Here is a 115343-nt window from a genome sequence, read left to right as displayed (position 1 = left end):
ATCTTTAAAGTCTGGACTATTTCGATTTAAAATCTGCTTACCATTACGGTCTTTAAATTCATCTAAATCAATCCCACCATTACCAGCTGCTTCTACAATAATAATGCCTTTATCTGTACCTTTGCGAATTGCGTTAAATATACTCGGGTATACTTCTACTGGTAAAGGGTCATCTCCATATCCATCATATTTAAAGGATTCTTCTATTAATAAAACATCTCCAGCCTGTAAAGAATCTACGGCACTTAAAATAGCATCTCTTACATCGATTCTCCCATTATCTCGGATCACTGAAATTACTTTTGCCTTTGCTTTTGGTGCAATCCCAATGTTCCCAATCCCATTGTCAGCTGCCGAAACAACACCTAGAACTGAAGTACCGTGAGAAAGATCATTACTCATTTTTCCAGACATAAATTCAATATTTTGACCGACTAAATCTTCATGATTTAATAACCAGCCTTCTTCCAAATCTACAAAAGTTGCTCCCTGGCCATTTCCTCCTTTAATTCCCCAAGCATAAGGAGCATTAATTCCTAAAGGTGCCTCTTCAAGATATCCCTGTCTTGAAAATCTAGGTTCATCATAAGGATTGACTGATAATACAGGCAATCTCGAGCCAGTTGTTGTGTTTATACTCTTATTAGAACGAACTTGTATTTTACTAGAATCGTCATTAGCAGCATATACTGTATTTGTTACAAATGTCGTACCTACCCCAGCAAAAGTTGTAATTGCAAGTGATGATATTAACATACCTTTAAATTTTTTCATTTTTCCACCTCTAGTTTTCTATTAGAAATAACATATTTAATAATGTGTATGAACTGAAAAGTATTTTATCTTATTATAAAAATTAATAGATTTTATAGCTTTTTGATTTACATAAAACTCCCTTCATTCTTGTAATTCAATGTGGACATTTCAAAATAACAAACTTACTGTAACTATTATAGTTACACCATTATTAATTTTCAACTACGAAATATAAATTTTTAAAAATAAATTTATATTACTTTAAAACAGCACTAGCCTTTTACCCACATAAAGTGAAACTTTAATCAGGTTTTTTTTGTTCATCCCCCACTGATTATTAGCCCTCACCAATCGGGCATTTACGGGCAGTTAATGCGGGATAAAAATGCAAAATATCTGTCCAAATTACAGCAATCAATAAGTTTATGGACTACGAAAGAAATACGAAAAAGCAAAGCGATATCGCTTTGCTTTTTTTATAAAATCCCTTTTAACTTTTCACCAATTAACTTCGCTAGATACTCATAACCTTCTGGACCAAAGTGTAATCCATCTTTTTCATCATTTTCTACAAACCTTTTATAATTCAGTTCTTGAATCATTTCAGCATACAAATTTAGAAAATAGCTTCCTGTTTCTTTTGCCACTTTCTCCACCACGTCTGCATACTGACTAAGCACTCTATTTGTTCTATTATGCTGTCTTTCTTCATCAACTGGTGCAGGACTAATCAGTAGTACTTTATCTGATGAAACTTGGTTCACAATCTTCTCTAAGTTTTCTTTATATGCTTGTAATGACACTTGAGAAAAAGAAACTGCATCATTCGTACCAAGAAAAACTGTTACGAAATCTGGTTTATATGATATTACATCTTCTTCAATCCTATTTAACGCATCGAATGTATTATCACCTGGAACACCTGCATTCACTACTTTCCAGTTCGGAAACATCTCTTGCAAACGTGGTGTTAATCTCGGAATTCCATCAAAAAATGTTTCATCAGCTGTAATACTATCTCCAAAACATACTAACGTTTTCATTAAGCTACTCTCCTTTTACGTATGAAACAACTTTCCTTCTATTGCTTTTATATATCTGTCAGCAGAACGTTCAACTGCCTCATTTGCATTTTCTTTTACTACTCGATGAAAAGCGTTGTATAAACGATTAAACTGTAATGGCTTCACTCGATTCACCATTTCTTCCACTTTCCTCGCTGGTAGTGGAATTAAGTTTGGATAGCTGTACATGAAGCTTACCCACCGCTCATCTGCTACAACTTGAATAATATCACCTGTTAACAAAATCCCTTTTCCATCATTACCTTCTTCCCAATGCAATACAGAACCACCACTAAAATGTCCTCCAAGACGATGTACAGTAATCCCATCAGCTAATTGTAAAGACTCACCAGACCAATAAATAATACGACTACTCGGACGCATCACCCACTCTTTATCATCTTCATGTATATAAATTGGTACATCAAATGTCTCTGCCCATTCTACTTGCGTTGAATAATAATGAGGATGAGACAATGCAATCGCATCTAATCCGCCAAGCTCTTTTATTTTCGTAATTGTCGTTTCATCTAAATACGTAATACAGTCCCACAGTAAACGATATGACTCTGTTTTCACTACAAATGCCGTTTGACCGATCGCAAATCCTGGTTTTGTTGTAATACTATAAAGTCCATCTTCCTCTTCGATTATTTCATTTTTATATGTATCACCAATTTGTAAGCTTTCTAGTGTCGTCCAAGATTGTCCTTTTGGATTCACATATTGCCTCTCTTCATCACAAATATGACAACTCACCGGTTCTTCTACACTCGCTGCATACTGCACGCCACACGTTGTACAAACGTAATTTTTCATCATAATTCCCCCTATCCCTAAATTTTTATTAAGCTGCTTTTTTATGTTCAATTAACAAACTTATAAAAGTAAGTAAATAGACAACTGTAACCGATAATGGAATTACAGTAAATCCTTTTTCGCTTCTGCAACATTCATCTCACCATCTCCCCTAAAAATATTTGTACTATAAAGTCACCTCAACCTCACCCATCCAATAACGCCAAGCTGCTAAATAATCTTCTAAATCTTTCGGGTGGTGCCGTAAACATGTATCTATACGCAAATATAATCCTATGACTATCTCTTCATATAAATCACGGTCATTTTTATGAAATACACATTGTTTCATCGCATAACCAATCGTTTCTTTTGTTAAATCTTCCGGAGTTGAACAGAACGCATAAATTAAATCATATATAGGATCTCCTAACACTGGTAAAGGATCAATTACACCGTGCAGTTTATTCTCTTGAAATATAAAATTATGAAATCCAAGATCACCATGCAATAAAAATGGCTGATTTATTCCAGTCCCCCTACTTGGACTATTTGCTAACTTAAAAACCGTTCTATACGCTTCCTCACTTATGTAACGTCTTACATTTTCATGAGCTTCCATCACATTTGTCGTTAAAAATTCATTCCAAGATTGAACTGGGTTTTCTTTCCATCCCCAGCCATCAATCTCTGTAGCTACTTCATACTTATTGATAACTTCCTTTACAAGTTTACAAAGAACGCTCCGTTTATGGCCTAGTTTGCAAAAAGTTGTGCCCTCAAGGAATGAGTAAACAATATAGCGATTTAAAGGTTCCTTATAAAAAAGCTTTGGAAATAATTCATCCTTTTTATAAAACTGAAGAAAATAAGCTTCTTCACGTATGACATCCGATTCATTCAACTTTACAACGTATTGTTCATCTAACAAATATATAGTACTTGTTGTTCCCCCGTTTAACACTTTTACACTATTTGGATAATGTGAAATCACTTTCTCCTTAACTAGTTGTGCAGTGATTATTGAAATATCCATTCTCTCACCCTTTAACTCCGAATATTCCCTTAATTCAAAAGACAACTTTACTATTATTTGACAAACATAAGGGAATCCCTCCTAAAAATCTTAATATAACAAAAGATAATTTTATTTCATTGCAACTGCGTCTTTCAATATTCCATCATATAGTTCATTCCATTGATGGTAATGCGATGTAATTTCTTCACTCCAAATGTTCTTCATTTAATCTAGTAATTTCTATTGAATTATCTCTTTCTTTTAACTTATGAGCCAAACTTTCTACACCAAACACTTCTGTAAACGTATGACTGCCTACAATTAAATTAATCCCTTTAAATTTCGCATGTTGCACTGTATATAATGTTTTTTCACCTGTTATGTACGTGTCACACCCTTTTTCTAATGCACGTTCAATCAAATTTGTATTGTTTCCTGCACCGGTTAAAATCGCAATCCGTTTTACTGGTTTATCGTGATTTCTCCAGCTCTTCACTTTCTCTTCCATTCTTTCTTCAAGTTTTCCAACTAAGTTTGAAAAAGGAATCGCTTCTTTATATTCTCCTATTCCCGGTAGTTCTTCTTCCTCATACGTGGAATATTCCAGTATTGTATCTATCCCAATTCCGTTAAATAACGATGTACATGTGCCAAACTTTACAAAATCTAACGGCAAATGAACCCAAAAATGATTCATTTCATATTGCTTCAATTTCTCAATACAAGCCTCTTCCATACCAAATAAAAAACTCCACGGCGCATGATGTGTAACTATCATATCGACTCCATTTCTATACGCTTCTTCAATAGTTTCTAACGTTAAATTTGTTGTGTAACCGATTTTGTGAAATTCATCTTTACTTATATGAGTAAAACCATATTCATCATCGCCGTATTTATGAAGATGCTCTCCAAATAGTGATGTTATATGTTCGTTAAACTGCTTTATATTCATTTTATTTCTCCTTTCATTTACTTTTATATTTCAAAAATAAGGAAATACTAAATAAAAACGTTACATACATATAGGAGGACACCATGAAACCTGAATTTTTAAAAGCTGTACATGATGCCATTGGAAACGTCGAACATATTCATATAGAAGAAAGCGGTGCTGACAGCTTACTTATCCATCATGATGATGCACAGCAATTACAACAAGTCGCTAAAACGCTAGAAAATAACAATTTTCGCTCTGCTTTAAGAACAACTGGAGATGCTTCGTATATTGAAGTGTTGAACAGATAATGAAAGTCCGGATGTATGCCGGGCTTTCTTTTTTATATTAAAACTTCAAACTCTTTCACATACACCGCTGTTCCAGCAATATCTATTTGTAACTTTTCGTTTTCTATCCCTTTCGTTACATAAACAGTTACACGACCATCTTTATTTATTTCCTGTCCTTGCTCAACGATTAAGTTCAATTCATGTTCAAAATCTTTCTCTAAATACTCCGCATAATACGCTCCCATTACACCTGAAGCTGTTCCTGTCACTGGATCTTCAATCGTCCCAGCATAAGCTGACGAGAAATGACGGCCATGCATTTGTGCTAGTTCATCATAAGTTTCTAGACAAATTGGGTGAATAGAAGCATTAGGTATTTCTTTTAATACCGATGGAAATGCAGCATTATTAGGTTTCATTCTCTCACACGCATCTAGATTTTTAATCGGCACAATTACAGTCCAGTTTCCTGTACTTCCATATACTATCGGTAAACTTACATCTAAATCATTTACTTCTAAACCAATACTATGAGCTAATTCTTCTTTTGAACCTGCAAAATCTTTAAACTGAGGTGCTGTCTGCCTCATTTTAATAAAGGTTTCTCCATTTTCATTTACAACTATTTGTATCGGTAAAATCCCTGCCTTCGTTTCAATCGTAAGGTTACTTTTCTCTTCTAATAAACCTTTTTCGCGCAAGGCATATATCGTCCCTACTGTCCCATGACCACATAAATCCATTTCAAAACCAGGTGTAAAATAGCGCATTCTTATATCTCCTACTTCTGAGGAAAGAACAAAAGTTGTTTCGTTATATCCAACTTTTTCAGCAATAATTTGCATTTCCTCTTCCGTTAATCCATCTGCTTCTAATACAATACCTGCTGGATTTCCCTTATTTGGTTTATTCGTAAATGCGTCATAATGAAATACGTTTATAGTCTTCATTTTCTTTTCCCCTTATTTGTCTATTTCTTTATTTTTATAATCAATAAGAAAATTGATCTAACCAACTTTCATAATCATCATTTTGGAACGGACGGATCATCAGTCTCTCTGTCTCTACCTGTAATAGCGGCAGCTTCATTTATATCTCTTCCCTCAATTGTTTTTCGAATATTCTTTATTATCTTACACAAAATACAAAATCTAGTAAATCATTATGTTTTTAATACATAAAAACCCAGTCATGCCTTATACATAACTGGGTTCTCCATCGTTTTATAATTTTCTATTTCACAAGAACTACATCTCGTAATTCCCTCTTCAACACTTTTCCTAAAGCGTTTTTCGGTAACTCGTCTATGAATACTACTTCTGGTATTTTATAACTTGCTAACTTCTCCTTACAATACTGAATAATACTTTCTTCTGTTAATGTTGTTTCGCCATCCTTCACAATGTAAGCTCTTGGAACCTCTCCCCAAAAGTCATCTGGAACTCCAACTACTGCAACTTCTAAAACACCTTGTATTTCATGAATAACATCTTCTACTTGATCTGGATATACGTTGTCACCACCGCGTATAATAACGTCTTTATATCTTCCCATAATATGCAGGAATCCATCATCATCTATCATGCCAGCATCGCCCATATTAAACCAGTTATCTTTTACTACCTTCTTTGTCGCCTTTTCATTATTCCAATACCCTTTAAACATGTATGGACTTTTCACATGAATCTCTCCAACTTCATTTGTTGTTAGTTCATGTCCTGTTTCCGGATGAACAATTTTCACCTCTACATTTTTCAAGGTTTTTCCTACAGAAGACATCTTTTCTTTTCCCATCATTGGATGCCATGAGGTTACAACCCAACCTTCTGTACTACCATAACCTTGCACCATATAGATTCCTTTTTCCATATATTTTTGAATGAGTGTTTCTGGCACTTTTGTACCACCGCTTTGTGCTACTTTAAAGGTTGAAATATTACGTTCTTTTTTATTTAATTCATCAAGCATGTAACTATAAACAGCAGGGAACGCAAGCATCGTAGTAATTTTCTCTTCTTCAATCTTATCCCAAATAATAGCAGGATTCGAATCAGCTAAGAAAATCATCGTAACGCCATGATAAATACAATTTAAAATAGAAAGCACGCCACTCATATGGAACAATGGATGCACAGATAAAAAGCGTTCACCTGCTGGGATTTCTCTTTGTCCCGCAATTTCAGCAAAATAGTGATGTAAGTTTTTATGTCCAATTACACATGCTTTCGCCTGTCCAGTCGTTCCTGAAGTAAATAAGTAAATGGCGTCGTCTTCTTCATGAACTTCTACGTTCGGTTCTGTCGTTGGCTGTTTTTGCAGCTCTAATTCAAATGAACCAAAACCTTCTTTTGTCGTTTGAATTACATAAGGAATTTCTTTAACAGCATCAACATTTAATAACACTTCACTAAATTCTTCATCAATAACTAACACTTTTAATTTCGCTTCTTTTACAATTGTTTCTAATTCATATACAGTAAGCTGATGATTTAGCGGAATAAATACCGCTCCAATTTTTAAACTTGCCATCATAACGCTTGGAAATGGGTGATTATTTTTGCATAGTATTCCTATACGATCTCCTCTTTGCACACCATTATGTAACAAATAATGTGCAAGCTGATTTACTCGTTCATTATATTGCTGAAACGAATATCTTTTCTTCCCTCCTACAAGCGCTTCCAAATTTGGTGACTGCATTGCTCTCTTTTGTAATAATTGTCGCATCGTTCTCAAGTAAAACTCCCCTTTATATATGTTAGGTTTTTTATTTTACCAGATTAACTATTAATTTACTAAAGATTACACTTAGTGAATATAAGAAAAATATAAAATAGCCATTTACTTCACAAGTAAATGGCTATTTTTCATTATATATTAGAATACTTCTTGTTCATTACATATTGCACATACTCAGGTGCACTTTTATCAATCTCTTCATCACTTAGTTTATATTCTGCACCATATAAATAAAAGGAAGGTATAAATTCCATACCTGTATATAGGCATGTAGCTTGGAATGGTTTCGTCAACTCATCCATTGTAATCCCACTATTTTCATAGTCTTTTTCTAATCCACCTATAGAAATAGCTACACCAAATTCTTTCCCCTTCACTTTATCTCCTTGTGATCCGTACGCAAATCCATATGTTAATACATCATCGAACCATTTTTTTAATAATGGTGGTGTGCTGTACCAGTAAAGCGGAAATTGAAATATATATCTGTCATGTTCTACTAATAACTTTTGCTCTTCTTCAATATTAAACTCCCAATTTGGTGCCACCTTATATAATTCATGCACCGTAATTTCATCTGAATGTTTCTCAAGTTCTTCTATCCATCTTTTATTAATTTTTGATTTTTCAATATGAGGGTGTGCTACAATTACAAGTGTTCTCATCATTTTCCAGCCCCTTTATAAATTAATCAATCCTTTACGTATTAGTATGAATGAGTTACATATAATTGAAAAGTACGTACTTTCAGGTACTATAGGAACCTTGAAGTACCTTTGGAGGTGTTATATGAATCAAAATGATAATTGCCCAATTGCAACAACACTCGATGTAATCGGTGGAAAATGGAAAGTTCATATTTTATGTATTTTGTCGGATGGAAAAATGCGAACAAATGAAATTAAACGAGAAATCCCAAACATTACACAAAAGGTTCTTACACAACAACTTCGGCAACTTGAAGCTGATGGGATTATCTATCGTACCGTATATCAAGAAGTACCACCAAAGGTTGAGTACACACTAAGTGAATACGGAAAATCTTTAATGCAAATAATGGATAATCTGTTTGAATGGGGAAAAGATCATCAAATTAAAAGATTACATGACTAAAAAAGCACTATATACTTTGTTTAATCCTCTACGTTCATATTTTTTATTTCTATAAAGTTTATTTTCATCATTTTTTAGCTAACTTGTTTTCTTAGATTGATGGACGTGACCCCACATCCATCAATCTAAAAAGATACAATTAGAAAAATGAGATTTCTATAAAGTTTCGCATATAAACACTACTTCCGCCTCATTAAGCGCTCGCTCTACTTTTTCTAATCTCAATTGTACGTAAGCTATAAAGAAGCACCCCTAAACCGAGAATTTTTTCATTATTAGACGCATTAGAACCTAAGGTAATAGTAGGTACATTTAAACCCATAAACCTTTCACTCCATTCTATAGGCATATAAAAAGATACTCCTTAAAAATAAAAAACGCTATTCTCTCTGTAAAATCATAGAAAAGAATAGCGTTTTTTATTTTGAAATAGAAGTCATTATTTAAACTAAACATGCTAATATTGATTTTGTGCGATTGTCAGTTACCTCATAATAAATTTCTAATCCTTTCCGAGTACCTGTAACCATTTTAGCAGCTTTTAGTTTAGATAAATGTTGACTAATTGTACTTTGAGGCATTTGTAAATCCCCATACATTGTTGTTACATTAGTAGGACCTTTTGCAAGCATTATTTTTACTAAAGATAGACGAACTGGATGCGCCAATACCTTTAACACCTCAGCGATTTCTTGAAACATTTCTTTTTTTTCTTTCATCTTATTTCTCCCCTTTTATATACATATTTATGTTATCTATATATATAATTCGAAGGTATATGCGTTTTTGTGTCCGTCATTTTAAAAAAATATAAAAAAACTTTAATCCGAAACTAAAGGATTAGCTTAACATACTGTCTCACTATTCATAATGAATAGGAATCTCGTTATAGAAGCAGCAGTTTTTATGCTACAACTCTACATTCAACTAACTAAAACTAATGAAAAAAAGAGCAGATAGTCCGCTCTTTTATGATGCCTCCTTATGTTCCGTGGAATGTTTAACACTCCCCAGTCTCTTTAGTTTATTCCACCCTACCGCTACTCCTCGAAGCGATGAGAATATAGATTTAATGACAACATAAGTCATAAATTGACGATAAATAAAACGTTGTAAAATTAACCATACTAATGGTTTCGGATTCTCTTCCTCTAATTTAAATGCAAATAGAGAAGCGAGAAGATCCATTAAAAAGAATACAAGATAAAATCCTAAAACTTTTAGCGGATTACTACTAAATAGTCCTATAATCATTAATATATCTGCAAAAGGAGCAATGAATTGCAGAACATATTGGAATAACCACATGTTAGGCAGTGCAATAAACCCTAATGTTTTATGTTTAGAATTACACAACGCTTTTCGATGTTTCCAAAGACATTGAAGTGTACCATATGACCAACGATATCGCTGTTTAATGAGACTTTTCACATCCTCAGGTGATTCCGTAAAAGCATGCGCTTTTTCTTCATATACAATTCTATGCCCTTGACGTAAAAATGTAATAGTAAGATCCGTATCTTCTGCTAATGTATCTTCGCTTAAATATCCAGATTCAACTACATTCTTCTTGCGCCACGCCCCAATAGCTCCTGGAACGACTGTAATACAATTTAACTCATCAAAAGCTCTACGTTCTAAATTAAACCCTGTAATATACTCAACATGTTGCCAAGTAGTTAACAAATTCCGTCTATTCCCCACTTTGACATTACCTGAAACTGCAGCTACATTCTGATCTTCAAAGTGTCTAACCATTAAAGAAATAGCGTCTTGCGCAATAATAGTATCCGCATCTAAAGTGACAATGATTTCTCCTCGCGATTGTTGAAACCCTAGGTTCATTGCCGATGATTTCCCGCCATTTTCTTTCTGAATGAAACGAACTTTAGGGTGTTTATAAAATGTTTCTTTCATTACTTTTGACGTACCATCTGTCGATCCGTCATCCACAACAATAACTTCAAATTCTCTATAATTACTATTCAAAATTGAGTGAATCGTCTTGGCTATCACCTTTTCTTCATTATATGCCGCTATGACAACACTAACAAAAGGTTGATAAGACGAATTAATATAGCGAGATAACGTTTTTCTTTTCTGCTTCCATGCAAAATAAATTAAGAATAAAAATCGAAAAATCCCTAATCCAATAGCAATATAAAAAATAGTAGTTAATATATGCTTAAAATATCCGGCTCCTGAAAAGACAGCTTTATTGTAAAGTAAATATTGCTTCCCCTCAGAAGAAACAGGAGGCATAATTTCATCTCGTTCTTTATTCATTAAATCTGAAATTGTTACAAAACTATATCCATGCTTTTTTAGGTCTTTAATAATGATTGGGAGCGCCTCTACTGTATGTGTACGATTCCCTCCCGCATCATGGAGAAGAATAATATTTCCCTCTCCCTTATAAATGGGATTAAGAGCACGCTTTACTAATTCATTTGTTGATGGTGTTGCCCAGTCTTCGGGATCAACTTTTTCCGCTACCATTGTATAGTTCATATTTTGTGCACGTAAAATAGGCAATATTTCATTTGATGAATCCGGGTTAGCATCCGCTTCATATGGCGGTCTAAATAAAACCGTAGAATGTCCAGTTACTTCCTGAATTAAACGTTGCGTCGTATTAAGTTCTACTTTCGTTCGTAGTAAAGACGTATCAGCTATGTTAGGATGCTTGAAAGTATGATTGCCAATTTCATGCCCTTCATCGTATATTCTTTTTACAATACTAGTATTTAGTTGTGCGTTTTCACCAAGTACAAAAAAAGCAGCTTTTATTTGATTCTCTTTTAATATATCTAAAATTTCTGGCGTATATTTCGGGTCTGGTCCATCATCAAATGTTAATACTACTTGTTTCCCATTTGGTTTTCCATATCGTTGCACTTCATATGCAGATGGTAAGGATTGATATACTTCATCTGTAAGGTAACCATCTTTGCCTACTTTAAAATCTCTCAATCCATTTTTTCTTTCATTCTCAATCTGTAAAATTTCACCTTGTCCAGAATAATTTACTTCATCTAAACTATTGATTTTATGTAATACATTAGGATTTTTTTGTGCCTCAATCGGATTTTTTAAAACTTTCCATATTGTAGGGTCTTCTGCTCCTAGTCTCCATAACGCAAATCCCTTTGCATTATTGTCCATTGCGATTTTCACTTGATTATAAAGAGTTACACCGTCTAAGAACCAAGCAGTATGTTCTTTCCCTTCTGTTTTATACCTAAAATAAGGGTTTCCACTCATTTTATCCCATTGAATTTTTATATTTGAATCATGAGCCATTGCCATAACTTCTGAGAAAGTTAAAGACTTCGCAGCTTCTTTACTATTTACTTGCCAATCATATCCATAGTTACCGAAAGCAACTATAAGCTTATTAGACGGAATATTCAGTTCTTTCAATGTATGTTGGAACCATTTATTTGAAGCAATTGGTCCTGGTTCCCCGGCTCCATAGTGCTCATCGTACATCATTACAATCATTCGATCTATTATTTTTGCTAACGCACTATAATCAAAAGCCTTATCATTAGCTGGAACATCTTGTGTAACGAGCAAATCATGTTGATGAAATTCCGTAGTAAGTTCTTTCATAAAATTTGTTAAGTTTTCTCTATCACTTTCAGTTACGGCCTCAAAGTCAATATTAATTCCTGAAAAATGATTCTTTTTAACTTGGCTTACTAAATCATTAATAAACTTTGTCTTTACATCATTTGAGGAATTCAGTAACTTATGAATTAGCCCACTATCAGGACCAGAAGCTTCCTCAGTATAGTTAGTAAGCAAAGGCATAATCTTCACTTGATTTTTTTCTGCCAACTTTACTATCTCAGGTTTGATCTCACTTCTAATCGTTAAATCTGCTTTTAAATGATACCACTCTGGTACTAACGTAGTTAAGGAATCGATATTTTCTTTTAAAGAAGCGGTACTATTTTCATCCCAGTTTACATAAAAACCATACACTTCTTTAGGTTGTTTACTATCCTTCGGCGGATTCACCAAATTTTTATTATCCTTCGTTTCGGTATTTGGGTTAAATTCTTCCTTCTTTAGCTGCTGATCACTAAGTTTTTGATTAATTGGTACAAGTTTAGTATCTTGTTGTACAGCGGTATTCATATTTGGAATTTCTGGTGTTGAAAAAATACTTTGAAAGAAAAAATAAAATACAACACCTACACTAACTATTGAAATACATAGAAACGAAATAAAGGCTATGTTTCTCCTTCCTTTCGGATCATAAAAAACAGGTTTTTCTTTATCTTTCTCTTGTTGAATGTTTTTCTCCATTATATTTTTCACATACTCCTTCTTAATAGAACTATAAAATAATAAAGTGCAACTCTAATCTGCCCTCACCAATTGGGCATTTACAAGCAGCCCAACTCCCACCTAACTTCTTTGCTCCAGCCAAATTTTGAGATGGGAGTTTTACTGCCCACAATAGCGAGAGAAATCCTTTTAGCTTTGAAATGAATCTCTCACTTCCATATTCTATTGATTCTTCTTTTCATTCCCTTGCTGGTGGCCTCTATTTTCTTGTTGAGACCCCCTACCATTATTCCCTTGCTCGTTTCCACCATTTTCTTTCTGGGATCCTCTTCCATTGTTCCCTTGCTGATTCCCATTATTTCCTTTTTGAGATTCTCTATCGTTGTTCTCTTGCTGATTCCCATTATTCCCTTGTTGAGACCCTCTTCCGTTGTTCCCTTGCTCGTTCCCATTATTCCCTTGTTGAGACCCTCTTCCGTTGTTCCCTTGCTCGTTCCCATTATTTCCTTGTTGTGATCCTCTTCCGTTGTTCCCTTGCCCATTTCCATTATTCCCTTGTTGTGAGCCTCTTCCGTTGCTTCCTTGCCCATTTCCATTATTCCCTTGTTGTGATCCTCTTCCTTTGTTCTCTTGCTGATTCCCATTATTTCCTTGTTTTGTTCCCGTGCTCGTTCCCATTATTTCCTTGTTGTGATCCTCTTCCGTTGTTCCCTTGCCCATTTCCATTATTCCCTTGTTGTGAGCCTCTTCCGTTGCTTCCTTGCCATTATTCCCTTGTTGTGATCCTCTTCCGTTGTTCCCTTGCTGATTCCCATTATTTCCTTGTTGAGCTTCTCTACTTTTATTCTCCTGTTGATTCCCTCTATTTTCTTGCTGAGATCCTCTTCCATTGTTTTCTTTTATTTGCTTCGATGGCTGTTCCTCTGTTTTCTTTTGTTCTTTCTGCTCTTGCTTTTCATATTTTTTTTCGTCTACAGGAGATAAATCCATTGATGCATCAGGAGATGACTCCGGCTGTGATTGCACCTCTTCTTCATTTTCCACCGGATTAGGCGGCGTGGCAGGAGGAGTAAGCGATTTGTTTTTCTCATTCTCTTGCTTTATATAGACACCTGTGCCAATTCCAGCTTTTCTAGCATTCTCTCGTACTTGCATCGTGCTACTTTGATATTCAACTGTAATATGTTTTAACTCATATTCTTTCTTCAATTCTTTCATTGCCTTTTCTAACTGTGGTTCTAGCGCCTTGTCCTTTGCAACTGCTGTTAGCATAACTTGCTTATCATTCGTTAAATACTTATCCTCTTGACTTTGCTTTATAATAGTACGTATTACTTCTTGTAATTGTTTATTTTCCCATTGCTTCAATTCTTTTAAAATACGCCTTCCATCATCATTACAAGCCTGTAAATCTATAACACGAAAATCCTTCGTTACGCTCACCTCTAAACTTGGATTTATATCAACTGAGACGTAAGCAAATACTTTTTCTTCTGGTTGGTTGTAGAAAAACAGCACTGCAAATAGAAAACAAGCAACAAGTATTGATGCAGGTTTTAAAAAGGAAGGGATCGAAAAATGCGATGCTTTTTTTTCTTGCTCATCAAATGAGATTTCCTCCCCGATCATGCAAGAATCCCCTTTTCTTTTACACGTAATAAACTCTCCATTTGGTGTTAAAACAACTACGCTATGCTTTTTTATATCCATCACAATTCCTTTATTCATCATGCTTTTCCCCTCTTATGTAATCCAGAATATATGTATAGTTGTTTGCAAAAATAATACACATTGCAATAATGTATTTTCTATGTCGTTCCAACGTTTTACGACTTACCCTAACACGCGGTTCAATATGTTTAAGCGGTAACTTTTTCTTTCGGAACAGCTCTTCCATCATTTCCTCTTCTTTTATAATAATTTTTACAATTTCTATTAAGTGCTCACGCGTATCACGATGCTTAGGAGATTCTTTAGCAAGCTCTGAGAATGTGATTTTAAACTCAGCTAGCACACTTTGAAAATGAAGAATTTCCTCCTTACGGTTACTATTTTCCATCTCTTTCATATACTCTGTAAGCGACACTTGCATTTCTAACATTTCCTCTTGCTCATCTTCTTTTAAAAAGACAAAGTTATGTTTAGACTCCTTACGTATATAGTCAATTACATCTCTTTTTATAAGAAGATCAGCAAACGCTAAAAAGGATTTTCCTTTTGTATAGGAATACTGTTCAATTGCTTCGTTAAATGCAAACAATCCAATGCTATATTCATCATCCTGTTCTGTAATATATCGGCGGCAGACAGATGAGATTGATTTTCTAATAAAAGGCTGATACTGTACGATAAACGCTTCTTTATCTTCTTCGTTGTTTTGTATGTTACATACGATATCTTCTATTTTCGGTTTTCTTAAGATCTTCATTACTAAACTCAACACTTGTAATCTCCCAGCCTCCTTCAAATAGCAAAATGGCCACTACACAAGTGACCATTTAACCAGATTTTCTTGGTACTTTTCTTCGGTCTTGTTTTCTTGCTGTTAGTTATATTTTTAGAGTCTAACGTTTTCTTAATGATTTTTCCTTTTCTCTCGGCACTACAGTTAGGTTTGTATTTTTATCTACTTTCTTATTTTCTACCGTTCGTTTTGCTTATTCTTTTTCTATTTTATCTGCAATCCTTGAATAACTCTCCTCTATACCATTGGTAATTTCATCCTTTTATTTTGGATGCCCACCTAATCTAGTAATTTTATTAATGCTTCTATATTCTTTCATAGTCATTTTTCTTCTATTTATTTTCTTCACTATACATATTCGGAGGAATACATAGTTTTATGGGGGTCAAAAAATATTTTTATAAAAAAATACATATTTATTTCAAAAATAAAAACCACCAATTTGAAAAAGGATAATCAAATTGGTGGTTTTCTTATAATATCTATTAAATTAAGTTGGATTCTCATTATATCTAAAAAAGTACTAGCTATCCTCTTCTGATTTTCTCCATTTTTATCTTTCTTGGTTATCATAATATGTCTTATCTGCGTATTTTCTATCATTTCCTTTTAGATAAGCTAAAATTACTTTGGGATTTTTAAGTAAAGTCCAGTCTCCATATGTATCAAATCTTCTGCATGAAGTTATCATTCCATTTTTAATAGTACCGAATTTCTTATTATTTTTCTTTCCCCACTCTTTTAAACGTTTAGCGAAATCTGCATCTTCTGCCATAAGCATGTTTTCATTAAATCCGTTGATTGCCATAAAGTCTTTTCTATAGCACCAAAAAATCCCTACAGATATAGCTCCGTACTTAAAAAGTAAGGGGATTATGATTAACATTGCGGAGAGAAATATTCCTAAAGATATTCTTTCAAACTTACCATTCACCCCACCACCAATGTATGTACCTGAAGCTAAATATTTATCTACATTAAACAACATAGACTCTGTCATTATGGTATCAGCGTCTATAGTAACGATTATTTCCCCACTAGCTATTTTAGCCCCTGCATTTCGAATTTTAGATAAGTTTTTATCGTTATTTTTCAATGTAACACAATTATAAGATTTTGCTATTTCCTCTGTTTTATCTGTACAACGATTTAAAACAACTATAACTTCCGTTTGCTCTTTATATGCCTCTGATGCCTTTGCAATTGAATCTAAACATTTTCTAATGTACTTTTCTTCATTATGCGCAGGAATTATAATAGAAAACTTCACATCTTCTTTCAAATTAACTCCTGAAGATTCGTTTGTCTCAGTCATAATATTCCCCCCTTATTTTATAAGGTAAATATCTACTATACATAAATTATATTAATATTTATTAGGTTATATTATAGAAACTGACGGTAAAGAGGCTCTTACTGTCGACGTTCAAAAGCAAGACGTACAGCAAGCCCCGTTAAAACACTTGCCATAAGCCAACGCTGTACTCGTAGCCACGTCGGGCGTGTGCCAAACCATTTTGCAATTTTACTTGCTGTACATACAATTACAAGGTTAACCATAAAGCTAACAGTGATTTGCGTAAGCCCCAAAACTGCACCTTGAAAAAGCAACGATCCCTTCTCTGGATCTTCAAATTGAGGTAGAAGTGATACATACAAAATAGCAATCTTTGGATTCAGAAGATTCGTCATGAGTCCCCTCAGAAATAATTTCCTTGGTGGCTCATTAGAAATCATACGAGGTTCCATAATAGATGTAGCACCCGGTTTAATCGAATTCCAGGCGAGCCAGAGCAAGTAAGCAGCACCTGCCCACTTTACTGCTTCATATACAGCGGGAACAGCAACGAATAGAACTGTAAGTCCAAACATAGTTGCGATTATATAGATTACAAATCCGAGCATGATGCCCAATAAAGAAATAAATCCCGCCATACGTCCTTGCGTAATGGAACGGGAAATGAGGTAAATCATATTAGGCCCAGGTGAACAAACCATGCTAAGCGAAACAATTGCAAAAGCTACCAATGTACTCAAGCTGACCATAAACCTTCCCCCTTTATTTTACATAAAATTTCCTATTGTACATTTTATCATGATTGAGGAGAGAAAAGATTAATATAAAACGATGCAGCTAAGTAATATTATCGGATCGAATGTATTGTAATCACATACTTCTCATTCTCTTAAGTAAGGATCTAAGAGTACCCTATCCATAGAGCTACTAAAACCACTACAAATAAAGCAAAACAACATGTGGTATTTCGAATCCATTTTTGTATATCACCAAAATACCTTTCTATAAATATAGCGTTGGTAGTAAGCATAAGAAATAAAACAAAGAAAGGCAGCGAGGTATAGGTCCATTTTTATCTTCATGGCTGGAATTATACCCCTTACCAAACTTCTAAATAAAATGTATAGCTAAGTAGTTACCTTATTTTTCAAAAAAATTCTGATTATTTCTTTTTCACTTCTTCTACAAATTCCCATGTCTCTCCGTTATCTTTTGATTGATAAAGTGCACTACTATCGCCATTGTAGTCTCCATCTGCCCCTTGTCCAACTAACATATTAAAAACCCCATCTTTCTCATATGGCATACTAGGTGAATCAAAAGGACTTATTGTGGACTGTGTATGATCTAATTTCACTTCATGCGGCGGATATTCTACCTTTTTGAAAGATACTCCCCCATCATCTGTGCGATATAACTCTCCTTCATTACCAGAAGGCCTAATTGCTCCTAAAAACCCAAGTTTATCATTTATAAAAGTGATTCCTGATACACTACCAATCCCCCCATTAAATGGGTCTGGATTGATAACCTCCCATGTTTTCCCTTCATCACTAGTCTTGCTTAATGAATAAAAGGCGCTCCCTAATGCTTTATCTGTCATATTTAGTTTATAACCAACTTCTTTCGATAGGAAAAACTGTTCTTTTTCATTCTTTAAATCTTGTTGTTTCTTCTCTTTAAGCATATCTTCTTTTGGAGGCGTCTTTGATTTACTCCAACTTGCGTCACTTATTAAATTATATCTAGCAGGGACTAGCTCTTGCTCTTTTCCAGGGACAAATATAGATACAGTATATCCAATGATATCAGAAGCTGCTTTTTTAAGACTCTGTCCCTTACCATCCTCAGTAATATTAATAATTCCCTCTGTATTGGATCCCCAATTTCTTTTTCCATAATAAATCAACCCATACTTACTTTCATTCCATTTTCTAACCGTTTGCTTAACTGGAATCGCCTTAACCGTTTCAATTAAAGGTTCTACTAATTTATCATCATTATAATCAGGCTTTGCGTATCCGTCTCGTATTATAGTAATATTTTCTGACTTCTTCTTATTATAAGAGATTAAATAAGTTTCTTCTTTCCCATCATCATTTTTCCCATAAACAAATGTATCAAACGCTGTGATTGTTCCATCTGAATGAAATGTAAGATCAAAATCAGTTGCCATATACAATTTCTTTGGCAAAGGATATTTTTTATTTATATCTTCAAAAATACCTTCTACTCCAGACTTATATATATTATTATGTTTAAGTTTAACTGACCTTTCATGTTTTAACTTTTCTATAAACCATGCCAATTTACCATTGTAATTTATTGCACTTTTATAAATCTGCATCCCATAAAATGATGTAATTGCAACAATAATGATAATAGAAATGGATCTCCATGCTATTGAATTTGTTAATTTTTTAGATTCATATTCTCTATTTTTTATCACCCGCATTGTAGTAAATGTAGTTATGGATATAAAAAGTACTATACATAATAACAAAATGTAAATATTATAATTCATTCTTCCGTACTTACAGTATAAGGCCAACTCATAACAAAAAATTCCGTATACAATTATTAGTATTGGATTTGTTACTAATGACAGAAGTATCCTTTTTGTATTTTCTCTAAATATAGAAACCACCCCTAATTACATGAATTACTGATATTAAGTATACTTTATTGTAAAGTAACAAAAAAGCTATTTAATCTTGCCGCAAAAAATACAATAGACATCTTTCTATTAAAGCCGTTTACAAATCTAGTTGTTTCATAGACAATGGATTTTTGAGTGAATACTAAAGTCGCTTCATTTATATGAATTACAAATCCAAGCATGATGCTCAATAAAAAAAATAAATCCTGCCATACGCCCCTACGTAATGGAACGAGAAATAAGATAAATCAAAATAGGCCCAGGTGAACAAACCATACTAAGTAAAACAAGCGCAAAAGCTAGCAAAGTACTCAGGCTCACCATAAACCTTCCTTCTTTATCTTACATAAAATTTCCTATTGTACATTTTATCATGATTGAGGAGAGAAAAGATTAATATAAACCGATGCAGCTAAGTAATAGTATCGGATCAAATGTAGTGTAATCACATATTTCTCATTCTCTTAAGTAAGGACTAAAAATAACCTATCCATAGAGCTACTAAAACCACTACGAATAAAGCAAAGCAACATGTAATATTTCGAATCCACTTTTGTATATCACCAAAATACCTTTCTATAAATATAGCGTTGATAGTAAGCATAAGAAATAAAACAATGTAAGTAAAAGCACCCAATTTATCGTTAAACTTCTCATTTGTAAATGTACTTACATGAAGGAATAGAAAAACAAACGTTACTATGAATAGCTCAAATAGCCTTTTTTTATTCACCCCACCACCACCTTACAGTAATTCCCTTTCATTCCATTTTATCAGAACATACTGTGTAGCAGCACATGAATATTATATTCATGTTAAAAAGGCCAACAATCCAAGATTGTTAGCCTCTACTTCCCATATTCGTATCTTTTATCACTTTACTTCCTTACAACTGGAATCCACATTTCACCAAACACTAAGCCGTTTCTTTTCCCCATCTCAACCGTCGTATTTGGTCCACCAACATAAGCAAACTCATTTGCATCTGGTAAAGCTTGACCGAAGGCGATGCCAGTCAACTTATTACTTAACTCTTCAGCTGTTTTGTCTTCCCCTTTTACTACTAAGTATTCTCCCCTCGGAAACTGAATCACTCTAGATTCTTCTTCTATTTGTGCTTCTGTCATGACACCCGCATAATACATCATTTTGTTATTCACCGCTTCGCTCACAGAAAAAATATATTCATTTGTCGCTAAAGCTTTTAAAGTGTCCAGCCTTCCATCTTCTTTAACAGCCGACCAAAAGTCGTCCTTTTCTTTATTTATTCCAGCAAAGTCTGTGTATTCACTCTTAATTTCAGTTCCAATACCTAACACAATAAAGCTATCTTTTTCTTCTATAGAATAATTTTTCATATTCAAAACCTGCCTCTTTTTTTATTAATCAAACGATTTATCTTTTCATCTGATACGTTTATAATACCTTTAAACCATGTCAAAAAATGATACTGTTTAGGAGACTAAAATGAAAAAAGTTGAACGGATTAATACAATTATGCGGTATATCAACAACCGCTCTCACTTTACAATTTCTGAAATTATACAAGAATTTAACATATCACGGTCGACAGCTATTAGAGACATTAGAGAAATTGAAGCTATGGGAATGCCACTTGTCGCTGAAGTTGGGAGGACCGGGGGATATTTTGTTATGCACAACTCTATCCTGCCCGTTGTTCGCTTTACTGATAATGAAGTGAAAGCTCTTTTTATTGCCTTTATGGCTACGAGGAATCAACAACTTCCCTACCTAAAGAGTCGTCAATCTTTAGCCGAAAAACTACTAGGACTCATCTCAGAAACCCAGCAAGATGATCTCGTTCTTTTAAATCAACTCTTGCTTTTCCAAGGGACTAACCCTCATAATCCCGATCTACTTGAGCTTTCTGATCTCCCCCATCCTATGTTAGAAAAACTCATTCAAATCCTTCTTTTGGATAACCATTTATTGATTACTATGAAAGAAGATGAAGAAATCAAGTCTTATCCAATTTATCTATTGCACCTTTATCAAGAAAAAAGCCATTGGATCATTGAAGGGTTTGACTTAAAAAAAGAAAAGAAGATGATGTTTCCTGTCGATGATCTCATTAATATCGAACCATACACGACGAACAAAAGGCTAAATAAGAAAAAGATTTTAGAAAAACTAAGTAAGAAGGACGAAGCAATTAACCTTGTATTTGAACTTGGTCCGACAGCAATTGCCCAGTTCAAAAAATACCATCCTTTAAAAATTTCAATATCTTATACTAATCCTTACCAATCCACAGCCATTTTACAAACTTTTATCAATGTTAACAATCCCGATGAAATGACGGAAATAATAAATTGGCTGCTTTTTCTAGGGAAGGATATAAAAATAAAAGAAATTCCCGATGAAGTATTAGCAGATTTACAAAAACGAGTGCGCTTATACATTCCATAAGCAGTGAGCCTCAAATATTAAGCTTTATGGACAATTATTCTATTTTTAAATACCATTTCATTTACTACAATGAGAGCATGATAAATAATAAAAGCACGGAAAATCTCCCGTGCTTTTCTAAATATATATTATTCCCGAAGGTTTCGTTTATCTCGTTTCTTACCCTAACTGACGTTTAAATGCTTTACTGGCGAAAAAGTAAGAAATAATCATTATACCTACGCACCAAGCGAGCGCAATCCAAATATCGTTTCCAACAGTTCCTTCATATAAAAGAGCACGAATCGCATTCACGATTGAAGTTACAGGCTGATTCTCTGCAAATGCACGAACAATTTTTGGCATCGTTTCGGTAGGCACAAAGGCCGAACTAATAAATGGAAGAAAAACTAGCGGGTACGAGTAAGCAGTCGCCCCTTCCATAGACCTCGCTTTCAATCCTGGAATGATAGCTAGCCATGTTAGCGCCAGCGTAAACATCCCAAGTATCCCAGCTACCGCGAGCCAATCTAGAATATTAGCACTGGAACGGAAACCCATTAAGAGTGCAACAAGAATAACCACCACGATAGTAAGTACATTAGCAACTAGAGAGGTTAAAACGTGAGCCCACAATATGGATGAGCGCTTAATAGGCATCGTAATGAAACGTGCCATCAGCCCACTCTTTACATCCGTAAAGAGTCGCACGGAAGTGTAAGCTACACCGGATGCGATAGCCATTAGCAAAATTCCCGGCAATAAATAATTAACGTAGTTTTCCGTTCCAGTTTTTATTGCGCCGCCAAACACGTAGACAAATAATAGCATCATCATAATCGGTGTAATCGCTACTGTAATAATTGTATCCGGACTGCGCATAATGTTACGCATTAAACGACCTAGTAATACACCTGTTTTACTTTTCATTTACATCTCCTCCTTTTTGCCAATGATCGAAAGGAATATTTCTTCCAATGTCGGTTGCTTCTCGATATACTCCACTTTTGCTGGCGGGAACATCTCTTTTAGTTCAGCAAGAGTACCTGTCGTAATAATTTTTCCGCCATGCAAAATAGCGATACGGTCTGCCAGTTGTTCTGCTTCCTCCAAGTACTGAGTCGTAAGCAAAATAGTTGTACCGCTACCAGCAAGTTCCTTGACTGTATCCCACACTTCGATTCGCGCTTCAGGATCAAGTCCAGTCGTTGGTTCGTCAAGAAAAATAACTGCTGGCGCCCCAATCAAACTCATCGCGATATCAAGCCGGCGCTTCATCCCGCCTGAATACTGATCTGCCCTTTGGTTTGCCGCATCAGTCAGGCTAAATCTTGCAAGTAGATTGTCAGCAACTTGAGCGGGATTGGAAACACCACGTAATTTGGCGATCATTATCAAGTTTTCCCTCCCAGTCAGCATACCGTCTAAAGCTGCGAACTGCCCTGTCAAACTGATACTTTGACGAACATGATCTGGTTGACTCTGTACATCAAATCCACAAATACTTACTTCACCGCTATCTTGCTTCATTAGTGTCGAAAGGATGTTGACCGTTGTCGTCTTTCCCGCTCCATTTGAGCCTAGCAGCGCGAAAATTTCTCCACGCTGCACCTCAAAATCTACCCCTTTTAAAACTTCCTTGTCTTTAAAGGATTTTTTCAAGCCTTTTACAGAAATCACTGCATGACTCATACTTTTTTCCTCCCTATAAAAATGTTTTGCGAAGACTATTTATTTACCTCTATCTATTTAGTATCACTGATATTCTGTATTACTTAGTACCGAATTAAAAATATAACTGAATAGCTATGATGGCAATTCATATGTGTAACCAGCTAATCAGTCGGTACTACTTATTCCATTTATTTTTTTCTCAATTTCTTCATAATACTTTCATTCAAATCTTCACGATACTTGGAGACGTAAGTTTTAGCATTTGCCACTAGTTCGTCAGCAAAGGAAGCCACGTCATCCCCAGTAATGTCAAGCACTTGTCTTCCTTCCGCTGCACCCGCTTCGAACAAATCGATTAATTCATACTGTATGTGTAACATATCCATCCCGTTACCCGCTGAAAAATTCCACATGTAGTTTTGAATTTTCTTAAATACAAATTGGTAGTCCTCTGGCAGAGCCTCAACTCGTGCCATCATCATTTTGTACTCTTTTTTATCACCAATTAACTTTTTGAACATTTCTAACATCTTATTTTCCTCCTTTTTTATAAAACCGAACAAGAAATTCTCAAAATATCGGCCGAAACATTTTATATTATGAGGCTAGTTTGACTTCAAGACGTTAATTTTTGACGATACAAAATCCCATTTTCTCCAAAATAATTCAAGCTCCTGACGGCCAGCTTCATTTAATGAATAAAACTTACGAGGCGGCCCCATATCTGATGGTTTCTTTTCAATATTCACAAGCTTTTTCTTCTCTAATCGTACGAGGATGGTATAGACCGTTCCTTCCACGACTTCGGTAAACCCAAGATCATTCAGGTGGCGAGTAATCTCATAACCATACGTTTCACGGCGGCTAATGATTTCCAGCACACACCCTTCCAGTGAACCTTTCAACATTTCAGTTAAATTTTCCATGTTCTGATCCTCCTTTACCCCCTATTCTGTCTGACTTATATTCAGTATTACAGAGTACTAAGGCGAATTTTTTACTGAACCGTTTTTGTGAATCTGAACTATTCAGTATCACTTATTACATCTATATTGTATGACTAAGTAGTTATGGATGTCAACTTTATTTTCAAAAAAATTAAAAATCCGCTTTACCCTAACCGGATACAGCCTACTTTTTTTATTGTAAGGACCATCACACTAGCAAAACAGAACTGATTCAAAGTGTAATTTAAATCAGCTCTGTTTTATTGTTTTTATACCGATATATCTTGTTTTTTCACGATACAAATTGTTTCTCACTACCATTCCCATTGCATATAAAGCATAAAGGCAAGTGCGGTCAGAGAAAATTTCCAGAGATTATCCGTACATGATACGAGCCCCTAAAATACAATTCTGTTAGAAATCTGTTCTCTATATTCTCTTTTATTTTATTTCTGATAGTTGATTAGCAACACTATCTAAAAATTTTTCTACCTTTTCTTTTGATGTATCCGGCGCATGATAACCGATCGTAAATGTAAGCCTTCCATTATAAGAGCTTGCTCCCATTGAAAAGAATGGTGCATACATAATAGGTGATGCCATATACCCGTCCTCAGCTTGAATTTGACCAAACTGAATAGGTTCCTCAGCAATCACTCCCAAATTTGTCAGTAATGGCAACGCCATCCCCATCTGTACAGCCTGTTCATATTGCTGATTATACATTTCCTTCACTGTAGATAGCTTCATTTCTGCCAGTAACTCCATTCCTGCTGCTGAAGAAAGACCTGGATTTTGAGACTTTATTTTATCCATTGATTGTTTAACTCGAACAAGAGTCTGCTTAAATGTTTCATCGTCTTCCATTTTAATCACTGGCATTTCCATACCGGATAAGTTGCAAATAGCACCAGTTGTATTATTAGGCAGATATCGACGTAAATCAATTGTCAAACCAATCATTTTTTCTGCAGTACGAGGTTCTGCATACACAGTGAAATGTGATAAAACTCGGAAGTAAGCAGTCATGATTACATCATTCAAGGTAACCTGTTGTGCTTTTGTCCATTGGGTTAAACGTAGAGTTTGCTTATGGCTCAATCGCCGTACGGACATTTGGGGAAATTTATTTTTGTTAGGTTGAGATGGAAAAGACCATAACGATGCCTGTTGTTCTTGGTTAGGTCGATACGCACTTTTTATGTCCGATATTCCAGCGTATTTGAATACATGTGATTGATCTCGACAACTCTCATTTCCCTCATCAAATTCCTTTATAATTTGCTTCTTAGACCGTCCCAATGAAAGGTGAGTATATATTGTTCCAAGCAATTTTATATATTCCTTGACTCCTGCACCATCTGAACATAGATGAGACAATTTCACAACTAACATATCTATTGTAGTGCCCCGTAATAATTTCGTTTGAACCATAGGCCCCTGAATACGATCACCAGGTTCCTTAATAAAATCTATTGCCATTATTTCAAGTTCTTGATTATTTCCTTCTGCAAAAAAGCAAATAGATGAGTTAGTGTCAGATGAATGTTCCTCCCAGTAAGGAATATCATTTTCTACAAACCGGCTGTTCAAAACTGGTTGCAATTGCAACGTTATCCTTACTGATTCTTCAAGTATTTCCTTAGATATACCTACAGGAAAATAAAGAACTGCATTAATTTGTTGATCTGCAGAATAAAGACCTAATACATAATTCATTCGATCTTGTGGTGTTACTGAATACTTTCTTTTCTCCATAATTCCGTCCCCCTTTAGGACTTTTTGTATAACCCTATTTTCCATATGCTTGTAATTTTTCTAGTCATTTTTCTTCAAGAGCTAATAACGCTTATTTTTCGAATTTTTAACAAAATCATCTTCTCCGTATTGGTTTCATTCTTTTTACAGGTGATATATTCATTATTTTATTGTTATTAACACTGCCTAACCTCACAATAAAACCAAACAAAAATAAATTAAGTTTACATATACATAAACATTTTATTATAACGTCTACAAATTATCAATACAGCAAATAAATCATTTTTATGTCTGTCAATAAAAAACAATATATTCAAGGGCCACTTCATAATAAAAGATTGATGTGCATGTAAATGTACCCATATCACTTTCAAAATAAGAATGAGAATTTTTTCAACAAAAATAAGATGCAGTTATTGATTTTACAGTAAAAAAAGCCCCTCCATTTTGAAAATGCGCAATCAAAATGAGTAGGGCTATTTCCAATTTAAATTTTATAAAAGAATGATTATCATAAATAATATTTTACTTTTTAGTCTACCTTATTATTTTCAATCCATTTTCCTAATAAATGAATGGATTTTATTCCTATAATTTGAGGTGGTATCGTTGGTTTTTAAAAATAGAAAGCTTATTTTCAAATCAAATGAAAAAGAGGTAAAATTATAGATATTCATGTAGAAATTTCGTTTTGGGGATACTTAAAATCTTAAGGTGATGGGCATGTGGTGTTACACTTTAAAAGCTCTATAAAATTTATAGATATAGCGATTTTCTTTATTAATAATCATTTGTATGTGCGTTTACTCACACACATACAAATGATTTATAAAACCACAATTAAGTGAAAACATCTTTTCCGTTACGATAACATCATAGCCATGTCTTCTGCTGCATTTGTAACTAGTTTTAAACCAAATGTTTCTTGTAATACATCAAGCACGCCAGGTGAAATAAATTCAGGAGCCTTTGGACCAATGCGAATATCTTGAATCCCAAGACTAAATAGCCCGAGTAAAATGGCAACCGCTTTTTGTTCAAACCATGATAGTACAATACTTACTGGCAATTCATTCACTTCACATTGAAAAGCATCAGCTAAAGCAGCCGCTATTTTCACTGTAGAAATTGAATTATTGCACTGTCCTAAATCAATGTAACGCGGAATTTCCGTACCAGGTACAACACCGTAATCCACATCATTAAAGCGGAATTTCCCGCAAGAAGTTGTTAAAATAACCGTTTCTGGCGGAAGTGACGTTGCTAATTCACGATAATATTCTCCGCCTTTTCCCGGTGCATCACAACCGGCGATAACAAAAAAACGCTTTATCTTCCCCTCTTTTACTGCATCAATAATTTCTGGAGCTAATGATAATACTGTATTATGATGAAACCCTGTCACTAACTGTTCATCCGACTCCATATGTACTTCTGGAAGTTCTAGCGCTTTTTGAATCAATGGTGTAAAATCATCATTTTCAATTTTTTGTACACCTTCTAAACCTGCAATTTCATATGAAAAGAATCGATCAGAGTACGAGCCTTTAATTGGCATAACACAGTTCGTTGTAGCTAATATGGCACCAGTAAATTTTTCAAAAAGGCGTCTTTGATCATACCATGCCTTACCGATGTTTCCTTTTAAATGTTTATATTTTTTCAGCTGCGGGTATCCGTGTGCTGGTAGCATTTCAGAATGCGTATAAATATTAATGTCTTTTCCTTCTGTTTGCTTTAATAGTTCTTCTAATGCAAATAAATTATGGCCCGTAACTACAATTGCTTTACCTTCTACACGATTTTGTGTAATTTGTACAGGCTCTGGCACACCAAAATGATTCGTATGTGCCTCATCCAATAACTCCATCACCCGTAAAGCTGATTTCCCAACTTTCATAGCCATATCAATATGCTCTTGTTCGTTAAAGTTAGAATTTGTTAATGTCATATATAAAGCTTCTTGTGTTGTAGCATCTACAAATGCATCCGTATACCCTAGCTGAGCAGCATGTGTGCGATAAGCTGCAATTCCTTTTAGCCCAAACACAATCGTATCTTGTAAACTCGCAATCGTTTCATTCTTGCCACAAACACCCATTACTTTACATCCGCCTGTTGGCGTTTGTTCACATTGATAACAAAACATATCATCCCACCCTCTCCCAATCATTCATTACACCTTAAGCATAATACCCATTGAAAAAAAGTGATGTGATATCAATCACAATAATATATAAAGATTTGTGACAGTTCATATTGTTGACATAATACTTTTATTGACATCCAAAAAATATACATTAGTGTGCACACATCTTTCGATACTTTTAAATAGCTAAATAATTAATTTGGAGAAATATATACAACGAAAAAATTTTTTTGAATCCCTTATACAAATAATTGCAATTCATCTCATATGAAAATAGCGTATTTTTTATTTTAAGGAACTATCATTTTTTTATTAAAGCCTTCATTGTAAACCTCTTTATTTACAATACATTTACATTATCTTAACATTACTTACATTATTTATATGATATATTTATATAGAAGCTACTTAAGAAATTTCATATACATTTTATCTTTATGATCTCTTATCTAATCAATAAAAAGATCATGTTATATTTTTATAACAGGGGTGAATTACGATGACTGAAACTTTAAAAACACTTATAATGCTTGATGCTACTTACGTTGTTATTGCAATTATGACAGTACTAGTATTTGTATACTTGGAATTAAAATCTCAGTAATATATGCTGACGTAATCGACAGATTCAGCATTTAAATATAGTTAGAAGAAAGAGAGGAGAAAATTATTTCTCCTTTCTTTTGTATTTCTACAATTTCTTATTTTAATAAATCCAATGTATGTAAAAGTAATCCCTTGTCTCCTACTTCCCCGTGACCAGGTACTACCGAATTTATATTTCCATATCGCTTCAGCATATTCTCAATCGATGTGGACCATTCATTTACGTACGCATCCGCAACATTTCCTAAATTTTTAGCTTCCGCAGATTTTACTAAACAGCCTCCAGCTAAAATTTTATATTGCGGCAACCAAACAACAATATTATCTTCTGTATGTCCTTTCCCTGGATAGAACGTTTCTACTTTTGTATTGCCAAACTTCAAATTCGTAACTGTTTGTAAATCTCCAAGTGGCTCTTCATATCCACTTTTCTTTGCTAGTTCTGCGGTTAATGCTGTACTATGCGCTTTAATTCCTCTTTCTTTCAACGTTTTTATTCCGCCAATTCGATCGGCGTGCGCATGTGTAATAATGACATCCGTTACGCGCTTCTGAAATTTCTTTTCTACCATTTCTATTAGTTCCTTCGTTAATTTGTCATCCCAAGAAGAATCAACAAGCACTAGTCCTTTAGCAGTATTAAGAACTAGACCGTTCGAAGGAACTGCTTCTCCATTAAAATAACCTAACTCCGTATGAACCCATACATTCTTGTTTAACTGAGATATTGAAATGGTTCCCGTCTCATTTTTGATTACTGTTTGCTCTACCTTTTGTGATGCTTGTGCAGAAGAAATCGTGCTAACAAATTGAGTTGTTCCTAGTAAACTTACACATAATCCTACTTTTAACAACGTATTCTTTTTCATGTTATCAACCCTTTCTTTCAAGCTAAATAGTTATTACCTATATTAGACAATTTATCTCAAATGTTTGTTCCATATAATTGGACACTTTATAATCGCGGCTTATGTAAATACACGCATGGTGCAGTGAAAAAGATCACCCAAATGGATGATCTTTTTTATAATTTATCAACATATTGCTTCGCTTCTAGTAAAGAAAACCCAAAAGCTTCTCTTACTCTCTTAACTGCTGTAACTTTTTTGCCTTCTTCTACAAGCTGGCGTAGTTCTTTATTAATTTCAGGTTCTCTTTCTATAATTCCCATTTCTTTCGTAATTAATTGTAATCTATCTTCAATTCTCTTTAAACGCGCATCATTTTTCTTTTCAATTGTAGCTAATTTTTCAGCGATATAAATGAAACCAACGGCTACTATCAGTATAACCATCCAGAATTCCATGAATGTTCCCCCTTACTAACTTTCATTTGCTTTATTCCACTAACTTATGTAAATTTTACCACAATAAACATTTAATGTATAATATCACTATATCAAACTGTTAATAAAACCTATTATTTTAGGGGGACACTTTATGAAAAGATTTTTAAATACGTTACTTCAATTTGTAGTTCTTTCAATCGTGCTACATTTGTTATTTGATATAGTTGGTTGGCTTGTTTTCAATGCACCAATTAAAAACAAACAAATCATCATTTCTTTAATAACAATCTCATGGGTTATGTACATGTACCGAGACAAATTTTTTCAAAAGTTCACTTCAAACTAACTAAAAAAGAAAACACTTCATTGGTGAATGACGAAGTGTTTTCTTTTTTTTACTACTGTATAATAAAAATAATATTCTGTCTTTAAAGAAAGGAGTCACCATGAACTTAAAAAGTAGCAATATATACGAGAAAATGAACCAATATTCCGTTGCAGGTTTAAGCCTCGCTGTTATATGTAATGGCAAACTAGATGAAGCGACTGCCTTTGGAACACTTGAAGCTGGAACAACTAGAGCTGTTACTACAAATTCTCTCTTTAATTCTTGTTCTATCAGCAAATTCATCACTACAATGCTCGTACTAATGTTATCAGATCAAGAAATCTTGCATTTAGACGAAGACGTAAATGATAAACTCACATCTTGGAACAATCCTACTAATCTATTTACTTCACAAAAAAGCATCACTTTGAGAAACTTATTAAGCCATCAATCTGGACTCATTGATCCACCTAATAGTTTTGAACATTATACACCTGCAAAAGGCTTACCTAATATGTCTGAGCTCCTTTCCGGTAAAACACTATATTGCCCCGTACCTATAGAGGTAACTTATAAACCAGAAAGTGAATTTCACTACTCAGACGCAAACTTTTGTATAATCGAACTACTACTAGAAGATATTACAGGAAGATCATTTAGTCAGTTAGTAGAAGAACACATCTTCCAGCCATTACAAATGAAAAATAGTACACTTTTTTCTCCAAAAGACATAGATAAAACCGATGTTTTTGCTTGCGGACATAATAAAGATAGAACTGTAACAAATGAGAAGTATCCATTTTATCCATTCGCAGCTGCTTCAGGTATTTGGACAACACCAACTGACTTATCAGCTTTAGTTATTGAAATCATTCATTCCTTACAAGGAAAGGGCAAACTAAAACTTTCTCAAAAATTAGTAATAGACATGATTTCTCCTCAAGGTTGCTCAAAATGGACTGGATTGGGTGTTTTTCTAGATGATTCTAATGGGAAATTACAGGTTTATTCACTCGGATGGGGCGTTGGATTTCAATGTATGATGGTTTGTTATCCATACTGCGGGAATGTTGCTGTTATTATGACCAATTCCGATTTAGGTGTTCATCAAATGGAAGGGATCATTGGTGAGGTTGTAAAAACGTTATCCTTATAATGAAAATAAAGAAGCTGTTCCTTCCAGCATCTTTATCTATATAACATTTTTCGCAACAATTTTTATATGTTCTGGTGCGATAATCTCCGTTATACTTTCTTGGAAATCTTCCCGCAACATTTCTTCCAAATGTTCTAACTGCACTTCAACATGAGTGCATTCTAAATTATGTATATTTAACAGTGCATAATGATCTTTTTTCTTAATTACTAAATATTGATTTTCCTCTGTCACAAGTACAGAACCTAATCGGACTCCTAGTAAGCGTTGATCATCAAACTTCATAATTACTTCTCCTTCCCTCATATAAACAAAACTACAATGAAAATAATTACATTTATGGAAAAACACGCTTATTTAGAATATATCATAATTTACTAAAATAGAAATATCTTTTTCTGTTTTAATAAAAATCCCTATTTTTTCATATATTTCGATACAAAAAACTTTCTCAACATTAAATTTGAATTTTCAGTTTTTAATTCTATGAAAATCTATTATAATAAAGTTAATAAATGTTTGACCTCTCCTAATTCATGTACATATGGATGATCAGTAGTTATTGCTACTGATCTATTTTTTTGATTTCAGAAAGTACATACGCTGCATCCTTTCCTACACCACAAATAAGTGCGGAACCCCTTTGAGATTGCCACGGTAATCCGATATAATACAATCCTTTTACTGGACTGATTCCCTTTATATGATTAGGAAATCCTTTCTCATTCACTGCCTGTTCAATTTCAATCCAATTATAATTTTGAACAAAACCAGTTGACCATATAATGCTTTCTGCACTATAAGTATCACCATTCTGAAACATAATGTTATTTCCTGATGCACTTACTACTTTTTCTTGCAGTTTGATTGCTCCATTACGAATAAGTTTCTTACCTTCAAAACCGAAAATAGGGTCCTTTCTCTTCTGAAACCATCTTCCCCTCTTTGTATTTATTTCAGCGTACAATAAACCCACTTTTTCTAGCAGATTAAAAATACTTTTTCCAAAAAGTTGTAACGGTAAAAACGTTAAAGGATGACTAATAGACACCGTAACTTCATGAGTCTTTGCCAGTTCTACTGCAATTTGCATTCCTGAATTCCCACCACCTACTACTAGTACTTTTCCCTTAGGAATTTGTGATGGTGATTTATATTGTGATGAATGTATTTGAAAAATATGTGATGATAGATTTGCTGAAACTGAGGGAATAAACGGTTGCTGAAAACCACCTGATGCGATAATAACTTTTTTCGTTTGTAAAATTTCTGTAGGAGTGTGTAATTCAAATATTTCTTTTTCTTTCTTTATCTTTAAAACTTCCGTTTGTAATTGTACCGGTAATTGAAAATGTCTTGCATATTCTTCTAAATAAGTTGCAATTTCATCTTTATATGGAAATTCATTTTTTTCACCTATTAACGTCATACCCGGCAAGCTACTGTAAGACCTTGAGGTAAAAAGCTGCAAAGAATCATATCGATTTCTCCATGAATCACCAACTCGTTTTCCTGCCTCAAGTAATAAAAAATTATACCCTTCTTGCTTCAAGTAATATCCCATTGTTAATCCAGCTTGACCCGCCCCAATAATAATTAGGTCTTTCATTCTAATCCCTCCTCTTCTTAAACGTATGAATACTTGTTCATATATTCATACGTTTCCATAATCATAACATTTTCTTTTTATATGATTCAATATCTACTCAAAATAAAAAAGAGCAGTTCACTGCTCTATGAACTACTCTTCATTCCATTTCTACAATTTTTCCTCGTACAGTGTAATTCTATTTGAAAACGGATCAATTACAGTTAATTCAATTGTACCCCAAGGTGTTTTTTCTATATTCGGCTTCGAATAAGCATATTCTTTACTTAATAATATAGAATGATAATCCTTTACATCATCTATTTTGATCCGAATCGCACCACCTGGTGAGGCATCACCATGATGTTCTGATAAATGTATCACAGCATCCTGTAACGAAATTTGCAAATATAATGGCATATTTTCCTCATACCGATGTTCCCAATCCAGTTTAAATCCTAAAAAACCTAAGTAAAATAGTTTTGCTTTTTCAATATCAAAAATTCTAAATATAGGTGTTATCATTTATACTCTCCTCCTATTTATAAACATCTGCTGCCAATTCTCTCAAAACATCCACGTTTACTACTTCATAGCATCCATCGTTCTTCTTTATTATCTCTTTATCACAAAAAATATTTAATGTTCGCAACAAATGCCGATAGCTCGTTCCTAACAATTCCGCTATTTCCGTTAAATTCCCACTAAATACAATTCTATTTTCATGCTGAACTGCTCGTTCCCCTGCTGCTAACATGTAACTCGCAAGTCTATTTTCAAGCGGATACAATAAATTAATTGTACTATTTTTTGAAAGTCGATTTAACTTATGTGCTAACGATCCACAAATACATCTTAAAAATTTCGCATCATGAAATAGCTGATTTCTCACTTTTCCTAATGGTAAACCAACACAATATGAATCTGCCATTACTTGTACATTTGAAGTAATCCTTTGGGAATGAATTAACTCCACATCTCCAAGTAACTGCAAACTATCATAAAAACACAGTAATACGGATTTCCCGTTACTTAATGTGTTAAACGCTTTCGCTTTTCCTTCAACAAAGAAATATAAATAATCTATCTCTTCATTTTCTCTACAAATAAACTCATTCTTTTTAAAAAATATAAGTTCCATATATGGCTTCATATCATGACTAAAAAATGAATCAATATTATTTTTCTTCATATACTCTGCTAATTTAATAGAATTACATACTTTCTTCATAGTTCCCCACCTTTACAACTCATCCCCATTGTAATCAAAATTTTCTTCTTCCACTATGACATATGTCATAGTAATACACAATTTCAGCATGATACAGTCATTACAAATATGAAATACAAAGGGGATATTGCATTGTATAACTTTCTTTCTGTCTTTATTGGTGTGCTCATCGCCGTTATGCTTCCATTGAATGGGATTTTATCTGAGTTAATTGGCAAGTATACAGCAAGCGTGGTCATTCACCTTGTCGGTTTAATTGCAGTTATTTTCGTTTTAATCTTAAACAAACATAAAATTCATTTCGATAAAGGTATTCCGCTTTTTTTATATAGCGCTGGAGCGATTGGAGTATTCACTGTTCTTTTTAATAATATAAGTTTCTCCGTCCTTGGTGCCTCTATTACGATCGCATTAAGTTTACTCGGCCAATCCATTGCTTCCATCATTATCGATCATTTCGGCTTATTAGGAATGAAAGTTGCAAAGTTTGAAAAGAAAAAACTAGTTGGATTAGTATTCATCTCTTCTGGGATTATTATCATGACAATATATTAATGGGGGCAAAAATATGTTATATATTACTATCGCTATTTTAGCTGGTGTTTCTATCGTCGTTGCTAGAATTATTAACGCGAATTTAGCAAAGGAAATTGGAAACTGGGAAGGCACGTTTTTCAATTATATTACTGGATTATTTTTCTCTATGTTATTTTTAATTTTCAGTTCAGATTCATTGTATATCCCTATTCATAAATTGCAATCTATTCCTATCGCCGTATACTTAGGCGGATTAGTAGGCGTTATCGTTATTTCATTATCCAACTATATTACTCCTAAAATATCAGCCTTTTATTTAACATTACTCATCTTTATCGGACAATTATTTGCGGGGACTATTATTGATTTCTTCCTAACAAATGAACTCTCAATTGGTAAAGTTATCGGTGGCATTTTCGTATTAATTGGGCTCACTTACAATTTACTCATAGATCGCCCGATAAAAACTGTGAAGCATAACCAAGTTCAACTATAATACTTTACGCTTACCTATCATATATTAATAGAAAAGCTCTTCACACGAAGTAATAGAGAGGAGAAAATCCTATTAAAAAAATTATTTTATTGCTAGGTAGTGTATTGATTATTTGTGGAATTGTATGGTTTATAAACTCGGGAAAATCTATTCAAGATCTCTATACTGCAAATAAACCGAAAAAGAAAGCTACTATTATTTCAAGCTCGCGAGATCCAAATGAGCCTCCTGTTTTTTTAGGTAAACAGGAAATAAAAGATATACATGTCGAATCAATTAAAACAAAACAGGATATCTTTCTCACAAAAACAGATGAATTAAAAACATTTATTAACAGTATGAATACCGCAAAAAAAGGCAAATTAACATTGGATGAAGAAGGATCAGATTTAATAGATTGTGATATGTGGATTACTTTCGAGGATGGAACTTATAAAAAATATTTCATATGGATAGTTGATCATCACAGCAGCGAAGTGATGATTGCTCAGCAAGATACTCCTGATGATGTAAACCTTACGTACTATCAGTTAAACGAAGATAGTTCAAAAAAAGTTTATAATTTATTTAAAAAAATTATTTGAACGAAAAAGTCATGAGCACGCGAACTCATGACTTTTTGCACTATATATACTCAGGGAACACTCTACAACCCTTTTCCTGCTCTATATCATGACCAAAGAAAACAATTGGTTTCTCTTTCGCCACAACTCCTTTTAAACGTTTAATTGAAGATAAAGCTAATTCTGGATCAAATCCTGCGAACGGCACTTCATCTTCAAAATTCTCTTTCGTGTACGATGCATCAATCGTTAATAAAACTGAACCGGATTGCTCCGTCTCAATGAATAGCGACTGATGGCCTGGAGAATGGCCTGGCGTATACAATAATTGAACACCTGGTACCACTTCATAATCCCCTTCAATAATTTTGTAGTTCAAATGCGGTAATATACATTCTTTCATATATTCTTCTCTATGAAGTGCTGCCTCATATTCCGTTCGCTGCACAATAATCGGTGTATTTGTAAAAACACCGTTTCCTCCTGCATGATCAAAATGTAAGTGAGAGCTAATAATATATAAAAGGTCGTCCGGCTCATACCCTACAAGCTTTAATATATTCACAATTCTATCTTCTTCAGTCATTTTCGGTAAAATCTGTCCTTCAACAAATGTACCGTTAAAAAGCCCTTCATTATTAACTGCACTTTCTGGCATACCTGTATCTACTAAAATAGGACCTTCTTCTGTCTCCAAAAGATAACACCATACCGGCAAGTTTAATAATTTTCCCGGTGTTAACGTACTGTTAACAGACGAATGATCCAACATACAACGACCTGCTGGGATGAAATAAAGTTTCTTTACTGTCATTATGTATCCACCTTTACATTTAGTTTGGGATAAAGTAATACAGTAAAAAATTCTTCTTTTTAGAAATAAACTCCTTCTAGACTATCAGTACAGCTTACATAAAAATGAAACATTAACACCGATTAACGCTGAAAACTTAAAGAAAGTACATGCACTACTTGAAAGCGGGCACACCATTTGGAAAATCATATTAGAGAAATTTTAATCATGATAGTGACAGATAGTATGTGAAGTTATATTAACGATTTTTCGAATATATCTATCATAACGTACAATATATCAACGATTTTTCAAATATATCTATCACAAATCAAATTATATCGATTTATCGACAAATAACAACAATAAGAAAAGGCTGTTCCAGATGAACAGCCTTTTCTTTATTTACTTGAAATCTCTTTATTATTTTGAACGTCTAACGGAGCTCGCTTTCCTATTCCGAAAGCATAGAAACTAATTGTAACGATAGCTAAGAAAATAATACCTACAACTAATGAAATACGAGTATCATCGTTAAACCACATTCCGATTAATACCATAATTAAAAAGGCAATTGTTAAATAGTTTGTAACAGGAGCAAATGGCATTTTGAACGGATGATCTTTCATCTCTGCTCCCTTTTCTTTTCTAAAATTAATTTGACTAATTAAAATGACAAACCATGGTACCATTCCAGGAAGTACACTCGCACTATATACATATACGAATAAGTTTTTCGGTGCGATGTAACTTAAAACAACACCAACCGCCAGACCGATAATTACGCCAACTGTACCAAATAAAGGTACACCATTTCCAGAAAGTTTCGTGAAATATTTCGGTGCTTGTCCATTTACACCTAACGTATAAAGCATACGACCAGCACTATAAATACCACTATTACAACCAGACATTGCTGCTGTAATTACAACGAAGTTAATAAGTCCAGCAGCTGCCGTAATACCAACTTTCGCAAAAGTTGCTACGAACGGACTACCAATTGTACTTAATTGATCCCACGGATACACAGTTACAATAACGAAAATAGCACCAATATAGAAAATTAAGATACGCCAAATTGTACTTTGAATCGCTCTTGTAAGTGTCTTCTTTGGATCCTTCGCTTCACCAGCAGTAATACCGATTAATTCCACACCTTGGTATGCACCAACTACAAGTGATAAAGCAAAGAAGAATCCTGAAAAACCACCTGTAAAGAAACCGCCATTTGACCAAAGATTAGATATGCCAATTGCTTCTCCACCGTTACCAATTCCAAAGAAAATAAGGCCAAATCCTGCAATAATCATTAATAGAATCGTAACGATTTTAATCATCGCAAACCAAAATTCAAATTCACCAAATGACTTAACAGAAATTAAGTTAGCTGCGCCAAGAATGACCATTGCGATTATACCTGGTATCCAAGCTGGTAAGTCCGGGAACCAATATTGCATATACGCTCCAACCGCGATAATTTCTGACATCCCAACAATAACCCACTGGAACCAGTTACTCCAAGCTGTCATATAACCAGCTAGCGGATGAATATACTTATGACCGAACGTCGCAAATGAGCCTGTACTTGGCTCCATATACAACATTTCTCCCATGGCACGCATGATGAAGAAGATGAAAATACCTGCAATTGCATAAGCAAGCATTACTGACGGACCTGTCCATTTAATTGTGCTGGCTGACCCCATAAACAAACCAACACCAATCGTTCCGCCTAAAGCAATCATTTGAATATGACGTGCTTCTAAACCTCTTTTCAATTCTTTGTTTGCCACTTCACTTCCCCCTCTTAGATGATTCATAGCCGCATTTTAACACAAGATGCTTTCCCCTAATTCCTTTCGGCCCTGAAAATGATGAAGCAAACGTCATTTTACACTAGCTTTAAAGCTATCCTAAAATCGTTTTGTGCTCCTAATAAAATTTTCAAAACCTTTCATCTTCCAATATTCTATAAATCTTAAAATTACTTACCTTATATTAATTCATTAATCTGAAAAATTCAATTATTTTTTCAATAAATTATTATACATAAGCCTGATTAATTTTTAACTAAATTAACAATAAAATACATCTATTCAATATGATTCCGGCATGTATATTATTACAATATAAATAACAGAGGAGAGCATTTCTTTCTCGGTTTCATATGTCAAATACTTCAACCTTTATAGTTGATAACGTAATTTCCCACACATTCGATTTATATACCAATGAGAAATTTAATATATTAATAAACTACTAACTTCTTTACCCCAGCCAAAATATAAAAGAGTCTCATTAAAAAATGAGACTCTTTTACAATTTCATATTTAAATCGATTTCGAAGTTTGCTTACCAAAGATAAATACCCTAGTAAACACTACCATTATAACTACTATAACCAGAAAATAAAGTGGCATCACCAGTAACGAGCCCGTATGCAGCTGACTCATCCCCAAAATTGTCATCGTTACAATTACATAGTATCCTAAGCTAAACAATGCTCCGGCTGTACCAATAACATCTTGAAAATCTACTAATGCTAAACTTAAACAGTTAGGCAACGCTACTCCAATTCCTAATAGCAATATAAACATCGCTACTAAAAATCCAATCATATATATTATGTTTGGATTTGATCCAACAAACGTAATAACAGACAAAAGAATAGCTCCCCCTGTCATTACAAGACAACCGACATATATAATCTTCTCTGGTTTATAGGTGGCAAGCAATCGTTTCGAAACTTTCGCTCCAACAATAGAAGCAGACGCTACAACAATTCCTAGAAATCCATACATACTAGGCGATAATTGAAAGTATTCAATAAAGATAAACGGCGCTTCTGCATAATAGCTAAATAAAACACCATTTGCTCCTCCAATTAATAGCCCATATGTTACTACTTTCGGATTTGTAATTAGCCTCTTCAAGACTGAAAACACATTTATTTTATTCGTTACTGAACCCGTCTTAGTTTCGGGAAGAGAAACTAATGTATATAGAAAAATTCCGCCACTCATAACTACTAAACTTAAAAATACTATTTTAAATCCAAACATTTGATCAAGAAAACCACCAATTAAAGGTCCTATCGCTGGTGTAAAAGCAATGACTGCCGAAATTTGAGCAAACATAACATGCCGCTTATGCCCTTCTACACTTTCCCGAAGAATCGTTTGTGTAATAACGGATCCTGCACTTGCTCCAAACGCTTGAATAAAACGACTTACCAATAAAACTTCAATGGAATTTGCAATAAAGCATAAGAAACTCCCAACGCCATATATTACAATTCCAAATAACATTGCTGGGCGACGGCCAATTATATCTGATAACCACCCAATAAAAAATACACCTAACGCAAATCCAGCAAAATACACACTAAGTGTTAACTGCACCTCATTATTACTTACATGTAATGCCTTTGAAATGTCTGGTAAAGACGGTGTGTAAATCGTTTCACTAATTTGCGGAAATGCGACAAGAATAATCATTAACAACAGTGATGGTACTGAGACTTTTTTCATTTTTCATACCCTCCTATAACTTTGAAAATCTCAGAAGTAAAAAGACTTTCCTAAGCTACGGAACAGGAGGGGCCATGATAGAAATCCGGTCATAAAACAACAAAGAAAACACCTCAATTACGTATGTTAATACTTATAGGAGGGTAATATTAACATTGATTTTAAAACATACTTTTTCAATTATATTACATATTACTTTTATTTTTCTAGTATTAACGTTCAAATGTTCTTTTTATATTAGTGAACAACTAATACACACCATAGAAGATAACTACTTGATATAACCACCTTATTATGGAATAATTAGAAATAGTTTGAATCTATAAACCTAATTATAAAATGATAGACTCATATATTCCTAATGTCATAAAGCTGAACAAGTAGGAGGACTTTCGTAATGATTGAAATTTTAAGGACAGTAGTAAACTTTCTAATTTCTCTATTCTCAGGAGAATTACCATTTGTATATTATGTATGGATTATTACCCTATTCCTAATTCAAATAACCCAATCTACTCTAAACTATAAACTCTTTAACAAGAAAGACAATTTAAGCACTTATATATCGGAAGGATTACTTGCTTTTATTATTTTATTGTTTGGAGGAATATTAGTATCTAAGTTACTTGCTTACATAATAGACGATCCTACTATTAGTATGACGAATTTAACACATTATTTTGTTTCTATTATCATATTAACTATATTTGTCGTAATAACCTGTGTTAAAGACTTTATAGAGACATCTATAAAGAATAAAAATATATCTCTTTTGAGCTTTTTAGTAATTTCCTTCATAACAAGTATACTTTCATTCAAGTTTTTATTACCTTTAATTGAAGGTTCTTTTTCTCTTTCTAAATCTTTTATAACTACTTTAATCATTCTAGTAACTGTATCCATTCCTCTATTAATTTCTTTAGAGGAAAAATATGCAGGTGAAAAGGAAACGGAAAATTTATAGCTTCTCATTTACATAAAAGAAAGAGGGAGCTCCCCTCTTTCTTTTATATCGTTCTATTTCACAAGACTAAATCATTCCTTTGAATATCAATCCTAAAACTGACATTATTATCGCGCTAATAATAATTCGCAAAATCCAAGTTGTGTTTGTACTTATTTTTTCTAATTGCTTATTGATTGTTGCTATGTCTTTCTCATTAATAGTAGTACGCGTTTCTAAATTTCGAATGTCTCTCATAATTTCTTTTTGCTCCGCCTTGAGACTGTCAATTTTAGCGTAAACATCTTCCATATATTCACACCCTCTGTTCATCTTAATAGAAAAATCTATATATATTATGAGACAACCCTCTTACCTGTGAATACATTGCGTATATCCGCGTACCAAATTATTTGTACAATCTAATTGAATTACTCACATGTTTCCATTCTTCTATTTATAAATTAGCGTTAAGATAGATTAAAATTTAAAAAGGAATCCCTTGTTTATTTAACAACAAACAAGGTGCAATCCAACATTCGGGAGCACCTACGATAATTTCTATTGTTTTCATATTTACAACTCCATATAATCAGTATGATTTTCTGAAGAAGCCACTTTTTGAACTGCTTAAAGTATACTAATATGAATACGAAATAGCTGTATTGATAAACTCTCTAGAACAATAAATATACTGGCTGAAACGGATCTATATCCAATATTTTTTCCAGTAACATGAATGGTTATTTCTGATAAATACGTTTGTATATCATTGTTTTCAAAAATTTCATCCTCAACCTTTACAATATCTGCTTCACAATCTACTTCTTTAAAAGTTTTCAATAATTTTGTTTCCAATAAACTACAATCAAAGCTCTCATCTTTTATTACGGCAAATTTAACCTTCATATCGATTTCCCCATTTTTAACAAACTAAAATCACTAAATCAATATAAATATATATTATTCTATTAAATAATTCAAAATATATGTTTCTTATAAACCATTACTAAATCCCAGTTCTAAGGCTTTATATAAAAAAGAAAACAAATAAAGTGAAACTTTAATCAGCCCTCACCAATCGGACTTTTACAAGATTAAAAAATTACTCTTTCAATTGCTAAACTAATTAATATATAATCCCTCTGTGCTCAGTAGTTCGAAATTTTTTTATTTTTAATTCATAGATTCTGAGAACTTTTTGCTTTAATATTAATAAGTCGCTTCTTAAATTCTGTAATATTGGAAATAACTATATAGTGAAACAAATTAACTATTAGGAGTGCTATTGATGTTTGATATACTTCGTCTCTTAATTATTTTTTTCATTGCTATCTTTTTATTTTTCTCCATAATAATGGAGTTTAAAAAACCTCAAAAAAGTGTATTTTGGTTTTCAATTGAAGTCTTATCTCTTCTAGGGATTATAATGCTTTTTAAAGATTTTTTATCAAAAATATAACTTAATCCACGAATAATAACGTGTTTCAAATACAATACCTTTATCTTTTGAACGACCTTATCTCTTCTTAAAGATTCTTGTTTTTATCCTATTTCTTAACAAGATCTCTACCTTAAGTTGTCTTTTCTTTATAAAAAATAGCCCGCCTATTTCTGTAGGCGGACTATATCTTTATTACACCATACAAAAGTATAATTTCTTCTCCACTCAAACTTTATGTAATGATACAAATTCTAAATAAATTATTATCTTTTCTACATTCTTATTATTATTTTTTGTTCATAAATTCGTAACACATATATATGAGTTATCATGCTAAAATTAGTTTATTCAATAGAAGTTATTCTTAATGAATCGATAATTTTTAATACCCTGTTTAAAGCCTCGCCCCCCTGCGAGGCTTTTTCCTATTTAACTAGAGTAATGGTTATCAACTGTTACTATGCTGCTACGGATCCTACTTTTAGCTATTCAGTATCAGCACACGTAAAATTCTTTCCTCCATCATTTGATTTACAAACTGTATTTATCGATTTTTCGGTTATTTTTTCACTTTCATTAGAAACTTGATCTAAATTCATTCGATATACTTGTTCCGGATTTTCTTTTGAATTTCCTTCAATATGAATTGTACGATTGAACATCTCAGCCGTGAAGCTGCTAGATGTATTTATCATTTTTACTCCATTATTTTCACCTACATAGCGTTCAACTACTCTTTCGGCTTCTTTAAGTTGTTGAGATGTAGGATACGGTATAGATTCCGCTAAAATAACTACACCTACTAAATATGTAATATACAAACCACCTGCAATCAAGATAACTTTCTTTACTGTTTTATTAATCATGCTCTAACTCCCTTTTCTTATTTCACTATTAAAATATATAATTTTCCTAATTTACATCAACTTCTTTTTAATACATAACATTCGTTTTACATTTTATAAAAAGCACCTCTCTTACTAATTTTCAATTTGATAATATCATTTTATTTATCGTTTTTCAATAAATAATTATTATTAAACGTTTTATTTTTACTGTTTTTATTTTTGATTCAATTTAAAAACAAGTGACTTATTTAAGTCCACTACATCATCAGCAAGTTTGAAAATTTGTTAATTACTAAAATAAAAAAGAGCAATTATATGTAAATCCCCCTCGTTATACCTATGTAGGTCAGTAGTTTAGCTTCAGCACTCACTCTATTTGAGAATACTTTACCAAATATTCGATCTAATGATAAAATTGACCAAATTAATATTTTCGCCCATCACTGTATCAAAAAGTACAATAAAGTAAGACTTTAATCGGTGGGGGTTTTGTTCCCCCCCACTGATTATTAGCCCTCACCTAATGTCTTTGCTTCCGCTGAATTTTGAGGTGAGGGTCTTACTGCCTGGAAAATAGCGGGATAAAGAAAAAATAGCACTCTCACGATTAAGTAAACGCGAGCTTTTTCTTCTATCTACTTACTATTTAAGGTTAATAGTTTAGTAACAAGATTTAAAAATTCGACTTAAATTCATTGATGAATGGAGAGGTTTATATGAAATTAAAAGACAAAGTGGCAATCATAACTGGTGGTGCAAGTGGAATTGGCGAATCTACTGTTCGTCTTTTTATCGAAGAAGGTGCAAAAGTAGTTATTGCTGACTTTTCTGAACGTGGAAAAGAACTATCAGATGAATTGAATGCACATGGATATAATACGTTATTTATTAAAACTGATGTAACAAAAGAGGCAGATATTAAACAGCTAATTCATGAGACAGTAAGTACATACGGTAAATTAGATATTATGTATGCCAATGCCGGCGTTGCTGATGATGCACCGGCAAACGAATTATCCTATGAAAAATGGAAAAGAACTATTGATATTAATTTGTCTGGGGTATTCCTTTCTGATAAATATTCGATTGAACAATTTCTTAAACAAGGTACAGGTGGTGTCATCGTTAACGCTGGTTCGATTCATAGTTTTGTTTCATTACCTACCCCAACAGCATACTCCTCTGCAAAAGGTGGTGTGAAACTATTAACTCAAAATTTATGTACTGCCTACGCTAAATATGGAATACGTATTAATGCGGTGTGCCCTGGTTATATTGACACCCCTTTACTGGGCAGTGTTAATCCTCAACAGAAAGAATATTTAACTTCACTTCATCCGCAAGGCAGACTTGGAACACCAGAAGAAGTCGCTAAAGCTGTCTTATTTTTAGCAAGTGATGATGCTAGTTTTGTTAACGGTACAACACTTCTTGTTGATGGAGGCTATACTGCACGTTAATTTAAAAATTTTGAAGCACCCTAAAAAATGTATAGTCTTCAACAAGAAAAAGCGCCATCACAAGTGACGGCGCTTTTTCTATGTAAGAGCAACTAGAAGGTATCCTTCTAGCCTACTCCCATTTATAAGTCCAAAACTGTTCAAGTTGCAGCCATTTTAATGTTGCTGCATCTTTGTTTTTTATTTTTGCATGCGTGTCTTCAAGCATTGCTTCTGTTTGTGAACGGTGCGCACCTAATGCAGTTAATTTATGATCAAATACTTCACTAATGTTATTTACAACATCCGGTTCTCCTAATACTGCTTCACGATTTTTCGTAATCGCAACAGCATGAATAACTGGGCGCTCTTCTTTTGGCATACGTGATACAGCGCGAACGACAGCGCGGCCAAATGCATTATGATCTGGATGTACACCGTGCTCTGGATAAAATGTAATAATTCGAGATGGATTTACTTCTTGAATGATTGCTTCAATTTTGTCAGCAACGAAATCAACATCTTCAAATTCTAACGTTTTATCATGGAAGCCAAGCATTCTTAAATCTTTAATACCCATCGCTTCACAAGCATCTTTCAATTCTTTCTTACGGATATGTGGGATCGTTTCACGGTTAGCGAATACGTTCTTACCCATGTTACGTCCCATTTGTCCTAGAGTACCACATGCATATGTTACAGGTACTCCTTGATCTGTTAATAAGCGAATTGTTCCTCCCGCAGCATATGCTTCATCATCTGGATGCGGAAATACAACAAGTACATGTCTCTCCATAAGTTTCCCTCCTTCTTACTTAAATGGTGTTAAGCTTAACTCAAGTGCAACTGCTAGACGACCTAAATTATCATGTCCAGCTAATAATAAACGCTCTTGATCGTCTACTTCCCAGTGCGTAATACCTTCAGCATATACCCAACCGTGATCCATTTTCAGACCAACTCGGTATGGATTTGTTCCAGTTATCTTCCCGCGTTCAAAACGGATAATCGCATTTCGAATGAAAGCACCAACTGTCATCATCTTTTCATTTATGTGTGATGCATACGCTCCGTTTGTCGTTTCTAAATGAATATATACATCTTTATTTACAAAACGTTCAATTTCATTTTGAATAAGAGAACTATCTTTTACTATTTCCATCGGAATTCACCTCTTTAAACCATTTTACGCAAAAATAATGTAAATTGCTATCTCTATATTAGAGGACAACGCTCACTTTTCCTAATAATTTGCACTGTGTTTTTTATATTTTTTATATGATATGTAAAAAATACATTTTTTCCTTCACTTTGTTAAATAGTTTTCTTTCTTTTTTGAATTTGCTACAATATATTTTATCCCGTATTATTGCAGCGAGATACATTTCGACAATTGAATACATAATTTAAAGAAGGTGACATGATTGGAACAGTCAGCACATGAAGTAGCAAATTGGCAATATTATTTTGCAATTGCCGTATTTTTAATCACGTACGGATTTATTATTTCTGAGAAATTGAATCGTGCTGTAATCGCACTATTCGGTGCTGCTATTATGATTATTTTTGGAGTTGTAGATTTACATACTGCTTTCACATCACATATTCAATGGGAAACGATTACCCTTTTAATTGGGATGATGATTCTCGTACATATTACGAGTCAATCAGGCGTCTTTGAATTTGTGGCCATTAAAGCGGCAAAAGCAGCTGGCGGAAAACCGATTCGCATTTTATTATTACTATCCCTATTAACTGCCGTCGGATCAGCATTTTTGGACAATGTAACGACTGTTTTATTAATCGTTCCTGTTACATTATCCATTACACGTATTTTAAAAGTAAATCCTGTGCCTTATTTGATTTCAGAAGTGCTGTTTTCAAATATAGGCGGAACAGCAACATTAATCGGTGATCCACCTAATATTATGATTGGATCAGCAAATAAGCATTTAGACTTTAACGCCTTTTTACTTAACTTAGCTCCAATCGTAATTATTATTTCTATCGTGACACTTGGCATTATTTACTTCATGTATCGTGACAAACTAAAAACAACACCTGAACAAATCGAAAAACTAATGGCATTAAACGAAAAAGATTACATTAAAGATCAAAGCCTCCTTTTAAAATCTATTTCGATTTTAGGACTCACTATTTTAGGCTTCGTACTTCATTCGATTATTCATGTAGACGCTGCCGTTATCGCGATGACAGGCGCTACACTTCTTATGTTAATCGGCGTGAAAGAACATGATATTGAAGATGTATTTGCCCACGTTGAATGGGTTACCATTTTCTTCTTCGCCGGACTATTCGTTCTCGTTGGCGGGTTAATTGATATCGGACTTATCTCTTCACTTGCAAGAGAAGTAATCGATGTAACAAACGGTGACATCGGATTCGCAGCTATACTTATTTTATGGGTATCTGGCATCGCATCTGCGACAATCGACAACATCCCATTTGTCGCAACGATGATTCCTCTTATTCAAGACTTAGCTACAGGACTCGGACTATCTGTCGATTCTCCGCAAATCGAAGTACTATGGTGGGCGTTATCTCTTGGAGCTTGCTTAGGAGGAAATGGAACGCTAATCGGAGCATCTGCAAACGTAGTCGTTGCTGGTATTGCAAAACGTGAAGGACATGGCTTCTCTTATATGGACTTCTTAAAAATTGGTTTACCATTAACTATTGTTGCACTCTTGTTATCACATGCTTATATATATTTACGTTATTTAATGTAAAAGTTGTATTGCATGACATTATATCGTCAAATACAAAAGGTTTGCAGCATCGTGCTGCAAACCTTTTTTTATCACCAAAATATACCGATAATTGCTAAACCACCTAAAATCATACCACCAATTTGTCCGATAATTGTTGGTGATAATTGAACACCTTTTCTCACTTCAACAACTGGTCTTTCGTGCCTTAGTTGCTGCACTTCACTTTGAAGTTGGTGCACACTTCCGTGTAACTCTTTAATAAGTTCTTTTAATTCGGCGACCTCTTCATTTACTGGTTTTTCCTTTTCTAAATTCATTTTGCATGACTCCTTATAAATTCAATCAACACACTGTAAATTTTCGCCAATTACCATTATATCTCCTGCATACTACATATATAATTTCGAATGTACTTTCTAACCTTGCCGCTCTATCCATTCATCTCGCAATATCCCCATAATCATACGGTCAAAACACTTCCCATCTCTTTGAACCGCTTCTCTCATACAGCCTTCCATTTCAAAACCCATCTTTTTATACAATGCAATGGCAGGTTTATTATACGAAATAACATCGAGACCGATGCGGTGTAAATTCAATTCATAGAAAGCATACTTTAGAATAAGATGTATTGCTTCTTTCCCATATCCTTTTCCTCTATCATTCGCATCTCCTATACCAATGGCTAATAAACCTGTTCTATTATTCCACTCTATACCATGAATCGCCACAAAACCAATTAAGCGATCTTCTTGAACTGCCCTTACCATGAAAGAAACACTATTCGATCTTCGTCCTTTTAATAACCCATTACTTGCTATTTCATTTAAAGATTGCGGGAATGCTACATCTGTATCAACATTTCTTAAATACTCACTATCTTCTTGCCACATAGCCATTACTTCAGCATCTGTTTCTCTCATAGCTGATAATTTAATCGTTTTATTTCGAAAAAGATTCATTGTCATTTCAAACTCCCCCTTTTTTAATAACGGGGATACTTATTTTAGCCTATTTATCCCCTTGTTCCATAAACTGCTTTATAAACGGGATACTTACAATAAGCGCTGACATTGGCACATCTCCTCTACACGAAATTAACTTCATTGTATAATTTTTCGTTTATTCTAACAATAATAAAAAGCCCTCCAAATTTAGAGGGCCTTTCCTAATAGCAAAACTATATTATTTCGTAAACATTTTCTCCGCTTCATCCATTGCCATTTTGTTTCCTAAAGCAGAATAGTCAAGCCATGGTTGATCATTGATAATGTATACATGCTTGCCTTTAACTGCTTTTAAGTCTTTCCAAATTGGTGTTTCTTGAAGTTGTTTAAATGCTGCTTTTGCTTTGTCATCTCTATTTACAACAACGAAAATCGCATCTGCATCAAAGTCAGGTAATACTTCTTGTGAAATGACTTCGAAAGGACGGTTTCCATCAATTTTCTCTACACCATTTGCAGGTTGTAACCCTAGGTCTTGGAATAAAATTGGTCCCATCGGTCTTTTCGTACTAAATACACGCAATTCTTTTGCAGTAACGCGAATTGCCATTACTTTTTCGTTATTACCTAGCTCTTTATCTATTAAACCTTTTACTCGTTTTGATTGCTCTTCGTAATCTTGAATATATTTATCTGCTTCTTTCTCACGGTTTACAAGTTTACCAACTTGTTTTAAATGCTCTCTCCACGTACCTTCATCTAAATTGAAAGAATGTGTTTTTGCAATTTTTTCGTATTTCGCTACATCTTTACCAGCATATTTTTCATCAACATAAATGTCAGTTGGCTTTAATTGAAGTAACGCTTCCATATTCGGATCTGTTACAACACCAAGCTTCTTCGTATCTTTCAACTTCTCTTTAGCGTGCGGTAAGAAATCTTTTAAATCTCCACCAATAACAGAACCTACTGGTGTAATTCCTAATGCAAGTAAATCATTTGTTAAATGAATAGACATTGAAGCAATTTTTGGATCATTACTTTTTTCCGTTTTTTTCGTTGCCTCTTCATTAGCTTTCGTTTGACCACATGCTGCTAATACTAAAATACACATCATGCTAAATAAAATAGTAAGTTTCTTTTTCATATGTTCTCCTCTTTGAAGTATTTATTTTGTTTTTGTAAGTAAATAAAGAAAATACGGTGCTCCTAAAGCTGCCACTACTACACCAGCTGGAATAGAGTTTGGCTCAAATATAGAACGACCTATCGTATCTGCTAGCACTAAAATAATCATTCCGATAATGCCAGCTAAAGGAAGAAAGTGTTGATATGTAGTACCTACTAACTTCCTTGCGATATGCGGAGCAACTAAACCGATAAAACCAATTCCTCCTGCCATCGATACACTTGTGCAAGATAATCCGACCGCTGTAGCTAAAAGTAATAACCGTTCTTTTTGAACAGAAACACCAAGTCCTGCCGCTACACTATCACCTAGTGACAATGCATTTAACGTTTTAGATTTTAGCCACGCATAAGGGGTTAGTATGAAAATCCAAGGTAATAATGCAAAGACATGAATCCAATCCCTTCCCCACACGTTACCAACTAGCCATCTAGAAGCGAATGTATACGTCTCATCATTTAACTTGAGAGAGAAAAATAACGAAATTGCACTAAAGCCAGCTGAAACTGCAATACCAACGAGAATAAGTCTAATGGGAAGTAAACCTTTTGACCGATCACTCGCAAGTAAAATAATAAGAAATGCAGCTAATACTCCTCCGCCAAATGTAAATAACGGTATTAAAATGGATGCACTCTCATTAATAGAATGAAAGAGAGTAACAAATACGATAAGACCGAAAGATGCACCTGAATGCAACCCTAAAATACCAGGATCTGCAAGTGTATTACGTGATAACCCTTGCAAAATCGCACCGGAAATACCAAGACCAATACCGGCTAACATCGTGATTATTATTCTTGGCATACGATAATCATATAGCACGGTTGCACTCTCAAAATCACCATAACCAAAAAGTGTTTCAATTACTCTAAGTGGTGCTATACTCAGTATCCCTGTATTTAAACTAATTAAAATTACAGCGATACTTATACATCCGAAGATTGTAGTTACAGTAATAGCTCTCTTTTTATCCGTGTTAAAAAGATCTTTCACTTATAACTCCCTCCCAACTTTACGTGCTATATAGAGGAAGAACGGAACTCCAACAAGAGCTACCATAATCCCTATCGCAAGTTCCTTAGGAGGATTTACTGTTCTTGCCCCTAAATCAGCTACAACTAATAACATAGCTCCTAATAATGCTGACATAGGAATAATGAGTCTATAATTAACACCAACTAATTTTCTAGCAATGTGCGGGATAACTAGTCCTACAAATCCAATAGAACCAACAGCTGAAACAGAAACACCTGCCAGAATAACTACTATAATCATCCCTAGTATTCTCGTTCGGTTCGTTTTCACTCCTAAATTTGTAGCAACATCATCCCCCATTGATATGAGTGAAATAGATCTCCCTAACACTATTGCAAAAATAATCGTTATAAGAATAATAGGGACTAAAAATTTCAAGTGTTCCCACTTAACCCCTGCAACACCACCAGCATACCAAAACGCTAAATCTTGGCTTAAATCATAATAAATCGCAACACCTGAACTTAACGAATGTAAAAGCGCTGCCATAACAGCTCCAGCAATCGTTAACCTCATTGGTGTTAACCCGCCTGATGTTGCTGATCCAATAACAAAAATAAGTACTGTACTTAAGACTGCTCCAATAAAGGAAACAATCATTAAATAGGAATACGGCATATGCGGAAAAAAAGCAAAACTAAGTGCTACTACAAACATCGCACCTGCATTTATTCCGAGTACACCTGCATCAGCTAAAGGGTTTCGTGTTACACCTTGCATAACAGCACCAGCAACCGCAAAAGCTGCCCCTACAACTGCTGCTCCAATTACTCTCGGGAGCCTTAATTCATAAATAATTTGGTGCTGTGTTAATTTCGGATTATAATCCAAAACCGCTGCCCACACCGTTTGTACATGAATATCTTTTGCACCAAATGAAATGGCTAAAAATATAGATCCAATTAAACATAAAATTGTTAAGCTCATGAAACATATGAACTTAATATGTATCCAGCGGTTATTACCAGCATGTACAGTAGACTTATGTAACATGTTTCATTTCATCCTTTATATTCAGTTGTTTTTTATAATTATTTTTTATTTGTAATTATTATTGATAATAATTATCATTTTCATTTAGATATTATATCGCCACTTTTTTTAAATAGCAAACTATTTTTTCACTTCGCTAAATATTAAAATACTCATTACAATTCCCTTCCAAGACTTACAAATACACGCAAAATAGACTACTGAATTATTTTTTAAATTGTAGTATACTTATTAATTATTTTGATTTTTCTAATAAAAATTCCAAAGGTGACACAATGTTCTATATAAAACAACTACTACATTTCACTTACGAACAAGCATTATCTTGCTTATTCCCAGTCATTATTTTCTTAACACTAGCCCTTTCAAAAATCGTTTCAATCCCAGGGTTATACCGCTATGATTTCATACTCATCGTATGCCTTCTTATGCAGTGGATTATGTACAAGACTGGTCTTGAAACAAAAGACGAACTAAAAGTAATTACCATCTTCCACCTCATCGGCCTTTTACTAGAAATATATAAAGTACATTTCGGTTCATGGAGTTATCCCGAAGAGGCATATTCGAAGGTTTTTGGAGTTCCGCTTTACAGCGGTTTTATGTATGCGAGTGTCGCGAGTTACATATGTCAAGCCTGGAGAAGGTTGCATTTAAAAATGCATCATTGGCCGAAAACTATTTTTACCGTGCCATTAGGAGCAATGATTTACTTCAATTTTTTTACGCATCATTTTCTATACGATTTTAGATGGTTCTTAACTTTACTTCTATTCATCGTTTTCTTTCAGACATTTGTGGAATTTTCATTACGAGGCGTTACATATAAAATACCACTCGTTCTCTCCTTTTTCCTTATCGGATTTTTCATTTGGATTGCAGAGAACATCGCAACATTTTTCGGTGCATGGCAATATCCAAATCAACGGGAAGCATGGAACCTCGTTCACTTAAGCAAAATTAGCTCATGGTTTTTATTAGTTGTTATTAGTATTATGATTCTTACGCAACTCAAATATTTGAAGCAATCAAAAAGATAATGCTAATTATGTAAAAACAGTTAGCCCATCACTCATTAGAGAGTGATGGGCTTTTTTTAGTAATATTTTTTAAACCGACCTTATCAAAGGAATTATAATTTACAAGAGTATAAGCAGTTGCACATTATGAACTACTACTAGCAGAAGATGTTGCTGCAGATGAAGCGGCAATCGTTGCCATCATGGCTGCCTGTTGTGCTTGTATGAGGACTTCTATCATTGTTTGTAAACCTGTGTTGGTAGCTCTACTTTCCTCACCTTTCTGACTTACGAACAGTTGAATAGCAATAAGAATATTTGTATCTGTATGCCAACGGAACAATTTATCCCCCTGCAATTTTTCAATAAATGCTCGAATAGAATGAATCTCTTTTTCTCCATCCTCGAGTAACGCTAGTAGCCCGATAGCTGGGTAATGCATCTGTTTTACTTTTACCTTTTCTTGCTTTAACAAATTCCATATATTTGTGCATTTTGCAACTAATAGTTCTTCCCTGACCTCCTTCTTTAATGAAAGAATATGACTCAAGAATTGAAGATCATTCCCTTTACGCAAACCAGCTGTCGCTAGTTTCTGATAAAGACGTTCCACTCGGTCCATAAGTGTTTCTACATGCTCTGATTGTCCTGCTAATAAAACTGCGAGCGGATAATCATTTGTACTTGTAAGAAAGAGATGATCCTTTTTCATGCGTTTATATACTTGCATCGAACGCTGAATGTGCGCGCCATGCTGTTCATCTTCTTCTGTCAAAAGCACAGCTGCTGCGAGATAAGTAAATATACTCCGGCTAAAGCCACCAGTGACCAATTGTTCATATAAATCTAAAAACGTCCGAAAAGCTTTCTTGTAATCTGTAAAGTGAATATCTAATGTTGCGGCTACTACAAAACGATGATAAGACTTTAAGTATGAAAACATCCCTACCTGATTCTTAATATAACTACTAATTTCTAAAAAACGTCCGAGATCAAACAATTTATCACTACCTGCATACATAGCAGCAATCATCATTCCTGTTCGAGAATCACTCGTTTTCCATTTTAGTTCTCCCTTTAACTGTACATATGTATGTTTATATTGCTCCAACTTTTTCTCTAATGTAATCATAGTATTCACCCCTATTTCTAGTTCTTCTCTATCATTATACGTATATTCCATATTTAGGAATACTATAATTAATAATCACAACATAAAAAATTATAAAATTCTCTAATCCTTCAAGAAGTTATACAAAAAAGGTAGATAATAATTTATCTACCTTTTTTGTATATATTATTTAACATTACAACTGTATTGCTTGTTATATGCAATTAAGACTAAAGAGCTTTAATAATACGTTCCATCGCCTTCATTTGCCCAATATGATCAGCTTCATGATAAAGCATCATACCGTAAAGCTCCCCTACTGTTTCCAATCCTAGGAATGGCTCTGGCAGTTTATTTTCAAATGCTTCTGCTGGAATTTCGTTAATACGTTTTGCTTGTTCTTTTAATTGAGCCGTTAACACTTCTAACGATGGTCCTTCTGTCGTCCATTTAGATGGTCTTGATCCATATCCAAACATACCTGGATATTCAGTTGGCAATTGTTTAAATTCTCTTCCGAACATGAAAGTCTCTGCTGCTGTTAACACGTGTCCAATATGCCAACGAATTGTATTGTTAAAACCTTCTGGCTGCGTATCCACAGTTTTATCATCTAACGTTTCCATAAATTTAAGTAACGCCCCGCGCGTTATTTCAAACTGTTTTAAACCCACTAGTCTATTCATTTTATCGTTCCCCTTCTTGATGTACAATTTATTATGAACTAAGAATGTTCAACTTATTAAAGTTTCACCTTGTTTAATCTATCAGAAACAAATAAGAAATACATCTAATATGCTTATTAAAAATAATAAAAAGGTTCACTCCTCGTAAATATAGAATTACTTACTATGTTAATAAAAGAGGAGTGTACTTGCATGTTACATATTTTAAAACAACAATATAATCTTATTAGCGCTACAAGAGAAACTCTATTTTCGTTTTTGGAAGAAATCCCAGTAGAAAAATTACATAGCACTGTTCCGAATTTCGGGAGCGGTAGCATTATAAAGACACATATTCATGTAGCCGATTGCTATCGATACTGGCTTGGGTCATTCGCATTCAAGCAAAAAAGAGCAGATTTTTCATTTGCTAGCGATTACGAAATTGAGCATGCAGATGTCGCGAAAGTCCGTGCTAGATTTAAGTTAGTAGATGAGACTGTACAACGTTTTTTAGATGAATACAATGACCGTTGGCTCGAAAATATAGCAAATGAAGTGAAATGGCAAAGAGAACCTTGGAGCACAACTCCGCTGTGGCTTTTAACTCATACAGAGACTCATGAGTTTCATCATAAAGGACAAATTGTATCAATGGCTAGGCACCTTGGATATACTCCTCCTGATACAGACCTTAGTTAATACATTCGTGTTCATTTAAAAGCGGAATGAGCAGCAAGAATAATAGTATGATCAAAAAACTCGTTGATACATTTTGTTGTGTATAAAACATTTATTATTTGTTTTAGGTATACCATGCCATTATAAAATTCATGTAACATCGAATTAAGATTCATATTTTTTATGTAACTCATTGAAGAAAGTTTAAGTACTTATACATTCAATTACTAACTAAAAGAGAAAATTATAATGAGATTAGAGAGCGAAAGAATTTATTTAAGGCCTCTTTGTCAGCTAGATGCTCCTATTATATTAGAAAGTACAATGGATGATGAAATAAGATATATGACTGGAACTAAGTCCACTTTTTCATTGGGGCAAATTACGAAACATATAGATCATATAAATAATGATTCAAGTCGCTATGATTTCGCTATTTGTTTACAAAGTACTGACGAGATGATTGGAGAGTTGTCGATTTTAGATATCGATGAGGAGAACAAAAGAGCAGGATTCAGAATATCAATGCTTTCAATAGCATTAACAGGACAAGGCTATGGAACTGAAGCTATTAAAATAGTTTTAAGATTTGTTTTTGAACAACTATCATTAAATCGTTTACAGTTAGAAGTATTTAGCCATAATTTACGCGGAATTAAAGCTTATGAAAAAGTTGGTTTTGTAAAAGAAGGAACCTTACGTCAATCTTTATTTTATAACGATACATACTCAGATGAAATTATTATGGCCATACTTAAAAGCGATTATATAGACAGACCTTTGTAAATGGATGTACTTAATCTATTAAACAATTTTAAAGAACCTTACCACAATAAAATGCAGTAAGGCTCTTTCTTTTTTTATATCAAATAACAGCTCTTAAAACATGTATAATCGTATCAATACCAAATAGTCTCCGCATAATTATATGCATCACTATTCGGAATGGCATGTTTCCCTTGTGCTTGTGCCTTTCTTGGATCTAAATCATATACCATTGGCGTATAGCATGATGTTTGCCCTTTATTTACAACACCATTTCCTCCAGCACTTCCGCAAGTGTATGCCTTTCCATCTGTTTTTCTAACAATCCTTGCATCAGCTTCATTATTATAAATTGCCAGGCGAGTTACAGTAACTTTCGCCCATGCTGTCTTACATGTCGTGCTAAATTTTAATTCTACATAAGAATTTGAATCAATCCACTTCTTTTCTTTCGTTACTGCGGATTGATCACAGCTATTATAATAAGGACTTTTCCCATCATATGAATGGTCTTCTGCGTATGCTTTATCATTGTTGGTCGTACTAAACACACTAGTTACGATGAGCAATGCCAGACAAAGACATGCGCTTACCTTTTTAAAAAGCTTCATAGAATTCCACTCCTTTATTAATAACGTCCAGTTTTCCCGTAGCCGTTATTAATCGTCACCGCTTCGGCATCAGCTGTATAACCAAAATCTGCAGTTAAATCAAACACCATTCCTGTATACGTACTCGTTTGTCCTGTTTTTATTGCTCCATTGCCACTATTAGAGTCTACTGATTTTTGGAATACACCATTTTTATATTTATTAATAACAGCGTAAGCATATACCCCTCCAGAAACAGAAGGAGCTGGTTGATCTAAAACAAGCTTAGACCATGCTGCATGACATTTATTACTGTAACGTAAATACACTGTTCCTACTTTTTTACTACCTTCATAGACTGCTGTAGACTTTGCATTAAATCCATCTGCATCACACGTCGTACTTCCCCCGTATACTTTCGTTGTTACTGGATTTTTCCCGTCATAATAACTACTTAAATCAGTAGCTGCAAATGTACTTTCTTGAAAACTAAATAATACACCTATACTTGCCGCACTTAACACGCATACTTTCATTAACTTTTTAAACATTTTAAATTCCTCCTCACAATAAGTACGTATACTAAAGACAAGCTATACTGCTATGTAAGTCCTCCTTTCACGCTTCCTAGAGGCATCTTACAGAAACGAATAAACGTTGTAAATTCCCTTATGATTATTGGAATATACGAAGAATTTTACTTATCCTTGTAAGAAAAAAAGTTGAGAAATACACATTTTATAGCATTCTATATTTAAAACATAAAAGAACCGATACTTGTTATATTCAAGCATCGGTTCTTTATACAAAATTGTCATTTTTTCTTTTATATAAAATAAATATTTCTCCACTTAATCCGTTACAAAAAACTCCCTCGTTACATCAATAAATTGTCGCAGTGGCACTGTCATCCATTTGTCTTTATGCCAAGCAATTTGTGTATAAATTGGAGATATTGTTTCGTTTAACATTAACTCCTTTAACGTCCCTTCCCGTATATCTTTTTCTACTACTATCGCTGGTAAAACGGCTATGCCTAAATCTGCAATAACACATTGTTTAATTGCTTCAACACTAACAAACTCAATTTTATTTGCTGGATATACATCTTCCCCGCGAAATAGCTCTTCAAATAAAGTCCGATACGAGCAGCCTAATTCTGTTAGTAAAAGTGTTTCACTCTCTAAATCTTTTATAGAAACTGAAGGTTGTTCAAGTAAACGATGCCCTGGAGCAGCTACTACTTTTAATTCTTCTTTCATAAGTGGTTCCACATGTAAAACATCTTCTGTTTTACACTCATCCAAAATAAATGCAAGATCTACTTTTCCCTCCATCAATTGTTCCTTCGCATCTTTATTGGAATGTGCTGGTTTAAATATAAGTTTTATTTTTGGGAATTGTATTTTAAACCTCTTTAATATAGAAGGCAGTCTGTATGTACATTGACTTTCTTGTGCACCAATTATTAACGTACCTGCTATTTCCTCATCATCTTTCACAGCCGTCTTCGCTGCGTTACTAAGTGCGATTATCTTGTCCGCATATAGTTGAAACTTTCTTCCTGCTTCAGTTAAGAAAAGACGTTTCCCTAATCTCTCAAATAGTGGTGTACCGAGCTCAGCCTCTAATGTTTTAATTTGTGCTGTAACGCTCGATTGGGCAAAGTTTAATTTCTTCGCAGTTTGTGTAAAGTTCAAAGTATCTGCTGCTACTTTAAATGTAATTAATTGTTTTATCTCCATTTATCATCCTTCTTTTTCAATCGGTATTTTCGATTGATTTCATCGAAATAATCCTCTTTGTCTATTGATATTTATATTGTATGATAAAGAGCATCGACAAACAATAAAATGGAGGTATTCCATATGAAAGCACTTTGTTTCGAACAGTTTGGAAGTCCAGATGTACTACAATATAAAGAAATACACGATCCAACCATAAACCCAAATGAAATTCTAGTACGCACGAAAGCAATCGGATTAAACTTCGCTGATATTTATAGACGCCGCGGTGATTATCATCTCGCTGGTAATCCGCCTTATATATTAGGTTATGAAGGGGCTGGTATTGTTGAAGAAGTAGGAGCTAATGTTACAACTATCACCCCTGGAGACCGTATTGCATTTGCTGACGTTCCATTTGCAAATGCAGAACTAGTTGCCGTTCCATCAGAAAAAGCCATCCTACTTCCGGATTCTATTTCTTTTGAAACAGCCGCTTCTGTCTTATTACAAGGTCTAACGGCACATTATTTAACGAAAGATAGCTATCAAATAAAACAAGGTGATACAGCTTTAGTCCATGCTGCGGCTGGTGGCGTTGGTCAACTTCTGATTCAAATGATTAAACTACAGGGCGGAACAGTAATTGGTCTTACATCATCAAAAGAAAAAGCAAAGATAGCTACATTAGCTGGTGCCGATCACGTATTTTTATATACCGAAGAATGGCATACGAAAGTACTTGAAATGACTAATGGAACTGGAGTAAATGTTGTGTATGAATCAGTAGGTTCTACATTAGGGGAAAGTTTTAACGCTACTAAAATTGGCGGTACTGTCGTATTTTACGGAATGGCTGGTGGTAATCCTGCGCCAGTTGATCCGCGTATGCTTATGGATACTTCAAAAACTTTAACTGGTGGAGACCTTTGGAACGTGCTTACTACTTTTGAAGAACGTAAGCAGCGCTCTACTCAATTATTCAATTGGATCACTAGCGGAAAAGTAAACATCGCGAGTCCTACTACATTCTCTTTACAAGATGGTGCTCTTGCACATAAATTATTAGAGAGCAGAAAAAGTACTGGGAAGATTTTATTGATTCCATAATCGTTCCAATAAGAAAAGGAAGCTAGATTTCTCTACCTTCCTTTTCTTATATCTATTGGAGATTTAATTATATTTCAACACTTTCTTTCCCTTTTGCAACATAACTCATATCTCCAACAGACTCGACTGTGTATGTTCCATCTTGATATACAATTTTCGTCACACTAGCATTTTCCACTCCAAGTTTTGTTTTGCTACTGTCTAACATTTCTATTAAGGTAGTAATCAAAAGCCCATGAACGACAACTAAAACGTTACCGCCACCATTTCCAGCAGCTTCTTCACTAATTTTATCTATCTCTTTTTTTATACGAGTAGAAAATAAGTCCCAATCTTCCGCCTGTTTCGTAGGATCTGCTGCTCTAATAAGATTAATCACTTCTTGAATAGAAAACTTCATAAGTTCTTCTGGTGATGCAACGCCTGCAGCTTTTCCAACCACATCCCACATATTCTCAAGTTTTTCACCTTCAAAAATACCGAAACTTAATTCTCGCAAATCTTTTCTTTGCTCAAGTTTTAATTTTGATTGCTCACTATATTTTAATACTAAATTAGCAGTTTCAATTGCGCGGCCGCTATCACTACTATATGCATTCATAAAATGAATATCTTTTAATCCTGTTCCTAAATTTGTGGCAACTTCAACACCTTTTTCTACTAAAGGAGAATCTGCCCAACCTTGCGCGCGATGATTCGTATTTAATATTGTTTTACCGTGTCTTGTAACATATAACGTCACTACATTCTCATTGCTATCTGTTTCTCGCTTATTCATTTCATTCTCTCCCTTTACGTTTCTATATCAATTTTACCACCTCAATTATTCATTGAGCAAAATATACGTCAGTAGATCCGCTTAATAAAAAAAGCTATCTTTCTGTATATCCATACAAAAAGATAGCATCTTTTATGATTACATTTCTTAACCGGTACTCCTACTCAGCAAAAGCACTCGAATATTGTACAATTCCTTCTACACCTCGAAGAGCATTTTCTGTTAATTCCTTTATCATAAATACCTCTTCAGGCACTTCAAACGGTGCTTTTATATTCCACTCACTTGCTTTCTTAAAACCAAATTTCGGGTAGTACTCTGGATGTCCTAATACTACAACTGATCCGTATCCAAGTTCTTTCGCTTTTTCTAAAGCAGCCGTAATCAGTTTTCCACCAATTCCTTTCTTCTGATGGCCCCTAGCAACTGAAACTGGTGCAAGTGCTAACGATTCTACAGAAGTTCCACATTGTTCTATTGTAATTTTCGATAACATAATGTGACCAACTATATCTTCATCTACCGCAACAATTGATAACTCCGGAACAAACGCGTCACATTCTCTAATACGTTTTACAAGTTCATGTTCTGTTTTATCACTAAATTCTTCAAGTGAAAATGCCTCTTTTACGACTTCTTCTGTTTTTCTACAATCATTTTTTTGTTCTTGTCTAATCGTTACCATTTTAACTTATCCTCTATTCTTTCTTATTTCTTTTTGAATTTTACGAAGTGCTTTTTTCGATCCGCGCTCAATATCGTGTTGCATTTTTCTTTCTTTATAATCAACAAATAGTGTATTTAAATCGTATCCTTCTGGATATAACTCCTTCGCTGCTACTTCTAAAGTAATACGTTTTACATTTACTTCAACGAATTCACCGTTATAATATACAACAACGTTATAAAAATTATCTTTTTCCTTATAGATGATACCAAAATCATCATGATCCAATAAATTAACACGATCGCCGATTTTGTACTCATAATGAGATTCTCTTTTTTCTTGTACGAATTTCGGTTTTCTAATTTTACTTTCATTCACTTTTTCTAAAGCGTACTCTTTATTTCCCATGTACTCTTTCGCCCTTTTCAGTACATGTTCTTTTACGTTCATTTTATTCGCAATCCAAAGTGCATTACTTTCTCCTGATTTTCCGATAACTAATTTATAAAGCGGCTCTAACGTTTCACTATTAAACTGCATCGCTGCATTCATAAAGTCATCATGCATTTCTGAGAATCGTTTAATTTCTCCGTAATGCGTACTCGCAGCGGTAATACATCCCGCAAAGTACAACTCTTCTAAAATAGAAATTGCAAGTGCTGCACCTTCATTTGGTTCTGTACCGCTCCCTATTTCATCAAATAAAAGTAACGTATTATTATTTGACATCCTCATAATCTCAGAAAGATTTTTCATATGAGATGAAAATGTACTTAGTGCGTTTTCGATACTTTGATTATCACCAATATCTACAAATACATTTTCGAAAATAGCGATTTCTGTCCCTTTATCTCCTGCAATATGAAGACCTGACATTGTAGCTAATGTTAACAATCCAATTGTTTTTAACACAATTGTCTTTCCGCCCGCATTCGGCCCTGTAATAATTAAACTACGATACTCTTGACCAATTTTAAAATTTAAGGGTACAACTTGCCCTGTTAAAAGCGGATGCTTACAATTCACTAAATGAATGTAGCCATGATCATTTAACTTCGGTTCTATTCCATCAATCGATTTACTAAACTTCGCTTTCGCAAATACCATATCATACTGACTAATTAGCTCCATGTTAATCTTTATACTATAAATATTTTCTAATACCATCCCTGATAAAGTCGCTAAAATTTGATATTCTTCAACCGCTTCTTCTGCTTTCAAACCTGCTAGTTCTGCATTCAATTTCGTAACCGTATGCGGTTCTATAAATACAGTAGAACCTTTTGCCGAGGCTTCAATAATACTTCCGGCAACTTGGTTTTTATAGGAAGATTTAATTGGAATCGTATAACGGTCATCCTTTTTACTAATAAAGAATTCCTGAATGAATTTCTTATTTGCACTACTATTTAAAAACTTCGTTAAACGTTCTTTTATTTTCCCATCTACAGAATCGATATTATTTCGAATTCGTTTTAACTCTTTACTTGCAGCTGCATCAATACTATTTCCTTTAATTGAAAAGTTAATTTCCTCTTCAATACTTTTATATTCAGTCATTGAATTTGCATAAGAAGCTAATACTGGTGCAAAAAATTCTTTATCTAACATAAACTTTTTAATCTTTCTACATCCACGTAAAAAGTCTGAAACACTTACTAATTCTTCTGGATCTAAAATCATCCCTTTTTCTAATTTTTGAATTGTACTAGCAATATTAGAAATGCCGAAGAAAGGAACATGCCCTTCTGCATCTAATATAGCTCGTGCTTCTGTCGTTTCATTCAACCGATTTCTCACTACTTTTATACTCGTACTCGGCTCTAATTTGTTTAATAATTCCTTACCTAATCCACTTACACAATAAGATTTCACTATATCCTTTAATTCGTTATATTGTAACTTTTCAAAAGTCATCGTATTCATTTTGTTTCTCCTCACTATGATTGATTTTTATCATAAATGAAGATACCTACTCATTAGATTCCAATGAGTCATATATAAAATTCCATAATTATACAATAAAAACATATACAAAAAAGCTGCGGGGATACCGCAGCTTTTACATTTACAAGGCATGTGTAATAACGTATGAGGAAATAAGCCATAAAAAATAGATGGCAGTCCCTTATTACACGCTTTATAAAGTATTGTAGGTATCTTCATAGGTTTTGAAATAAATGCATGACAAAATTAGGGGTATGATGTACATAAAAATCCCCTGGTCTTATCCGATTTATTTCATTAAATTTTTCCTATTTAATACCTACCGCACTCACAAAAAGCACCTCTCATTAATTTATATTATAGTCATTGAAATCTAATTTATTGAAATCATCATACTATATGTTACGTGAGAAGTAAAGGTGTCATACTTTTATAACTATACAGAATGTAAAAAGGAAGAGGAAAACTTATATTTCAGTCTACCTCTTCTTTTTCATCACCAAATTATTGTTGAACATATATGGAAACTGATCCTCCACTTACTTGGAACTGCCCCCATCCGTCCTTATTAATTGTTACAGTATTTGTTTGATTACCCGTAATATCATACCATACTTCCCCTGCGTTATTCTTTCCAACATCCATCCACTTCGCCCCTCCTGGTCCATCAGAGATTAATGTTGCTAAACCAGAATTAGCATGTACACTATCACCTTCTCTTGTCCAGCCAATCACATCTGGATGATCAAAATAATCACGTTGCGTACCATATGCAAAGTTTTTTCGTGCCGTCAAAATCGGATCAATTTTGTCCTTTAACGCTGGAATTTCATAGTTACTATTTCCTTTTGTACCATAGTAATCACCATAGAAAACAGAAGGATACCCCTCTGCACGCGTTAAAATAAATGCATATGCCAGCGGTTTGAACCAAGGGCTCACTACAGATTCCAATGACTGACCAGGCTGTGAATCATGATTTTCAACTAGAGTAACCGCAAGTGTAGGATGATTCGCAACTACCGTTCCTTTTAAAATATTTCTCATATCATAATTTCCATTTCCTGTTGAAGCATAATGAAAATTATAATGAAGTGGTGCATCGAACACAGATTGATTATAATTAACCTTCGCTAAATAATTATTTAAAGTCTGGATATCATTTTGCCAATATTCAGCTACTGTAAACATTTCTTTCCCTGTTTGCTGTCTAACATGATTTACCCAATCGCGCAAATATTCATGATCAATATGTTTAACAGCATCTAAACGAAAACCATCTAAATTTAATTCATTCGCATACCACGTTCCCCATTTTTTCATTTCATTCGCAACATCTGGATGATCAAAATCAAGATCCGCATACATCAAATAATCATAATTCCCATTCTCGCTAGACACTTCCCAGTCCCATGCTTTACCTATGCCCCTAAATTTATAAATTCGGTTTAATTTCCTTCCTTCATCCCAATCCGTTCCGTCAAAATGATACCATTTCCATTTGAAATTAGAATAAGAATCTCCACGCCCTGGAAAGTTAAATCCTGTCCACGCACTAATTTCATAATCACCTGATACTTCATTATTTCGATTGCTCGGGTCTACCTCAACTGCTGTGACAGTTTCTGTATAATCAGCCCCACCTTTATGATTCATAACTACATCACCGTATACATCGATGTTTTTCTTATGTAAAGCGTCAATTGCAGATTTCAATTGTGCTTTCGTCCCATATTTCGTCCGCACTGTGCCCTTTTGATTGAATTCCCCCAGATCATATAAATCATATGCTCCATATCCTACGTCATTTTGCGTAGTTCCTTTATATGCAGGTGGTATCCAAACAGATGTAATTCCTTTTTCCGCTAAATTTTCAGCATCAGTACGCAAACGATTCCAATGATTCCCATCATTCGGAGAATACCACTCAAAATACTGCATTAACGTTCCATTGTTAACTGTGTCTGCATATGCCTTACTCCCCTCATATATACTAGGTAAAAACATAACAACTGACAATCCGACTATTGTTATTCTTTTAAACATCTGTACACCATCCCCTTCCAAGAAAGCGTTTGCATAGTTTATCAGAATTATTATAATATTCGTCCCACCGTTAGTAAAGTAGCAATCTCTCACTCTCCCATATTATTTTTAATCTAATTTCAAATATTCAACGTAGTTTTCATTTCACATCCTATTCAAGATTGTTTACAATTTACCTATAAAAGCATAACGGAGGGATTTCGATGACAGACTTTCAAAAACAATTTTTCGCACGATTACATATAGAAGAAAAAGACACAGTTTCATTTGAAGATTTATCTAACATTATGTACGCAATGGCACAAACTGTTCCTTTTGAAAACTTAAATATTCTCGAAAAGAATTTTAAAGAAATATCAAAAGAAAATTTGAAAGAGAAAATTTTAGTAAATAACCGTGGCGGTCTTTGTTATGAACTCAATCCTACTATGTATTACTTCCTGAAAGATTCTGGATTCGATGTTCATCTCGTTTCAGGAACAGTTTATAACGCTGCAAACTCCATATGGGCTGTTGATTCTGGCCATATCGTAACCGTTTTAACACATCAGAATGAACTTTATTTAATTGAAGTAGGATTCGGATCATACTTACCTCTTGCCCCTGTCCCTTTCTCAGGTGAAGTCATTCACTCTGCTACAGGAGATTATCGTATTCGTAAAGAAATGACCGAAAAGGGAAACTACATTTTAGAGATGCGGAAAAACAATGAGTTCTTGGATCAATCTTCTGCTGATGATTGGACGTTAGGCTATGCATTTTATATAGAAGAAGTGGATGAAGAAAAAGCAAATACAGCACAAAAAATTATCGTTGAACATGAAGGATCACCCTTTAATAAAGTACCTCTTATTGTAAAACTAACTGAAGATGGGCATGCCTCTTTAACGAAAGATAGCCTTACAGTAGCGAAAAATGGTAAAAAAACGAAAGAAACCGTTACAGACATGCAATATACAAACCTTTTACATTCAAAATTCGGAATTACACTATAAGTATGTAAGCCTTGTTATTTTAGCAAGGCTTTTCAATTTTCAGCAGGGATTTTTTGCAATTTGTTGTATTTCATAGTTATATAGAAATATAACTACATGTTTAGAAAGGAAATGATTATGACAGAACTTAAAGATCGATTACAAGTAGCTGATATAGAAAAATGGGATTTAACAGACATTTACCATACAATTGAAGATTGGGAAAGTGATTTTCATAAAATTGAAGTATTAACGAAGGAATTACACGAATTTAATGGCAATATTCACGATGGCAATAGTTTATTAGCTTATTTAACGAAGAGTGAAGAAATTTCTAGCATAATATCTTTAATGTTCGCTTATGCACGATTACAATCTGACCTTGATACACGCGATACTGACGCGCAATCTCTTGTCGATAAAGTATCACAATTACACGTGAAAGTAAGTGCAGCGAAATCTTTCTTTTCCCCCTTCTTACTTAGCATAGACGAAAACACATTACATTCTTACATAGAAGAAACAGAAGGCTTACAATATTATAAAGAAGACTTATTTGAATTATATCGTTATAAAAAACACGTATTGAATAAGGACCAAGAAGCAATTTTATCACAAATGGGTGAAGCTCTTTCTTCTCCACAGCACACATTTGGTATGTTAAACAATGCAGATATATTATTTGGTGAAGTGACGACTGACGATGGAGAAAAAGTGAACTTAACACGCGGAATGTATGCAAAATTAATAGAAGATACGAATCGTGAAAAGCGTAAAGAAGCTTATAAAGCATATTACAAACCATATGTTCAGTTAAAGAATTCCATCGCATCTACTTTATCCGCTACTATTAAAAATAATGTTACTGTTTCGAAATTAAGAAACTATCCATCAGCGCTAGAGAAATCATTATTTGGCGATATGGTTCCGAAAGAAGTATATGAAAACCTAATTGATACAACGAAAAAAAACATTCAAACATTACATACATACAATGAAATTCGAAAAGAAAAATTAAACGTAGATGAACTAAGACAATACGACTTAGGCGTCGATTTAGTAGAAGGTGCAAAACAAGACATCCCATATAGTGAAGCATTTGACATTATGATTTCATCACTAGCTCCTTTAGGAGAAGAATATATTGAGACATTAAAAAGTTTTAAAGATAAAAGATATATAGACGTAAGAGAAACACCAGGAAAACGTTCTGGTGCTTATAACTTTGGTGTATACGGCGTTCATCCTTTCATTCTTTTAAATCATCACGATGATTTAAACAGCCTGTTCACTCTTACTCATGAATGCGGTCACGGTATGCATACGCACTATTCACATGGATACCAACCAAGAATTTCTGCACATTATTCTATCTTTGTCGCAGAAGTCGCTTCTACAGTAAATGAAGTGTTATTAATTCACTATTTATTAAAAGAAGCAAAAGATACGGACGTGCGTAACCATTTAATTAACCATTTTATTGAGAAATTTAAAGGTACTTTCTTTACACAAATTATGTTTGCAGAATTTGAAAAAATTACACATGAAATGGCTGAACAAGGTAAACCATTAAATGCACAAGTCTTCAGTGAAATTTATGAAAAGCTATTTAAAGAATATAACGGTGATTCACTTGTATTTGATGAAGAAGTAAAATACGGATGGGCTAGAATCCCTCATTTCTATCGCCCGTTTTACGTATACAAATATGCAACTGGATTCGCATCTGCCATTCAAATCGCTGATAAACTATTAAGTGATGATCCGAATGCTCAGAAAAATTATATTGAATTCCTGAAAGGTGGAAGTTCTGACTATCCACTAAACCTATTGAAAAAAGCTGGTGTTGATTTAACTACGCCAGAACCGATTGAAAGTGCATTGAAACAATTCACTCAACTTGTTGAGGAGTTTTCAACATTATAAAAAGCATGCAGAGTATATGCTCTGCATGCTTTTTATTTGAATTACTCTATTCTATATGCTGCTGCGTCACACAATGAATCATACCACCGTATGCATACAATTCGTTAACATATATACCGACAATTCTTCTCCCTGGAAATTGACCTTCAATGATTTGAAGCCCTAATTTATCATGTTCATCACCGTATATAGGTACCAATACAACTTCATTACCAATGTAAAAATTTAAGTACGATCCTTTACAATCTGCTTCTTTTACCAATTTTCTTGTTACTGGTACTGGAATGAGCTGAAATGGCTTGCCATCTATATTTCTTGCTTGTCGCAATTCTTGATAATGCTTTTCGTACGCCTCCAAAAGATATGACTCTCCTTCACCGAAAGGATCATATTCATACAATATCGTATTTTCATTTACAAACCGTGCCGCGCCATCAATATGATAATCTGTATCTTCATCATAATTATCCTCTCCGCGTATACCAGTTATCCATATAAAATTCGTTACTCCTAAATATTTCGTTAACTCCATTTCAATTTCTTTCTGACTTAGTGTAGGATTTCGATTTTCATTTATAATAGACGTTTCCGCCGCCATTAAGGTCCCGTTTCCGTTTATCTCAATTCCTCCGCCCTCTAAACAGACACTAGATTCAACTTTTGGAATGCGATACATTTCACTTATTTTATTCGGAATATTAGCGTCGTTTTCGTACGGATATTTATCTCCCCAACCATTAAATATCCAGTGCGTTAGATAGCGGTTCCCTTCTTTATCTTTTACAAAGATTGGTCCGTTATCTCTTATCCAAATATCATCAGTTTCTTGAATTAAGAAATCAATTTTATTCATATTCACGTTAGCTTCCATTAACTTCGATTGGACATGTATTTTTTCTTCTTCATCACATACAACAATATGGACATTTTCTCCATAGTGAAGCTCCTTTGCCATCGATATCCAAATATCATCTAACTTAGCTCTGTAACCTTCACCCCTATGTGTTTTATCATGTGGCCATTGGAGCCATGTACCTTCATGTTTCTCCCATTCCGCAGGCATATAATACAAACTATTTTCTATATTTCTCATACGTGTTCACCCCTTATATGAATGTATGTCCAGTCTATACTTTGACATCGTGTTAAGGTCAACAGGAATATATTCATTTACTTGTAGCAACTTTATAAGGTGACTCTTTATTTCTCCTTGTGATGCACTACTTCTCCTTGTAAAACCGTCACTAAAACTTTCGCATTCGGAATCTTATCGGCACTCATTTTAGTAATATCTTCATTTAGTAATACCATATCAGCTGATTTGCCTACTTCAATCGAACCTGTAATGTTATCAAGACCTAGCGCTTTAGCTGGCTTAATTGTATAGGCATCAATAGCTGCGTATACATCAGACAAGCCCTTTTCATCAATGCTTAATGCATTTGAAATCGTCACAAGTGGATTCAGTTCGTTTACATCCCAATCACTACTAAGTGATACATTCGCACCGGTTTTCCAAATTCGCCCTAACGGCATAATTCGTTTCATTTGCTGATTTGTAAAATACGTACTTGCCCAGCTTTGTTTTGGATCTTCCGCAAAATCATGACCTACTTGAAAATCAGCGCTAATACCTAACTTAGCAAAACGATCTATATCACTATCTTCTACCATTTCCACATGCGTAAGTGTATAAGGCTGGTTTGCACCTTCTTTTTTCGCTGCTTCAATCGCATTTAAACTCTCTCTTACCCCAGCATCTCCAATTGTATGAATAAGTGCACCGTAACCAATTTTATTTAATTCGGTTAACCACCATTTCATTTTTTCTTCTGGAATATAATTCAACCCATACGGAGTTCCTGTAAACCATTCAAATTTATATTTTTCTAGTGTTTTAGCAGTGCTATTAATACTAATTCCATCACTATACATTTTCACTTGATTAATAAGCATACGGGATGACACATCATCACGCTTAATTTTTTTGAAATACTCCATTTGTTCTGCTTCGTTTAAATTTGGATATACCCATGGTCGAAGTACTACGCGTGACGTTAGCTTTTTTTCGTCATTTACTTTATTCCAAACGTCTAACCAGCCTCGCTTCCAATAAAGACGTCCATCACCAACTGTAGTAATACCATTCTTTGCAACCTCATCTAAACCGTCTAATAAACCTTCATAATTTTTTTCAAACAGATTTGGTTGAGAATTCCATGCTTTTTCCATCACGATATCTCCTGCTGTATCATAAAGAACACCAAACGGTTCTCCTGTCTCGGAATCCCGAATAATCCTTCCACCTTGTGGATCTTTTGTATCTTTATTTATTCCAGCTAACTCGAGTGCCTTTGAATTAACCCATACAGAATGGGAGGTTCTTTCCATAATTAATACTGGATTATTAGGAAATAACTCATCAAGAACTTGTAATGGGGTTTGTTGCTCTGATTTTTCGTCCATATCTTTTAACAACGCTTCCAAACTGAACCCCGTTCCACTTATCCATCCGCCATCTTTCACACCTTTTTTACAAGCCTTTAAATACGAGCGTTGTTTTTGCAGAGAAGCATCTGGTGAAACACTACAATTTCCTGCTGCTGGTGATTTTGCTTCAAATATATGATTATGATTGTCCACAAAACCAGGAAGGATAAAACGTCCTTGTAAATCCAACACTTTCGTATCTTCATTTATAAATTCCTCTACATCCTTGTTTGAACCAACAAATATAATTTTCCCCTCTTTAACGGCTACAGCCTCTACGATGTCTTGCTTTTCATTTGAAGTATAGATTGTACCATTTTTAAACACTACATTTTTAGGTAGCTGATTAGGTAGAACAGCGCTACCACTCTCACCTTCTCCTACTCCAGAAGTACATGCGGAAATCCATACCATACTTAGAATCAGACAAATAATCATGATTATTCTTCTCATATTCTCTCTCCTTTTTATTATGATAAATTGCTTTCACACATAGAATAAGGATTGACATAATGTTAATGTCAATCCTTATTCTCATTCTATTTTCGTAACTAAAAAACAAATTTGTGTCACATACTCTTCTGCTAAACAATCACATTCAGGTCCCTTTATATAAACCTCGTATGGCGAATTAATTATCACATACCCATTTCTTTCAATCCATTCTTCTAACGCTATATAAGCGTAACCTATATAGTCGTAACTTCCATAATGCATAGTAGTAACGATATGATGTGGACTTAGTTGTTTCATTTCATACTCTTGTGCTACGTCTTCATCATTCCCCTGCATAACCGGAATTCTTAACTCAATATCACTGTTACTTGGAATATATTCTTCATCATAAAAGACTGCAGATGGAGAACCGACTATTTGAAAGTTATTTTTTTGTACCTCTTCATATAAGTCATAAAAATAATCATCCATATCATCTATATCTATTTTTACTCTTTGAGTAATTAGCGTTACTTCGTTCCTCATTCCCATTAATATATCGTAACTTCTATGGCGAGCAATATTTAGACTACTATTCACCATTACCATTTCATTCATTTCTGAAATAACCTGTAAATTTTGCTTCACTTCCTGAGACAACTCGATAATTTGTGATTGTATATGTTGAACAAACGAATCTTGATCCGATGACTGCAAAACAATTTTAATTTTTGGAAGAGGAAATTTATACTCCCTTAGCTTTTTTATTTTCAACGCTACTTCCAGCTGCTCTTGTTCATAATATCTATACCCATTAACCGGATTCACATATGCCGGTTTTAATATCTCCTCTTTGTCATAATGTCTTAACATCCGCGTACTCATTTTACAAATCCGAGAAAACTCAGCGATGGTATACATATCAATACTCCTTGAATAGATTTTCTTTTCATTACTTATTTATTAAAACCAATCAAAAATCTTCTTCATTGAAAAATCTCCATTCTGATTTTTCAATCTTCTCATTTTTGAAGGTAACAAATGACTTGGACAATACCATGTTAAACAATTCATTGCGCCTCCCATTGTTGATATTTCTCCTACCTGAATTTGAATAACTTGTTTCTCCGTATACTGTTGAATATAACGTAAAACTTCCTCATCTTTAGCTAGTCCAAACTTAGGAACATAAAGAGCATCACATGATTCTAACATATTTATATACAACCCTTTTGCCGATGCTATCTCTTGATCATATTGTCCTTTCTCTGTATATGATGAGGGAACAACTATAAATTCAGCTTCTGGCATTTGTTCTTGAATAATCTCTTGAACACTATATCTAAATTCATGATCCCCTAAAAAATCACTAATAAACATTGTATGTTCATCAATAAATTTAACCATTCCGTCTGCGTGTGCTAGTACATCCCCTTCTTCAGCAGGAATAATAATAACTCGGCTCACATCTAAATCCCATTCTAACTGCTCAATAATTTCCTCTTCTGTCCAATCATCGTTATCATCAAATATGCGTTCTGTTAATATTACAGTATCTTTTTTATTCCAAATAAGATTACCGCCATCTAATATTAATGGGGATTTTTCATATTCAAAGTCATTCTTTTTCAACCATTTATTAAATTGTTGATCTAAATATCGCCCTTGATCATCTGGTAAATAATTTGGTCGATATTTAAATTTAACTAGATGATTTGTGACAACCGGTGCAACATCTCTTAGCCAAATATCATCATACTCAAAACAGCTCGTATGAAAGTCTTGTTCTTCAGCAGATAAAGATATAAGTTGATCCGCAATTGATTTCTTTTCATTTAAACATTCATTAAAGTAAATCAAGTCTTCATAAAATGGTTGATAATATTCATTTGATTCGTCTGGTATTGCAGTAAAAATAATGCCATTATGTTTTTGTTCCATATTATTTACCTCGCTTTTTAGTAGTAGTTACATAACTGATTTTACAAAGCCAACTATTCCTAAATTTATGTCTTTTTTCATTACAACTCATGCAACATGTACATTTTATGAATGGATTATAGCATGGAGAAATATTATATATTTATATAAAAAATATAAAGCTGACGTTAAGCCTTAAATTGACTCTTGACAAGTTTTTTAAATACCATATTTTAAAACAACAATAAATAATCAAACGATTTTTTTATCCCGATTCAAACCCATTACTTCTAATAGATCGTTTTGATTGTATAAATTCACTAAATGCGTTTCTACTCCTATACAAATTCCTTCTAGCGGAAGATCATTTGGATCCTGACCAAAGGGATCTTCAATTTCAACCCCTATTGCTTCAATACCTATGAATGCAAAACTTATAAATGTAAACTATTTTGATTATTGTAATGAACCATATTTACAAAAACCTCTTTCTCTATTAACCTTTTATTCTTTTAAATCATGAAAGTATACAATTAAATAATAGAATCATAAACCCTATCATTATGAGGCTGGTTAAGATTATTTCTTTCAATACCGTTACTCCTTTTTTGCAAAAAGATAAAATATCTTATTTAATTCAACAACAAATGTCACTATTCTAAATCCCGACGCATCATTTTAGAATTCGCAATGAACAATGCACTAATTAATACAAAGATTGCACAGGCATATAACAATAAATCTAACGGACTATCGTGATCTATAATGATGAGACGCACAATAGCTGTTATACCTATATATATAAAATATCGTAATGGAAAATGAAAATTCATTTGAAAATACTTTATAATCATTACGATGAATTCAAAGTACAAAAAGAATACAACGATACTATCAATTAAATGATAACTAGATTCATTACTATCCAATTTCATTTCTTGTATAAACTGAATGACTTCTTTCATAAGAAACACACTTAGAACAACCCCTAAGCAAATTAAAGCTACATTTAAAATGTACTGCAAAACGATAGGGAAATACGAAAACACTATTTTAAAATTCTTTAACACAAACATTTTTCTCCTTTACCATATAAAACGAAAAGCGAACATACACTACAATTCATTTATCATTATATTGAAATTTTATTATTACAAATAATAAGGAACGACAAAATAGGTAATAAGATTCCACCTATTTTGTCTATATAGCAGCACAACGAAATTAAAATTAATTACTTCAATGCAATGGGTTGTTGTTGTGTCACACAATGAATCATACCGCCGTTTTTATACAACTCTCTCACATCAATACCGACTACTTTACGATCTGGGTATAACTTCTGAATCGTATCGTTTGCAATTTTATCATTCGGATCATTATAATTAGGCACTAATACAACTGTATTTCCGATATAATAATTGATATACGATCCCTTATAATCGAGAGTTTTTCCATTTTCTAAAGCAACCTTTTCTTTACTAAGCGGCAAGTATTCATACTTATATTTCTGTCCTGAAGCATTTTTTGCATCTAACAATGTATCCATATCTTTATTAGATAAACCCCATTCGGCTAGGTCATCTTCTTTCATCGTTACAATGGTAGATTTATTATGGAATTTAGCAAATCCATCAATATGAAAGTCCGTAATATCTAAATTAGGTACTCCATCTAACCAAATAAAGTTTGATACCCCAAGGTCACTTATATATTTTTCAATTTCCTTTTCTGATAAATCAGGATTTCTATTTTTATTCGTTACTGCACTTCGAGTTAATAACGCAGTCCCATTGCTGTCTAATTCAATTGCGCCGCCTTCAAGGACAAATTTCCCCCAATCAACTCTTTCAATTCCTGATTGTTTACTAACATTCTTACGTATTTGAGCATCATTTTTATAAGGTGTTTTCTTCCCCCAACCATTAAATGCTGGATCTAATATTTTGAGATTTTTATTGCTGTCATAAACAAAAATTGGTCCACTGTCCCTTGCCCATACATCATCAGTAGGCGCGATAAAGAAATCAATCTTCTCCATATTCAACCCTTCATCTGTTAAAAGGTTATTGATTCTTTCTTTTTCTTCCTGGTCATATGCAACAATGTGGACTTTCTCACCCTCAGTTAAAGCACTTGCCATCTTAACCCAAATAGGTTCAACTTCCTTCTTATACTCTTCACCATATGTGTATTCATGTGGCCATTGCAGCCATGTACCTTCATGTTTATCTTTTTCATCTGGCATCGTATATTTCCCAGCATTTTTCTGTACCTCTACTTTTTCCCCTTCTTTCCCTTTAACATTTTCATTGTTACCCTCAAAAGAGCATCCACTAATAATTGTTGTAGATAATGTAGCTATTAAACAAAACTTTATTGCTTTTTTCATTTTTTCAACCTCCTGTTCTTGTCTCCAATAATATAAAGCTTCACATAGTGTGAAGCTCAAGCTTTTTTATCAATGTAAAAATTACCAATTTTTCTTTGCATTACTTAGCATTTAACTACCTATTTAGATTTATTCATATGTCAATCACCTTTCTTACCTATTGATCCCGCTATTTATGGGCAGTAACCCTCACCTCAAAATTCAGCGGAAGCAAAAAAGTTAGGTGGGGGCCCTGCTGTCCGTAAAAGCCCGATTGATGAGGGCTTCTACTCAGTGGGGATGAACAAAGCCCCTCCACTGAATAAAGTTTCACTTTATTCAGTAAGTAAAACTTTACAAAATAAAAAAATCGGTATTGATAATTACATATCAATACCGATTTTTTATAATTATTTTCCTTCTATTAAATCATTCGCCATTTTCCTGAATTCTTGATTAAATGCGTCATTCATACCATTTTGGACGTTAGAAAATAATATGACAAACGTTCGTTTATCCCAGTTAAAATTATTAAAAGTGTTCCAGCCAGCTAATACACCGTGGTTATGATAATAATCTGGGTAAATATAGAAACTAAATCCATATTTTCTTGCAGGTGATGCAGAAAACATATCTGATACACTTTGTTTAGAAAGTAGTTTACCATCCATAATAGCTTCATCTAACTTTTTCATATCTTCAACAGTCGTATACATTTCACCACAACCATACAGCCAGTTCATTTTTAAGCGCGGCGTGGCTATTAACTTATTATCTTTTTTCGTATACCCTTCTGCTAAGAAAATATCTTCTGGAAGTGTTGCGCCCATTCCAGATTCATTCATTTCAACGGGAGTCAAAATATTTTCTTTCACATATTCAGCAAGTGGTTTATTCGATATTTTTTCTACAATATATGCAAGCACCATATAATTATAATCTGTATATTTCCATCCTGTCCCTGCTGGAAATTGTAACGTTTGTGCCCCAATCCACGTTACTAATTTTAACCGTGATGCTGCGTCAACACTACCTTGTCCCTGTTCTGGTAATCCAGACGTATGTGTTAACAAGTTTCGTAACGTAATATTTTTATCTGCTGGAAACGATGGGATATATTTATTTACATTGTCTTCAATGTTCAACTTCCCTTTTTCTTTTAGTTGCATAATAGATATTGCAACAACTGTTTTCGTAATAGAACCAATGCGATATTTCGTTCTTGGCGTTGTTAATACTTGATCTTTCACATTCGCATAACCGTAGCCTTTTCGTAAAATCACATGACCTTTACTTGCTACAAGAACACTTCCATTAAATCCTTTATCTTTTAAGTACTGATCTAGTTTTCCAGCTGCAATTTCATAACGCTTTTTCTCATTCGCATCAATTTCCTGCTTAACATCTTTTTGCTTACTATTTACATTAGAAAATGCCTTTGCATCATATTTTTTTCCTTTATTTGCATGTATTAGTGTAACAATACTTCCACAAAAAACTGCAAAAATAAAGAAAACGATTAACCATTTCTTTAACATACTAGGAACCCTCTTTTATCTAGTTTCACTTAACGTACATCCATTCTATTTTATATCTTTTAATTATCAAGTATATTATAATATTATTTAATATTCACTCTGTTAAAACTAGATTCCTTTTTCTCATTTTCAATTTTGACTACTCTCTATTGTATTTCTTTCTTGCAAAATTTCCAACATACAATCGGATGCATTACACTATAATTTCAAATTCTTTTGTAACATTTGTTACATACTAAAAAGAATGGAGATGTAATATGAAAAACACCGATAAACGCAATCGTTTAGATGATAAGATGTTTCATTATCGGATAACAAAAAATAACATGGTATTAATTGAATATTACGGAAAACAGATTATGGCATTAAAAGGAAATGATGCTGAAAAATTTTTAAATAAAATAAATCATGCAAATAACGATAAAGAAAAACAGCTAATTATGGCTAAAATTACAGGTAATTTCAAAAGAGGTAATGAACGAAATTGAAAACGAATCTCATTTACATTTTGATTATACAACAAATAAAAAAAGAAATGTCGCTCATTCAACATTTCTTTAGACTTTCTTCATAAAAAATTTACATTGCTAACATTCCTTCATTTTCTATACTTCCTATATAAGCTAACCGCTGAAATAGTTAGTAATACAACTATGCATAACCACGCATACGTATATCCCTTCTTATCTACAATATAACCAAATAAAGCAGGCGCAGCAATAATGGCAATTTGATTTAATGTAAGTGCAAAACTCACTGTCATCCCTACCGATTCTTCACTTGCTGATTCCGCAACTTCAGTTATAAAAAGACTAAACCATCCAATTGAAAAGAATCCTAACAACGCACTTACACCATACAATACATTCGTTATTGTATGTATGCTCATTACTAATATTAGAATAAAGAAAATAGAAATACAAACAGTTATAAATAAGAGGGTACGCCTATTCCCCTTATAAAATAAATCACTAGTAGCTGCTAATATAACCCTACCAACCATTCCAGAAAAGAACATAACGGAAAATACTTTTCCAGCTAAAATTGGCGTGATTGATTGTTCCAATACTAAAAATTTTATAAAGTGCGCAACTAACACCATTTGCAATGAAATCATACAAATGCCAGTTATATAAATTGCATACAACTCTTTTTTACACATCACTTCTTTTAACTGCATCCAAAAAGAAAGTTTACTACGTTCTTGTTTAACTTTCTCTTGAATATATGGTTCCTTATAAAATATAAAAAATAAAAACCCTCCAATTATACAAATACATGCAATACTATTTACCGCATAGGCCATATTATATTTTATTGTAAGAAACGGGATCAATACTCCCGCTAATGTACCACCAATCGGTATACCGGCTTGTCTAATCCCCATCGCTAACCCGCGATTTTCTTTTGAGAACCACTTCATTATCACCTTACTTCCTCCTGGCTGCGAAACACTATAAAACGTTCCTACTAATAAAAGTACAAAGAGTAACCCATTAAATCCATTGACCATATTAGTCAGTAAAAACGAACCTCCTAGTAAAAATGAACTTATCGAAATTAACAACTTTTCATTGTATTGATCAAGTAGCCGCCCGACAAAAAGCATACAAAATAGCGGTCCTATATTTACAACACTTACTAACAATCCAATCTCCGTATTCGTAAGTGCATATTCTTCTTTCCAAAATAAAGCAAACGCTCCAACACCATACGTTATAAGTGTCGCTGTTGTTTGAGCAACCGTCGCAAAAATTAACATAACCCACTTATAAGTACTATTCACCCTTTCTTCCATTAACACAATAATCCCTCCATCCCCTTCCATTGTATGAAAGTTCTGATATCATATAAAATAAAGATTTATCATGTAATCCATCAAAAAAAATGATACCTTTTCTGGAGGGATGATACTTGGATATAAAAGATTTAACTGTATTTTACGAAGTTGCGAAAGAAAAAAACATATCTCACGCAGCTAAAAATTTAAACTATGTACAGTCTGGCGTAACAATGCGTATGAAACAACTAGAAAATGAACTAGGTGTACCTTTATTTTACCGAAACGGAAAAGGTGTAACTTTAACTTCTAACGGTGAGATTTTATTAACATACGCTAAACAAATTATCCACTTAATGGATCAATCTGTTAAAGCAGTTCAAAGTAATGGGATCGAACTAAGGGGCACTTTAAAAATTGGATGTACAGAATCTACAACCGCTGTAAGACTTCCATCTATATTAACGGCCTATTATGAGAAATACTCAAAAGTCGAATTGATTTTAGAATCAAATACGACGGAACAATTGATTAGGCTTGTACTAGAACGAAAACTGGACGGAGCGTTTATAGCTGGCTCTACTCAGCATGCTGAACTTCATACAAATATATTTCGTGAAGAAGAATTAGTTCTCATTAGCAAAAAGCCTTTATATTCCTTTAAAGACATAGGAGACATGAATTTACTTGCATTTAGTCACGGGTGCTATTATAGAAATTTATTAGAAGATTGGCTTCAAGAAGAAGGAATTTCACCTAAGCGAGTATTAGAGTTTGGAACAATTGAAGCGATACTCGCATGTGTAAAATCAGGTATGGGCATAGCAATTATGATGAAGTCTATTTTAAATGGTCATCAACATGACATATCATTCAACCCTTTGCCAAATAGCTTCAAAAAAGTTCCTACTACTTTTATTACTAGAAAAGATATATATCACTCTGCTGCATTACAAAAATTTATGGAGATGACTCACAATGCGTGAAAAGAAAATACGTGGTATGAAACGAAAAACAAACACTATGATAAAGCGAATTGAGGAACATACAAAATCGTTCCCTTCTACTTTCTATAACGATGAATATTGGAATATGCTATTGCCAGTTTCGCAAGCTTTTATTGACTCTCGTAAAACACCTAGAAAAGTAAAACGGTTATGTATTCAAACCTTATTAAATCAAGCAAATCATTTAATAAATATGAAACCGAGCGATACACATACATATCGAGTTGTTGTTTTGATTTCTATAAATAATTTGTGGGATTCGCAAATCATTATATTTAAAAATGAGGACTACTTTCATAATTTCTTTAATAGAGATAGTGAATTTCAAAAATGGATTCTTCTTTCAAATGAAATTGATTTTTGGGAGACATGGGAAATGTCAGTTTGTCATTCCTTCAAAACGCTTCACTTTCAAGAAATTATTTATGATGCAGATGAATGCTATGAAAAAGAGATTCTGTTTATCGGAGAGTTAGATTAAAAAGGGTATACCTAAAACACTGGTATACCCTGTTCCACTTATTTTTCCTTCAATACACTATGTAATCGATCCGGATAATTTGTAAACATTCCTGTAGCACCCCATTTGATTAACAGTCTCATATCTGGTTTCTCATTAATTGTATAAGGGTGAATTAACAGTCCATTTTTCCTAGCCATTTTCATATAGGACTCATCAATAATTAGTTCCCCGTTATCATTACGTAAGTTTGGTCCAATACCAGCTGCATACTTTTTAATTTCTTGAAAATCATCATTTGTTACACTTTTCGGTTCCTGTGTAATGCCAGACCATTCAACAATTTCATTGTTTTCATTTGGATAATACCAAAGCAATTGAACTAATGGAATATTTTCATTCATACTATGAATCTTTTTCAAACTATCTTTACTAAATGATTGAATCATAACACGGCTAGAAGACATGTTTTGACCTACTAAATTATATTTTTGTAACAACGCCAACAATTTCTCTTCCATTCCTGGATACACATCTGGTGATTTTGTTTCAATATAATACTTCATACTTCTTCCATACTTTTGAAAAATTTCTTCAAGAGTTGGAACTTTTTGCCCAACATACTCATGCTTAGCCTTTTCTGGATACGCTTTATTAAACCATGATCCTGCATCTAAACTCTTTATTTCGCTTAACGTTTTATCACGTACTTCGCCTGTTCCATTTGTAGTGCGATCAACCGCTGTATCATGCATTGCAATTAATTGGCCATCCTTTGTTAATTGAATATCTAACTCTAAATAATCCGCTTTCATTTTTTTCACTAAATCATAAGAAGCAAAAGTGTGCTCAGGTGCATGTCCACTTGCTCCGCGATGTGCAATATTTAAAAACTTATTCGTATTCCATTCATGCTTTCCTTCTGCTTTCGCATGAACAGCTCCCCCAGCAAAGATGCTCCCCGTCATAAAGAAAATAACTAAAACGCTAATAATCTTTCTCATCCTTCTAACCCTTCCTACGTTGCAAATTTCAACAAGCTAATGAGATTTACACGAAATAGAAGACACACTTTCAATATTTTTATAAACCTATATTAAAATTCCAATCTTACAAATATACTTTCTCTATATTATTAATATAGAAAACTAGTATTATCCTATTTAATTCCTATAGCCCTCCTTTTCACATGTAACTCCCTATTTTGTACGGTTCATTCAATAAAAAAAGCCATAAATTATTTAGGCTACACTCCTGTGTCCCTAAATAAATTTATGGCTTTTCTCAAATATCTCCGGCCTCTATTAACTTGTCGAATTTAATCATATCAAACCTATTGAAATTTGTGAATATTTTTTTCAGTAGAGTGAAGCACATAAAACAATATTTCTGTAGTTACTTAAAAATCACATAATAAATTTCTCATTACCTCTTCCAATACTATATCTGGATTTACTACCGTTTTTTCCGAACGCCATCCGATAAAGCCATCTGGTCTAATTAATACAGCACCTCTATTCTCTATACCATATAATTTACTAAAAATATCTTCTGGAACAACAAAGTCTCCACTTAAGCCAACACGATACCCTTTTATATTTATTCCTAATTTAGCTGAAACAGCATGTGCTGCCTCAGCCCAAGAACTATTTTCTACTCCTGTAAGTAATACAAAACTGTTACCGAATAAGTCTAATGTAGAAACTTTCTTCCCTTCATACGTTCCCCATAAATGTGGCGCTCGCGTTCCAGGTCTTCCGTTCAACTCTATGCTATCCATTCTATGCGGAGTGACTGAATCATCTATAATTGCCTCTGAACAATACTGATATCCAACTGTAACAGCTAAACCATCCATATTATTCAAACTGCCTTCCTCTCTATTCGCAGCACGAAACAGTAAACTACTTGCATAAGCTGTCGTTAATTTTGCAACAGAGTGTCTCTCCTCATGATATGTTTCTAACAGTTTTGGTTTTGCCTTCCCTTTTATAACAGCCGCTAATTTCCAAGCTAAGTTATGCGCATCTTGTATTCCTGTATTTGAACCAAATCCTCCTGTTGGCGGCATAATATGTGCTGAATCTCCAACTAAAAAGGTTCGATTCCCTTGAAATTTCACCGCTGTACTTTCGGCCGCTTCCCACGGTAAAACACTTAATATTTTTGATTCAACATTTGTACTTCCAATTGCTATTTGAATAATTTGTTTACAACGTTCTATAGTGAAGTCCTCTAGCCCCTCTCCTTTTAACGGATCGTAGGCTACATGATAAATCCATTTTTTTACGTTATCAACCGGGATAAGTGCACCAAGAACCTCCGGATGAAGTACCATCGAAAAACCGAATGCGTCTCCTTGTATAAACTCTCTTAAATCTGCTTCAAAATAAATATTCATATAATAGCCACCAATGGTTCCACGACCCTCAGTTTTAATCCCTAACTGCTCACGTATTTTACTTTTCGCTCCATCTGCTGCAATTACATAGTCACAATGTATGACACTTTCTTTTTCTGTTTCACGATTTCGAATCTTTGCTTTTACCCCGTTTTCACTTTGTTCAAATGAAACTAATTCATGATAAAAAGATAGTTGCCCGCCTAATGTTTTCGCTTCTTGTAACATCATCTCTTCTAAAATAATTTGATAACACGCAGTTTGTTTTGATGGACTAATCTTTTCTATTTTTTGAAGTAACTCTTCATCGTTTCCGTATTGTGTCGCTCTCATTTGTTCCAATTCTTCTTTATTCGCCTCAGCTATTGTATGAACCGCTATTCTTCCTCGGCAGTTCTCTAATGCTTTACCTGCCAATTTAATTCTTTTTTCCAAGCCTAATTCTCGAAATAACTCCATTGTACGTAAAGTAAGACCGCCTGCTTTCGGATGAATGGCAGTAGACGGATGCCTTTCAATAAGTAAGTACTCAATGTTATGTTTTGCAAGAAATAACGCAGACGCTAACCCAGATAATCCCCCTCCAACAATTAAAACTGGTACATAATTCGATTTCATATATTTCCCCTCCAAATCATTGTTCTGAGCTCAGTGACATAAATATAATCAAAAAAAACATTAAAATATAGACTTATATTTCATTTTGAATTATCATATAGATAGATTACGCCCCAAAATTCCTTTTACCTTTTCATACATCTATAATCACCTGAATTGTGTCTGTATGAAAGTGTAAAACAAAAGAACGTACTTTACGTTGAACCATGTTCTATCGTAAAATTCAAAAATAATACAAACATTATAAGCGGTCGTAACCTTATGGATTATACAAGGTTACGACCGCTTATTTTATTGTTACATCATTTTTTGTTTTTAAAACCTCATCTATTGTGTTATGTAGTCCTTCCAATCCCTTTTCTATCTCCCTATAATTTTCAACAATAAAAAATTCATTCGTCTCGATTTTCTTTCTCAATATTGCACCTCATACAACAATCATGTAGCATTACCGTATCGAAGTAATGGTTCATCATCTTAAACCTTTCGACTAATTACCTGGAGGCAAAGTGATTGAAATGAATAAACAAGAACAATTAAATATTATAAAAAAAGATTTTATTGATTCTCAAAAAGTATTATTGGCAATTGGTGATGAAACGCGTCAAGCTATTTTATTAGTGCTAATGGAAACGGAATGTCAAACAGGATTACGTGTAGGAGAAATCACGAAGCAAACACACCTTTCCCGTCCAGCAGTATCACATCACCTTAAGATTTTACGAGAAGCTGGCATTATTTTAATGAGAAAAGAAGGTACAAAGAATTTTTATTATATTGATATACGTACAAAATTAGGTTTATTAAAAAATCTTGTATTAGATATTGAGAAGCTATTGCAAAACTTTTATTAAAACTTGGAGGTATAAGAAATGAAAGCAATGATAATTGATAGATATGGAAAAGTCCCAATGCGTATGGCAGAGGTACCTACTCCTGAAATAAATGAGTATGAAGTGCTCGCAGAAATTCATGCAGCTAGCATTAACCCAATTGATTTTAAAATACGCGACGGAAAAGTAAAAATGTTACTGAAATATGAAATGCCCCTAATCCTTGGTAACGACTTTGCCGGTGTCATCACGAAGGTTGGATCAAAAGTAACTCGTTTTAAAGTTGGTGATGAAATATATGCTCGTCCAAGAAAAAATAAGATTGGTACTTTCGCGGAGTATATAGCCATTCATGAAGATGATATAGCTTTAAAACCGAAAAATTTAAGTTTTGAGGAAGCTGCTTCGATTCCACTCGTTGGCTTAACATCATATCAAGCATTACATGACATCATGCAATTACAAAAAGGACAAAAGATTTTAATTCACGCTGGATCCGGTGGTGTTGGTACTTTCGCTATTCAGTTAGCAAAAATAATGGGTGCCATTGTTACAACGACTGCTAGTGAAGCTGGTGCGAATTTAGTAACGTCTCTTGGCGCAGATGAAATTATTAATTACAAAACAGAGAAATTTGAAGATATACTAAAAAATTATGATGCCGTATTTGATACAATCGGCGGTGCAACACTTGAAAAATCATTCAATATTATAAAAAGGGGAGGAAACATTGTTTCCGTTTCAGGCATGCCGAATGCTCGCTTCGGTAAAGAATTTGGTTCAGGATTCTTTAAAACTCTCTTATTTTCATTAGCCAGCAAAAAACTTACTGCACTTGAAAAAAAGCATAATGCTCAATATTCATTTTTATTTATGAAGCCAAGTGGGGATCAATTACGTACTATTGCAAACTATATTGAAGCTGGTGAAATCAAACCGGTAATCGATCGAGTTTTCCCTTTTGAAGATGCGCAAAAAGCAATGGAATATTCCGAGGCTGGAAGAGCAAAAGGAAAAATAATCGTAAAAATTAAGTAATAATAAAAACTCCATTTTTTTAAAAATGGAGTTTTGTATTTGCTGTTAAATAGACATAGTGCAATGAAGTCCTTACAATAGATTGCAAGGGGAAATATTATATTATACTTTTAGTTAACTTTACAAAGAATATATACGTACAAATACATAATTTAAAATACAAAAAGGAGGAGATACAATGACTAAAAATAATGAAACAGGTTGGAATTTAGATAATAGTTATACGACTTTACCACAATCATTTTATACAGAAATCCCCCCTACTCCCGTAAGTTCACCGGAGTTAGTTAAACTAAACCATTCATTAGCGATATCTCTTGGCTTGACCCCTGAAGAACTGAAAAAGGAAGCTGAAATTGCTATTTTCGCTGGTAATGCACTCCCAGAAGGAGCTCATCCATTAGCTCAAGCATATGCTGGCCATCAATTCGGACATTTTAATATGTTAGGCGACGGTCGTGCTCTTTTAATTGGCGAACAAATTACTCCTTCAGGTGAGCGTTTCGATATTCAACTGAAAGGTTCTGGGCCTACTCCCTATTCACGCCGAGGAGATGGCCGTGCTGCACTCGGTCCGATGCTACGTGAATATATTATTAGCGAAGCAATGTATGCACTCGATATTCCAACTACCCGCAGTTTAGCAGTTGTCACAACCGGTGAACCAACCTATCGTGAAACAAAGTTACCTGGAGCAATTTTAACTAGAGTAGCTAGTAGCCATATTCGCGTCGGTACATTTCAATATGCTGCAGCTCGTGGTTCAATAGAGGACCTGAAATCACTAGCTGACTATACGATAAAAAGGCATTACCCAGAAATTGAATCTCATGAAAACCGATATACTGCATTACTACAAGAAGTCATTAAAAGACAAGCCAGTCTTATCGCAAAATGGCAACTTGTTGGATTTATTCACGGCGTAATGAACACTGACAATATAACGATCAGTGGCGAAACAATTGATTACGGTCCTTGTGCATTTATGGACAATTACGACCAAGAAACTGTATTTAGCTCTATTGACACACAAGGTCGTTATGCATATGGAAATCAACCATATATGGCCGCATGGGATCTAGCACGACTAGCTGAATCTTTAATACCAATTTTGCACGAAGATGAAGAAGAAGCATTAAAAATCGCTCAAGACGAAATTTCGAAATTTAGCGTACAGTATGAAAAACAGTGGTTCCTTGGAATGAAAAAGAAATTAGGACTATTTAGCAACGAAGAACAAGATCAATCACTTATTGAGCAACTTTTAAAAATGATGGAGAAATATAAAGCGGATTACACAAATACATTCCGTTCATTAACTCTTGATGCTATCGAAAATACAGCTCTATTTGAAAGTCCTGAATTTAAAGAATGGTACAAACTGTGGCAATCTCGATTAGAAAGACAAGAACAATCAAAAGAAAACGCCTACGAGATGATGAAAAATAATAACCCATCAATCATCCCGAGGAACCACCGTGTAGAAGAAGCACTAGAAGCAGCTGTTACAAATGACGACTATAGCGTAATGGAGCAACTTCTTGAAGCTTTATCAAACCCTTATGCGTATTCTACAGATCAAGAAGAATACTGCATTCCGCCTACACCGACGAATCGCCCTTATCGTACTTTTTGTGGGACTTGATTGTTTAATATGTAAAAAGGTGCGTTCATATAATTTGTGTGAACGCACCTTTTTTATATCCCCCCACTCAACTAAAACTTTAAAATGCACATCCCCCGATGCCATTTCTTTAATCCAAAACAAATTCTACACTATTCCAATAGACTTACTCGTAAGCTTGTTAAACAAATATTGAGAAATATAAAACATCATTTCTAAATATTTTTATTTTTGATACTATATTTTATAAGAATATTCAAAAAGTGAGGGGATTTCATGAACGTTCAACTACAAGGTAATGAACAAATTACAAAATTATTTAATGACTGGTATTTAGCTATGTTAAAACAAGATGTGTCCCAAGCGGCAAACTTAAAGCATGAAATTGAGGAAAAGGAACTAAACTTTGAAGAAGATGAAAATTTAGCATTATATCATTCCTTACTAGAGTTTCGACATAAAGTTTTGACAGATAGTTTAAGTATTTCAAAAGATAGCTTTGATAAAATAGATTCTTACGTAATCTCATCCAATCATCCACTGTCTTACTACTATCACTTCTTTAAAGGCATTTATGCAACTTTAACCACAGACTATAACTTAGCTAGCGAACATTATGAACAGGCTAAGTTATTATTAGTAAATAACACTGATAATCTAGAGCATGCTGAATTTTATTATCGAATGGCGATTTTCCATTATCACTTTTACCAACCAATTGAATCTATTGAATATGCAACTAAGGCTAAAGAGATTTTCGATAAACAAACTGGCTTTGAAGTTAAAGTTGGATTATGTAAAAATACATTAGGTGCCTCATTTGTATATTTAAAACAATATGAACAAGCAGAAGAGCAATATAATTCAGCAATACACCTTTTACAGAAATCTGATGAAAAAGAATTAATTTTAAGTGTACGTAATAATTTGGGTTGGTTGTATGCCAGTCAAAACCTCTCCACACTCGCAATCCGTCACCTATCAGAAGTGACCGAAAAGAAACCAACACATTTCAAGGCTCTCTTCTTGCAAGCAAGAGAACACTCTAAACTAGATGAAACAAGTATCGCTGAAGGATTAATCCAAAAAGGGTTAAAAATTTGTACGGAATTAAATAATGAAGAATATATATATCATTTTAAAATTCTAAACGAACTAAATAATAATGTTGGTTCTGAAGAATTAGAAACAATTATCCTTAAAGGAATTACGTTTTTCGACAAAGAATTATTATATAACTACACTCAAGAATACTCAGAAAAATTAGCTGTTAAATTTTATAGTGAAAATAACCATATTAAGGCAAGTGAATATTTTCATAAAGCGTTACAAGCAAAAGAAAAAACGTTTGAGAAAGGGGCATTGAAATGATTAAAAAAATTAGCTCTGTTTTTTTAGGACTATCTGTTTTCGGTATTTTGGCTACTGGCATTCATAGTTCATTTACATACCAAGCGGGTCATGCTGATCTTCCTGCACCACAAAGACCTGACCTTGTTCAATCCGTTGACGTAAGTAAAGACTACAACTCAACAACAACTGAAAAAGCACTTTAAAAAATGAAAGACCTTCAATTAAGAAGGTCTTTTTAAATACGCTTATTTAGAATATTTCCCTTTCATGTAGGCTTTATTTTCTCATCAACTCCGCAATCCTCTTACTCTCCTCACTACCAACTTTCTCAAGTTTCTCCACAACTAAATTCCGTCTCTCTACAGAATGATTTTGACTTAACTTCGCTTTTCCTTCTATTTTATTTATCTTTATTTTGAATCCAACTATTCCCTTACTTAATCCTCCCATATAATTTGGATCTACATCATTAAGTGAGTAGGTGCTCTCTGGATCTTCATATTTATTTACTAAATCTTGAAGAGAATCTACTAATGTCTTCTCATCTTCAACAATTTCTAATTCACCATATACATGCACTGCAACGTAATTCCATGTTGGTACTGCATTGTTTGTTTCATACCATGACGGAGAGATGTAACTATGTGGTCCTTGAAATATAGCTAGTACTTGCTGAGTCCCAATATCTTTCCACTGTTCATTCGGTCGTGCGAAGTGACCATGTAAAGTAAGGGTCTCCCTATTTAGCAACAACGGCAAGTGCGTTGCATATGGTTCTCCGTTATGTTGAGAAAATAATGTCGCAAAGCTATTTTGTTCCATTATTTCGTACTTCATCTCTTCATCTTGTATTGCGAAATATTTTGGTATGTACATAAGCTCCCTCTTTTCCGCTCTTTTCTATTTTATTTCCTATTATATTTAGTAACCGCATCAATCAACAGGGCCAGTTTGTATTTGTTTTATAATGGCAGCTTTCTATTTCAAAACAATAGGCAGCATGTATTCCATGCTGCCTTAGTTTATTTTTTCTAATATATTTGTAATAAATACGGTCTTACCTTCAATATAACTAGATCGATTTTTCGACTCTCTTGCTAACTCTTCCTTCAAGTTTCCATACTTATTAGCTACTTCAGTATGTTCACGAAGGTAATCTCGAAACGCTATATGCCTTCTCAACTCTTCACTATTTTTATCACACACATGCTCCATCCAAACTGTATTTCCCCCGTTCCATGGAACGAACGTATCCTTTCTTCCAAACGCCTCTCTTCCTTTAAAGCTCCATTCTAACTGATGATAGTACCCTATCTTCTCAAGTTTTTTTACTACCTCATGAAAAATTTCGTACTCTTCTATTACAATATCAATATCTAGTATTGGTTTTGATGCAAGCCCTTTAACAGATGTACTCCCAACATGTTCAATAGATACAATGCTGTCTTCCATTACATTGTTAATAAGAGTGTGTAGTTTATTAAATTCACTTTCCCATTTGACATTATATTCTTCGATAGCAATTCTCTGCTTCAACGTACCCCTCTTCTCAAAACAAATTATAACCGTTGAATATGAGTATCCTTAAAATCCGTCTCATATTTCAATCCATATCCAAACATTCGATCCATTCCAATATGTGCTGTCCATATTAAGCCAATCATTATAACGGTATCTATCTTAAAATAGACACCTAGTAGAACAATTAATATGGATATGATATATGTGTGACATACATTATATATTTTCACACCAACGTGATTATTAATCCCATATGCTAACATTGATAGATCCGGCGCTAAAAGGAATACAAAAAATATAATCCAACTAAACTCATATATCGAATACATATAAATCGTGGCTAAAAATACAACCATTCCTTCAAAATGTACAATACGTTTTTGCATTATTTATCATTCCTATTTTTCTATATTTATTGATACATTTTCATCGCTGAAAGTGTTCTTTGCATTTTTTGACCAGATGGTTGCTAATATTGGCCCTGCAATGTTATGCCATACTGCTGCTAATACACTTGGGAGTGCAGCAGCCGGTCCAAAATGCAAAATACTTTCCAGCTACATTACTTATCGCTTCTAGTACTTTCATCCACTCAGCCCCTATCTTTTAATTGAAACACCTTATTCGGATTCAAAATATTTTGCGGATCAAGAGCTTTCTTTATTTTCTCCATTACAAATAATGCTGCCCCATGCTCTTCTTCTTGATACTTTCGTTTTCCGATTCCAACGCCATGTTCTCCTGTACACGTTCCTCCTCGTTTAAGAGCATACTGAACGATACTTTCATTTATTTCGTCTGCCTTCTTCACTTCCTCTTTATCATTTGTATCAATCATTAAGAGTACATGGAAATTCCCATCCCCAACATGACCGAGAATACCGCCAATAAGCCCTACTTTATCTAATACCTCTTTCGCATGTTGAATCGCTCCAGCTAATTCCGAAATTGGCACACATACGTCTGTACTCATTAGCTTTTTACCAGGATAACTATGCACGTAAGAGTACGCTAAATTATGTCTTGCATCCCACAGTTTATTTCTCGCTGCTGTTTCCATCTCAAACGCAATTTCTATACATTTATGATCAAGAACGATTTCTTTCGTAAATTCAATATCTTGCTTTAACCCTGCTTCATTGCCGTGAAACTCTAAAAACAGTGTCGGTTCTTCTCTGTAACTTGTTTCATTGTAATGATTTACTTGTTTCATAGATAATTCATCAACGAGTTCAATTCTCGCGATTGGAATACCTGCCTGTAATATGTTAATTACAGCTTCTACTGCATCATTTATAGTTGGAAACGATGCCCTCGCAGCCATAACATGTTCTGGTATACCGTATACTTTTAAAGTTAACTCCGTGAAACATCCAAGTGTTCCTTCTGAGCCTACGAAAATACCATTTAAATGATAACCTGATGATGACTTCGCCGCTAAATTCCCGGTATGTATTACTTCTCCATCAGCAAGAACGACTTCTAAATCTCGGACTTGATCACGCATTACCCCATACTTTACCGCTGTCGTTCCGCTCGCATTTGTAGCAGCCATTCCTCCTAACGTTGCATCAGCTCCTGGGTCTACACTAAAAAATAATCCATACTTTTTCAATTCTTTATTAAGCTGAGAGCGCGTCACCCCTGGTTGTACTCTCACAAGAAAATCCTTTTCTCTTATTTCAAGTATTTTGTTCATAAGAGAAAAGTCCATTGTAATTCCTTTTTCGTAAGGAATTACATGTCCCTCTAAACTGGACCCTACTCCAAATGGAACGACAGCTGTTCCGTGCTGACTCGCTATTTTCATTATCGTGCTAACTTCTTCGGTCGTTTTTGGAAAAACAACTACATCAGGTAAACTACTAACATGGTAAGATTCATCTTTACTATGTAACTCTCGTACTGTCATATTTATTACTACTCGATCTTCAGGAAGTATGCCTTTTAATTCATTTACTACATGTTCAATTGTTATTTCCATAATCAACTCTCCTTTTTAAATTTAAAACAAGTATACCATCTTTATACAAAATAATTAGAAAAATTAGATTTTTAAACCTAAACATACAAAAAAGAACCTGCAGCACACGCTACAAGTTCTTTCCCACTACATTTTAAACGATTTCTTTATTAACAACATAAACCAAATTAAAGTAACTGCCATCAACGAATGAGAAAATCCTACAATATAAGTTAACCCTTTAAAGTCAGCTCCATTTAACTGAAGAAGCCCTCTCGCTGCTAGCGAACCTAACATTAATGTTAATGCAATGTTATGTAAAACAAACCACTTATTAAACCCTTGCACTTCATGAAACGCGAATACTTTTGCTAATCCTAAAGCAATTAAAAAGAAGAAAAAGCCAAGTACAAGTGTATGTGTATGCAAAAGATTTAACAAAGTAGATCCTAAAATCCCTTTATACTTACCATACTCCCTAGCGAAAATCCCTGATAATAAACCGATAATCAAATACGTAAACGATGCATTATATAATTTCTTCATTATGTACCTCCTTGAGTAGAATGTGTAGTGTGTCATATTTAGTAATAATGATAGTTATATAGTAAAAACTCCTAGTCACCTAGGAGTCATTGTATAAGCATCTCACTCTTTACAATCAATCCTAATTATAAAATATCTCTCTATACAAAACAAACGAACTTTATGTGAACAAACAAAGCTCCATTAAAATATGTTGCACTTTTGTTTTACACAATCCATACTAATTGTTATAACTTTTTAAAGGTGGTGTAATAATTGATAGTTCTTGAAACCGAACGTCTTAACCTTCGTTGGTTTGATATAAAAGACGCTCCTTTTATTCTTGAGTTAGTAAACGATCCTGCATGGATTCAGTTTATCGGTGACAAAGGAGTTAGAAACTTAGAAGATGCAAAAAATTATATTGTAAACGGTCCCATCGATATGTATAACAAACTCGGATTTGGCCTTTACTTAGTAGAACGAAAAGAAGATCTCACTCCACTTGGTATGTGTGGCCTTATTAAAAGAGATTCATTAGAAGATGTTGATATCGGATTTGCCTTTTTAGAGACATTCCGTTCACAAGGATACGGCTACGAGTCAGCTTCTGCGATAATCGAATACGGTGTACAAAAGCTCAACATGAAACGAATTGTAGCAATTACTTCTATAGATAACATCGCCTCAGGAAAGCTTTTAGAAAAAGTAGGATTACGATTTGAGAAAATCATTTCAGATTCAGGAGAAGATTTAAAATTATTTGGGTATAACGCATAGTAAAGAAGGTCGCCGTGAATGGTGACCTTCTTTACTATTTTACTGATCTCGTCATAATACTTTTAGTTCCATTATAGTTTTGCAGTAATTCTTGTGATTACTACTATGCCTTTCATATCACATTTTTTGGAAATTCATAGAAATAAAACTTTCACATTTAAATAAATTATATTAATATATCAAATAAAGGAAGTGAGAATAAATGGAACAACCGCTATTTTTATTAGTTCTTCAATTCATTGCATTCATATTAATCATTTGTATCGTATATGGAATGTTGTACAATACCGTATTAAATTTAAATATGCCTAAATGGACTGCACATATAGTAGCTACGGTCTTTTCCCTTGGCATTACCTATCAAGCTTTTATAAATTTTATTTGAAAAACTTTTGTAGCAATTACTTCTATTGTTGATGCAGTAAAGCTTTTAGAAAAAGCAGGATTGCAATTTGAGAGGGTTATTTCAAGATCAGAAAACGTAACCATTTTTTATAAAGTCTTTCCAGCGCAAAATAGTGAAGAAGTTAGTTCCGCTGAAAGTGTGTTTGCATAAAAAGAAATGAATTTAATTGATGCTACAAAAATTTTATTTTAATTCTGGTTCTATTGTTTGGAATCGTTCTAGGGTACCATTTGTGTGGACTTTAAAAATTTTCATTTGCGCACCAAAATGTTGTGTTAAGTAAAATGTATCACCAGTTATTAAATTTCCAATCTTCCAATCAGGTTGATATGTACTTTCCATGGAACTTTCTAAATCCCCAATCATTATTAAATTGATATATAATGAAGATGAACTACTCAACATTTTCGTTAAAGATAGTCTATCAACCTCTAACTACCTAATGAACTCAAGTAAACACATCTTCAGTCATTTTAAGAGGTACAAAAGGCACCCTTTCGGGTGATTTTTGTATAAAAATTCTATTTTTTTATATTCGATACCAACCACGAACCTTTTTAAAATAATAGTATCATTATGTCTCCTTTTTAGAGATTATTTTTAATTACCTTGAATTTTTTGCACCAGAACCGGAAAATCCCTGACTACTCGAAATATCAACTATCAGGTGCTAATATTCAATAACGCGTACTGAAAATGATTAAACATTTTTATAAACCAGTGGAACATTTAAGAAATCAATTTTTCTCTTATCGAAATTTAATTAGCTTACAGTAATACAGTGGTCATATATTTTTAAGAATAACGGAAGAATATATAGAAATTGCTACAGAAATGTGAAGTTTAATTAATTTAGGAGGAACAAACTTGTTTAATCAGCTTGTAAAAGTTATACCGAATTTATTTACGATTGGAAATTTATTGTGCGGTGTTTTCTCAATCACCTTGAATATGAGTGAATATTTAGGAGCAGCCTCCATTCTCATTTTCTTTTCAGCTGTTTTAGATTTTCTTGATGGAAGAATTGCAAGAAAATTAAAAGTGAACAGTGAGTTTGGCGTAGAATTGGATTCCTTAGCTGATATTGTTAGTTTCGGCGTCGCTCCTGCGCTTTTATTTCATACGATAGCAACACCTTCTATTTTAACTTCTTTGGCATTTATCCTATTCCCAACAATGGGTGCTTTAAGATTAGCTAAATTTAGTATTAAACCAACTATTGGATATTTTAAGGGATTACCTATTCCAGCTGCAGGATTATCATTGGCTGGTATGGCATTGTTTTCATATAGTAATGCATGGATTACTTTAATCCTCGCCCTCTTAATGGTAAGTCCCATTAGGTTTAAAAAATTTTAATGAAGGTCACGCCCAACGCCATTAAGGAGCATTTTAAATGGATTTAACGCGTCAATAAGTATAAAAAAGCGGGACAATAATATTAAATTAGGTGCCCTTCGAAAAATTAAAACCTTGTATTTATGGCTATTGGGTTAATCCATCGATATGTTATTCTGAAACGTCAGTCCACTTTTAACAGGAGCTCCCTTTATCAAGAGAGCTCCTGTTCTTATTTCTTCTTCTTTTCTGTCGGTTGGCTTTGTTTAGCAAAATTAGATGAATCATCAAAATTTGGTTGCTTTTTACCAGCATTATTACTTCTACCTTTTCCCATATGTAATGCACCTCCCCTCCCCCTTACTATTCCCAATAAAAAAATTCTCTTGCATCCAAGAGAATTTTAAATTGGGTTCTTATTGATAATACCTAAGTACTTCCAACACTGCCATTCCATAAAAGATGGATCCAATGTTAAATTATTTAATGCTAAAACAAATATTACATTTTCATATTTAACTGGATAATCAATTAATAATCCTAATGTATTTCCTGAATCTGCGACAATTATGATTCCCTTTTCTAACACGTCATCTATAACTTCTTTTAATTATTCTTACCTAGCATATAATATTTTCCTACACATTGAGATTGCATGTTGTATAAGGAAGCCCTTCTTCTTTCCATGCAAGAAATCCTCCCTTTAAATTCACTACTTCCTTTATACCAGCTCTTTGTAAAATACTAGCTGCTATAGCGGAACGTAATCCGGTTCGACATTGCAAAACTATTGGAAAATCTTTCGGTATATAATCTAGTTGTTCAAATAGATTACCTAAAGTGATATGTATTGCATCATGAAGGTGTCCTTCCTCCCACTCTTTTTTACTACGCACATCGATAACCTTAACGCTTCCACCTTTTATATGCGGATATAATTCAATCGATGTTTTTTCTTTGTAACTTTCAAATCTATCAAGTCTTTGTATTACTTTTAAGGGTGCAAAAGCAATAATATTATCTAACCCAATAGATTCAAATTCTCTAATAACTGCCTCTACTTTAACCTTTTCCTCATCTAGAATTATTAAAGTTTCTTTTTTATAATCTAATAACCATCCACACCAAGTTGTGAAAGAATTGTTATAAGGTATGTTAATTGACTTCTCGATATGACCTGCAGCAAAACTCTCTACATCCCTTATATCAACTATTTGATAAACGCTCTTCAAAATTTCTTGAAGTTCTTCTACTGTATTAATAGCAGTACTTTTTCTCTTCTTACGAATTGGCGGACCATACTTATTTAAATTCTTCATTAATGAAAAATACTTTGGAGGCTCTGGCTGTCCCGTCAATAAAGTCGATATAAAATCACTTTCTTCATTACACCGAAATGCCCAATTGAACATCTTTTCATAACCTAATGTAGAAGTTGGAATTGCTCCTAATGCTTTTCCACATGCGCTTCCCGCACCATGTGATGGCCATATTTGCAAATAATCAGGAAGTATTTTTATTTTTTGTATAGAATCAAATAATTGTTTCGCTCCTATTTTTGCAGTATCTTTAATACCGACTGCAGTTTCTAATAAATCCGGTCTTCCTATATCTCCTACAAATATAAAATCACCTGTGAATATTCCTATCGGTTTATCATTCGTATAATTATTTTGACTTGTATCAGTTACTAAAAAAGAAATACTTTCAGGCGTATGCCCTGGGGTGTGAATTACATTAAATTTTATATGACCTACTTTAAACTCTGTGCCCTCTCTAACCAATTTGTATCGACCTTCGTTAAGATATTGATATTTCCAATCACAATCTCCTTCATCAGATACATATAAATTTGCATGGTAAAGATTAGAAAGTTCTCTAGACCCAGAAAGAAAATCAGCATGAATATGAGTCTCAGCCGCAGCAATTACTTCCATCCCCTCTTTCTTAGCAAATTCTATATATTGTTCTATATAGCGACTAGGATCAATAACGATTGCTACGCCTTCTTTCTGACAACCGACTAAATAGGAAGCATGTGCTAATTTTTCATCATAAAAATATTTTAAAAGCATAGCTATTCCCTCCAATTAGTTATTTCAAATTAATTTTCAATTTTTGTAACCACTTTTTATCTTCTCCTATAGAATCCCTTTCAACATTAAATTCCAATACATATATGGCAACATATATCTTTTAAGTAAAAACATACTATACCGTTCTTTCGCTTGATTAAATGGAAACGTTTCTTGAGGCTCATGTTCATAGTTAAATTCAGCAAGTATAAGACTTTTATATCCTGTAACAATCGGACATGATGTATATCCATCATATTTAGCCTGTAAATCTCTTCCGCTAAGTACGTCCATAATATTTTGTTTTAAGACGGGTATTTGTTTTCGAATTGCTGCTCCAGTTTTAGAGGTAGGTAAATTGGTACAATCTCCAATTCCAAAAATATTTTTATATTGCACATGCTGCAAAGTATAAGGGCTTATATCTACCCACCCCTGATGATCACTTATCTCACTCTCTTTAATAAAATTAGGTGGCCCCATTGGCGGAACAACATGTATCATACTATATGGTACGGTTTCTCTTTTTAGTGTTTGCGTATCTTCAAAAATTGCCTCTCTCTTTTCGGCGATAATTTCCACTAGATTTTTATTATAATTCGTTATAATTTGCTTTCTTTCTAGTACTTGTTCTAAAGTATTTGCATATCGTGGAACCTGAAATATGTTATTGTTTGCAGAATAAAATATTACTTTACTTCTGTTTCTTACACCACTATTACAAAAATACTCCTCTGCTAAGTACATAATTTTTTGTGGAGCACCACCGCATTTAATAGGAGTATTAGGGTGGGTAAAAAGCGCATTTCCTCCTTTAAATTTTTCGATTTCTCTCCAAGTAGAATCAACATATGTATAAGAATAATTGCTACATACCCCATTAGTGCCAATAGACTCTTTTAAGCCTTTAATACTGTCCCAATTTATTTGGATACCAGCTGCTACAATAAGAATTTCATACTCAAGTAGCAGTCCGTCATCTAAAAGTATCTTATTTTCAGATGGAAATAACTCAACAACACTTTTAGGGATCCACGTTGCCCCTTTTGGAATAAGCGATTCCTGATTACGCATCGTACTTTCCTTTGAAACAATTCCTCCCCCCACTAAACTCCATAGTGGCTGAAAGTAATGTTTTTTTGATGGATCAATAATTGCTATACTTTCTTTCAATAGGGGTACATTTCGTAATAAATGTGCAGTAGAAGATAGTCCTGCTGTCCCAGCACCAATTACAATAATTTTATAACTATCTCTGGTCTTCATTATCCTCTTCCTATCTAAAATTGATTTTTAAATTAACTAATTAGTAGCCATTTTTTCATCGTAGTAACATGATTATAAGTTAAAAACATCATAGTTTTATCTGATTTAAATGAAAATTTTGTTAATTTTACCATCAACATTACTATATGCGTAAATCCCCTATGTTACTTCCATATTTTAGTTTTAATATTAAAACTAAATATTATTATATAAAATAAAAATAATGCATTAAAATACTTTTCATGAATCCGGATAAGTAATGTTTAAAAAACAACATCTAACATCTTAGATGTTAAAATAAACAAATTCACATACTTCACAAATATGAAAAGTATTAAATATCGCTTAAGTTTCGTTACCTTTTTTCTGTATATATTGATAAAAAATTGTGAAATTTTATCGCATTATGCAAGACATTTAATATTAAATATATTACTTTTACTATGAACTAAATGGTTTATAGGGCTTTTCTAAATAAACAAGGTGCTAAATTAATTCTTAAGAAGCCATTATCATTGCATTTATCTAAAAATTTAAAAAATACACGCAGATGGATATCATCTTAAATACATATATAATTACCTTTAATTTTTTGACACGATTTCACATAATTCTTAAACTGATTTTTTTGCGTGCATTATGAAAAAAATGCACCGTGTCAGTCTTTAAAAGATTATATATCATAACTTTAAGAGAGGCAGGAAAACTATGAAGATGAAAAGAAAAATCTACTGGTTAAATGCTAGCCAATAGATTTTTCTTTTTTATCTAAGGATTCTTTTAAAAGAACAACAATTTTACTACAGTAATCAAGAACAGGTTTCTAAATTAAGTTACTGGAGAATATATAACTCTGGCGCAATATCCCTACCAGCTTTCATTCCAATAATAACTCCATGATATAACGTCAAAGATGAAATCCCTCAACTTAGGTATTTGACTTTTTAAATTTATACAAATGTCTTAGCTCTATGTACTGTGATATATAGGTCCACATCAATATGTTATTGCATCATATACTGAACAGATAATTTAAATTACTTTTATAAAGGATGATGAGGATGAACCTAGAAGATATACAAAAATCCTATGGCGTAATTGTAAGTTTAGGAGGATTGTGTCAAGTCACCAACCAAATCAAAAGACACAATTTAAGAACATTTTCTGGACCTTTAGATTGGTTTTATTATCCATCACTTTCAGATGTAAACAGATTACTTCAAAATCGATTTAAAAAATTCATGAAGTTGGAAAATATGGTTATAGAAGGTTCAGAAAGTTACGGTCTTATTGAATCAGAATTTGATAATCAAATTAAATGGGCAGAACGAATTACCTACTGTATAAAGGACACTTATTATAATTGTTTTTCAATGCATGATTTTCCTATTAATTCCGAAAAGGATTTGAAATCAATCTATCCTTCTTTTAAAGCTAAATTAGACACTAGAATTAATCGATTCCTTGAAAAAATAAATAGTAGTGAATCCATTTTATTCATTAGAATTTGGGGAAATCGAGATGAAGCGGTTGAATTACAAAACGTATTATCTAAAATTACAAATAAGGATTTTAATATTCTTATTGTTAATTTCAAGGAGGGTATATCTAATATTGTTGAACAAAATTGGGGAATATCGAGGGTTTGTTCAATTGAACTCCCACGTTATCAGGATAGATGGGAAGGTGATGATTCCGATTGGGATGTTATTTTAAACAAAATAACATTAACTTAATAATTTTCTTCTTACTTTTAACATGATTTGGCCCGTAAAATCAAATAGGTGTAGAAAAATAAAATTCCTGTCTAATTGATACACACTTAATTAACAAAACGTTCATATAATAATTCGTAAGTCCTTCTTTATTGAATAAATAGTTCTTTACAAAATTAGTTCCATCACTAGAGCACCTTTATGCGGTGCTCTTTTTTGAATTTATAAAATGTAAAAATAGTTGTTCCATTTTCCTTTAAATGGCTAATTCCCTTTGTTATTCTTCTATTGATTTCTGTATAATCATTTATGCGATCAGCATATTCTGCTTATGTAGTGCATTCACGACTACTTACTTCCATACTTTATCTTATATTTTGTCTTCTTGGATATTTCATTATAAGCTTCTTCAATTCCCTTGATTTCCTTCCCCTTCTTTTATCTTAAGAACAAGCAATTTCTTTCATTAATATTAAATAAACTAAAGCATAGATTTTAAAAGAACCTAATTTACATATAATTAATGATAAACTACAGTGTGTATTCTCCACGTTTAATCAGCATCTGAATTATAAATCTAACATATTTTTTTTAGTTGATTGTCATTATGGTACAACCGTGTATACATTTACCAAACAAACTACATAGTTTAAATTAGTAAAATATATAGAGAGGAAGGAAATAAATCTATGAAAGTCATAATTTTGTGTGGCGGAAAAGGGCTTCGGATGCAAGGAATTTTAGAGGACATTCCCAAACCATTAGTTCGAGTTCAAGGAAAGCCTCTCCTCTTGCATATAATGAATTGGTATAGAAAATATGGACATTCTGATTTCATTTTACCCTTAGGATATAAAGGTGAGAAAATTAAGGAATATTTTATGGACTTTAGCTGGAAAGAGAATGACTTTAGTTTGAATTTTAAAACCAGTCAATATACGCTACTTCAGAAATTAGAAAATTGGAATATACACTTTATAGATACAGGAATTGATACAATGACCGGGGCAAGACTAAAAAAACTTGAATCCTTTGTACAGGGTGAAACCTTTTTATTAACTTATGGTGACGGATTAGCCAATATAGATATTGATCAACTAATAGCATTCCATAAAGAAAAAGGAAAAATTGCTACATTAACTGGAATTAAAAAAAATAGTCAATACGGCCTATTGGCGGTCGAAGATGGAATTGCTATTGATTTTAAAGAAAAACCATTACTTGATGAAGTAATTAATGGCGGTTTTTTTGTATTTAACAAAGAAATATTCAATTATTTAAGTAATAATGATGATTGTGTTCTAGAAGAAGATCCTCTTCGAAATTTAATAAAAGACAATGAGCTCGCCGTCTATGAACACAATGACTTTTGGGCTAGTGTCGATACACCTAAAGATTTAAAAACTGTAAATGAAAGTTGGAATCCAAATAAATTTTAGTGGAGAGGACTGAATAAGCATTGAACTCTAATGATAAAAAAATAAGTTTACCTCGATTGTACATCCCCTCTAATGAGAAAATAGTTAACCCACTTTCAACAGGAATTAAAGCTTCAAATCTCTCCAAAAAAAATACTCAAAAAAGAATTAATCCCCAATTCTATAATCAACAACATGATCTAAATAATCATTTCTGCGTCATTGTAGGTAGTGAGTATGTCTTGAAAATTATTGCTTTACAGCAATCATTAATGCAGTACTCAGAAAAATTCACATTGTGGATTTGTTGTATAGATCCTTTTGCATATTCACTATTAAAAGAAATGAGTTTAATTAATGTAAACCTTTTACAAGTTGAAGAATTAGAAGATCGTGAACTAAAAGCAATTAAGAGAAAAAGAAAAGTAAATGAATATTGTTGGACTTTAAAATCTGTCTTGATAGAATATTTATTGGTCAATTATGATTTACCATCTATTCTATATTGTGATGGTGATTTATGCTTTTTCTCTGACCCTAATATTATTTTTGAGGAATGGGGTGACCATTCTATCTTCCTAACCCCCCAAAGAGATCGTGATTGGGTAGAAAAAATGTACGGAAAATATCAGGCTGGTCTAATTGGATTTAAGAATGATCTCTATGGACTAAAAAGTGTAAGATGGTGGAAAAATAAATGTATAGATTGGTGCAGTGCCGAGGCTGAAGAGGGGAAATTTGGAGACCAAAAGTATTTAGATTATATCCCTATATATTTTCCAAAAGTAAAAATTTCAAATAACTTAGGTATAAATGCTGCGCCTTGGAACTGTATATATAATAACGATTATAAAATTGACAAGACTAAAAATGATATATTTATTGAAAACGACAAACTAGTTGTTTACCATTTTGCATGTATTACTATCTTTACTGAAAATGATTTTGATCTTTGGTCTTTGGGAGAAATTTCAATACCCAATAATATATTAAACCATATTTACACTCCGTATTTAGAGAGAATTCAATTTGTTTTAAAGCAATTAAAGGATAAATTCAATAAAGATACTAAACAATTTTTAAGTAAAAAAGATATAAATAAAGCTCAAACTTTATATAAAGATTCACAATTAAGAAGAAAAATGAATCAATCCAATCATTTTATGAACTTTTCCATGATTATAAGTAAAGAACGATTAATTCAAGGATTGACCTCTTATTATTCCTTAGAAAATTTCAACGCTAAATTTACTGTATGGATCTGTTGTATGGATGATCTAACTTATCAAATATTAGAGAAATTAAAATTAAAGCACGCCATACTAATTCCGGTAAAAGAAATTGAAAATCATGAACTCCTCAGTATAAAAAATGATAGAAGTTTACAAGAGTATTGTTGGACATTAAAAGCGCCCCTATGTCTACATGTCCTTAGTCTTTATCCGGAAGTTGATCACATTATATATTGTGATGCTGATATGTATTTCTTTACAGCACCTAATATCATTCTTGATGAGTGGTGGAAATACTCTGTATTCCTTTGCCCTCAAAGAAGCTCTACTGAAATTGAAAGCATACACGGTATATACCAAGCTGGTTTAGTAGGCTTCAAAAACGATCAAAATAGTAAAGAAATTTTAACATGGTGGAAAGATAAATGCCTAGAATATTGTAATAATCATTATGATGTTGAAATGGATAGATGGGGTGATCAAAAATATTTAAATCACATTCCTAACATCTTTTCTAATATAAAAATCATGACTCATAGAGGTATTGATGCAGCACCTTGGAATGTCATTTTAAATAGCAGTTCTATATCCAAAACAGATAATAAAGTTTTTATTGATCAAGATGAATTAATAGCTTTTCATTTTGGAAGTATGCAAATTATTAATCCAAATGAGTTCGATTTATGGAAACACGAAACTTTAGAATTACCTCCAGCAGTTTTAGATTATATATACATTCCTTATATTGAACAATTGAATAAGACATGTCATACCCTTCATAATACTTTTCAAAAACCTTCCTCCTCTTTATTTGCTGATCAAATTGATACAACAACAATAAAAAATTATTTTAAATACCCCTCCCCTCATCACAATTAAGACTGATACTTTCCTTATTTAAAAATAAATCTATTTATTTCAGCAACTAAAAATACATCTTAATAAAGGATAGATTATCACTATGATTGCTTCATTTAAAAATAAAACTTTCCTTATTACTGGTGGATACGGTTTTATTGGTTCTCACTTGGCACGAAGACTTTTAAATTTACAAGCAAAAATTGTTCTTTTCATAAGAACACCATCAAACTCTTGGAGACTAAAGGATATTCTAAAATATATTGAAACCTATGAAATAGATATACGAGATAAAAAACAAGTACAAGATGCAATAAAGAAAATTAATCCCGATTATATCTTTCACCTGGCAGCCTATGGTGTAAATTCTGCCCATACAGATTACATCCATGCTATAGAAACAAATGTTATAGGGACTTGTAACATTATTCAAGCAGCAAAATTGGTGAATTGTAAAAAAATCATCAATTTTGGGAGTAGTTCTGAATACGGTAACAAGATGGAACCTATTCATGAAAATATGTTACTAACTCCTGTGGATATCTATGGAAGTACCAAAGCTGCTGCTACTATACTCGCCCATCAAATTGCTAGCGAAAACAATATTAATCTTATAACATTAAGACCTTTTGGCATATTCGGAGAAGGCGAAGAGCCGCATAAAATTTTTAGCTATATAATCTTGCGAGTATTACAAAACAAAGATGTAAATTTAACTTTATGTAATCAATTAAGAGATTATTGTTATATAGAAAATGTAATAGATGCCTGTATCCTAGCAGTAGAAAATACTACTGTACAAAATGAAATTTTTAATATTGGGAGCGGCACTATTCACCCCTTGAAACATTATGTAGAATTATTATTCAAACATTTGAAAACCAATTCCAGACCAAATTACGGTGCAATTTCCTCTAGAACAAATGAAAGATGGGTTCCTGAAGCGGATGTGCAAAAAATAAAAAACTCTCTTTCCTGGGAACCTAGAATTAATATTGAAGAAGGAATTATAAAAACTGTTAATTGGTATAAAAATAATAAACATTTATACCTAACCCCCTAAAAATAGGGTACTAAAGGAGGTGGACTAATTGTTAAACCAAAACTTTAATAATGCTTTTTACGGAAAAACAATTTTAATTACTGGACATACTGGTTTTAAAGGTTCTTGGTTATCCCTATGGTTGAATGAATTAGGTGCTACTGTAATCGGATATTCATTAGATCCTAAAAATAAGAATGATAACTTTAACATTACTAACCTTCAAAATAATATAATTGATATTCGTGGAGACATTAGAGATTTTAATAAATTAAATAAGGTTTTTACAGATTATAAACCTGAAATTGTATTCCATTTAGCTGCCCAACCTCTAGTTAATTATTCATATGAATATCCTAGAGAAACATACGAGGTAAACGTTGTAGGGACTATGAATGTACTAGAGGCAATTCGATTACATGAATCAGCTAAAATAGGAATTATGGTGACAAGTGACAAGTGCTATGAAAATAAAGAATGGCCTTGGGGTTATCGTGAAATTGACCCTATGGGCGGCCATGACATATATAGCTCAAGCAAAGGATGCTGTGAACTTTTAATTTCTTCCTATCGAAATTCTTACTTTTCAGAAGAAAACTTTTCTCAACACAAGAAAATAATTGCAAGCGTTCGAGCTGGTAATGTAATTGGTGGTGGTGATTGGTCAATAGATAGAATTATTCCTGATTGTATACGAGCATTAGAATCAAACAAAAACATTATTATTAGAAACCCTACTGCTATTAGACCCTGGCAACATGTACTAGAACCTTTAAGCGGGTATTTACTCCTTACAGAAAAAATTATAAATAATGGTATCCCTTATTCAGGAGCATGGAACTTCGGGCCATCCCTAAGCAATATTGTTCCAGTAGAAAAATTAGTGACCAGTTTACTAGATATTTGGGGCTGCGGGGATTGGACAGCAGAAAATATAGGTCCAATAAATTTTCATGAAGCAAATTTACTAAATCTTGACATTAGCAAAGCAAAATTCAATCTTAATTGGCAGCCAAAATGGTCCCTACAACAGACTTTAGAAAATACAATAGAATGGTATAAACATTATAATTCTTACACCAGTTCTGAGATGATAAATCTATGTATTAGCCAAATCAAACAATATTGCATGCTTTGAACTACTCCCACTTCCCCATACTTGCTGTGAGTTCCTTATGGAGGGAGTCTTCTTGGTTAAAATAATAAAAGATACATTAATTTTTATAGTCTAAATTATAAACCTACTATACCTAAAATTATGTGATTGTCCATTAACAAAGATTTTATTTCTTCGGTTATTTCAAATCAACTATTGACATTATACTTAAGAATAAAGGAATCACATATTTTTCTAGTGATTCCCTTGTTCTGAGAAAATAATGTCTTGCTTTAACGACAATACAGTATATGCGATTATTAATTTATTTGTTCTAGTTATGAAAAAATCTATTCCTGTCAAAAGAGCTTTCTTCAAAGAAAAACTTCCTATTTTCTTCTACTTATCCTACCCGAAAAGTAACTAAGATGAAAATTTTGATAATTATATCTACTATTATAGAATTATCCCCTTCTTGTAGCTATTCCACTAAAGTTCATGCTTATATATTGATTCTCTGATTTATTATCACCAATGTTGATGAATTCATGCATTGCTTATTCTATTCACAAATTGCTTTTTGAATTATCTTTTCAGAATAAGTAAAGAAGGCTTTCTCTTTTATGCACTTCTTCCCTACCAGTCTTTAATTTGCCTTTAATCAACAATAAGAACAAATCTTCAATATAGTACATCTTCTATAAAACAAAACCATAAGTAAGATAATTTCACTATTACAAATAATGAGATGTTCTGTTTCACCTTTTTACATTATCTAAAAAAGAACTTGTAGGAATTCTTACAAGTTCTTTTTTGTTTTCTTTATTGTCTTCTTATTTACATACGCAAGATTTATATATTTTATCGGATACATACTATATGTATCCGATAAAATAATTTAAAAATTAATATGTAATTGATCCGTTTTAAGAAAAGGAAATTTCATAAATCTTCAATCACAGTTTCTAAGTTCACCTGATAGAACGTATAAAGACTCATATCATCTTTTGATAATTTTTGGATGTTTTATTCTAAGTATATTCGACACAAATTGATTGTTTTTTATGAATTTTCTTGAAAAATATTGTAATATCACTCCATTTTTTCTTCTATTTTGTTATGATGTTTATAATTAAATTGGATTAGGATTTTTTTAGAAAATGGGGGCGTATATTATGAGTGTTTCAGTAAAGGGAAATGAGCAATTAACCTCTCTATTGAACGACTGGTATCGAGCTATGCTATCTCAACAAGTGATAAAAGCTACTAATCTAAAAAAGAAAATTGATGAAAAAATTAATAAGTTAAGCATTGAGCCGGATCAAGAACATCAGGATCAAAATTTGTTACTATACTATTCACTACTCGAATTTCGTTACAAGGTCTTAACAGATAGCCTTGGTATTCAACAAAATAGTTTTGATACTATTAGCGATTATGATATGCCTACAGATCAATTTCTACAATTCTATTATCATTTTTTCAAATCCATTCATTCCACTTTTATATCTAATTATACTGAGGCAGAGGAACATTATAAACTAGCAGAAAAAATATTGGTAGCTATACCAGATGAAATTGAACATGCTGAATTTTACTATAGAATTGCTACTTTCTATCACCATACCTATAACAATCTCGCTTCTATCGAGTACGCAAATAAATCGAGAGCAATCTTTTCAAAGTACGAAGGTTATGAAGTAAAAACAGCCTTTTGTAATAGTTTGCTAGGTGGTTGCTGCATCTATTTAAAACAGTACGAACAAGCAGAAGAATATCTACATTGCGCAATTGATTTACTACAAAAAAATAGGGAAGAAGATTCCTTGTTATACGTAAAAAATACTATGGGGTGGCTGTATTCTGATCAAAGTATGTCTACTTTAGCTATTCGTCACCTTTCAGAAGTAACAGAGAAAATCCCTACACACTTCAAGGCCATCTTCCTACAAGCTAAGGAACATTATAAGTTAGGAGAACAACCAACGGCCAGCCAACTCATTGATAAGGGACTACAGATTTGTAGAGAAATTCATAACGAAGAATACACACACCACTTCTCTATTTTAAAAAAATTAAACGAAAATATTCCATTGGAAGAATTAGAAAAAATCATTCAAGAAGGAATCTTATACTTTGAGGAAGAAGAATTATGGGAATATGTTGTCGAATACGCCGAATTATTTGCCACAAAATGTAGACAATTAGAGAACCACCAAAAAGTAAGTGACTATTTCCATATTTGTTATCAAGCAAGACAAAAATCAATCGCAAAAGGAGTGTTAAAATAATGAAAAAAATTAGCTTATTATTATCAGGCATTGCTTTTATTGGGGTATTAACGGTGGGAATTTTTCAGTTTTCTAAAACAGATCAGCTTGCTACTCATGGGCATTATCCTGCTCCTTCATATAGTGTTGGCGATTATGGTGGTGCACCACCACAAATTTAATGTAAATGTATTTAAAAACCCTCCAAATGGAGGGTTTTTAAATGGCTTATCTGCCTGTTCAATACGCATAGAGAGTACATATTATACTTATTTACTATGTTATAAGATTTTTCATTTCCACTCTGTAACAAGATTCTAGCATTCTCTCCTAAAATCTCAACTTAAATCTTAAATCCACCAATTAACTCTTGAAGTTCTTCCGCCATCTGTGCTAATTGTATTGCTGAAGAATTTATCTCTTCCATAGAAGCATGTTGTTCCTCAGATGAACCAGCTATCGTTTGCATACTTGAAGAATTTTCTTTTACAGCCATAGCTATTTGATCAATCGATGTATCAACTTTCATTGCATCAGTTGTCATTTTATTTGATAGTTCTACCATACCATGCACTTTTGATACAATATCATTTGCAGATTTTGAAATCTCATAAAAACTTTGTTTTGTATCATTCGCAACCTTAATTCCCGACTGTACTTCTACGCCTACTTCATTCATAGCTTTTACAGTCTCATGTACGTCTGCTTGTATTTCCTTAATTAAACTTCCAATTTCCATTGAAGATTCGGATGATTGCTCCGCCAACTTTCTAACTTCATCAGCAACAATTGCAAACCCTCTCCCCTGTTCCCCAGCTCTAGCTGCTTCAATCGCTGCATTTAATGCTAATAAATTTGTTTGTTCCGCAATATTTTGAATCGCTTCTAATATACTGCCAATTTGCTGTGATTTCTTATCTAATAATTTTATGACATTATCGGATTGAGAAACAGAGTGATGGATAGACTGCATTTGTGTTACAGTTTGTTCTACTAATTGTTCACCTTCATTGGCTTTTTGTTTAGTGTATATGGATGAAGCCGATACTTCAGAAGCATTCTCAGCTACGTATTGAATATTTCGTGTTACCTCACCAATTAATTCAGCTCCAGACTCAACTTCATTATTTTGAACCTCTGCACTGTTCGAGATTTCTTCCATCTCTTTTGTAATTTGTTCTGTCGCAACACTTGCTTGCTCTACACTAGCAGTTAATTCCTCAGAAGACGCAGCTACATGTCCTGCAGATGTGTTAATTTGAGAAATAATAGTACGTAACGACTCTGCCATTGTATTGAAACTACCACCTAATTGACCAAGTTCATCATTTGAGCGAATATCTATTTTCTCGGTTAAATCTCCCTGACTAATTCTTTGGGCCGAGATAACTAATTGTCTTAGTGGAGTAATAATGGATCTAAGTATAAATAAAATTACAATTCCACCTAACAATAATGAAGCCCCTATTATAGTGAGCGTTTTATAAAAAATAGGATTGGTAGCTTCTTCAATTTCTTTCGTAGGCATTACCCCAGCTATCTTCCAACCTGTTTTTTTATTTGTCTTAAAGCTTATGTCTCGATCTTCACCATTGAGGCTATAAGTAATTACTCCATCTTCTTTCTTGTACAATTCATCCGCTAAACTTTTCTCTAATTTCTCTCCAGGCTTTAGTGATGGATGAACAACTATAGTTTTATCTTGACTAACTATAGATACAAATCCTTGCTTTCCAATTTTTATCATTTTGGATGTTTTTACGATATCTGTAATATTCAAATCTACGCCAATGACACCACTTTTATCTGCATTTTGCTTTGCAATTGCAATTACCATATTTCCTGTAGACTTTGATTTATAGGGAGATGAAACAATAATCTCTCCATTTGCTTTTACTGCATCCTTATACCAACTACTTTCTAACGGATTAAACCCTTCTGGTATCTTGCCAACAGGTGCATGAATAAATTGGTTGTTACTAGATGCCGTATAAATCGTTTCTATCTCTGGATGTAACTGTATATATTGATCAAATTTACTCTGTACATTTTGCGATTGTTCAGGATTATAATCACCTTGTGTAAGTACTTTTGCAAAATGAGTGACATCTATATGCTTATTTTCTAATTCATCATCAACAATCTTATCTAATATACTTATATTATCTTTTGCTGATTGTAGAATTGTTTCATTAAGATCTGTTTTTGCTTTATTATAAGATGATACTCCTACGATAAGACTTGGTATAATTAATATTGCTATAAATGCCATAGACAACTTTGTTTTAAGCTTTATTTGTCCCAATCTTTCTTTTATACTATACACTAGCTACTTCTCCTTTTCATTTTTACTACTTTTATATTTATTTAAGTTTTTCTCCTTTATTTTTTCCACATTCATTTATGGAACCATAATTACATCCTATAATTCAAATTTTATAATTTAGCGATTTAAATTTCACAGGCAGAGTTTTATCTGTCCTCCTTTTGAATATATTATTTTTGTAGATTTAGCAATTATTAGACTACGAATTATTCCAAATAAACTGGATGAAACATATACTTCATTTAAAAAATAATTATTGGATTTTTCGAATGAAATCCTTACCATAATAAATTCACTAAACATAACTAAGTAAATCTTATCTTTTAATAATTATATTTAACTGCCTTTTAACCATTCTAACTGTATCACTTCATTGATTTATCTACTTATTACAACCACTTTTGTTTAATTGAATCACTAAACCATAAATTCCAAATAGAAGAATAAAATAAATTAGAGAATTACATTGTAACATGTATATATGAGTTTTTAATATTAAAATTTAAAACTTTACTATTTTTCATATGCAATATTACATGCGAAAAGCCTTACTTTTTTTGTTATACTATGCTTGTGGATTTTTCATCCGAAAATCTACCCAAACGCATATTTATGTATATGCCACCCTAATTGATGAAAGTGAGAAGAATGTTTATCATTTTTCTCACTTTTTTATATTTTAAATGTTTGTACAAAAACTCTTTAGATACTCTAATAATCCATACGTATAAATCATATAATAAAAATAAACTTAAAAAGGGAATTAAAATTCCAAATTTATCCTTTGAAATCATTTATTTTCTAAAAAATAATTCCACATCTTTATCAACTCATTTTAGAATATTTAAACAATAATTATATATACATTCCCTGCATAAATTATTCATTTTCTTTTATATAACACCTATTTTTTTACTTCTGATAAATTATTAAACATTGGATTATTATACACCCCCCTAAAAACATGAGGTATTTTGTAGAATTTTGTCTATCAATATGTATGTACACCCTTTTGTAGTGGATATAGACTGTGAGGTGTAAGGAGATACCTTACAAAATAATAAAAAGGAGATTATAAAATGAGTAGATTAACAAAATTCTCAAAGTTAGCATTTGCGACTTTAATCGCGGGAAGTAGTTTAAGTACCTTTGTTTCGTCGCACAGTGTACAAGCTGACACCTTAGATCCTAATTACCAAGACCATGTAAAATTCATACCAACTTCTAGTGCTAGGCCAGCATTGGAACAAAAAAACACTATTGTTCCCGAATCAAAAGTTATTAAAAACCATTATGTAAAGTACTCTAAAGCACATTTCCAAACTAAAGAAAGTATACCAAAAGAGATTTATTATTCTTCAGAAGGCTTTAAGGGCTATATACAGGCAAGTACCGTTTTGGATATGGGAAATCATTTCGCAACACTATATTCCGGAACCGTTATTCGATGTTAGACTTTTAATCCCTTCTCTCTTAATGCTTATAATGATCAATTGCTCACTGCCAATACTGTAATGTCTATTGTTCATAAAATAAACCACAAAATCTTTCGATTTCATGGTTTATCAAATATAAAGATAATGCTAAACGAATACTCTAACATTACCTTCCCCAAAGTTAATTATAGAGTATTTTCAAAAAAAAGACACTCTTGTAGTGTCTTTTTTATAGTATTTTAAAAAGAATTCCACCTACTAAAACCTTTTTGTTGCGCCTATTCGTTTATTTCAATATAATACTTTTCCATCTCGTATATGCAATAGACAATGATAGCTAAACTCCAACTGACACCATAATAATCATGTGTGTAGAAGTCATATCCCGCCTTAATACCTTTCTCTATTACAACAAATATAAATCCTAAAGCCACCCATTTGTTAATTTTCATCTTAATAAACGTTAAAGAGATAATTATTAAAAATAAAATATTTGTAAGATGATTTATCATTAGCTCATATTTTTGAATGTATACTGCCATCATACAAGCAACGATATTAGTCGCAATGCCAAAGGCAATCATCGCTCCCCAAATCCTGTACGAAAGTCCCACTCCTGAGTCAGTCCCTTCCTAAACAAATATCCTTTTCTTTAATTCGTTCCTACACCCTATTCAAGGTATGCTAAATTATCCTTGTCTGATGAATATCTATTTATCTTTTCATATAGAGCAAACAAAATCTCGACTCATAATTTTTTCGTTATTAGGCAAACTATGTCTAAGCCGTTTGAACTAGCGGCTTCACTCTTCTGGTAATGGGATAGCACAATTTATTGAATTGACTAACTCATTCAACCCACTGGCACCGGCAGGCAACAAAATAGTTGTCTGCCATTTTTATGTATACTTTTTCTAAATTCATTACGAACCAAGTGTGTGCTGTACTGATTTCAAAAAAGACGGAATTTCATTTTTGAAAATGTAAAAAAGATAAGATCCTGTCTACTATTGGTATAGGACTTTTTCTTTTCACATATACTATTTTTGAACCTGTTTACCAATACGTGTCCTAATGGTGTCTTGAATTCCTCCTAATAAGGGCTGCAGATACGACTGCATGCCCTTTTTATTTACGTTGCTGCTCTATATTTTATAAAATAATTAAAAACTAAAAATGGATTATTACATATTTTTTCTGTTCAGATTATGTTAAAATTTACTTCATAGTCGAATTTTGGTTTCGTATCTAATTCAGCAATATGTGAACTGTTTACCTAAAGAAAAGACACCCAAAAGGTGTCTTTTCTTCTTTTCATCTAAAAACATTTTTCCTTTTCAGTAAGATCCAATTAGCCCTCTAATCTAAACCTCATCTTTAAAGGTAATTTAATCACGGTACTCAAGCGTTTTCACCTATTTCGATATGCTTATAGTTTAATTTGAAATAATATATCTATTACTTTTTTAACAAATGAAATCTATCATTAGATTTCTATATGTATACCGTACTAAGCGCCATTTAACACTGTATAAATAGTGTTAAATATGTTAATTGAATATTAGTAATAGTAAGTATAAATATTATCAATTTACTATATATTACATATATGTAAAAACGGATGTATGTTAAGCTTTTTCAAAATCTTTCCCCTAATAAAGATTTGAAGTAGCATTTCATGATTCTCCTTACTGTTAATATGCCTTGAAAAAGAACCCTATAGGGTTCTTTTTCTTTTCATTATAACCTCAGTAATTCCTTATTTAACATGCAAAAGGACTGCTAATTACTTGCAGCCCTTTTACACATTAATATACACTTGTATTAAATACTTAACACTTTCTTGTATTAGGCATTTATACAAACTTAACATGCCATTATTATTTAGATATATAACACTTCAAAGTTTAGAAGTATACAATAACAAATCTTTCCCAGCTTCCAGCAACATAACTAGTAGCTGTTAATTCTCTACCACCATTTGCTGATATATATCTACCATTACTTAATGCTTGTAATACATATATCCTATTATCCCCACCATTATATAAGATAAATTTTTCCCATGCCCCAATTAATGTACGATCTGCTACTACTCTACCATTTGGCTCAAACGAAACATACTTCCCATTACTTTTAGCTTTTAAAGCGTACGTATATAATTCCCCAGTCGGAATTAATTCAAATTTCTCCCATTCATTAACTGCATTACGATTTGCTATTACATTTCCCAAAGGCTCAGCAGAAACATATTGTAAATTTGCTGCCTGTATAGCAACTGTCCAACTTCCATTAAATAAATTCACGACTTTTAGTGAACCTGCTTTTGATAGATTTGCTGCCGATACATCATTCGATGGTGTAATCATCAATATCATTAAAACCATCGGCAACATCATTAAAACTAACTTTTTTGAGATTGTATTACCACTTGCACGTGTTATGAACCTCTTCATTCCCATTCCTCCCTTAATATACATAGAACTCATATACATCATACCAAATATGTAAAATATTGTAACAAAAGAAAGGTTTTTTCAATAAATACCTTACTATTCTGTTTCTTTTTTCTCAAATCTATAGCACTTAAACATGTATCAATTCTCAAGCACATTTTTGAAATCCCCCCTGATAAACAAATATAGCAGTTGATAGAAAGGAGAGTATATACAAAAGAGAGAGTATTTTCATTTCACTTTTCTTTAAATAAAAGCCAAATAGCCGTTCATAATGAACGACTATTTGCATCTAACTAATAATTAGAATGTTCCTCATGTTAATCTATTTGGTTTAACCCCGTTGAAGTAACTTGATAGGTTCTTTTTTTGCCTATATATACTTGTTTATTATTCTCAAGGTTAAGAAGTGTAGCACGTGTCTTTTCCTTTACTGCTTCCCCTTCTATATGGGTAAACTCAATGTAATCTCCCACTTTTACGGGCACTGTTTGGATTTCAGCAGTTTGTTGTCTGTTTCCCACTATTTCCTTATTATACACAACACTACCGGTTGAATTCTGAACTGTAATACTTGCATACGTACTATTAAAGTAAGAATGTGGTACGCCTGCTTCTAAATTCACCTGCATTTTCTCTGTTGTCCTATTATAATCAACTTTTGCGATTTCTCTATCACTATATCCTTTTAAAGACCACCCAAAATGATTTCCATCTAAAACCGTTGTTTCTGGCATTTTTTCTACTTTCTTCAAGCCTTCTTTTGTAACTTCGTACATGACTTTTTTTCCAAAGCTTTCTTGTTTACTGCTGTCTACATTTATTAAAGTAGCTCTATGCATACCTTCTAGGTGTGTCAACTCAATATAATCTCCTACTTTAACTGGAACTTTTTGCGATTCAGCATTTTGTTGTTTGTTTCCATAAATGTCTTTATTGTATACTACTTTTCCTGATGCATTTTGTACTTTAATACTCGCATACGTTTCATTAAAATAATGATGCGGTACGCCTGCTTTTAAGTCGATTTGCATTTCTTCTGTTGACTTATTGAAATTAATTTTTGCAAACTCGAAATCACTAATTCCTTTTAGTGACCATGCAAACTGGTTTCCTTCTAAAATATTATTTACATTAGGCATATCTGGTTTAATTGGATTAGAATCCGTCCCCTTCCAAATCTCTGCTGTTAAAATTGGATATCCTAATGCAGCTACTTTTTGAATGGTATCGTTATTTGGACGTAATCCCCACTTCTCAAAGAAAGGAATCAAATTTTGTTTGGCTACTTTTGATGCTGAAATCATAAATAATTGTTTTTTATTTTCATCAGTTTGTGGAAGTTCACTTGAAGGCATGTCTCTATACAATTGATGCAATTTAGGATAGAAATCCTCTCCATACGCTAACTGTAGTTGCCAAAGCATAACAAGTTTTACAAAAACATCACTAATTTCGTCATAGTTTTTATTCGTTTGTTCTAGATATTGAAACGCTTTTGGATAAACTCCACTTTTCTCTAAGTTGGATGATTGATTAAATGCTTTTTCTACAGAAAGGCTGTATATATTATTTTGTACTTCTGTCATATTATAAAACTTCCAGGGTGATTGTTGTCTCAAATGTCCTGCCTCATGCCAAGGACCCCATCCATCTGTTACAAATTTATTAATATCTAACAC

Annotated in this window: 110 protein-coding genes and 7 pseudogenes (1 of these 117 running past the window's edge); 36 read left to right on the top strand and 81 right to left on the bottom strand. The window is 33.3% G+C overall.

The features are described 5' to 3' along the window. The 6 genes and pseudogenes from DN401_RS05010 to DN401_RS04990 form a co-directional block, all read right to left on the bottom strand. On the bottom strand, window positions 1-774 hold the 5' portion of the coding sequence (locus DN401_RS05010; RefSeq protein ID WP_000713609.1) for a S8 family peptidase. 603 nt of this gene lie to the left of the window's left edge; the window shows 774 of its 1377 coding nt (coding positions 1-774); its start codon is at window positions 772-774; the stop codon falls past the left edge of the window. Window positions 775-1232: 458 nt separating this feature from the next. After that, entirely contained in the window at window positions 1233-1799 is a 567-nt protein-coding gene (locus tag DN401_RS05005; RefSeq protein WP_149287615.1) for an SGNH/GDSL hydrolase family protein, read from the bottom strand. A 15-nt stretch (window positions 1800-1814) separates the two neighbouring features. Further along, entirely contained in the window at window positions 1815-2642 is an 828-nt protein-coding gene (locus tag DN401_RS05000) for an MBL fold metallo-hydrolase (protein ID WP_033689015.1), read from the bottom strand. A gap of 25 nt (window positions 2643-2667) precedes the next feature. Further along, window positions 2668-2763, bottom strand: a pseudogene (locus DN401_RS30560) (DUF7010 family protein); the annotation flags it as partial. 42 nt (window positions 2764-2805) lie between these two features. After that, window positions 2806-3654 (bottom strand): aminoglycoside phosphotransferase family protein, encoded by an 849-nt coding sequence (locus DN401_RS04995; protein WP_002195676.1) that lies wholly within the window; start codon window positions 3652-3654, stop codon window positions 2806-2808. A 187-nt stretch (window positions 3655-3841) separates the two neighbouring features. After that, window positions 3842-4591: a Nif3-like dinuclear metal center hexameric protein gene (locus DN401_RS04990; RefSeq protein ID WP_001022442.1), complete on the bottom strand. Its 750-nt coding sequence runs from the start codon at window positions 4589-4591 to the stop codon at window positions 3842-3844. 83 nt (window positions 4592-4674) lie between these two features. Between DN401_RS04990 and DN401_RS04985 the strand changes: the two genes are divergently transcribed. Beyond that, window positions 4675-4884: a hypothetical protein gene (locus tag DN401_RS04985; RefSeq protein ID WP_000801653.1), complete on the top strand. Its 210-nt coding sequence runs from the start codon at window positions 4675-4677 to the stop codon at window positions 4882-4884. Window positions 4885-4916: 32 nt separating this feature from the next. Here DN401_RS04985 and DN401_RS04980 read toward each other — a convergent pair whose 3' ends face one another. The 4 genes and pseudogenes from DN401_RS04980 to DN401_RS04970 form a co-directional block, all read right to left on the bottom strand. Next, window positions 4917-5816, bottom strand: coding sequence for a PhzF family phenazine biosynthesis isomerase (locus tag DN401_RS04980; RefSeq protein ID WP_149287614.1), 900 nt, complete (start codon window positions 5814-5816; stop codon window positions 4917-4919). A 46-nt stretch (window positions 5817-5862) separates the two neighbouring features. Continuing rightward, a pseudogene (locus DN401_RS30025) lies at window positions 5863-5955 on the bottom strand (GNAT family N-acetyltransferase); the annotation flags it as partial. Window positions 5956-6099: 144 nt separating this feature from the next. Continuing rightward, window positions 6100-7593: a class I adenylate-forming enzyme family protein gene (locus DN401_RS04975; RefSeq protein WP_002195674.1), complete on the bottom strand. Its 1494-nt coding sequence runs from the start codon at window positions 7591-7593 to the stop codon at window positions 6100-6102. A 143-nt stretch (window positions 7594-7736) separates the two neighbouring features. After that, complete coding sequence (locus DN401_RS04970; protein WP_025921899.1) at window positions 7737-8270, bottom strand: NAD(P)H-dependent oxidoreductase; 534 nt, start codon at window positions 8268-8270, stop codon at window positions 7737-7739. A gap of 124 nt (window positions 8271-8394) precedes the next feature. Here DN401_RS04970 and DN401_RS04965 point away from each other — a divergent pair, with 124 nt between their 5' ends. Next, window positions 8395-8718 (top strand): winged helix-turn-helix transcriptional regulator, encoded by a 324-nt coding sequence (locus tag DN401_RS04965; protein WP_001072981.1) that lies wholly within the window; start codon window positions 8395-8397, stop codon window positions 8716-8718. A 193-nt stretch (window positions 8719-8911) separates the two neighbouring features. Here the strand turns inward: DN401_RS04965 and DN401_RS29715 are convergent, their stop codons facing one another. The 12 genes and pseudogenes from DN401_RS29715 to DN401_RS04910 all read right to left on the bottom strand — a co-directional run bounded on the left by DN401_RS29715 (window position 8912) and on the right by DN401_RS04910 (window position 20796). Continuing rightward, window positions 8912-9067, bottom strand: coding sequence for a hypothetical protein (locus tag DN401_RS29715; protein WP_001121201.1), 156 nt, complete (start codon window positions 9065-9067; stop codon window positions 8912-8914). 94 nt (window positions 9068-9161) lie between these two features. Continuing rightward, window positions 9162-9437: an ArsR/SmtB family transcription factor gene (locus tag DN401_RS04960; protein WP_000660066.1), complete on the bottom strand. Its 276-nt coding sequence runs from the start codon at window positions 9435-9437 to the stop codon at window positions 9162-9164. Between the two features lie 250 nt (window positions 9438-9687). Continuing rightward, the gene (locus DN401_RS04955; RefSeq protein WP_121868230.1) at window positions 9688-13035 is read right to left on the bottom strand and encodes a trifunctional glycoside hydrolase family 18/polysaccharide deacetylase/glycosyltransferase family 2 protein; all 3348 of its coding nucleotides are present in this window, start codon (window positions 13033-13035) and stop codon (window positions 9688-9690) included. A gap of 204 nt (window positions 13036-13239) precedes the next feature. Further along, window positions 13240-14748 (bottom strand): annotated as a pseudogene (locus DN401_RS04950) (anti-sigma factor domain-containing protein). Next, complete coding sequence (gene sigI, locus DN401_RS04945) at window positions 14738-15460, bottom strand: RNA polymerase sigma factor SigI (protein ID WP_002082432.1); 723 nt, start codon at window positions 15458-15460, stop codon at window positions 14738-14740. The pseudogene DN401_RS04950 and the gene sigI overlap by 11 nt, the downstream one beginning before the upstream one ends. Window positions 15461-16034: 574 nt before the next feature. Then, window positions 16035-16796: a glycosyltransferase family 2 protein gene (locus DN401_RS04940; protein ID WP_098212556.1), complete on the bottom strand. Its 762-nt coding sequence runs from the start codon at window positions 16794-16796 to the stop codon at window positions 16035-16037. A gap of 98 nt (window positions 16797-16894) precedes the next feature. Continuing rightward, a complete protein-coding gene (locus tag DN401_RS04935) occupies window positions 16895-17527 on the bottom strand; it encodes a LysE family translocator (protein WP_000254114.1) in 633 nt (210 codons plus the stop codon). 152 nt (window positions 17528-17679) lie between these two features. Next, window positions 17680-17835: pseudogene (locus DN401_RS04930) on the bottom strand (DUF3963 domain-containing protein); the annotation flags it as partial. A gap of 105 nt (window positions 17836-17940) precedes the next feature. Beyond that, a complete protein-coding gene (locus tag DN401_RS04925) occupies window positions 17941-19425 on the bottom strand; it encodes a WD40/YVTN/BNR-like repeat-containing protein (protein WP_308128348.1) in 1485 nt (494 codons plus the stop codon). A gap of 170 nt (window positions 19426-19595) precedes the next feature. Next, window positions 19596-19761, bottom strand: a pseudogene (locus DN401_RS30105) (LysE family translocator); the annotation flags it as partial. 151 nt (window positions 19762-19912) lie between these two features. Then, window positions 19913-20170, bottom strand: coding sequence for a DUF3963 domain-containing protein (locus DN401_RS04915; RefSeq protein ID WP_001036206.1), 258 nt, complete (start codon window positions 20168-20170; stop codon window positions 19913-19915). A gap of 146 nt (window positions 20171-20316) precedes the next feature. Next, window positions 20317-20796, bottom strand: a complete 480-nt coding sequence (locus tag DN401_RS04910) for a GyrI-like domain-containing protein (protein WP_002026664.1) — start codon at window positions 20794-20796, stop codon at window positions 20317-20319. Window positions 20797-20905: 109 nt separating this feature from the next. Here DN401_RS04910 and DN401_RS04905 point away from each other — a divergent pair, with 109 nt between their 5' ends. Beyond that, window positions 20906-21868 (top strand): helix-turn-helix transcriptional regulator, encoded by a 963-nt coding sequence (locus tag DN401_RS04905; RefSeq protein ID WP_000755021.1) that lies wholly within the window; start codon window positions 20906-20908, stop codon window positions 21866-21868. 159 nt (window positions 21869-22027) lie between these two features. Here DN401_RS04905 and DN401_RS04900 read toward each other — a convergent pair whose 3' ends face one another. The 8 genes from DN401_RS04900 to DN401_RS04865 all read right to left on the bottom strand — a co-directional run bounded on the left by DN401_RS04900 (window position 22028) and on the right by DN401_RS04865 (window position 30290). Further along, on the bottom strand, window positions 22028-22777 hold the full coding sequence (locus tag DN401_RS04900; RefSeq protein ID WP_000837815.1) for an ABC transporter permease: 750 nt from the start codon (window positions 22775-22777) through the stop codon (window positions 22028-22030). Then, on the bottom strand, window positions 22778-23539 hold the full coding sequence (locus DN401_RS04895) for an ABC transporter ATP-binding protein (protein ID WP_000017567.1): 762 nt from the start codon (window positions 23537-23539) through the stop codon (window positions 22778-22780). It abuts the gene before it with no gap. 170 nt (window positions 23540-23709) lie between these two features. Beyond that, complete coding sequence (locus tag DN401_RS04890; RefSeq protein WP_000891986.1) at window positions 23710-24051, bottom strand: DUF1048 domain-containing protein; 342 nt, start codon at window positions 24049-24051, stop codon at window positions 23710-23712. A gap of 75 nt (window positions 24052-24126) precedes the next feature. Further along, window positions 24127-24447: a PadR family transcriptional regulator gene (locus DN401_RS04885; RefSeq protein WP_000429484.1), complete on the bottom strand. Its 321-nt coding sequence runs from the start codon at window positions 24445-24447 to the stop codon at window positions 24127-24129. A gap of 462 nt (window positions 24448-24909) precedes the next feature. Continuing rightward, window positions 24910-26226: a condensation domain-containing protein gene (locus DN401_RS04880; RefSeq protein WP_000415478.1), complete on the bottom strand. Its 1317-nt coding sequence runs from the start codon at window positions 26224-26226 to the stop codon at window positions 24910-24912. 865 nt (window positions 26227-27091) lie between these two features. Next, the gene (hcp, locus tag DN401_RS04875; RefSeq protein ID WP_002183800.1) at window positions 27092-28378 is read right to left on the bottom strand and encodes a hydroxylamine reductase; all 1287 of its coding nucleotides are present in this window, start codon (window positions 28376-28378) and stop codon (window positions 27092-27094) included. Between the two features lie 701 nt (window positions 28379-29079). Beyond that, window positions 29080-29853: a BcII family subclass B1 metallo-beta-lactamase gene (gene bla2, locus DN401_RS04870; RefSeq protein WP_086412733.1), complete on the bottom strand. Its 774-nt coding sequence runs from the start codon at window positions 29851-29853 to the stop codon at window positions 29080-29082. 155 nt (window positions 29854-30008) lie between these two features. After that, the gene (locus tag DN401_RS04865) at window positions 30009-30290 is read right to left on the bottom strand and encodes a hypothetical protein (RefSeq protein ID WP_000397722.1); all 282 of its coding nucleotides are present in this window, start codon (window positions 30288-30290) and stop codon (window positions 30009-30011) included. Window positions 30291-30423: 133 nt separating this feature from the next. On the opposite strand from DN401_RS04865, the gene DN401_RS04860 reads away from it, so the two are divergent. After that, a complete protein-coding gene (locus DN401_RS04860) occupies window positions 30424-30618 on the top strand; it encodes a hypothetical protein (protein ID WP_000819660.1) in 195 nt (64 codons plus the stop codon). Window positions 30619-30718: 100 nt separating this feature from the next. Beyond that, window positions 30719-31756 carry a serine hydrolase domain-containing protein gene (locus DN401_RS04855; protein WP_149287612.1) on the top strand — a complete coding sequence of 346 codons (1038 nt, stop codon included), beginning with the start codon at window positions 30719-30721 and terminating at the stop codon, window positions 31754-31756. A 36-nt stretch (window positions 31757-31792) separates the two neighbouring features. On the opposite strand, the gene DN401_RS04850 is transcribed toward DN401_RS04855, so the two are convergent. From DN401_RS04850 to yeiL, 4 genes are all read right to left on the bottom strand, one after another. Further along, on the bottom strand, window positions 31793-32041 hold the full coding sequence (locus tag DN401_RS04850; protein WP_000666948.1) for a hypothetical protein: 249 nt from the start codon (window positions 32039-32041) through the stop codon (window positions 31793-31795). A gap of 280 nt (window positions 32042-32321) precedes the next feature. Next, window positions 32322-33365, bottom strand: a complete 1044-nt coding sequence (locus DN401_RS04845) for a flavin-containing monooxygenase (protein ID WP_149287611.1) — start codon at window positions 33363-33365, stop codon at window positions 32322-32324. A gap of 150 nt (window positions 33366-33515) precedes the next feature. Next, the gene (locus DN401_RS04840) at window positions 33516-33869 is read right to left on the bottom strand and encodes a glyoxalase superfamily protein (protein WP_086388722.1); all 354 of its coding nucleotides are present in this window, start codon (window positions 33867-33869) and stop codon (window positions 33516-33518) included. Window positions 33870-33882: 13 nt separating this feature from the next. Further along, complete coding sequence (gene yeiL, locus DN401_RS04835) at window positions 33883-34575, bottom strand: transcriptional regulator YeiL (RefSeq protein WP_000754830.1); 693 nt, start codon at window positions 34573-34575, stop codon at window positions 33883-33885. A gap of 108 nt (window positions 34576-34683) precedes the next feature. Between yeiL and DN401_RS04830 the strand changes: the two genes are divergently transcribed. From DN401_RS04830 to DN401_RS04820, 3 genes are all read left to right on the top strand, one after another. After that, entirely contained in the window at window positions 34684-35130 is a 447-nt protein-coding gene (locus tag DN401_RS04830; protein WP_002024519.1) for a DMT family transporter, read from the top strand. A 13-nt stretch (window positions 35131-35143) separates the two neighbouring features. Further along, window positions 35144-35608, top strand: coding sequence for a DMT family transporter (locus DN401_RS04825; protein ID WP_000965811.1), 465 nt, complete (start codon window positions 35144-35146; stop codon window positions 35606-35608). An 89-nt stretch (window positions 35609-35697) separates the two neighbouring features. Then, window positions 35698-36192 (top strand): YhfM domain-containing protein, encoded by a 495-nt coding sequence (locus tag DN401_RS04820; RefSeq protein WP_000901692.1) that lies wholly within the window; start codon window positions 35698-35700, stop codon window positions 36190-36192. Between the two features lie 40 nt (window positions 36193-36232). Here DN401_RS04820 and aiiA read toward each other — a convergent pair whose 3' ends face one another. From aiiA to DN401_RS04805, 3 genes are all read right to left on the bottom strand, one after another. Continuing rightward, complete coding sequence (aiiA, locus tag DN401_RS04815) at window positions 36233-36985, bottom strand: quorum-quenching N-acyl homoserine lactonase AiiA (protein WP_149287610.1); 753 nt, start codon at window positions 36983-36985, stop codon at window positions 36233-36235. 380 nt (window positions 36986-37365) lie between these two features. Then, entirely contained in the window at window positions 37366-38757 is a 1392-nt protein-coding gene (locus DN401_RS04810; RefSeq protein WP_001284404.1) for an amino acid permease, read from the bottom strand. Window positions 38758-39294: 537 nt separating this feature from the next. Continuing rightward, entirely contained in the window at window positions 39295-40494 is a 1200-nt protein-coding gene (locus tag DN401_RS04805; protein WP_149287609.1) for a multidrug effflux MFS transporter, read from the bottom strand. Between the two features lie 397 nt (window positions 40495-40891). Between DN401_RS04805 and DN401_RS04800 the strand changes: the two genes are divergently transcribed. Next, on the top strand, window positions 40892-41458 hold the full coding sequence (locus DN401_RS04800) for a DUF5823 family protein (protein WP_000570043.1): 567 nt from the start codon (window positions 40892-40894) through the stop codon (window positions 41456-41458). 66 nt (window positions 41459-41524) lie between these two features. On the opposite strand, the gene DN401_RS04795 is transcribed toward DN401_RS04800, so the two are convergent. From DN401_RS04795 to DN401_RS04780, 3 genes are all read right to left on the bottom strand, one after another. Continuing rightward, window positions 41525-41749, bottom strand: a complete 225-nt coding sequence (locus DN401_RS04795; RefSeq protein WP_086385109.1) for a hemolysin XhlA family protein — start codon at window positions 41747-41749, stop codon at window positions 41525-41527. Between the two features lie 318 nt (window positions 41750-42067). Continuing rightward, the gene (locus DN401_RS04790) at window positions 42068-42346 is read right to left on the bottom strand and encodes a hypothetical protein (protein ID WP_000865017.1); all 279 of its coding nucleotides are present in this window, start codon (window positions 42344-42346) and stop codon (window positions 42068-42070) included. Between the two features lie 1020 nt (window positions 42347-43366). Continuing rightward, window positions 43367-43747, bottom strand: a complete 381-nt coding sequence (locus tag DN401_RS04780) for a hypothetical protein (RefSeq protein WP_000608951.1) — start codon at window positions 43745-43747, stop codon at window positions 43367-43369. 698 nt (window positions 43748-44445) lie between these two features. Between DN401_RS04780 and DN401_RS04775 the strand changes: the two genes are divergently transcribed. Beyond that, a complete protein-coding gene (locus DN401_RS04775) occupies window positions 44446-45189 on the top strand; it encodes an SDR family NAD(P)-dependent oxidoreductase (protein WP_149150124.1) in 744 nt (247 codons plus the stop codon). Between the two features lie 112 nt (window positions 45190-45301). On the opposite strand, the gene bshB2 is transcribed toward DN401_RS04775, so the two are convergent. Beyond that, complete coding sequence (gene bshB2, locus DN401_RS04770; protein ID WP_000439483.1) at window positions 45302-45964, bottom strand: bacillithiol biosynthesis deacetylase BshB2; 663 nt, start codon at window positions 45962-45964, stop codon at window positions 45302-45304. Between the two features lie 15 nt (window positions 45965-45979). After that, the gene (locus tag DN401_RS04765) at window positions 45980-46330 is read right to left on the bottom strand and encodes a YojF family protein (protein ID WP_000407045.1); all 351 of its coding nucleotides are present in this window, start codon (window positions 46328-46330) and stop codon (window positions 45980-45982) included. 262 nt (window positions 46331-46592) lie between these two features. Between DN401_RS04765 and DN401_RS04760 the strand changes: the two genes are divergently transcribed. Next, window positions 46593-47918 carry an ArsB/NhaD family transporter gene (locus DN401_RS04760; protein ID WP_149287608.1) on the top strand — a complete coding sequence of 442 codons (1326 nt, stop codon included), beginning with the start codon at window positions 46593-46595 and terminating at the stop codon, window positions 47916-47918. Between the two features lie 71 nt (window positions 47919-47989). Here DN401_RS04760 and DN401_RS04755 read toward each other — a convergent pair whose 3' ends face one another. The 5 genes from DN401_RS04755 to DN401_RS04735 form a co-directional block, all read right to left on the bottom strand. Beyond that, the gene (locus DN401_RS04755) at window positions 47990-48217 is read right to left on the bottom strand and encodes a coiled-coil domain-containing protein (RefSeq protein ID WP_001047311.1); all 228 of its coding nucleotides are present in this window, start codon (window positions 48215-48217) and stop codon (window positions 47990-47992) included. Between the two features lie 99 nt (window positions 48218-48316). Continuing rightward, window positions 48317-48868 carry a GNAT family N-acetyltransferase gene (locus DN401_RS04750; protein ID WP_149287607.1) on the bottom strand — a complete coding sequence of 184 codons (552 nt, stop codon included), beginning with the start codon at window positions 48866-48868 and terminating at the stop codon, window positions 48317-48319. Between the two features lie 217 nt (window positions 48869-49085). Next, window positions 49086-49994, bottom strand: coding sequence for an iron-hydroxamate ABC transporter substrate-binding protein (locus DN401_RS04745; protein WP_000728218.1), 909 nt, complete (start codon window positions 49992-49994; stop codon window positions 49086-49088). 21 nt (window positions 49995-50015) lie between these two features. Continuing rightward, window positions 50016-51032: a FecCD family ABC transporter permease gene (locus tag DN401_RS04740; RefSeq protein WP_149287606.1), complete on the bottom strand. Its 1017-nt coding sequence runs from the start codon at window positions 51030-51032 to the stop codon at window positions 50016-50018. Beyond that, window positions 51033-52067, bottom strand: coding sequence for a FecCD family ABC transporter permease (locus tag DN401_RS04735; protein ID WP_149287605.1), 1035 nt, complete (start codon window positions 52065-52067; stop codon window positions 51033-51035). Window positions 52068-52342: 275 nt separating this feature from the next. Here DN401_RS04735 and DN401_RS04730 point away from each other — a divergent pair, with 275 nt between their 5' ends. Next, window positions 52343-53107, top strand: a complete 765-nt coding sequence (locus DN401_RS04730; RefSeq protein WP_149287604.1) for a DUF817 domain-containing protein — start codon at window positions 52343-52345, stop codon at window positions 53105-53107. A gap of 124 nt (window positions 53108-53231) precedes the next feature. On the opposite strand, the gene DN401_RS04725 is transcribed toward DN401_RS04730, so the two are convergent. Beyond that, window positions 53232-54269, bottom strand: coding sequence for a DUF4003 domain-containing protein (locus DN401_RS04725; RefSeq protein ID WP_149287603.1), 1038 nt, complete (start codon window positions 54267-54269; stop codon window positions 53232-53234). Window positions 54270-54427: 158 nt separating this feature from the next. Next, a complete protein-coding gene (locus DN401_RS04720) occupies window positions 54428-54883 on the bottom strand; it encodes a DinB family protein (RefSeq protein ID WP_001081123.1) in 456 nt (151 codons plus the stop codon). Between the two features lie 192 nt (window positions 54884-55075). Between DN401_RS04720 and DN401_RS04715 the strand changes: the two genes are divergently transcribed. Continuing rightward, window positions 55076-55564: a DinB family protein gene (locus DN401_RS04715; protein ID WP_149287602.1), complete on the top strand. Its 489-nt coding sequence runs from the start codon at window positions 55076-55078 to the stop codon at window positions 55562-55564. A gap of 228 nt (window positions 55565-55792) precedes the next feature. Beyond that, a complete protein-coding gene (locus tag DN401_RS04710) occupies window positions 55793-56329 on the top strand; it encodes a GNAT family N-acetyltransferase (RefSeq protein WP_149287601.1) in 537 nt (178 codons plus the stop codon). 113 nt (window positions 56330-56442) lie between these two features. On the opposite strand, the gene DN401_RS04705 is transcribed toward DN401_RS04710, so the two are convergent. From DN401_RS04705 to DN401_RS04695, 3 genes are all read right to left on the bottom strand, one after another. Then, a complete protein-coding gene (locus tag DN401_RS04705; RefSeq protein WP_016123103.1) occupies window positions 56443-56919 on the bottom strand; it encodes a DUF2690 domain-containing protein in 477 nt (158 codons plus the stop codon). Between the two features lie 17 nt (window positions 56920-56936). Next, window positions 56937-57449, bottom strand: coding sequence for a DUF2690 domain-containing protein (locus DN401_RS04700; protein ID WP_149287600.1), 513 nt, complete (start codon window positions 57447-57449; stop codon window positions 56937-56939). 300 nt (window positions 57450-57749) lie between these two features. After that, complete coding sequence (locus DN401_RS04695) at window positions 57750-58643, bottom strand: LysR family transcriptional regulator (protein WP_149287599.1); 894 nt, start codon at window positions 58641-58643, stop codon at window positions 57750-57752. Window positions 58644-58766: 123 nt separating this feature from the next. Between DN401_RS04695 and DN401_RS04690 the strand changes: the two genes are divergently transcribed. Beyond that, window positions 58767-59732, top strand: a complete 966-nt coding sequence (locus tag DN401_RS04690) for a quinone oxidoreductase family protein (RefSeq protein ID WP_149287598.1) — start codon at window positions 58767-58769, stop codon at window positions 59730-59732. A 67-nt stretch (window positions 59733-59799) separates the two neighbouring features. Here DN401_RS04690 and DN401_RS04685 read toward each other — a convergent pair whose 3' ends face one another. The 4 genes from DN401_RS04685 to amyS all read right to left on the bottom strand — a co-directional run bounded on the left by DN401_RS04685 (window position 59800) and on the right by amyS (window position 65170). Then, window positions 59800-60510, bottom strand: coding sequence for a histidine phosphatase family protein (locus DN401_RS04685; RefSeq protein WP_149287597.1), 711 nt, complete (start codon window positions 60508-60510; stop codon window positions 59800-59802). Window positions 60511-60670: 160 nt separating this feature from the next. Then, on the bottom strand, window positions 60671-61195 hold the full coding sequence (locus DN401_RS04680) for a GNAT family N-acetyltransferase (RefSeq protein ID WP_149287596.1): 525 nt from the start codon (window positions 61193-61195) through the stop codon (window positions 60671-60673). 6 nt (window positions 61196-61201) lie between these two features. Beyond that, complete coding sequence (locus DN401_RS04675) at window positions 61202-63103, bottom strand: endonuclease MutS2 (protein ID WP_149287595.1); 1902 nt, start codon at window positions 63101-63103, stop codon at window positions 61202-61204. 525 nt (window positions 63104-63628) lie between these two features. Continuing rightward, window positions 63629-65170: an alpha-amylase gene (gene amyS / locus DN401_RS04670; protein ID WP_000476411.1), complete on the bottom strand. Its 1542-nt coding sequence runs from the start codon at window positions 65168-65170 to the stop codon at window positions 63629-63631. A 203-nt stretch (window positions 65171-65373) separates the two neighbouring features. On the opposite strand from amyS, the gene DN401_RS04665 reads away from it, so the two are divergent. Further along, window positions 65374-66165 carry an arylamine N-acetyltransferase family protein gene (locus DN401_RS04665; protein WP_149287594.1) on the top strand — a complete coding sequence of 264 codons (792 nt, stop codon included), beginning with the start codon at window positions 65374-65376 and terminating at the stop codon, window positions 66163-66165. Window positions 66166-66282: 117 nt separating this feature from the next. After that, window positions 66283-68070, top strand: a complete 1788-nt coding sequence (gene pepF, locus DN401_RS04660; RefSeq protein WP_149287593.1) for an oligoendopeptidase F — start codon at window positions 66283-66285, stop codon at window positions 68068-68070. 46 nt (window positions 68071-68116) lie between these two features. Here pepF and DN401_RS04655 read toward each other — a convergent pair whose 3' ends face one another. From DN401_RS04655 to DN401_RS04615, 8 genes and pseudogenes are all read right to left on the bottom strand, one after another. Further along, complete coding sequence (locus DN401_RS04655) at window positions 68117-69163, bottom strand: agmatine deiminase family protein (RefSeq protein WP_017673133.1); 1047 nt, start codon at window positions 69161-69163, stop codon at window positions 68117-68119. Between the two features lie 107 nt (window positions 69164-69270). After that, entirely contained in the window at window positions 69271-71013 is a 1743-nt protein-coding gene (locus tag DN401_RS04650) for an amidohydrolase (RefSeq protein ID WP_149287592.1), read from the bottom strand. 81 nt (window positions 71014-71094) lie between these two features. Then, window positions 71095-71916 (bottom strand): MerR family transcriptional regulator, encoded by an 822-nt coding sequence (locus DN401_RS04645; protein ID WP_000287984.1) that lies wholly within the window; start codon window positions 71914-71916, stop codon window positions 71095-71097. Between the two features lie 42 nt (window positions 71917-71958). Beyond that, a complete protein-coding gene (locus tag DN401_RS04640) occupies window positions 71959-72936 on the bottom strand; it encodes an agmatine deiminase family protein (protein WP_149287591.1) in 978 nt (325 codons plus the stop codon). A gap of 231 nt (window positions 72937-73167) precedes the next feature. Continuing rightward, window positions 73168-73359 (bottom strand): annotated as a pseudogene (locus DN401_RS04630) (bestrophin family protein); the annotation flags it as partial. A gap of 209 nt (window positions 73360-73568) precedes the next feature. After that, complete coding sequence (gene psiE, locus DN401_RS04625) at window positions 73569-73985, bottom strand: phosphate-starvation-inducible protein PsiE (protein WP_006923430.1); 417 nt, start codon at window positions 73983-73985, stop codon at window positions 73569-73571. A gap of 164 nt (window positions 73986-74149) precedes the next feature. Further along, window positions 74150-75307 carry an agmatine deiminase family protein gene (locus DN401_RS04620; RefSeq protein WP_000709181.1) on the bottom strand — a complete coding sequence of 386 codons (1158 nt, stop codon included), beginning with the start codon at window positions 75305-75307 and terminating at the stop codon, window positions 74150-74152. 389 nt (window positions 75308-75696) lie between these two features. Continuing rightward, entirely contained in the window at window positions 75697-76824 is a 1128-nt protein-coding gene (locus DN401_RS04615) for a serine hydrolase domain-containing protein (RefSeq protein WP_000915192.1), read from the bottom strand. A gap of 257 nt (window positions 76825-77081) precedes the next feature. Between DN401_RS04615 and DN401_RS04610 the strand changes: the two genes are divergently transcribed. After that, the gene (locus DN401_RS04610) at window positions 77082-77312 is read left to right on the top strand and encodes a hypothetical protein (RefSeq protein WP_086385092.1); all 231 of its coding nucleotides are present in this window, start codon (window positions 77082-77084) and stop codon (window positions 77310-77312) included. Between the two features lie 110 nt (window positions 77313-77422). Here the strand turns inward: DN401_RS04610 and DN401_RS04605 are convergent, their stop codons facing one another. Beyond that, on the bottom strand, window positions 77423-78652 hold the full coding sequence (locus DN401_RS04605; protein WP_006923421.1) for an MFS transporter: 1230 nt from the start codon (window positions 78650-78652) through the stop codon (window positions 77423-77425). Between the two features lie 86 nt (window positions 78653-78738). On the opposite strand from DN401_RS04605, the gene DN401_RS04600 reads away from it, so the two are divergent. Next, a complete protein-coding gene (locus DN401_RS04600) occupies window positions 78739-79590 on the top strand; it encodes a LysR family transcriptional regulator (RefSeq protein WP_149287590.1) in 852 nt (283 codons plus the stop codon). After that, window positions 79583-80092: a DUF3916 domain-containing protein gene (locus DN401_RS04595; RefSeq protein WP_086385090.1), complete on the top strand. Its 510-nt coding sequence runs from the start codon at window positions 79583-79585 to the stop codon at window positions 80090-80092. Before DN401_RS04600 ends, DN401_RS04595 begins: the two co-directional genes overlap by 8 nt. 38 nt (window positions 80093-80130) lie before the next feature. On the opposite strand, the gene DN401_RS04590 is transcribed toward DN401_RS04595, so the two are convergent. From DN401_RS04590 to DN401_RS30100, 3 genes are all read right to left on the bottom strand, one after another. Beyond that, window positions 80131-81075 (bottom strand): glycerophosphodiester phosphodiesterase, encoded by a 945-nt coding sequence (locus tag DN401_RS04590; RefSeq protein ID WP_001226333.1) that lies wholly within the window; start codon window positions 81073-81075, stop codon window positions 80131-80133. 395 nt (window positions 81076-81470) lie between these two features. After that, complete coding sequence (locus DN401_RS04585; RefSeq protein WP_149287589.1) at window positions 81471-83090, bottom strand: FAD-dependent oxidoreductase; 1620 nt, start codon at window positions 83088-83090, stop codon at window positions 81471-81473. 286 nt (window positions 83091-83376) lie between these two features. Continuing rightward, the gene (locus DN401_RS30100) at window positions 83377-83508 is read right to left on the bottom strand and encodes a hypothetical protein (RefSeq protein WP_001227549.1); all 132 of its coding nucleotides are present in this window, start codon (window positions 83506-83508) and stop codon (window positions 83377-83379) included. 91 nt (window positions 83509-83599) lie between these two features. Between DN401_RS30100 and DN401_RS04580 the strand changes: the two genes are divergently transcribed. The 5 genes from DN401_RS04580 (at window position 83600) to DN401_RS04560 (ending at window position 88141) form a co-directional block, all read left to right on the top strand. Beyond that, window positions 83600-83944, top strand: a complete 345-nt coding sequence (locus DN401_RS04580) for an ArsR/SmtB family transcription factor (protein WP_000571870.1) — start codon at window positions 83600-83602, stop codon at window positions 83942-83944. Between the two features lie 18 nt (window positions 83945-83962). Next, a complete protein-coding gene (locus DN401_RS04575) occupies window positions 83963-84961 on the top strand; it encodes an NADP-dependent oxidoreductase (RefSeq protein ID WP_000646436.1) in 999 nt (332 codons plus the stop codon). 178 nt (window positions 84962-85139) lie between these two features. After that, window positions 85140-86606: a protein adenylyltransferase SelO gene (locus DN401_RS04570; RefSeq protein ID WP_149287588.1), complete on the top strand. Its 1467-nt coding sequence runs from the start codon at window positions 85140-85142 to the stop codon at window positions 86604-86606. Window positions 86607-86861: 255 nt separating this feature from the next. Further along, the gene (locus tag DN401_RS04565) at window positions 86862-87956 is read left to right on the top strand and encodes a response regulator aspartate phosphatase (protein WP_001102703.1); all 1095 of its coding nucleotides are present in this window, start codon (window positions 86862-86864) and stop codon (window positions 87954-87956) included. Continuing rightward, window positions 87953-88141, top strand: coding sequence for a Phr family secreted Rap phosphatase inhibitor (locus DN401_RS04560; protein WP_000592016.1), 189 nt, complete (start codon window positions 87953-87955; stop codon window positions 88139-88141). The genes DN401_RS04565 and DN401_RS04560 overlap by 4 nt, the downstream gene beginning before the upstream one ends. Window positions 88142-88214: 73 nt before the next feature. Here DN401_RS04560 and DN401_RS04555 read toward each other — a convergent pair whose 3' ends face one another. The 6 genes and pseudogenes from DN401_RS04555 to DN401_RS04530 all read right to left on the bottom strand — a co-directional run bounded on the left by DN401_RS04555 (window position 88215) and on the right by DN401_RS04530 (window position 91968). Next, complete coding sequence (locus DN401_RS04555) at window positions 88215-88814, bottom strand: FMN-binding negative transcriptional regulator (protein ID WP_000275796.1); 600 nt, start codon at window positions 88812-88814, stop codon at window positions 88215-88217. A gap of 141 nt (window positions 88815-88955) precedes the next feature. Continuing rightward, complete coding sequence (locus DN401_RS04550) at window positions 88956-89474, bottom strand: GrpB family protein (protein ID WP_149287587.1); 519 nt, start codon at window positions 89472-89474, stop codon at window positions 88956-88958. Between the two features lie 23 nt (window positions 89475-89497). Continuing rightward, window positions 89498-89845, bottom strand: a complete 348-nt coding sequence (locus tag DN401_RS04545) for a DUF4260 domain-containing protein (protein ID WP_149287586.1) — start codon at window positions 89843-89845, stop codon at window positions 89498-89500. Window positions 89846-89857: 12 nt separating this feature from the next. Further along, a pseudogene (locus tag DN401_RS04540) lies at window positions 89858-90001 on the bottom strand (bile acid:sodium symporter family protein); the annotation flags it as partial. A 50-nt stretch (window positions 90002-90051) separates the two neighbouring features. Continuing rightward, window positions 90052-91443: an FAD-binding oxidoreductase gene (locus DN401_RS04535; RefSeq protein WP_000406585.1), complete on the bottom strand. Its 1392-nt coding sequence runs from the start codon at window positions 91441-91443 to the stop codon at window positions 90052-90054. Window positions 91444-91569: 126 nt separating this feature from the next. Then, window positions 91570-91968, bottom strand: coding sequence for a DUF2871 family protein (locus tag DN401_RS04530; protein ID WP_000737896.1), 399 nt, complete (start codon window positions 91966-91968; stop codon window positions 91570-91572). Between the two features lie 255 nt (window positions 91969-92223). Between DN401_RS04530 and DN401_RS04525 the strand changes: the two genes are divergently transcribed. Together DN401_RS04525 and DN401_RS04520 are read left to right on the top strand one after the other, a co-directional pair. Beyond that, complete coding sequence (locus DN401_RS04525) at window positions 92224-92727, top strand: GNAT family N-acetyltransferase (RefSeq protein ID WP_000636203.1); 504 nt, start codon at window positions 92224-92226, stop codon at window positions 92725-92727. Between the two features lie 202 nt (window positions 92728-92929). Next, complete coding sequence (locus tag DN401_RS04520) at window positions 92930-93112, top strand: hypothetical protein (RefSeq protein WP_000437513.1); 183 nt, start codon at window positions 92930-92932, stop codon at window positions 93110-93112. Window positions 93113-93316: 204 nt separating this feature from the next. Here DN401_RS04520 and DN401_RS04515 read toward each other — a convergent pair whose 3' ends face one another. Next, on the bottom strand, window positions 93317-93499 hold the full coding sequence (locus DN401_RS04515) for a DUF5065 family protein (protein ID WP_002000399.1): 183 nt from the start codon (window positions 93497-93499) through the stop codon (window positions 93317-93319). A 501-nt stretch (window positions 93500-94000) separates the two neighbouring features. Between DN401_RS04515 and pssA the strand changes: the two genes are divergently transcribed. Beyond that, window positions 94001-94492: a CDP-diacylglycerol--serine O-phosphatidyltransferase gene (gene pssA, locus DN401_RS04510; protein ID WP_000483080.1), complete on the top strand. Its 492-nt coding sequence runs from the start codon at window positions 94001-94003 to the stop codon at window positions 94490-94492. A gap of 617 nt (window positions 94493-95109) precedes the next feature. Here the strand turns inward: pssA and DN401_RS04500 are convergent. Further along, the gene (locus DN401_RS04500; protein WP_000925322.1) at window positions 95110-96546 is read right to left on the bottom strand and encodes an MBL fold metallo-hydrolase; all 1437 of its coding nucleotides are present in this window, start codon (window positions 96544-96546) and stop codon (window positions 95110-95112) included. Window positions 96547-96612: 66 nt separating this feature from the next. Then, on the bottom strand, window positions 96613-97812 hold the full coding sequence (locus DN401_RS04495) for an FAD/NAD(P)-binding oxidoreductase (RefSeq protein ID WP_086385087.1): 1200 nt from the start codon (window positions 97810-97812) through the stop codon (window positions 96613-96615). A 1061-nt stretch (window positions 97813-98873) separates the two neighbouring features. Here DN401_RS04495 and DN401_RS04490 point away from each other — a divergent pair. The 7 genes from DN401_RS04490 (at window position 98874) to DN401_RS29705 (ending at window position 107625) form a co-directional block, all read left to right on the top strand. Then, a complete protein-coding gene (locus DN401_RS04490) occupies window positions 98874-99548 on the top strand; it encodes a papain-like cysteine peptidase (protein ID WP_086385086.1) in 675 nt (224 codons plus the stop codon). A 668-nt stretch (window positions 99549-100216) separates the two neighbouring features. Further along, window positions 100217-100966, top strand: coding sequence for a sugar phosphate nucleotidyltransferase (locus DN401_RS04485; RefSeq protein WP_000864434.1), 750 nt, complete (start codon window positions 100217-100219; stop codon window positions 100964-100966). Window positions 100967-100986: 20 nt separating this feature from the next. After that, window positions 100987-103056: a glycosyl transferase gene (locus tag DN401_RS04480; protein ID WP_001087527.1), complete on the top strand. Its 2070-nt coding sequence runs from the start codon at window positions 100987-100989 to the stop codon at window positions 103054-103056. A gap of 82 nt (window positions 103057-103138) precedes the next feature. Continuing rightward, the gene (locus tag DN401_RS04475) at window positions 103139-104098 is read left to right on the top strand and encodes an NAD-dependent epimerase/dehydratase family protein (RefSeq protein ID WP_000561952.1); all 960 of its coding nucleotides are present in this window, start codon (window positions 103139-103141) and stop codon (window positions 104096-104098) included. 28 nt (window positions 104099-104126) lie between these two features. Further along, window positions 104127-105215, top strand: a complete 1089-nt coding sequence (rfbG, locus tag DN401_RS04470; RefSeq protein WP_016125006.1) for a CDP-glucose 4,6-dehydratase — start codon at window positions 104127-104129, stop codon at window positions 105213-105215. 1133 nt (window positions 105216-106348) lie between these two features. Continuing rightward, window positions 106349-107464, top strand: coding sequence for a Rap family tetratricopeptide repeat protein (locus DN401_RS04465; protein ID WP_149287585.1), 1116 nt, complete (start codon window positions 106349-106351; stop codon window positions 107462-107464). Beyond that, entirely contained in the window at window positions 107464-107625 is a 162-nt protein-coding gene (locus DN401_RS29705; RefSeq protein WP_000724107.1) for a hypothetical protein, read from the top strand. Before DN401_RS04465 ends, DN401_RS29705 begins: the two co-directional genes overlap by 1 nt. 161 nt (window positions 107626-107786) lie before the next feature. On the opposite strand, the gene DN401_RS04460 is transcribed toward DN401_RS29705, so the two are convergent. Further along, window positions 107787-109769: a methyl-accepting chemotaxis protein gene (locus DN401_RS04460; protein ID WP_149287584.1), complete on the bottom strand. Its 1983-nt coding sequence runs from the start codon at window positions 109767-109769 to the stop codon at window positions 107787-107789. A 1079-nt stretch (window positions 109770-110848) separates the two neighbouring features. Here DN401_RS04460 and DN401_RS04455 point away from each other — a divergent pair. Continuing rightward, a complete protein-coding gene (locus DN401_RS04455) occupies window positions 110849-111223 on the top strand; it encodes a hypothetical protein (protein WP_149287583.1) in 375 nt (124 codons plus the stop codon). A gap of 260 nt (window positions 111224-111483) precedes the next feature. On the opposite strand, the gene DN401_RS04450 is transcribed toward DN401_RS04455, so the two are convergent. The 3 genes from DN401_RS04450 to DN401_RS04435 all read right to left on the bottom strand — a co-directional run. After that, complete coding sequence (locus tag DN401_RS04450) at window positions 111484-111819, bottom strand: hypothetical protein (protein WP_149287582.1); 336 nt, start codon at window positions 111817-111819, stop codon at window positions 111484-111486. A gap of 1293 nt (window positions 111820-113112) precedes the next feature. Then, window positions 113113-113661 carry a fascin domain-containing protein gene (locus DN401_RS04445; RefSeq protein WP_149287581.1) on the bottom strand — a complete coding sequence of 183 codons (549 nt, stop codon included), beginning with the start codon at window positions 113659-113661 and terminating at the stop codon, window positions 113113-113115. Window positions 113662-113981: 320 nt separating this feature from the next. Continuing rightward, the coding region (locus DN401_RS04435) for a putative mucin/carbohydrate-binding domain-containing protein (RefSeq protein ID WP_218944372.1) at window positions 113982-115343 on the bottom strand (1362 nt) is incomplete at its 5' end.

The organism is Bacillus sp. BF2-3, assembly GCF_008368795.1.
Taxonomy (GTDB): Bacteria; Bacillota; Bacilli; order Bacillales; family Bacillaceae_G; genus Bacillus_A; species Bacillus_A cereus.
This window is presented reverse-complemented; position numbering and strand designations above follow the sequence as displayed.

Bases quoted from the DNA above. Each gene is read 5' to 3' on its own strand.
- DN401_RS04830 (WP_002024519.1), top strand. From the start codon at position 34,684: ATGAAATACAAAGGGGATATTGCATTGTATAACTTTCTTTCTGTCTTT.
- hcp (WP_002183800.1), bottom strand. From the start codon at position 28,378: ATGTTTTGTTATCAATGTGAACAAACGCCAACAGGCGGATGTAAAGTA.
- DN401_RS04475 (WP_000561952.1), top strand. From the start codon at position 103,139: ATGATTGCTTCATTTAAAAATAAAACTTTCCTTATTACTGGTGGATAC.
- DN401_RS04970 (WP_025921899.1), bottom strand. From the start codon at position 8,270: ATGAGAACACTTGTAATTGTAGCACACCCTCATATTGAAAAATCAAAA.
- DN401_RS04980 (WP_149287614.1), bottom strand. From the start codon at position 5,816: ATGAAGACTATAAACGTATTTCATTATGACGCATTTACGAATAAACCA.
- DN401_RS04960 (WP_000660066.1), bottom strand. From the start codon at position 9,437: ATGAAAGAAAAAAAAGAAATGTTTCAAGAAATCGCTGAGGTGTTAAAG.
- DN401_RS04730 (WP_149287604.1), top strand. From the start codon at position 52,343: ATGTTCTATATAAAACAACTACTACATTTCACTTACGAACAAGCATTA.
- DN401_RS04455 (WP_149287583.1), top strand. From the start codon at position 110,849: ATGAGTAGATTAACAAAATTCTCAAAGTTAGCATTTGCGACTTTAATC.
- DN401_RS04655 (WP_017673133.1), bottom strand. From the start codon at position 69,163: ATGAGAAATATAGAAAATAGTTTGTATTATATGCCTGCGGAATGGGAG.
- DN401_RS29705 (WP_000724107.1), top strand. From the start codon at position 107,464: ATGAAAAAAATTAGCTTATTATTATCAGGCATTGCTTTTATTGGGGTA.
- DN401_RS04765 (WP_000407045.1), bottom strand. From the start codon at position 46,330: ATGGAAATAGTAAAAGATAGTTCTCTTATTCAAAATGAAATTGAACGT.
- DN401_RS04780 (WP_000608951.1), bottom strand. From the start codon at position 43,747: ATGATTAATAAAACAGTAAAGAAAGTTATCTTGATTGCAGGTGGTTTG.
- DN401_RS04615 (WP_000915192.1), bottom strand. From the start codon at position 76,824: ATGTTAAAGAAATGGTTAATCGTTTTCTTTATTTTTGCAGTTTTTTGT.
- DN401_RS04990 (WP_001022442.1), bottom strand. From the start codon at position 4,591: ATGAATATAAAGCAGTTTAACGAACATATAACATCACTATTTGGAGAG.
- DN401_RS04665 (WP_149287594.1), top strand. From the start codon at position 65,374: ATGACAGACTTTCAAAAACAATTTTTCGCACGATTACATATAGAAGAA.
- DN401_RS04445 (WP_149287581.1), bottom strand. From the start codon at position 113,661: ATGAAGAGGTTCATAACACGTGCAAGTGGTAATACAATCTCAAAAAAG.
- DN401_RS04825 (WP_000965811.1), top strand. From the start codon at position 35,144: ATGTTATATATTACTATCGCTATTTTAGCTGGTGTTTCTATCGTCGTT.
- pepF (WP_149287593.1), top strand. From the start codon at position 66,283: ATGACAGAACTTAAAGATCGATTACAAGTAGCTGATATAGAAAAATGG.
- DN401_RS04515 (WP_002000399.1), bottom strand. From the start codon at position 93,499: ATGATTGGGGATTTAGAAAGTTCCATGGAAAGTACATATCAACCTGAT.
- DN401_RS04705 (WP_016123103.1), bottom strand. From the start codon at position 56,919: ATGAAGCTTTTTAAAAAGGTAAGCGCATGTCTTTGTCTGGCATTGCTC.
- DN401_RS04845 (WP_149287611.1), bottom strand. From the start codon at position 33,365: ATGAAAGACCTAATTATTATTGGGGCGGGTCAAGCTGGATTAACAATG.
- DN401_RS04995 (WP_002195676.1), bottom strand. From the start codon at position 3,654: ATGGATATTTCAATAATCACTGCACAACTAGTTAAGGAGAAAGTGATT.
- DN401_RS04520 (WP_000437513.1), top strand. From the start codon at position 92,930: ATGGAACAACCGCTATTTTTATTAGTTCTTCAATTCATTGCATTCATA.
- DN401_RS04485 (WP_000864434.1), top strand. From the start codon at position 100,217: ATGAAAGTCATAATTTTGTGTGGCGGAAAAGGGCTTCGGATGCAAGGA.
- DN401_RS05000 (WP_033689015.1), bottom strand. From the start codon at position 2,642: ATGATGAAAAATTACGTTTGTACAACGTGTGGCGTGCAGTATGCAGCG.
- DN401_RS04725 (WP_149287603.1), bottom strand. From the start codon at position 54,269: ATGGAATATACGTATAATGATAGAGAAGAACTAGAAATAGGGGTGAAT.
- DN401_RS04855 (WP_149287612.1), top strand. From the start codon at position 30,719: ATGAACTTAAAAAGTAGCAATATATACGAGAAAATGAACCAATATTCC.
- DN401_RS05005 (WP_149287615.1), bottom strand. From the start codon at position 1,799: ATGAAAACGTTAGTATGTTTTGGAGATAGTATTACAGCTGATGAAACA.
- DN401_RS04860 (WP_000819660.1), top strand. From the start codon at position 30,424: ATGAAAAGATTTTTAAATACGTTACTTCAATTTGTAGTTCTTTCAATC.
- DN401_RS04735 (WP_149287605.1), bottom strand. From the start codon at position 52,067: ATGTTACATAAGTCTACTGTACATGCTGGTAATAACCGCTGGATACAT.
- DN401_RS04490 (WP_086385086.1), top strand. From the start codon at position 98,874: ATGAACCTAGAAGATATACAAAAATCCTATGGCGTAATTGTAAGTTTA.
- DN401_RS04885 (WP_000429484.1), bottom strand. From the start codon at position 24,447: ATGGAAAATTTAACTGAAATGTTGAAAGGTTCACTGGAAGGGTGTGTG.
- DN401_RS04795 (WP_086385109.1), bottom strand. From the start codon at position 41,749: ATGGAAGATGTTTACGCTAAAATTGACAGTCTCAAGGCGGAGCAAAAA.
- DN401_RS04865 (WP_000397722.1), bottom strand. From the start codon at position 30,290: ATGGAATTCTGGATGGTTATACTGATAGTAGCCGTTGGTTTCATTTAT.
- DN401_RS04840 (WP_086388722.1), bottom strand. From the start codon at position 33,869: ATGATAACACCTATATTTAGAATTTTTGATATTGAAAAAGCAAAACTA.
- yeiL (WP_000754830.1), bottom strand. From the start codon at position 34,575: ATGAAGAAAGTATGTAATTCTATTAAATTAGCAGAGTATATGAAGAAA.
- DN401_RS04955 (WP_121868230.1), bottom strand. From the start codon at position 13,035: ATGGAGAAAAACATTCAACAAGAGAAAGATAAAGAAAAACCTGTTTTT.
- DN401_RS04640 (WP_149287591.1), bottom strand. From the start codon at position 72,936: ATGGAACAAAAACATAATGGCATTATTTTTACTGCAATACCAGACGAA.
- DN401_RS04775 (WP_149150124.1), top strand. From the start codon at position 44,446: ATGAAATTAAAAGACAAAGTGGCAATCATAACTGGTGGTGCAAGTGGA.
- DN401_RS04560 (WP_000592016.1), top strand. From the start codon at position 87,953: ATGATTAAAAAAATTAGCTCTGTTTTTTTAGGACTATCTGTTTTCGGT.
- DN401_RS04650 (WP_149287592.1), bottom strand. From the start codon at position 71,013: ATGAGAAGAATAATCATGATTATTTGTCTGATTCTAAGTATGGTATGG.
- DN401_RS04975 (WP_002195674.1), bottom strand. From the start codon at position 7,593: ATGCGACAATTATTACAAAAGAGAGCAATGCAGTCACCAAATTTGGAA.
- DN401_RS04695 (WP_149287599.1), bottom strand. From the start codon at position 58,643: ATGGAGATAAAACAATTAATTACATTTAAAGTAGCAGCAGATACTTTG.
- DN401_RS04500 (WP_000925322.1), bottom strand. From the start codon at position 96,546: ATGCTTTTAAAATATTTTTATGATGAAAAATTAGCACATGCTTCCTAT.
- DN401_RS04595 (WP_086385090.1), top strand. From the start codon at position 79,583: ATGCGTGAAAAGAAAATACGTGGTATGAAACGAAAAACAAACACTATG.
- DN401_RS04645 (WP_000287984.1), bottom strand. From the start codon at position 71,916: ATGTATACCATCGCTGAGTTTTCTCGGATTTGTAAAATGAGTACGCGG.
- DN401_RS04715 (WP_149287602.1), top strand. From the start codon at position 55,076: ATGTTACATATTTTAAAACAACAATATAATCTTATTAGCGCTACAAGA.
- DN401_RS04850 (WP_000666948.1), bottom strand. From the start codon at position 32,041: ATGAAGTTTGATGATCAACGCTTACTAGGAGTCCGATTAGGTTCTGTA.
- DN401_RS04750 (WP_149287607.1), bottom strand. From the start codon at position 48,868: ATGACAATGAATCTTTTTCGAAATAAAACGATTAAATTATCAGCTATG.
- DN401_RS04530 (WP_000737896.1), bottom strand. From the start codon at position 91,968: ATGAAGAAATTATATAATGCATCGTTTACGTATTTGATTATCGGTTTA.
- DN401_RS04495 (WP_086385087.1), bottom strand. From the start codon at position 97,812: ATGAAGACCAGAGATAGTTATAAAATTATTGTAATTGGTGCTGGGACA.
- DN401_RS04465 (WP_149287585.1), top strand. From the start codon at position 106,349: ATGAGTGTTTCAGTAAAGGGAAATGAGCAATTAACCTCTCTATTGAAC.
- DN401_RS04690 (WP_149287598.1), top strand. From the start codon at position 58,767: ATGAAAGCACTTTGTTTCGAACAGTTTGGAAGTCCAGATGTACTACAA.
- DN401_RS04940 (WP_098212556.1), bottom strand. From the start codon at position 16,796: ATGACTGAGACAAACGAATCTTCAGGAGTTAATTTGAAAGAAGATGTG.
- DN401_RS04755 (WP_001047311.1), bottom strand. From the start codon at position 48,217: ATGAATTTAGAAAAGGAAAAACCAGTAAATGAAGAGGTCGCCGAATTA.
- DN401_RS04965 (WP_001072981.1), top strand. From the start codon at position 8,395: ATGAATCAAAATGATAATTGCCCAATTGCAACAACACTCGATGTAATC.
- DN401_RS04900 (WP_000837815.1), bottom strand. From the start codon at position 22,777: ATGAAAAGTAAAACAGGTGTATTACTAGGTCGTTTAATGCGTAACATT.
- DN401_RS04745 (WP_000728218.1), bottom strand. From the start codon at position 49,994: ATGAAAAAGAAACTTACTATTTTATTTAGCATGATGTGTATTTTAGTA.
- DN401_RS04710 (WP_149287601.1), top strand. From the start codon at position 55,793: ATGAGATTAGAGAGCGAAAGAATTTATTTAAGGCCTCTTTGTCAGCTA.
- DN401_RS04890 (WP_000891986.1), bottom strand. From the start codon at position 24,051: ATGTTAGAAATGTTCAAAAAGTTAATTGGTGATAAAAAAGAGTACAAA.
- DN401_RS04620 (WP_000709181.1), bottom strand. From the start codon at position 75,307: ATGAAAAAAGCAATAAAGTTTTGTTTAATAGCTACATTATCTACAACA.
- DN401_RS04790 (WP_000865017.1), bottom strand. From the start codon at position 42,346: ATGAAGGTTAAATTTGCCGTAATAAAAGATGAGAGCTTTGATTGTAGT.
- DN401_RS04610 (WP_086385092.1), top strand. From the start codon at position 77,082: ATGAAAAACACCGATAAACGCAATCGTTTAGATGATAAGATGTTTCAT.
- DN401_RS04535 (WP_000406585.1), bottom strand. From the start codon at position 91,443: ATGGAAATAACAATTGAACATGTAGTAAATGAATTAAAAGGCATACTT.
- DN401_RS04805 (WP_149287609.1), bottom strand. From the start codon at position 40,494: ATGAAAAAAGTCTCAGTACCATCACTGTTGTTAATGATTATTCTTGTC.
- amyS (WP_000476411.1), bottom strand. From the start codon at position 65,170: ATGTTTAAAAGAATAACAATAGTCGGATTGTCAGTTGTTATGTTTTTA.
- DN401_RS04910 (WP_002026664.1), bottom strand. From the start codon at position 20,796: ATGAAAAATTATTCTATAGAAGAAAAAGATAGCTTTATTGTGTTAGGT.
- bshB2 (WP_000439483.1), bottom strand. From the start codon at position 45,964: ATGGAGAGACATGTACTTGTTGTATTTCCGCATCCAGATGATGAAGCA.
- DN401_RS04555 (WP_000275796.1), bottom strand. From the start codon at position 88,814: ATGTACATACCAAAATATTTCGCAATACAAGATGAAGAGATGAAGTAC.
- DN401_RS04585 (WP_149287589.1), bottom strand. From the start codon at position 83,090: ATGAAATCGAATTATGTACCAGTTTTAATTGTTGGAGGGGGATTATCT.
- DN401_RS29715 (WP_001121201.1), bottom strand. From the start codon at position 9,067: ATGCCTATAGAATGGAGTGAAAGGTTTATGGGTTTAAATGTACCTACT.
- DN401_RS04700 (WP_149287600.1), bottom strand. From the start codon at position 57,449: ATGTTTAAAAAGTTAATGAAAGTATGCGTGTTAAGTGCGGCAAGTATA.
- DN401_RS04545 (WP_149287586.1), bottom strand. From the start codon at position 89,845: ATGCAAAAACGTATTGTACATTTTGAAGGAATGGTTGTATTTTTAGCC.
- aiiA (WP_149287610.1), bottom strand. From the start codon at position 36,985: ATGACAGTAAAGAAACTTTATTTCATCCCAGCAGGTCGTTGTATGTTG.
- DN401_RS04895 (WP_000017567.1), bottom strand. From the start codon at position 23,539: ATGAGTCATGCAGTGATTTCTGTAAAAGGCTTGAAAAAATCCTTTAAA.
- DN401_RS04685 (WP_149287597.1), bottom strand. From the start codon at position 60,510: ATGAATAAGCGAGAAACAGATAGCAATGAGAATGTAGTGACGTTATAT.
- DN401_RS04720 (WP_001081123.1), bottom strand. From the start codon at position 54,883: ATGAATAGACTAGTGGGTTTAAAACAGTTTGAAATAACGCGCGGGGCG.
- DN401_RS04880 (WP_000415478.1), bottom strand. From the start codon at position 26,226: ATGGAGAAAAGAAAGTATTCAGTAACACCACAAGATCGAATGAATTAT.
- DN401_RS04800 (WP_000570043.1), top strand. From the start codon at position 40,892: ATGATTGAAATTTTAAGGACAGTAGTAAACTTTCTAATTTCTCTATTC.
- DN401_RS04680 (WP_149287596.1), bottom strand. From the start codon at position 61,195: ATGGTAACGATTAGACAAGAACAAAAAAATGATTGTAGAAAAACAGAA.
- DN401_RS04570 (WP_149287588.1), top strand. From the start codon at position 85,140: ATGACTAAAAATAATGAAACAGGTTGGAATTTAGATAATAGTTATACG.
- DN401_RS04605 (WP_006923421.1), bottom strand. From the start codon at position 78,652: ATGGAAGGGGATGGAGGGATTATTGTGTTAATGGAAGAAAGGGTGAAT.
- DN401_RS04575 (WP_000646436.1), top strand. From the start codon at position 83,963: ATGAAAGCAATGATAATTGATAGATATGGAAAAGTCCCAATGCGTATG.
- DN401_RS04935 (WP_000254114.1), bottom strand. From the start codon at position 17,527: ATGGTCAGCTTGAGTACATTGGTAGCTTTTGCAATTGTTTCGCTTAGC.
- bla2 (WP_086412733.1), bottom strand. From the start codon at position 29,853: ATGAAAAAGAATACGTTGTTAAAAGTAGGATTATGTGTAAGTTTACTA.
- DN401_RS04905 (WP_000755021.1), top strand. From the start codon at position 20,906: ATGAAAAAAGTTGAACGGATTAATACAATTATGCGGTATATCAACAAC.
- DN401_RS04985 (WP_000801653.1), top strand. From the start codon at position 4,675: ATGAAACCTGAATTTTTAAAAGCTGTACATGATGCCATTGGAAACGTC.
- DN401_RS04565 (WP_001102703.1), top strand. From the start codon at position 86,862: ATGAACGTTCAACTACAAGGTAATGAACAAATTACAAAATTATTTAAT.
- DN401_RS04675 (WP_149287595.1), bottom strand. From the start codon at position 63,103: ATGAATACGATGACTTTTGAAAAGTTACAATATAACGAATTAAAGGAT.
- DN401_RS04590 (WP_001226333.1), bottom strand. From the start codon at position 81,075: ATGAGAAAGATTATTAGCGTTTTAGTTATTTTCTTTATGACGGGGAGC.